The following is a 91,474-nucleotide window of genomic DNA, read 5'->3' as shown; positions in this document are numbered from 1 at the left end:
CTTCCCAGGTACTTCCCGGTCCGTCCGTCCCGTCCGACGCTGCCGCCGTTTCGGTGAGGCGGTATCTAGGCCCCACAAACCAAACCCGCAAGTGAAAAAATGAAGGGAGACATGAAATTTGTCGCAACCCATTGGGAATACGACATTCTTTTGACAGTCACCGCCTACGCCGGGCGGTCAGTGGCGCAGGCTGGTCGTGGCTTTCGGCGGGCCCAAACGCGGAAAACCCGGCAAACGCTGGGCCAACAGCAGCAGAATCGCCGCAAGAATCGTCAGCGGCCATGATTCCCACAGCTTCAGCGCCCAGAGCCAATGCAGTGCCGCCAGAATCGCGGCGGGATAGGCCAGCCGGTGCAGCCGACGCCAGTTCGGCCCCAACCTGCGGATCGAAGCGCGGTTCGATGTCACCGCCAAGGCCAGCAACATGCAGAACGCCACCATGCCAAAGATCAGATAAGGGCGCTTGACCACGTCCCCCAGCATTTGCGCCCAGCGAAAGCTCATGTCGAAGACAACCCATGACGCCAGATGGCAGGCGGCATAGGTAAAGCAGATCAGCCCCAGCGCTTGACGAAACCGCATCAGGTTCACCCGTGTCAGCCGCAAGAGCGGCGTAACAGCCAGCGTGGCCATCAGCATATAGATCGCGGTGCGGCCCAGCCGATGCTCGATGTCGCGGATCGGATCGACGCGCAGATGTCCCTGCATGCCATCCCAGACCAGCAGCGCCAGCGGTATCAGGCCCGCCAGCCAGACCGCCCAGACCGGCACATGTCGCAGCCCGCGGTTCAGAGCCTGCAGCATCAATAATTCCTGCGCAGGTCCATGCCGGCATAAAGACCGGCCACCTGCTCGCCATAGCCATTGAACATCAGCGTCTCTTGCCGGCCGCCGAACAAGCCGGCCCCGATCCGGCGTTCGGTCGCCTGACTCCAGCGCGGATGGTCCACCTGCGGGTTCACATTGGCGTAAAACCCGTATTCGCTGGGTTGCAGCTCTTGCCAGCTGGTGGCGGGCTGCTTGTCGGTCAGGGTGATCGACACGATCGACTTGACGGATTTGAAGCCATATTTCCACGGCACCACCAGCCGGATCGGCGCGCCGTTCTGATTGGGCAGCGCCTTGCCGTAAAGCCCGGTGGCAAGAATGGTCAGCGAATGCATCGCCTCGTCCAGCCGCAGCCCCTCGCGATAGGGCCAGTCGATGATGGCGCTGCGCTGGCCCGGCATCTGCTTGGGATCCAGCAAGGTCTGGAAGGCGACGTATTTCGCACCCGGCTGCACGCCCGCCTTGTTCAGCACCGAGGCCAGCGGCACCCCCAGCCAGGGAATCACCATCGACCATGCCTCGACACAGCGCAGGCGATAGATGCGTTCCTCCAATGCGGCATCAGGGGCCAGATCCTCGACGCCGTAACTGCCCGGCTTGTCGACGAGCCCGCCGACCTTGATCGACCAAGGCGCGGTCTTCAGACTGCCGGCATATTCCGCCGGATCGGTCTTGCCGGTGCCGAATTCGTAGAAATTGTTGTAATTGGTGATGTCTTCGAAGCTGTTCGGCTTTTCATCGGTCGAATAGGCCGACGCCTTGCCGCCAAGCGCGCGCGCCGGACCGGCGAGAAGCGGCGCGGCAGCCAACGCCGCGCCCATAGCCAGAACACGCCGACGGTTCAGATAGTCCCGTTCAGGCGTGACATCGGACCAGTTCAGCTTCATCGGCGTCCTCCACAGGCGTTCCGGTAGCAACACCAGCATGCACGCGACGGATCCGATCTCTAAGGAACTTTTGCGTGTTCAGGTGATGACGTCCGGAGCATTGCGGCCGGTGAACTCGCGGATCAGCGCGATTTCCTCGGCGGCGGCGATGACCGGGGCCAGCGCCTCGTCGACCGGCAGGTCGTGGCGGCTGGCGTCGGGCTCGAACCGCTCCAGATAGACGCGCAGGGTCGCGCCCTCTGTACCGGTGCCCGACAGGCGCATGACCACGCGCGAGCCATCGGTGAACGAGATGCGGATGCCCTGATTGCGCGAGACCGAGCCATCGACCGGGTCGTGATAGGCAAAGTCATCGGCGCTGGCGACCGTCATGCCCTGAAACTGCTGCCCCGGCAGGTCGGGGGTGATGTCGCGCAGCCGCTGAACCAGCGCATTGGCGCGTTCGACCGGCACAGCCTCGTAATCGTGGCGCGAGTAATAGTTGCGGCCAAACTCGCTCCAATGCGCGGCCATGATCTGGCTGACCGGCTCGATGCGGCGGGCAAGAATGTTCAGCCACAGCAGCACCGCCCACAGCCCGTCCTTTTCCCGGACGTGATCCGAGCCGGTGCCGGCGCTTTCCTCGCCGCAGATGGTGACGCGGCCGGCGTCCAGCAGGTTGCCAAAGAACTTCCAGCCGGTGGGCGTCTCGTGGATCTCGATGCCCAGCTTTTCGGCCACGCGGTCGGCGGCGCGGCTGGTCGGCATCGAACGCGCGATGCCCGACAGGCCCTTGGCATAGGCCGGCGCCAACGTGGCATTTGCCGCCAGAACCGCAAGGCTGTCCGAGGGCGTCACATAGATGCCGCGGCCCACGATCATGTTGCGGTCGCCGTCGCCATCCGAGGCGGCGCCGAAATCGGGCGCATCCTTGGCGAACATCTCGTCCATCAGCGCCTTGGCCCAGACCGGGTTCGGATCTGGATGGCCGCCGCCGAAGTCGGGCGAGGGCGTGCCATTGACCACCGTGCCTTCGGGTGCGCCAAGGATGCCTTCAAGGATCGCCTTGGCATAGGGCCCGGTCACGGCATGCATCGCGTCAAAGCGCATGGTAAAGCCGCCGGTGAACAGGTTGCGGATGGCGTCGAAATCGAACAGCTCACCCATCAGCTTGGCATAGTCAGCGACGGGATCGACGATCTCGACCACCGTCTCGGCCAACCGCGTCTCGCCCAGACGCGACAGATCCAGATCCTCGGTTTCAAGGATGCGGTATTCGCGCAGGTCCTGCGTGCGGGCATAGATCTGGTCGGTGACCGATTCCGGCGCCGGGCCGCCATTGGCACCATTGTATTTCATGCCGAAATCTTCGTCGATGCCGCCGGGGTTGTGGCTGGCCGACAGGATGACGCCGCCATCGGCGCCACGCTTGCGGATCAGGTTCGAGGCCGCCGGGGTCGACAGCAGCCCGCCCTGCCCGACGATCACCCGCGCCGCGCCACCGGCGGCGGCCATGCGCAGGATCACCTGCACGGCGCGATCGTTGAAATAGCGTCCGTCTCCACCGACGATCAGCGTCTTGCCCGCGACGCCGCCGATGGCGTCAAAGACCGACTGGGTGAAGTTTTCCAGATAATGCGGCCCCATGAAGATCTTGGTCTTCTTGCGCAGGCCCGAAGTGCCGGGCTTTTGTCCGTCGATCGGCTGCGTGGGAACGGTCAGGATGCGGGTCATGTCTCGCCTCGGGTTCATGCAAGCTTTCCGCGATCATGCATGTTTCCGGGCGGCTTACCATGGCAAGCGTGACAGCCCGGTAAAGACCTGCCGAATGAAAAGGGGCGGCCGCCGCGCGACCGCCCCCCGATTGTCCTGCACGTGCTTAGTGCAGCGGCGCACGCGGGCCGCGTTCGCCCGCCTCGCCCAGATGCACACCCGTTACCCGGTCGCCGACGATCAGCCCCTCAGGTCCGGCGCTGACATGCACGGTCTGGCCGTCCAGCACCTCGCCGCCCAGAATCATCTCGGCCAGCGGGTTTTGCAGACTGCGCTGGATCACCCGTTTCAACGGCCGCGCGCCGAACACCGGGTCATAGCCTTCGTCAGCCAGCCATTTCATCGCGGCATCGTCCAGATCCAGATGGATCTTGCGCTGCGCCAGCCGGTTTTCCAGACCCCAGAGCTGGATCTTGACGATCCCATCCATGTTGTCGCGCGTCAGCCGGTGGAAGATGATGATTTCATCCAGTCGGTTCAGGAACTCGGGGCGGAAATGCGCCCGCACCGCGTCCATCACCTGACCGCGCGCCTGACTGCTGTCGGCCCCGTCAGGCAGTGCCGACAGCGCCTGCGCCCCAAGGTTCGAGGTCAGGATGATCAGCGTCTGCTTGAAGTCCACCGTTCGGCCCTGACCATCGGTCAGTTGCCCGTCGTCCAGCACCTGTAACAGCACGTTGAAGACGTCCGGGTGCGCCTTTTCGACCTCATCGAACAGGATCACCTGATAGGGGCGCCGCCGCACGGCCTCGGTCAGCACACCGCCTTCGTCATAGCCGACATAGCCCGGAGGCGCGCCGATCAGCCGCGAGACAGAGTGTTTCTCCATGAACTCGGACATGTCGATGCGCACCATCGCGCCGTCATCGTCGAACATGTATTCGGCGATGGCCTTGGTCAGCTCGGTCTTGCCGACGCCGGTCGGGCCAAGGAACAGGAAGCTGCCCAAGGGCCGCTTTTCGTCGTTCAGCCCGGCGCGGGCGCGGCGGACGGCATTGGCCACGGCGGTCACGGCCTCGGATTGGCCGATGACGCGTTTGCCCAGCACCTCTTCCATCTTCAGCAGCTTCTCGCGCTCGCCCTCCAGCATCTTGCTGGTGGGGATGCCGGTCCAGCGCTCGACCACCTCGGCGATCTGCTCGGGGCGCACGGCTTCCTCGACCATGGGGCCATCATCGGTGCCCTCGGATTCAGCCAGCTTTTTCTCCAGCCCCGGGATGATGCCGTAAGACAGCTCACCCGCACGGGCCAGATTGCCCTCGCGCTTGGCCTGATCCAGCTCGGCACGGGCCTTGTCGAGTTGCTCTTTCAGGTTACGCGAGCCTTCCAGCTTGTCGCGTTCGGCCTGCCAGCGCGCGGTCATCGTGGCCGAGCGTTCCTGCAGTTCCGAAAGCTGCTTTTCCAGCTTTTCCAGCCGGTCCTTGCTGGCGGCGTCGTCCTCTTTCTTCAGCGCCTCGGCCTCGATCTGCATTTGCAGAATCTGGCGATCCAGTTGGTCCAGCTCTTCGGGCTTGCTGTCCACTTCCATGCGCAGGCGGCTTGCGGCCTCATCGACCAGGTCGATGGCCTTGTCGGGCAGGAAACGGTCGGTGATGTAGCGGTGCGACAAGGTCGCAGCCGCCACCAGCGCGGCGTCGCTGATGCGGACGCCGTGGTGCAGCTCGTATTTTTCCTTGATGCCGCGCAGGATGCTGATCGTGTCCTCGACGGTCGGTTCCTCAACCATGACCGGCTGGAACCGCCGGGCCAAGGCCGCGTCCTTTTCGATATACTTGCGGTATTCGTCCAGCGTGGTGGCGCCGACGCAATGCAACTCGCCCCGCGCCAGCGCAGGCTTGATCAGGTTCGCGGCATCCATGGCGCCATCGGTCTTGCCGGCACCGACCAGCACATGCAGCTCGTCGATGAACAGGATCACCTCGCCGGCAGCATTCTCGATTTCCTTCAGGATCGATTTCAGCCGTTCCTCGAATTCACCGCGATATTTCGCGCCAGCGATCAGCGCGCCCATGTCCAGCGCCCAAAGCTGCTTGTTGCGCAGGCTTTCCGGCACGTCGCCATCGATGATGCGCAGCGCCAAGCCCTCGGCAATCGCGGTTTTACCGACGCCGGGTTCCCCGATCAGCACCGGGTTGTTCTTGGTGCGCCGGCTCAGCACCTGCATGGCACGGCGGATTTCTTCGTCCCGGCCGATGATCGGGTCGATCTTGCCGTCAGCCGCCGCCTCGGTCAGGTTGCGGGCGTATTTCGACAGAGCCTCATAGCTGTCCTCGGCGCTGGCGCTGTCGGCGGTGCGGCCCTTGCGGATGTCGTTGATCGCGGCGTTCAGCGCCTGCGCGGTCACCTTGCCCGCCGACAGGGCGTCGCGCGCATTGGTATTGACCACGGCCAAAGCCGTCAGGATGCGCTCGGCGGGAACGAAACTGTCCCCGGCCTTCTTGGCCAGCTTTTCGGCCTCGTCCAGCACGCGAACCATGCTGGGATCGACATAGACCTGCCCCTGCCCGCCGCTGACCTTGGGCTGCTTGGCCACCGCCATGTCCACCGCCTGACGCACGGCCTGCGCATCGCCCCCGGCGCGCGCGATCAGATTGCTGGCAAAGCCCTGGTCGTCATCCATCAGCGCCTTCAGCAGATGCTCGGGCATCACGCGCTGGTTTTCCTCGCGGATCGCAATGGTCTGCGCGGCTTGCAGAAAACCGCGCGAGCGTTCCGTGAATTTTTCCATATCCATATGAAAATCCTTTCCTAAGCCCCCGCTGTGGACCGCCCGCTTTGGCACGGTCCGGTTCGGGTCCTGCCAGTCAGATGGGCAGGGATAAACGGGGTTTCAAGAGACCGGGTTCCCGCCTATAACCGCGCCGTTTGTCGCAGGGATAGGTGAAGCATGGATGACCGTCTGATCGTGGCGCTGGATGTGCCGAACGCGCTGGCCGGGCTGGAACTGGCCGAAAAGATCGGCGACGCCGCCAGCTTCTACAAGATCGGGCTGGGCATGCTGACCGGGGGCGGACTGGCCTTGGCCAATGAGCTGAAACAGGAACATGGCAAGCGCATTTTCCTCGACATGAAATTCTTCGACATCGGCGCTACGGTCGAGGCGGCGGTGCGTGGCATCGCGCAATATGATCTGGATTTCCTGACCGTGCATGGCGATCCCCATGTGGTTAGCGCCGCGAAACAGGGCGCGGCAGGGTCGAACCTGAAGATCCTTGCGGTCACGATCCTGACCTCGCTGGACCGGGCCGATCTGGACGCCGGGCTGATCGTGCCGGGCGACGTGGCCGAGATCGTGCAGACCCGCGCCGCCCGCGCGCTGGAGGCCGGGGCCGATGGCGTCATCGCCAGCCCGCGCGAAGCCGCCCTGATCCGCTCCCTGCCGCAATCACAGGGCCGGCTGATCGTCACCCCCGGCGTGCGCCCTGCAGGCAGCGACGCGGGCGACCAGAAACGGATCGAGACCCCGGCCACCGCCATCGCCAATGGCGCCGACCATATCGTGGTGGGCCGCCCGATCTGGCAGGCGGCCGATCCGCGCGCCGCAGCCCTTGCCATCCGGGCCGAGCTGGGCTGACATCGCCCCGCCTCTAACCGTCCCGCATCAGCAGCGCGACCCGCTCGCGGAAATGCGGCACGGCCAGCGGATGGGCGATATAGGTGCGGACCGGCATCATCCGCCAGGACTGCCCCTCATCGCCAAAGCGGATGCGCGCGATCTCGGCCGCGGTGATCTGGCCGCGAAACAGCCAGCTTTGCCGGCCTTGGGCATGGCTGGCGGCAAAGGCGCGCCCGACCAGCCGGTCCGCAGGCAGACGCAGGCCGAATTCCTCGCGCAGTTCGCGCAGGGCGCATTGCACGGGCGTCTCGCCCGGCTCGGCGCCGCCGCCCGGCAGATCCCAATGCCCGGGCCAGGGAATCCATGAATAATCGTCGCGCAGCGCCGTCAGCAGCGCCCCGCCGCAGGTCAACAGCAGCTTGGCGCCGATGAAATCCGGCGCAAAGGCCCGCGACGGCATGGCCTATTCCGCCGCGATGGCCTGACCGCGCGCATCGGGGCGCAGCCGCGCGATCCGCGCCAGAATTGCGGCAAGCCGCCCGGCAAAGACCTCGAAATCCGGCCGCGGCTCAATCATGCGCTCGTCCATGTAAAGCGAGCGGTCCAGTTCCAGCTGCACGACATGGACGTTGCGCGTCGGCCGGCCATAGGCGGCGGTGATATAGGCCCCCGAAAATGGCGAGTTGCGGCGCAGGCGGAACCCCTCGGCGGTGACGGCCTCGGCCACGGCGGCGCTGATCCGGGGCGCGGCCGAAACGCCGTTGCGGTCGCCCAGCACAAAATCGGGGCGCGGGCGCGGCAGATGCGCCAGCGCATCGCGCGGCATCGAATGCATGTCGATCAGGATGGCGCCGCCGAACCGCTCGACCGCCTCGTCGATCAGCGCCGACAGCGCGTCGTGATAGGGATGCCACAGGTGGCGGATGCGCTGATCGGCCTCGTCCAGCGCGATCGGTCGCTCGTGAATCGCCCGGCCCTGCGACACCACGCGGGGAATCACCCCCAGCCCGGCCATGATTCGCGGATTCATCACCGGCGGGTTGGCACCCACGACCACCAAGGGGTCGATTTCGTCGGGGGCGCGGTTCAGATCGACCACGCAGCGCGGCACATTGGCGGTCAACACCACCGCGCCATGTTCCAGCGCCGGCTGGATCAGCCGGTCGACGAAAGCATCCTCGGACGAGCGCAGATTCCGGGGATCCAGCCGCGATTCGGCCAGAAACCACCGGGGATAATGCCGGCCAGAGTGCGGCGAGGCAAAGATCAGCCCCCCCAGCCACTCGGCGGGACGCTGAAGATCGAACAGGCTGTGATCGCCGAGCATTACGGGTAATCCCTGGAGACGAGGCGTGGCTGGGCAATTTGCGCCGGGCGTTGACAGTTCGACTTATAGCCGAAGTGCGCTTCAGGCCAAGACTGCAGAAAGAGGGCTTGAAACCCTCGGAAGGCCTCTATATAGAGCCGCAGACCAAGGCGATTTGGACGCGCAAGCGGACAGGGTCGCAGGTTGGGGGCGGTTAGCTCAGCGGTAGAGCACTACGTTGACATCGTAGTGGCCACTGGTTCGATCCCAGTACCGCCCACCATTCATTTCGCGCCCCCGGGCATTGACCGGGGGTATTTGTTTTCAAGGCGCGACCTAGCGATGCGCCGCGATAGGAGAAGACCGATGAAGGTTCGCAATTCGCTCCGCTCGCTCAAGAGCCGCCACCGCGATTGCCAGATCGTGCGCCGTAAAGGCCGCATCTACATCATCAACAAGACCAACCCGCGTTTCAAAGCCCGTCAAGGCTGATCCGCGCACTTGTTGCTGCAATTAGGCGCCCGCCGCAGATCCCTGCGGCGGGCGCTTTCCATTGCCGCGCGCCCTAGAATCGCGACAGCACCAGCCCGCCGCCAACCATCAGCGCCGCAAGAATGCGCGGCAGCGAGATGTCCTTGACGGGCAGGCCAAAGGCGCCGATCCGGTCCAGCAGGATCGCGGCCAGAATCTGGCCCAGGGCCACGGCGCAGATTGCCGTAAAGGCGCCGAGTCGCGGCAGTGACCAGACCATGGCCCAGACGTAGAACGCGCCCAGAGCACCGCCCAGCCACAGGTGCCACTCGACCCCCAGCGCCCGGCCAAAGGACCGGCCCGAGCCGGTGATGAGCCCGGCGCAGGTCAGGATCACGAATCCCACCCCGAAGGAAATCGCCGCCGCGACGATCGGGCTGCCGATCTGGCGCGACAGGCCGGCATTGATCGGCGCCTGAGTCGCGATACAGGCCCCGCCCAGAGTGATCAGGATGGCCGCGATGATGGTTGGCTGCATTGCGCGCTCCGCTCGTGTCATGGCCTTAGCACATTGCGCCGCTGCGTGGCTGGGTGCAATCGGGGAGCGTGCGGTGAGGGGGCGATCCCTGCGGAGAGGCCGGACCGGGGCGCTGCCCCGGACCCCGGGATATTTTTGCACGAAAGAAATCGGGCGCCTCGCGGGAGTGGCGGGGCAAGCCCTGTTCGGGGCCCCTGTTCGCGCTCGCCAGAGCGGGCGGGGGCACCTATAGGTTTGTCTGGAACCTGCGCCCGGCCTTTGGCCATGGGCGCGAGGCGATCCGAGCCCGTGGCGGTGCGATGCGGCACCGCCCCCAACCCCGAGGATGCCATGCCCACCGTCTATGTCATGAACGGCCCGAACCTGAACCTGCTGGGCCAGCGCCAGCCCGAGATCTATGGCAGCACCACGCTGGCCGATGTGCAGCACGCCTGCGAAGAGCTGGGCAAGGAGCTGGGTTTTGACATCCGCTTTTTCCAGTCCAACCATGAGGGCGTCATCGTCGACACCATCCACGAAGCGCGCCAGCAGGCAGCCGCCATCGTCATCAATCCCGGCGCGCTGACCCATACCTCGGTCGCGATCCTTGATGCGCTGAACACTTTCGACGCGCCGGTGATCGAGGTGCATATCTCGAACATCCACAAGCGCGAGAGCTTTCGCCACCATTCCTATGTCAGCCTGCGCGCCGATGGCGTCATCGCCGGGCTGGGCACCAATGGCTATCTGATGGCGCTGCGCCATCTGGCGCCGGTGATCGGCGCAGGACGCTGAACGGGGGAAATAGCCGCGCGTCCGGCGGACGGACGCGCGGCACCCTGTCGATCCGGCGCCGTCTTACCGGCACCGGGGGAACAAAGTCCTCATGAAAACCAGTTGGTCATCAAAGGCCGCGTCGGCTGCAACGACCCGTCGGGTCGTTCGTCCGCGCAAAGCCCGCCGGATCGTCCGGCTGATCCCGTGCTACGCCAGCACCGTGAATTGGCCGTGAATTTGCGAGTGCCGGGTCAAAACCCGCGCTGGCGCAGGGCCTCGCGCAGCGCCTCGGCGCCGGTGAAATGAATGGCGTCGATGCCGACCGCACGCGCGCCCGCAACATTGGCCAAGCTGTCATCGACAAAGATGCAGCTCTCGGCCGCGAGGCCATTGCGGTCCAGAAGGCGCCGATAGATCGCGGCATCGGGCTTCAAAAGCCGCTCTTGCCCCGATACCAGCACGTCGCGGAACAGCGCCAGCCGGGGATGCAGCTCGCGCGCCGCCGGCCAGCTTTCCGCCGACCAGTTGGTCAGCGCGTAAAGCGGCACCCCCTGCGCGGCCAGATCCTCGAGGATCTCCCAACTGCCGGGCACCGTGTTTTCGATGGTGACGGGAAAGGCCGCCAGATAGCCTTCCAGCCAGCGCGCCCGGTCGCCATGCTGCGCCCGCGCCGCAGCGATCCCTTCGGCAAAGCTGCGTCCACCGTCCTGCGCGCGGTTCCAATCGTGAAAGCCGATCTCGTCCAGCCATGCCTCGGCGGCATCGCGCGTCGTAAAGACATCGGCAAAGGCCAGTGCCGGGTCCCATTCGATCAGCACATTGCCCAGGTCGAAAATAACGTTCCGCATTGGCATCCCCTTCGTCTGTGTCGTCACGCCGCCCCGGCGCAGTCCCGGCTGACCGCCGCGATGCGGCGGATGCCTTCCTCGATCTCGCTGACCCCGATCGAGCTGTAGGCCAGCCGATAGGATGCCGCGCCTGCGCCGCTCTGCCGATGGAACGGCCGGCCCGGCTCGATCAACACACCCTGGGGTCGCAATCGCGCCGCCAGAAGCTCGCTGTCTAGCCCGCCCGGCGTGCCAAGCCAAAAGCTCGACCCGCCCGAGCCGGCCTCCATCCCCAGATCCAGCCCGTGCCGGACCAGCGCCTGCGCGGTGGCGGCACGGCGTTCGGCATAGGCCGCACGCATGCGGTTCAGCTGGCGGTCGTAATGCCCCAGCGACAAGAAATAGGCCATGGTGCGCTGCACATGCCCGGGCGGATGGCGCAGCATCATGCTGCGCAAGGCCCGCGCCTCGGCCACGAAAGCCGGGTCGGCGACGATGTAACCCAGACGCAAACCGGGAAACACCGATTTGGAAAAGCTGCCGATGTAGATCACCGCGCCACTGCGATCCATCGCCTTCAATGCCGGAGAGGTGGCTCCAGCAAAGCTGATCTCGAATTCGTAGTCATCCTCGACCACGGCAAAGCCGCGCAGGGCCGCCAGCCGCAGCAATGCCTCGCGCCGGGCCCGGGGCATGGTGCGGTTGGTCGGGCATTGGTGGCTGGGCGAGGTAAAGACCACCGAAACCTGCGCCGGGATTGCGTCGCAGGGCAGGCCCTGGGCGTCGATGGGCACCGGATGCACCTGACAGTCATGCACCGACAGGATCTCGTGCAGGCCGGGATAGAAGGGCTCTTCGATGGCGCAGGCCTCGCCCCGGTTCAGCAGGATCTGGCAGATCAGCCACAGCGCATTCTGCGCGCCCATGGTCAGCAAGACCTCCTCGGGGCGGGCACGGATGCCGCGCCGGGGCAAAAGGTGGCGGATGATGAAATCGATCAGCTCGGGGTCGTCGCCGTCATACTGGTCATCGGCCAGCGCGCCCAGATCGCGGCGGCCCAGCGCCCGCACCGCGCATTCGCGCCAGGCGGCATGGTCGATCAGCCGGTCGTCAATCTGACCGTAAAGGAAAGGATAGGGATAGTCGCGCCAGTTGCGCGGCCGGTCCTTGCGCTGCGTCGCGCGGTAGCGTCCGGGCAGCTTGCCGGTCCAGTCGAAACGCGGCATCGGTGCCAGCGTCGGGGTTTCGTCCAGCGCATGGGCGCGGTCGGCGATGAAATAGCCCGAGCGGCCGCGCGCGACCAGATAATCGGCCGCGACCAGCTCGCCATAGGCCATGCTGACGGTGATGCGCCCGACGCCCAGATGCGCGGACAGCGCCCGGCTGGACGGCATCCGCTCGCCCGGGCGAAAGCGGCCTTCATGCACGGCAAGGACAATCTGCCGCCGCAGTTGCAACTGCAGCGGCAAAGGGGTGTCCCGGTCGATCAGAAAGGTCTCGGGCGGAATCTGCTTGGGGGCCTGCATCTGCGGGCCACCCCGCTCGATCATCCGAACACGCGGGTCAGCGCACCGTCGATGGCCGTGGTCAGCGCGTCGATATCGTCCGCGGTCGAGATCAGCGCCGGCGACAGGCACAGCGTGTTGTTGAAGCCGGGGATCGAGCGGTTGGTGGCGCCGATGATGACGCCCTGCGCCAGACAGTCGGCGACCACGGCCTGCACCTTCTTCTCGTCCGCCGGTTCCTTGCTGGCGCGATCCGCGACCAGTTCGGCGCCGCAGAAGAGCCCGCGTCCGCGCACATCGCCGATGATGGCATGGCGGTCCATCAGCGAGGTCAGGTTGTCCATCAGACGGTCGCCCATCGCAAGGGTGTTGGCAAGCAGCCCCTCGTCCTCGATGATGCGCATGTTCTCGATCGCCGCAGCCGGGCCCGCGGTGCAGCCACCAAAGGTCGAGATGTCGCGGAAATAGCCCAAGGGATCGCTGGGATCGTCCTTGAACATCTCGAAGACGCGTTCGGTGGTGACGGTGCAGGAAATCGCCGCATAGCCCGAGGCGACGCCCTTGGCCATCGTCACGAAATCGGGCTCGATGCCATAGTTCTGATAGCCGAACCACGTTCCGGTGCGCCCAAGGCCGCAGACCACCTCGTCGATATGCAGCAGGATGTCGTATTTGCGGCAGATTTCCTGCACGCGCTGCCAATAGCCCTCGGGGGGGGTGATGACGCCGCCGCCGGCCGTCACCGGCTCAAGGACGATGGCACCCACGGTATCGGGGCCTTCGCGCAGGATGACCTCCTCGATCGCATCCGCCGCGCGTTCGCCGTAATTCTCGACATCCCATTGCGCCCGGTATTCCAGACAATGCGGCACCCGCACGAAACCGTCGGGATAGGGGCCATATTGCATCGCCCGCTGATCCTGACCCGAGGTCGCCAGCGTGGCGATGGTGGTGCCGTGGTAGTCGCGGTCGCGGAACAGGATCTTCCATTTCTTGCCGCCATGCCGGCGCGCGGCGATCTGGCGGACCATCTTGTAGACCTTTTCATTCGCCTCGGAGCCCGAGTTCGAATAATAGACCCGGCTCATGCCCGGCATCTTTTCGATCAGTTTCTGCGCAAAGACCGCGCCCGGCACGGTGCCGGCGGCGCCCGCGTAGTAGTTCAGCTTGATCAGCTGGTCGCGCACGGCATTGGCGATGCTTTCGCGGCCATAGCCCACGTTCACCGTCCAGACCCCGCCCGAGACGCCGTCCAGAAACTCGCGCCCGGTGGCATCCCACAGCCGCATCCCCTTGCCTTCGACAAAGACGCGCGGGTCGATGGTCTCATATTGCTTGTGCTGGCTCAGGTGGTGCCAGACATGGGCTTTGTCCGCTGCGATGACCGGGCTCAGGTCGTTCATGATGCGCCTCTGACAGATGAAGGGAAAAAGTTGACCGGCCAAGCTTACGCGGCAGCCTTGCGCGACAACAGATCCAGTTTGATCACTTCTATGATTCCAGATGCGGTTCTGGACAGGGCCGCGCGCGGCAGTCTATCGAATGGGCAAAAGGGGGAAACGCATGTCCAATCAGGGCCGCAAGCTGGAACAGGCCGCCCGCGCCGCCTGGCTTGCCCATGTCGCGGGCAAGACCCAGGACGAGATCGCCGGCATCATGGGCGTGTCGCGCCAGACCGCGCAGCGGCTGGTGGCGCAGGCCATGGCCGAGGGGCTGGTCAAGATCCGCATCGATCACCCCTTTGCCGAATGCATGGAGCTGGCCGCCGCGCTGCGGGCGCGCTGGAACCTGCGCTTTTGCCGGATCGCCCCGGCCGATGCGCCTGAAACCGGCGTGCCCCATCACGTCGCGGCCACCATGGAGGACTGGCTGCGCCGCCCCGAGCCGCTGACGCTGGCCATCGGCACCGGCCGCACGCTGCGCGCCTCGGTCGGGCAATTGCCGCATATCGACTGCCCGCAGCATCGCATCGTCTCGCTGACCGGGAACATCGCAACCGACGGCTCGACCGCATATTACAACGTGCTGTTTTCGCTGTCGGAACATGTCAGCGCCCGCAGCTTCCCGCTGCCGCTGACGGTGATCCTGCCCACGGTCGAAGAGCGGCTGGCAATAACCGGCCAGCCCGGCATCCGCCGCGTCATCCAGATGTCGGCTGCGGCGCAGATCGCCTTTGTGGGCCTGGGCGCGCTGGACGACCGCGCGCCGCTGATGCTGGACGGGTTCGTGACCCGCGCCGATCTGGATGCCCTGATCGCCGCCGGCGCCGTGGGCGAGATCACCGGCTGGGCCTATGACGGCGATGGCCGGCTGATCGAGGGGCTGTCGAACGACCGCGTCGCCTCGGCGCCGATCCCGTCGCGCGACAGCACGCTGGTCATCGGCACCGCCGCCGGCGCCGGCAAGATCCCGGCGCTGCGCGGCGCGCTCAGCGGCGGGCTGATCAACGGGCTGATCACCGATCTGACCACCGGGCAGGCGCTGCTTTAGCCCCGGCTCGCAGGGTAAAGCGCGCGAAACCGGGCGTGAGTTTCGGCGAATGCCGGCACCAATGCGGGATCGGGGCGGATCTCGGCCGCGATCTTTGGCATCGTGCAGACCTCGGCGGCGGAGGCCCCCGTCTCGGCCATCAGCCCCAGCCGCGCCGCGCCAAAGGCCGCACCGAAATCGCCGCCGACCGGCAGCAGCACCGGCAGATCCAGCGTCGTCGCGATCAGCCGCAGCCAGTAATCCGACCGCGCCCCGCCGCCAAGCGCCAGCAGCGCGCCCAGATCCGCCCCCGCCGCGCGCAGGGCGGTCAGGTTGTCGGCCAGCGCAAAGGTCACCCCTTCCAGCACGGCGCGGGTAAGGGCGGCGCGATCGGTGCTGGGCGTCAGACCGGCGAACAGACCACGCGCAAGCGCATCGTTATGCGGCGTCCGCTCGCCCGACAGATAGGGCAGAAACATCGCGCTGCCCGGCGCCTGCAGATCGCCCAAAGTGGCGGTCAGCTCGGCCGGTTTCGCCTGCAGGATGCCCGCCAGCCATTCCAGTGCCGCCGAGGCCGACAGGATCACCCCCATCTGATGCCATGTCTGCGGCAGCGCGTGGCAAAACGCATGCACCGCGGTTTCGGGTGCCGGCAGGAACCGGTCCGAGGCGGCAAAGACCACGCCCGAGGTGCCCAGACTGACAAAGCCCTGCCCCGCCGCCACCGTGCCCGCCCCGATGGCGGTCGCGGCATTGTCGCCCGCACCGCCCGCAACCACGACCGGGGCGGCAATGCCCCAGCGTTGCGCCAGTTCGCGGCGCAGCTGCCCCGAGGGGGCGCTGCCCTCGACCAGTGCCGGCATCTGGTCGCGGCGCATGCCGCTGGCCGCCAGCAGCGTGGGCGACCAGTCGCGCGCCGCCACATCCAGCCAGCTGGTGCCCGAGGCGTCCGACATCTCGCCCACACGCTCGCCCGTCAGCCACAGCCGCAGGTAGTCCTTGGGCAGCAGGACCGTGGCAACACGGTCGAACAGATCGGGCTCGTGCCGCGCCATCCAGACCAGCTTGGGCGCGGTGAAACCCGGAAAGACGATATTGCCCGACAGCCGGCGCATGTCGGCCATGGCGTCCAGCTCTGCCGCCTCCAGATGGGCGCGGGTGTCGTTCCACAGAATCGCCGGGCGCAGCACCTCGCCCGCGCGGTCCAGAGCCACCGCGCCGTGCATCTGACCCGACAGCCCTATGCCGCGCAGCGCCGACAGATCATGGCTGCGGGCCAGTGCCGCCATAGCCGCCTCGGTGGCGGCAATCCAGTCGGCCGGATGCTGCTCGGACCACATCGGCTGCGGCCGCTGCACGCTCAGCGGCGCGGTTTCCGAAGCCAGCACCCGCTGGCGTTCGTCGATCAGCACCGCCTTGACGCCGGACGTGCCCAGATCCAATCCCAAAAACATCTATTCCCCCTGCATGTCGCTTATTTCGGCGCGGTGCTGCTGCATCCGCTGAAAGATCTTCCAGTCGCGGTCGCGCCGCAATCGTGCCGCCGGATCGGGGCGCGTCACCTGCACCTCGCGGGCAAAGCGCGCCCGGGCGGCTCGGATGCCACCCAGCATCGGGGCCGCGGCGGCGATGGCGGTACCGCGCAGCACCGCATCCTCGGGCTGCCAATGGATCTCGGCGCCGATGGCATCGGCATAAAGCTGGCGCATCAATGCCGCCCGGGCCTGCCCGCCGGCCAGCGCGATGCGGTCGGGCACAAGGCCCATATGCGCGATGACCTGCCGCGTGCCCAGCGCGATGCCCACCGCCGCCCGCCAGTAAAGCCCGTCCAGCGCCGCCGCGTCGCGGTCCAGCGGCAGACCATGGATCACGCCGCGCATCAGCGGATCGGCAAAGGGCGTGCGACTGCCCTTGAAGTCGGGCAGAACGTGAATGCCGGGCGCGGGCTCGGGCGCGTCGGCGATACGGGCCAGAATGTCATCGTGGCTGGGCGCATCGGCATATTGCCGGCGGATCGATTCCAGCAGGGCGCCGGTGGCCGATTGCCCGCCCTCGGTCACCGATTCATCGCGCAGGATGGCGCCGGGATAGGGCCCCCACAACGCCGGTGTGACCCTGATGCCAGCGGCCATGACACAGTTCGAGGTGCCCGCGATCAGCGCCGGCATGTCAGGCGCCGCGCCCAGCGCCCCGGAAAAGGCATCGATCAGCCCGGTCGCCACGACACATTCGCGGTCCAGACCCAGCTCTGCCGCGCCCTGCTCGGACAGCGGCCCGATCAGGCTGCCTGGTGCCAGAACCGGCTCATCATGCGGAAAGCCGGCAATATCGAACCGCGCCAGCAGATCGTCCGCCCAGCCACCCCGGTCGGGCAGCCAAGGCCATTTCGAGGCCATGGCGCAGAGCGAGCGTGCCGGCAGGCCGGTGGCGCGAAACGCCAGATGGTCGCACAGATCGCGGATGCCGCGCAGGCCGGCCCAGACCTCGGGCCGGTTCCGGCGCAGCCAGATCAGCTTGGGTGTCTGCATCTCGGGCGACACCGATCCCCCGGCACGCGCGACCACCTCATGCGCAATCGCGCTGACTTCATGCGCCTCGGCGACGGCGCGATGGTCGTGCCAGGCGATCACATCCGGGCTGAAACCGGGCGCATCGACCACCAGTGAACAGGTGGCGTCAAAGGCCAGCGCCTGCACCTGTGCAGGGCTGGCCCCCGCCATGCGGCGCGCCTCGGCCAGGGCATCGGCCACGGCCTGCCAGATTTCGGCAAAGGCGAAACCCGCCTGCCCCCCCGGAGAGGGCAAGGTGGCAAAGCCGCGACTGGCGCGCGCCACCAGATGGCCCTGAAGGGTGTACAGCCCGGCACGCGCACGGGCCGACCCCACATCCACGGCAGCGATCAACACGACACTATCCCCCTAGCCCAGTCGGGCCAGAGTGTTGGGCAATTCCGCGGCATGTTCAACCAAGGCGTCGGGTCGCAGCCTGGAAAGCCGCTCGGCCAATCGGGCGGGACCGGCATGCGCACCGCCCAGAAAGCCCACGACCCGCATGCCGGCGGCGCGGGCTGCGGCAATGCCCGCAGGGCTGTCCTCGATCACCACGCAATCGGCAGGGCTGATCCTCAGCCGTTCGGCCGCAAGCAGGAACAGATCCGGCGCGGGCTTGCCGTTGCGGACCTGACTTGCCGAATAGACATGCGTCCCGAACAGCGGCGCAAGCCCGGTCAGCGACAGCGACAGCGCCAGCCGGTCCGGCGCGCTAGAACTGGCCACGGCGCGCGGACCGGGAAGCGCGGCAATGGCCGCAGCCATTCCCGGCACCGGCAGCAGGTCATGGCCAAAGCGCGCGGCCAGCCCCTGCGCGAACCCGGGCAGTTCCGGAGCCAGATCCAGCCCATGGTCCTGCGCCGCCGCATCCACGATGGTCTGAAGCGAGCGGCCCAGAAAATCGCGATAGATCCGCTCTGGCGGCATCGGCACGCCCAGCCGGCCGAACATGGTCTGAAGCTCGGCCACGGCCAGAGGCTCGCTGTCCACCAGCACCCCGTCGCAGTCAAAGATCAGACCCCGCACCACAGCCTCAGGCCGCCAGATAATGCTGCAGCGTGGCCTTGGTGCCCTGTTGCCACAGCAGATCCAGCCAACGCGTGAAGGCCTCGGCAAAGACCGGGTTCTGGCCGGTCTCGCCATAGATCTCGGCCATGCCCAGCCAGGCCTGCGGATCGGTCCGGGCCGCTTGCGCCGCAGCCGTCAGCCGGTCCCAGTTCGGGTCGTTCGGCTCGATCACCGCGCCGCTGTCGGTGACCCCGGCGCAGTACCGGCACCACAGCGCCGATTCCAGCGCCAGCCCCTCGACGAGCAGGCCCTGCGCCAGCCGGTCGTTGATCGTCGGAATGATGAACTTGGGCTGCCGGTTCGAGCCGTCCAGACACAGCCGCCGGATCGTGTCGCCGATCTTGGGATTGGCGCAGCGTTCCGCGACCTTGGCGAAATAGGCGCTCAGGTCGGTGCCGGGCACGGGCGGCACCACGGGGATGATCTCGTCGCGCTCGACCTTGTCCAGAAAGGCGCGGACCAGATCGTTTTCCATGCCCTCATGCACGAAATGGATGTCCATCAGCCCCGAGGGATAGGCGATGACCGCGTGGCCGCCATTCAGGATGCGGATCTTCATCATCTCCCAGGGGGTCACGTCCTCGACGAATTCGACGCCGACCTGCTCCAGCGCCGGGCGGCCCAGAGGGAAGTTGTCCTCAAGCACCCATTGGATGAAATCCTCGGCAAAGACCGGGCTGTCGTCGGCGATGCCGAAATCGTCGCGGATCATGGCACGTTCGCGGTCGCTGGTGGCGGGGGTGATGCGGTCGACCATGCCGTTCGGAAAGGCGACATTGGCCGCGATCCAGTCGGCCAAGGCGGGGTCCGAAAGGCGGGCGGTTTCCACCACCGCCTCGCGCGTGACATGGCCATTATGCGGGATGTTGTCGCAGCACATGACGGTAAAGGGCGGGATGCCGGCATCGCGGCGGGCTTTCAGGCCCGCGACCAGCATTCCGAACACCGTTTTGGGCGCCAAGGGGTTGGCGCCATCCGCCGCGATTGCCGGATGGGCCGGATCGAAATGCCCGGTCTGGGCATTGATGAAATAGCCGCCCTCGGTGATCGTCAGGCTGGCGATGCGGATGGCGGGATCGGCCAGTTTCGCAATGATCGCCGCGGCGTCTGCGGCGGGCAGATGATCGATCATCGCGCCGATGACCCGCACCGTCGAGGCCTTGGCCGATTGTTCGACCACCGTATAAAGGTAATCCTGCCCGGCCAGCAGATCGCGCATCCGCGCGTCCGAGGGCATGACACCGGCACCGATGATGGCGAAATCCTGCCCTTGGCCCAGATTCATCAGCCGGTCCAGATAGACCGCCTGATGCGCGCGATGGAAATTGCCCAGACCGAAATGCACGATCCCGCCTTGCAGGCCGGCACGGTCGTAATCGGGTTTGGCGACCGAGATCGCCGGCAGATTGGCGTTGTTCAGCGTGATCATGTCAGCTCATCCAGTTCCCGCCGTCGACGTTATAGGTCTGGGCGACGATGTAATCGGCCTCGGGCGAGGCCAGGAAGATCGCCATGCCGGTCAGATCCTCGGCCGTGCCCATGCGTCCGAACGGCACCGAAGCGCCGACCTCGGCCTTTTTCTGGCCGCGCGGCTTGTTCTCATAGGCGGCGAACTTGGCGTCGACACCGTCCCAATGCTCGCCATCCACCACGCCGGGGGCAATGGCGTTGACGTTGATGCCATGCCCGATCAGGTTCAGCCCGGCGGATTGGGTCAGGCTGATGACGGCGGCCTTGGTCGCGCAATAGACCCCCACCAGCGCCTCGCCGCGGCGTCCGGCCTGCGAGGCCATGTTGATGATCTTGCCGCGGCGTCCGGTGTCGATCATGTGGCGCGCGACGGCCTGCATGACGAAAAGCGTGCCCGAGACGTTGATCGCGAACAGCGTGTCATAGCTTTGCCGGGTGATCTCGGTGATCGGCGCCAGATCGAACAGCGCGGCATTGTTGATCAGGATGTCGATGCCGCCCATCAGTTCCACCGCCTGCGCGATGCCTGCGTCGATGCTGTCCTGCCGGGTCACGTCCATGACGACGGGATGGGCGCCGATCTGGGCTGCCGTCTCGCGCACGGCGGTCTCGTTGATGTCGGCGATGGCGACGGTGGCACCCTCGCGGATATAGGCCTCGGCAAAGGCGCGACCGATGCCGCGCGCGGCGCCGGTGATGATGGCAGTCTTGCCTTGCAGTCTCATAGGGACAGCCCCTTGTCATTGAAGCGGTAGATGCGGCCTTCCTGCGGCGTCAGCCAGATGCGATCGCCATGATGCACCGGGAACTCGCCCTCGGCCCGGGCGATGACATGGGTGCCACCGTCCAGATCCACATGCAGGAAGGTGTCCGAGCCCAGATGCTCAGCCACGCCCACCGTGCCGGGCAAAAGCCCGTCGCTGGTGGACATGCGGAAATGTCCGGGTCGCACGCCGATGGCATGGGCGCCCATGCGCGACGCCACCTCGCCCTCAAGGAAGTTCATGTTGGGCGAGCCGATGAAGCCCGCGACAAAGCGGTTCGCGGGATTGCGATACAGCTCCAACGGCGAGCCGACCTGCTCGACCCGACCGGCGCGCAAGACGACGATCTTGTCGGCCATGGTCATGGCCTCGACCTGATCGTGGGTCACATAGACCATGGTCGTCGCCAGCTTCTTGTGCAGCTCGCTGATCTCGACCCGCATGTTCACGCGCAGCGCAGCATCAAGGTTCGACAGCGGCTCGTCGAACAAAAAGGCCGAGGGCTCGCGCACGATGGCGCGGCCGATAGCGACGCGCTGACGCTGGCCGCCCGACAGCTGGCCGGGACGCCGCTCCAGATAATCCGTCAGGTTCAGGATGCCGGCGGCATGGCCAACGCGGCGATCCTGTTCGGCCGCATCCATCCCCGCCATCTTCAGCGGAAAGGCGATGTTCTTGCGCACCGACATATGCGGGTAAAGCGCATAGCTCTGGAACACCATCGCCAACTTGCGCTTGGCCGGTGCGGCATGGGTCACGTCCTGACCGTCGATCAGGATCTGGCCCGAGGTCACGTCCTCAAGCCCCGCGATCAGCCGCAGCAGCGTGGATTTGCCGCAGCCCGAAGGGCCGACAAAGACCACGAACTCGCCATCGTTGATCTGCAGATCGACGCCCGGAATGACCTCGACCTCGCCGAATGCCTTGCGGACCTGTTTAAGCGTAATGCTTCCCATCGTGTTACCTCACTTCACCGCGCCGAAGGTCAGGCCGCGCACGAGTTGCTTTTGGCTGAACCAGCCAAGGATCAGGATCGGGGCGATGGCCATGGTGCTGGCCGCCGAGAGTTTTGCGTAGAACAGGCCTTCGGGGCTGGAATAGCTGGCGATGAATGTCGTCAGCGGTGCGGCCTTGCTGGTGGTCAGGTTCAGCGTCCAGAACGCTTCGTTCCAGGCCAGGATGACGTTCAGAAGCAGGGTCGAGGCAATGCCCGGCACCGCCATCGGCGTCAGCACATACAGGATTTCCTTGCCAAGGCTGGCACCGTCCATCCGCGCCGCCTCAAGGATCTCGCCCGGGATTTCGCGGAAATAGGTGTAAAGCATCCAGGTGATGATCGGCAGGTTGATCAGCATCAGGACGACCGTGATGCCGATGCGCGTGTCCAGAAGCCCCGAGGACCGGAACAGCAGATACATCGGGATCAGCACGCCCGCGGCGGGCATCATTTTTGTCGACAGCATCCACATCAGCAGGTCTTTCGTCCTCTTGGCGGGCTGGAATGCCATCGACCATGCAGCCGGAATGGCGAACAACAGCCCCAGCAGGGTCGAGCCGACCGAGATGATGACCGAGTTCAGGAAATGCCGGAAATAGGGCGAGCGCGACTGCACCTCGGCATAGTTTTCCAGCGTCCAGTTGAAGAACAGGAACTTGGGCGGGGATGCAATGGCATCGGCCTCGGATTTGAAGCTGGTCAGGATCGTCCACAGGATCGGGAAAAAGATCGCCAGCGCGACGCCCCAGGCCAGGATGGTAAAGGTCCAGCGGCGGGTATCGGAAACTTTGCGGGCCATGGGATCACTCCAGCGTCTTGCCGATCATCCGCATCAGGAAGATCGCAACGATATTGGCCAGGATGACGGCGATGATGCCGCCGGCAGAGGCGCCGCCCACGTCATATTGCAAAAGCGCCTGCGAATAGACGAGGTAGGTCAGGTTGGTCGAGGCATAGCCGGGCCCGCCATTGGTGGTCACCAGGATCTCGGCAAAGACCGACAGCAGGAAAATGGTCTCGATCAGGATCACCACGGTGATGGCGCGCGACAGATGCGGCAGCACCAGATGGGTGAACTTGGCCCACGCGCTGGCACCGTCCATCTCGGCAGCTTCCATTTGCTCGCTGTCCAGCGATTGCAGCGCGGTCAGCAGGATCAGCGTGGCAAAGGGCAGCCATTGCCAGGCCACGATACCGATGATCGACATCAGCGGATATTGCGCCAGAAAATCGACCGGCTGCGCACCCACCGCCTTGGCGACCCAGGCAAAAAGCCCGTTCACCGGGTTCATGAACATGTTCTTCCACACCAAGGCCGAAACCGTCGGCATGATGAAGAAGGGCGCGATCATCAGGATGCGCACCACGCCCTGCCCCATGATCGGCTGGTCCAGCAGCAGCGCCAGCAGGATGCCGCCGCCCACGGTGATGACCAGCACACCGATGACGATCAGCAGCGTGTTCGTCATCGCCTGCCAGAAGGCGGGATCGGACAGGAAGTATTTGTAATTGGTCCAGCCGATGAACTGCTCCATGCCGGGCGACAGCAGGTTATAGCTTTGAAAGCTGAACCACAGCGTCATCGCCAAAGGCACGATCATCCAGCCAAGTAGCAGCAGGACCGAGGGCGCGACCATGAATCGCGCAAGGGTTTTCTGATGTCGGGTTGCCATCGGCGCGCCTCCCTACGCGGGCGATGAAAGGGGATGCCATTAAGTGAAATGCCGCCTGGAAAGCGCGGGGGCAGCGTGCCACCCCCGGCCCCGTTCGGTCAGATGCCTTCGCCGATCACTTCGGATAGCCGGCCTTGGCCATCTCGCGTTCGCTGATCTGCTGGGCCATCTTCAGCGCCTGATCGACGCTGGACTGCCCCGCCAGAGCGGCCGAGAACTGCTGGCCCACCGCTGTGCCCAGAGCCTGGAACTCGGGGATGCCGACCCATTGCGTGCCGATATAGGGCACCGGGACGGTGGTCGGGTTCTTCAGGTCAGCCGACATGATGCTGTCCAGCGTGGGCTTCGCGAAGGGTGCGGCCTTCTGATATTCCGGGTTTTCGTAAAGCGAGGTCCGGGTGCCAGGCGGCACATTAGCCCAGCCCTCGGCCTTGGCGACCTCTTCGGTATAGGCCTTGGATGTAGCCCAAGCGACGAACTTCTTGGCCGCCTCGGGCGAATCCGTTGATGAAGGCACGGCCAGCGTCCAGGCCCACAGCCACATCTGCGGCTTTTCGCCCATGGGGGCCAAGGCATAGCCGACCTTATCGGCCACGGTCGATTCCTTGGGGTTCGAGACAAAGCTGGCCGCGACGGTGGCGTCGATCCACATGCCGCACTTGCCAGTCTGGAACAGCGCGAGGTTTTCGTTGAAGCCGTTCGAGGACGCGCCGGGCGGGCCGGCCTCGGTCATGATGGTGACGTAATCGGTCAGCGCCTTTTTCCACTGCTCGCTGCCGAATTGCGGCTTCCAGTCCATGTCGAACCAGGGCGCACCATAGCTCGCGGCCATCGAGGTCAGGAAGGCCATGTTCTCGCCCCAGCCGGCTTTGCCACGCAGGCAGATGCCATAGACCTCGCGGTCCTTGTCAGTCATCTTGCGCGCGGCGTCATAGACAAAGTCCCAGGTCGGACGCTCGGGCATGGTCAGCCCGGCCTTTTCCATCAGGTCCTTGCGATACATGATCATCGCGGATTCGCCGTAGAAGGGCGCAGCATAGAGCTTGCCGTCCATCGACAGCCCGTCGCGAATCGGCGGCAGGATGTCGTCGGCGTCGTAATCGGCGCCCATGTTTTCCAACGGTGTCAGCCAGCCCTGCTTGGCCCAGATCGGAACTTCATAGTTACCGACAGTCACAATGTCATATTGCCCGCCTTTGGTGGCGATGTCGGTGGTGACGCGCTGGCGCAGCACGTTTTCCTCCAGCGTGACCCATTCCAGTTGGATGTCCGGGTTCGCGTCGGTAAACGGCTTGGTCATCTTCTGCATGCGGATCATGTCACCATTGTTCACGGTGGCGATGGTCAGCGTCTCGGCCATGGCCGGCGCGGCAAGCGCCGTCAAGGCGCAGGCCCCCAGCAGGCCGCGCAGCATCGTGGTCATTCGGTCGTCCTCCCATTGAGCATTTGCCAATGCTATGCGCAAATGCTCACACAAGAACGCCCGCATGTCAAGATGACACTCTCCAAGCCCCGCCTCAGTTCGCAATCTGTCACGCTTGCATCTTATGGTTGTAAGCGAATACCGGTTGTTTCATTATCGACTTGCCCGTGGTCGGACGAAACGCAGCAAGGAGAACGGCATGGCCAGCAGCGAAACCGTCTATGCGCAAGCGATCAGGATAATGACGACGCTGGTCTCGCATCCCGATGCCCCGACGACCGCCGAAGTGGCGAGGCGCCTTGGAACCGACGAAAGCCAGCTGACCGAAGTGTTCCGCGACGATGCCCACCTGCTCGAGGCGGCGCTGGAAAATGCCTTGGTGCTGCTGCACGACCAATGCGTGACCTCGGTGGTGCGGATCGATCCCGACGACCCGCTGGCGCAGTTCGTCGCCCTGTCGGACGCCTATATCGAATGGGCAAACCGCCACCCGGCCGAGTTCATGATTCTGGGCAGCCTGCCCGCCAAGCGCGCCGTCGCCAGCGGCAACCTGCTGCGCTATGAACAGTCGATCCATGCCCTGATGCTACGGATGCTGAAACAGGCCCAGGGCAAAGGCCTGATCGAGCCAGACGCGGACATCAAGCTGCTGGTCACGACCGCGCGCAGCTTTGCCTATGGCGTTGCGCAAAAGATGATCAGCGGCAATATCGCCCGCTGGATGGAAACGGATGCCAGTCTTGATGCCGCGCGCCGCGCATTGCACCTGTTCACCCGCAAGATCATGACACCCACCCCGGCATAACACCCTGCCAAGAAAAGAGGGGACTCTGCCCCCGTCCTGCGGACTCCCCCGGGATATTTGGACACGAAAGAAGCCAAGCGCGTTTCTTTCGTGTCCAAATATCCTCGGGGGTGAATTGCGGCAACAGCCGCAAGAGGGGGCTGAAAGCCCCCTTATTCCTTGACCGCGCCGGTCATTGAGCTGACGTAGTAATCCACGAAGAAGGAATACAGGATCACCACCGGCAGCGACCCCAGCAGGGCTCCGCTCATCAGCGCCCCCCACTCGTAGACGTCCCCGCGCACCAGCTCGGTCAGCACGCCGACGGGAATGGTCTTGTTCTCGGAACTGGAGATAAAGGTCAGCGCATAGATAAATTCGTTCCACGACAGCGTGAAGGCAAAGATGCCGGCCGAGATCAGCCCTGGCACCGCCAGCGGCAGGACGATCTTGGTCAGGATCTGCCAGCGCGTCGCACCATCGACCAAGGCCGATTCCTCGAGCTCATAGGGGATCGAGCGGAAATAGCCCATCAGGAGCCAAGTGCAGAACGGGATCAGGAAGGTCGGATAGGTCAGGATCAGCGCGAGCTTGCTGTCAAAGATTCCCATCTGGAACACGATCACCGACAGCGGGATGAACAGGATCGACGGCGGCACCAGATAGGCGAGAAAGATCAGCAGACCGGTCAGCCGGGCGCCGCGAAAGCGCAACCGCTCGATGGCATAGGCGGCAAAGACCGAGGCGAACAGCGACAGGAAGGTGGAACAGACCGCCACCACCAGCGTGTTCCACAGCCAGCCGGGATAAGAGGTTTCGAACAGCAGGTATTTTATGTGGTCCAGCGTCGGCCCCACCACCCAGAACGGGCTGTGATTGGCGTAATCGGTCAGCTGGGCGTTCGGCTTTACCGCCGTGATCGCCATCCAGTAGAACGGGAACAACAGGACGAACAGGAACACCAGCAGCGGCAGCCAGACCACGAAGATCTTGCGCCTGCGGCTTTCGAACTGGTCCATGCCCTCATGATCGTCGGTGACGGTCTTCGACATCAATCGGCTCCCTGTTGCCATTTGCGGCGCTGCAGGCCGAAGAAGCTGAAAAGGATCGCGGCCAGCAGAAAGGGGATCATGGCGACCGCAATGGCCGCGCCCTCGCCCAGCTGCCCGCCAGGAATGGCGCGCTGGAAGGACAGCGTGGCCATCAGATGGGTGGCGTTCACCGGACCGCCGCGCGTCAGCACATAGATCAGCTGGAAGTCGGTGAAGGTGAACAGCACCGAGAATGTCATCACCACCGCGATGATCGGTGTCAGCAGCGGCAGCGTGACCTTGGTGAACCGCTGCCACGGCGTCGCGCCGTCGATGGCCGCGGCCTCGTTCAGCGATTGCGGGATGGTCTGCAGCCCGGCCAGCAGCGAGATGGCGACAAAGGGAATGCCGCGCCAGACGTTAGCCGCGATCACCGAGGCCCGTGCGTTCCACGGGTCACCCAGAAAGTTGATCGGCTGGCTGATGATGCCCCATTTCATCAAGACCCAGCTGATGATCGAAAACTGGCTGTCAAAGATCCACCAGAAAGCCAGCGCCGACAGCACGGTGGGCACCACCCAAGGCAGAAGGATGATGGCGCGGAACAGGTTCTTGAACGGCAGATGCCGGTTCAGGAGCAGCGCAAGCCACAGCCCCAGGCCGAATTTCAGCACCGAGGCGATGAAGGTGTAAAACACGGTGTTGAACACCGACAGCCAGAACACCGGGTCGTCCATCAGCCAGATGTAGTTTTCCAACCCGATCCATTCGCCGGAATCGCCGATGCGGGCATCGGTGAACCCCAGCCAGACACCCAGGCCCAGCGGATAGGTCAGGAAGAACAGCAGGAATACCGCCGCAGGCAGCATGAAGAGAAAGCCCAGTCCATTGCGGCTTTCAGAGAGTCGGCTCCAGAAGGATGCCTTGCGTTCGGGCACCGGGGGCATGCGGTCGGATCCTTTCTGCCTGATGCCGGGCGCGGCGGATCACCGCGCCCGAAAGGGTCGGTCAGCGATAGGCGCGCTTGATGCGGCGCTCGGCGTTCTTGATCGCGTCCTCGGTCGAGCGCTGGCCGGTGACGGCTTCGGCGAACATGTCGACCAGCACGTAATCCGCCATCACCGAGGCCGAAGCCGGTCCCAGCGGTCCGGCGTAGCCGTTCTCGCGCAGCGAGGCCGAGGCATGCGAATAGGGCTCGTGGATCGGGTTCGAGGTCCAGACCGGGTTGTTTGCAAAACCCTTGAGCGCCTGACAGCAATAGGCGCTGGCACCGGTGATCCAGGCGTTCATCTGGTCGGGCTGATACATCCACTCCAGATAGGCCTTGGCGGCGTTCGGGTATTTGCAGTGCTTGAAGATCGAGATGGTCGAGGTCTGCGCCAGTTCGACCGACTTGCCGACCGGACCCACGGGCAGGATATGGGTGCGGATATCTTCGGCCAGCGCCTTGGTCGCCTCGTCTTTCAGCGCGGCGTAATACAGCGACACGCCATTGGCGGTCAAGGAAATGTCGCCGGCCAGGAAGGCGCGGTTGTTGTTGATGTCGAGCCAGCTTTCTGTGCCGGGGATGAACACGGCGTAAAGCTTCTTGGCATATTCGATGGCGGCGGCGGTTTCTGGCGAGTTGATCGCGACCTCGCCCGCCTCGTTGACGGTCTGGCCGCCATGGCTCCAAAGCAGCCAATGCGCGAAGTTGTTGCCGTCGCCCACCGCCTTGCCAAACGGAAAGCCCGCCGGCGTGCCCTTTTCCTTGAGCGCGGTGCAGAGCTTCAGGAAGCCCTCGGTATCGGTCGGGAACTCCTCGAAGCCGGCCGCCTTCATGTGGCTGTCGCGATAGCAGATGGCGTTGCCGATGGCACAGAGCGGGGTCGAGATGAACTTGCCGTCACGCTCGCCATAGGCGCGCAGCCCGTCATACCAGCCGCCGTTCTTTTCGCCGAGCATGGTGCAAAGATCGGTCACATCGACCAGCTTGTCGGGATATTGGAAGGGGTCGTCGAACCAGCTCATCACCATGTCCGGGCCCGAACCCACGTTGGCGGCGACGGCGGCCTTGGGGCGCACATCCTCCCAGCTTTCCTGATCGATGCGGACCTGCACGCCGGTCGCCTTGGTAAAGGCCTCGGTATTGGCGTTCCACGCGGCCTCTTCGCCCTTGACGAAGGGCACCCAGCGCAGCAGGCGCAGGCTGGCGCCCTCTTCGGGGGTAAAGGTCATGGCGGTCTGCGCCCTGGCGCGGCCCGCAAAGGGCGACGTCAGCACGGCGCCTGCTGCCAGCATGGCACTGCCCTGCAGAAGTTTCCTGCGGTCGATGGTCATGGCTACACTCCTCCCAAAGTGCAAAGCGGCCGTTGTCCGGCCAGCGTTACGGCCCCGCCCTCCCCGGCGGAGCCGCTGGTCATTTCGACAGGCGCACCCCGCTTTCGGCATCGAAAAGATGCACCGCCGCCGGGTCGATCGCGACGTGGATCACCTCACCCGGCCGCGCGGCAACGCGGTCGCGGAATACGCAGGTCACCGCCTGCCCGCCGAGCGTGCCGACGACATAGGTTTCCGCGCCGGTCGGCTCGGTCACCTCGATGGTCAGGGGGATGTCGCCGCCCAGAGTGATCGCCTCGGGGCGGGCACCATAGATCAACTTGCGGCCCTGCGGCGCGCGACCGACCGGCAGGCGCTGGCCATTCTCGGCCACAAAGGCGCCGTCCTGCGCCGTGCCCCGGATCATGTTCATGGCCGGGCTGCCGATGAAGCCGGCCACGAACAGGTTGTCGGGCCGGTCATAAAGCTCCAGCGGCGAACCGATCTGCTCCACCCGCCCGTCATGCATGACCACGATCTTGTCGGCCATGGTCATGGCCTCGATCTGGTCATGGGTCACATAGACGGTGGTGGTCTTCAGCCGGTGGTGCAGGTTCTTGATTTCCGTGCGCATGGTCACGCGCAGTTTCGCGTCAAGGTTCGACAGCGGCTCGTCGAACAGGAACACCTGCGGGTCGCGCACGATGGCACGGCCCATGGCAACGCGCTGGCGCTGGCCGCCTGACAGCTGGCGCGGATAGCGGTCCAGCAGATGCGCCAAGCCCAGAATATCGGCGGCGGGCTTGACCCGGGTTTCGATCTCGGCCCGGCTGACGCCTGCCAGTTTCAGCGAAAAGCCCATGTTCTCGGCCACGGTCAGATGCGGGTAAAGCGCATAGTTCTGAAACACCATGGCAATGTCGCGATCCTTGGGCGGCAGGTCGTTCACCACCTTGTCGCCGATCAGGATCTGCCCCGAGGTGATATGCTCAAGCCCCGCCAGCATCCGCAGCAGGGTCGACTTGCCACAGCCCGAAGGGCCGACCAGAACGACGAATTCACCTTCCTCGATATCGACCGAAACGCCATGCATGACTTCGACGGCGCCATAGGATTTCCGCACATCCCGGATCGTGACCGAGGCCATGTGTTCCCTCCTCCCAAAGGTATCCATTGTTGGCAGGCTGGCAGGAAGCCAATCTTGAATCAAGCAGTTTGTCGGGAAATTGCACGTATGGCGATAGCGGGTCGCGGAAACCCTAATGTATACGCTGTTTACAGCATCTCATGCGGAACCAGCGCGCCGGGATGCATGATGACCCGCGCGGCGGTGGCATGGCCGCGCGCCACGGCCTCGGCCATGTCGGCACCCTGTAGGCGAGCGGCAAGATAGCCGCCGTTGAAACTGTCGCCCGCGCCGGTGGTATCGACCGGCTCCAGCCGCGCGCCGGGGGGAAAGTCCTGCACCGCGTCGCCGTCGATGCCCAGCATCGGGCCGCCGCCGTTCTTGACCAGCACTTCGGTGACGCCGGCCTCGCGGTAGCGCCGCGCGGTGGCCTGCGGATCGCTGTCGCCAAAGGTCGCGGTTTCCTCGTCGAAGCTGGGCAGGGCGATGTCAGCCACCGCCGCGCCACGCATGATCCATTCGCGCATCTCGCCCGCGTCCTTCCACAGCCGCAGCCGCATGTTGCTGTCAAAGGCCACTTTCGCATCCGCCGCCGCCAGCGCCGCCAGCAGGGCCCGGCGCCGGTCGGGCGACAGGATCGCCAGCGTGATCCCCGAGAAATAGATCAGATCCGCCCCCAGAAAGCTGCGCGCCAGATGATCCTCGTCATCGGCCAGACAGCGGGCGGCGGAACTGTCGCGCCAATAGGTAAAACTGCGCTCGCCGTCCTTGAGGTCGATCATGTAAAGCCCCGGCGCGCGGGTCGGATGGCGGGTGATACAGCCGGTGCCAATTCCTGCCTCGCCGATGAAATCCAGCATCTTGCGCGAAATCTGGTCCTGCCCGACGCAGCTGAGGTAATCGACGCGGGCCGTTTGCGGCAGCAGCGCGCGCAGATACCACGCCGTGTTGAACGTGTCGCCGGCAAAGGCCTGACGCCACAGCCCCGGGCCCGCCCCCGACAGCTCGACCATGCATTCGCCAACCGAAACCACCCGCATCGCATTCCCCCCCTTGCGTGTCGATGCGCACGTTAGCGGCAACGGCCGAAATGAAAAGGGCCGCCGGCGATGCGGCGGCCCCTTGTCCATTCAGGACGGGATCAGGCTTCGGGATCCCAGCCGCTGATCTGCTTGCTGTCCATGAATTCCTCAAGCCCCCAGACGCCGCCTTCGCGCGCCCGCCCCGAGGCCTTGACGCCGCCAAAGGCCGAGCCACGGCCGCGCGACTGGCCGTTCGTCTCGACCATGCCGGCGACCAGACGCCGGGCCAGCCGGTTGCGGCGCACACCGTCCTGGGTCTGGGCATAGTTCGTCAGGCCATAGGGCGTGTCATTGGCGATGGCCACGGCCTCGTCCTCGGTGTCGAAGGGGATAATCGACAGCACCGGGCCAAAGATTTCCTGCCGGGCGATGGTCATGTCGTTGTTCACGTCGGCAAAGACCGTGGGCCGCACGAAATAGCCGCGATTGACGCCTTCGGGCAGGCCGGGACCGCCGGAAACCAGCCGCGCGCCCTCGTCGATGCCCTTCTGGATCAGGTCCTGGATCTTGTCCCATTGCAGCTTGGAAACCACCGGACCGATATGGGCGCCCGGCTGGTGAGCGCTGGCAACCTGCGTCTGTTCGGCGACCTTGCGCGCCTGTTCCACCGCAGTTTCATAGAACGCACGTTCGACCAGCATCCGGGTCGGCGCATTGCAGGACTGGCCGCTGTTGTAGAAACAATGCCGCACGCCGCGCTCGACCGCCTTTTCATCGGCATCGGCAAAGATCAGGTTCGCACCCTTGCCACCCAGTTCCAGCGCCACCTTCTTGAGCGTGTCGGCAGCGGCCTTGGTGATGGCGATGCCGGCGCGGGTCGAGCCGGTAAAGCTGATCATCTCGACATCGGGATGGGTCGAAAGCTGGGTGCCGACGCCGATGCCGTCGCCGTTCACCATGTTGAACACGCCCTTGGGCAGGCCGGCCTCGTCCACGATCTCGGCAAACAGCACCGAGGACAGTGGCGCGATCTCGCTGGGTTTCAGCACCACGGTATTGCCGGCCAGAATCGCCGGGATCACCTTCAGCGTGACCTGATTCATCGGCCAGTTCCAGGGCGTGATCAGCCCGACCACGCCGATCGGCTCCCATGACACCATGCTGGTGGGCGTGTCGGGATGCAGCGGGCGGATGAATTTGAAATCGCGGAAACTGTCGATGAAGGTCTGGATATGGCTGACGCCACAGCCGGCCTGATCCTTGATCGCCATGTCATGGGGCGCGCCCATCTCGTATTCGATGGCGGCGCCCATGTCCTCTTGGCGACGCTTGTAGATTTCCAGAATCTTTTCGACATGGGCCAGCCGTTCGGCAGCGGGCGTGGCCGACCATGCCGGATAGGCGGCTTTGGCGGCGGCCACGGCGCGGTCGGTGTCGGCCTGATCGCCCAGCGAGATCACCGCGATGGCTTCCTCGGTCGATGGGTCGATCACCTCCAGATCCCGGGGACGGGCGGGCGCGACCCAGGCGCCGTCGATATAGAATTTCCGCTTGTCTGCCAGATCGCTCATGAGCGGCTCCTTTCGCATGATGGCCCGCACCGTGGCACCGGCCCGGCGTTGGTGCAAGGGCGGTGCAGTTTACACGACCTAACAGGTCGTGTTGGCATCTGGCGCGGCAATGCTTATGCTCTTGCGCAGCGAACCACCGAAAGGACGATCCATGTCTCTGCGCATCAACGACATTGCCCCGGATTTCACCGCCGAATCGACCGAGGGCACCATCCATTTCCACGATTGGCTGGACGGCAAATATGCCATCGTGTTTTCGCATCCGCGCGATTTCACCCCGGTCTGCACCACCGAATTCGGCGCCGTGGCGCAACTGATCCCCGAGTTCGAAAAGCGCGGCACCAAGGTGATCGGCGTCTCGGTCGATTCGGTCGAGGATCACGGCAAATGGAAACACGACATCGAAAAAGTCGCGGGTGTTCCGGCGGATTTCGCCATCATCGACGACCGCGATCTGACCGTGGCCAAGGCCTATGACATGCTGCCGGCCGAATACTATCTGCCGACCGAAGGCCGCACGCCTGCCCATTCGGCGACCGTGCGCACCGTCTTCATCATCGGGCCGGACAAGAAGGTGCGGCTGACCATGACCTATCCGATGTCGGTGGGCCGCAACTTTGCCGAGATCCTGCGCGCGCTGGATGCGGTGCGCAAGACCGACGGCGTGCCGCTGGCCACCCCGGCGAACTGGGTTCCCGGTCAGGACGTGATCGTGGCGCTGGCGCTGGACGACGCAGCGGCCGAGGCGAAATACGGCGCGCTGGACAAGAAGCTGCCCTATCTGCGCTTTGCCAAGGATCCGGCATAAGCCTCAGGCCGGAATGCAGATGGCCCGCCAGATTGGCGGGCCATTTTCCGTTCATGGGCTGGCCTTGGCTCAGCCGCGCAGATCCTCGGGCAGCAGCGCCTCGGGAAAGTTCTGGTAGCTGACCGGCCGCAGGAAGCGACGGATGGCAAGCGTGCCGACCGAAGTGGCGCCGAAATTGGTGCTGGCCGGGTAGGGGCCGCCATGGACCATGGCGTCGCAGACCTCGACCCCTGTGGGGAAGCCGTTCACCAGCACCCGGCCCGCCTTGCGCTCCAGCACCGGCAGCAGTTCTTGCGCCGCCGGCAGGTCGGCTGCATCCATGTGCAGCGTCGCCGTCAGCTGGCCTTCAAAGCCGCGCGCCAGATCCGCCATCTGCGCCATGTCGCGCACCCGCACGATCAGCCCCAGCGGGCCAAAGACCTCTTCGCCAAGCGCATGATCCTGCAGATAGGCCTCGGCCGTGGTCTCATAGAGATTGGGGCGGGCGCTGCGGCCCTCGCTGTCATTGTGCAGGACCGGCTTGACGGCGTTGCGGCCGTCAAAGCGCGCCTGACCGTCGCGGTAAGCCTTGGCGATGCCGTCGGTCAGCAGGATCTGCGGACCGACCTGTTCCAGCGCGGCGGCGGCCGAGCGGGTAAAGCTGTCAGCATCCGCCCCGTCGATCACCACGGCAATGCCGGGATTGGTGCAGAACTGGCCTGCGCCCATGGTCAGGCTGCCGGCCCAGCCGGTGCCGAGGCTTTCGGCACGGTTGGCCAGCGCGTTTTCCAGCAGGAACATCGGGTTGACCGAGCCCAGTTCGCCAAAGAACGGGATCGGTTCGGGGCGCGCGGCGCAAAGATCGAACAGCGCCCTGCCCCCGGCAAGCGATCCGGTAAAGCCCACCGCCTTGATCAGCGGATGCGTCACCAGTGCCTCGCCCACCTGCCGGTTGCCGCCCTGGATCAGCGAGAATACCCCCGGATGCACGCCCGTGGACTGGATCGCGGCAAAGATCGCCTCGGCCACGATCTCACCGGTGCCGGGATGGGCGGAATGGCCCTTGACCACCACCGGGCAGCCCGCAGCCAGCGCGGCGGCGGTGTCACCCCCCGCGGTCGAGAAGGCCAGCGGAAAGTTCGAGGCGCCGAACACCGCCACCGGGCCGATGGGCCGTTCCAGCAGGCGGATGTCGGGGCGCGGCAGCGGCTGGCGGTCGGGCAGCGCCGGATCATGGCGGCGGTCGAGGTAATCACCCTTGCGGATATGCGCCGCGAACAGGCGCAGCTGGCCGGTGGTGCGGCCGCGCTCGCCGTTCAGGCGCGCCTCGGGCAGGCCGGTTTCCTGCGTGCCAATGGAGGTGATCGCCTCGGCGCGGGCCTCGATCTCGTCGGCAATGGCGTCAAGAAAGGCGGCGCGGGTCTCGCGTGTGGAATAGCCATAGGACCAGAAGGCCGCTTCGGCGGCCTCGCAGGCCTGGGCGACCAGCTCGGGCGTGCCGATGCTGAAGCGATGGGCCGGGCCATGCGCCGGGCTGCTGTCGAACTGTGCCGCGCTGCCGATCCAGGCGCCCGCGATCAGGTGTCGGCCATGGGGGGTAAAGGGCATCTCAGACCGCCTTTCATGAGGATAAGAGGTAAAGGGAGCCATGCGACAGCCGGCCGCCCGACAAGGCGCGAACCGCCAGGACACCGGCACATGCGTCATCTTCCCGTGCTGCATCGGCCTCTCTTTGCCATTTTGGTATACCATCTTCAAGCCCCGACCTGAACCCGCCGGGCCATAGGGGCACTTATGCAGGGCTATGGAATGCCCGTGGCCGGTCATGCTATGAATCGCCGAAACAACAGGCGGATGCCGCAAATGAAGATAGCCGTTGCCGGTCTGGGCTATGTCGGGATGTCGATGGCGGTGCTGTTGTCCCAGCATCAAAGCGTTGTCGCGCTGGACGTGAATGCCGCGCGCGTCGCGCAGGTCAACGACCGCCGCTCGCCGATCGAGGATGCCGAGATCACCCGCTGGCTGTCCGAAGAAACGCTGGACCTGTCGGCCACCACCGATCCGGCGCAGGCGCTGGCCGGCGCGCACTTCGTGATCATCGCGACGCCCACCAGCTATGACACGCGCTCGAACCGCTTCGATACTTCCAGCGTCGAAAGCGTCATCGCGCTCAGCCGGGAACACGCGCCCGACGCCACCATCGTCGTGAAATCCACCGTGCCCGTCGGCTTCATCGACCGGATGCGGGCGGAGTTCGGCTATGATCGCATCCTGTTCTCGCCCGAATTCCTGCGCGAGGGCCGGGCGCTTTACGACAACCTTTACCCTTCGCGCATCGTGGTCGGCGATCACGGCCCCGCCGCACATGAGCTGGCCGCCCTGCTGGTCGAGGGCGCGATCCGCAAGGACATGCCGGTGCTTTACACCGGCACGACCGAGGCCGAGGCGATCAAGCTGTTCTCGAACACCTATCTTGCGCTGCGCGTGGCCTATTTCAACGAACTCGACAGCTATGCCCTGTCGCGCGACCTGAACACCCGCGAGATCATCGAGGGCGTCGGTCTGGATCCGCGCATCGGTGACCATTACAACAACCCCAGCTTTGGCTATGGCGGCTATTGCCTGCCCAAGGACACCAAGCAATTGCTGGCCAACTACGATCAGGTGCCGCAGAACCTGATCGCGGCGGTGGTCGAATCGAACCGCACCCGCAAGGATTACATCGCCGATCAGATCATCGCCAAACGCCCGCGCATGGTCGGCGTTTACCGGCTGGTGATGAAGGCAGGCTCGGACAATTTCCGCGACAGCTCGATCCAGGGCATCATGAAGCGGATCAAGGCCAAGGGCATTCCCTGCATCGTTTATGAACCCGTTCTGAAACAGGACGATTTCTTCAACAGCGAGGTCGTGCGCGATCTGGATGAATTCAAGCGCCGCTCGGACCTGATCATCACCAACCGTCAGACGCCGGAACTGGCCGATGTGGCCGACAAGATCTATTCCCGCGACCTGTTCGGGGTCGACTGATGCGCGCCCTGATCACAGGCGCGGCCGGCTTTATCGGCTATCATCTGGCCCGGACGCTGCTGGCCGAGGGCGCCGAGGTCATCGGTCTGGATGCGCATGACGCCTATTACGATCCGGCGCTGAAAGCCGCGCGCGAGGAGCGGCTGCTGGCCCTGCCCGGCTATACCGCCATCCGGGGCCGGGTCGAGGATCCGGGTCTTTTGTCCGATGTCTTTGCCCGCAGCCGGCCCGATGTGGTGGTGCATCTGGCCGCACAGGCCGGGGTGCGCCATTCCATCGACCATCCGCGCGTCTATCTGCAATCGAATATCGCCGGGACCTTCGAGCTGCTCGAAGCCGCCCGCGCGCATCCGCCGCGCCATCTGCTGCTGGCCTCGACCAGCTCGGTCTATGGCGCCAACCGCGACATGCCCTACCGCGAGACCGACAAGGTCGATCAGCAGATGTCCTTCTATGCCGCCTCGAAGAAAGCGACCGAGGCGATGGCGCACAGCTATGCGCATCTTTTCGGCCTGCCGGTGACGATGTTCCGCTTTTTCACCGTCTATGGCCCCTGGGGCCGGCCCGACATGGCGCTGTATCTGTTCACCGATGCCATCCTGAAGGGGCAGCCGATCAAGGTGTTCAACCACGGCCGGATGCGGCGTGATTTCACCTATGTCACCGATCTGGTGCGGGCGATCCGGCTGCTGATCGACGCCGTGCCCGGCACCACCCCCGCCAGCCCCGAGGACAGCCTGTCGCCCGTCGCCCCGCATCGGGTCGTCAACATCGGCAATGGCGCCCCGGTCGAACTGGGCGATTTCATCGCCGCCATCGAGGCCGCCACCGGGCGCGAGGCCCGGCGCGAGCTGTTGCCGATGCAGCCCGGCGACGTGCCCGCGACATGGGCCGACACCACGCTGCTGCGCCACCTGACCGGCTATGCGCCGCAGACCCCGGTGGCTGAGGGCGTGGCCCGCTACGTCGAATGGTTCCGCAGCTATTACGGATAGGCCCAAATTGCGGATAGGCCTTGCGGGCAGCAGCCGCCGGGCCTAACTTCAGCGCGATATTTCTACACTTGGGGAGTCCCGCAACGGGGCTGAGAGGTGCCGGGCACCGACCCATCGAACCTGATCCGGGTCATGCCGGCGTAGGGAAGGGTAGAGCGTCATGGCCAACCCGGCCCATGGACGCACATCCCCGCCCCGGCATCGCCCCCCGACAAGAAAGGCGGGCCATGTCCCATCCGATCGCCCTGACCATCGCCGGCTCGGACAGCGGCGGCGGCGCGGGTATTCAGGCCGACCTGAAAAGCTTTTCGGCACTTGGCGTCTATGGCGCCTCGGTCATCACTGCGATCACCGCCCAGAACACCCGCACCGTGGCCGCAGTCCAGCCGGTCAGCCCCGCCATGATCGTGGCGCAGATCGACGCGGTCATGGGCGATCTGGACGTGCGCGCCATCAAGATCGGCATGCTGGGCGGCCCCGAGGTGATCGCGACCACCGCCGACCGGCTGGCGGCGCTGCTCGCCGACCGGCCGCTGCCCATCGTGCTGGACCCGGTGATGATCGCCAAGGCCGGCAATGCGCTTTTGCCCGACGAGGCGGTGGCGGTGCTGCGCGACCGGCTGTTGCCGCTGGCGACCGTGCTGACCCCGAACCTGCCCGAGGCCGCCCGGCTTCTGGAGCAGCCGCCCGCCCGCACCGAGGCCGAGATGCTGGAACAGGGCGCGGCCTTGCGCGCGCTGGGACCGGCGCATGTGATGATGAAGGGCGGCCACGGTCAGGGCGACAGCTGCATCGACCTGCTGGTCGGACCCGAGCCGATGCGGCTGGCCGCGCCGCGCCTTGATACCCGCAACACCCATGGCACCGGCTGTTCGCTTTCGGCCGCGATTGCCGCCGGCCTGGCGCGCGGTGAAACCGTGCCCGAGGCGGTGCGCGCCGCCCATGGATGGCTGCAGGGTGCCATCGCCGCCGCCGACGATCTGGCGGTGGGGCTGGGCTTTGGCCCGGTGCATCATTTCTACCGGATGTGGAACCAGCAATGACCGACATCACCATCCTTGGCAGCGGCGTCATGGGCCTGTGCATCGCCACCGAACTGGTGGCGCGCGGGCTTGCGCCCCGGATCATCGACCCGGCCGGCAAACCGGGCGCGCAGGCCTGCAGCTGGCGCGCCGGCGGCATGCTCGCCCCCTATTGCGAGGCCGAAAGCGCCGAGCCGGTGGTGGTGCGGCTGGGTCTTGGCGCCGCCGACTGGTGGCAGGCCCATGGCGCCGAGGTGACGCGACGCGGCACGCTGGTCCTTGCCCCCTCGCGCGATCGGGCCGAACTGGACCGCTTTGCCCGCCTGACCCAAAGCCACCGCCCGCTGGACGCCGAGGCCATCGCCGCGCTGGAGCCCGAATTGCAGGGCCGGTTTGCGCGCGGGCTGTTCTTTGAAACCGAGGCGCATCTGAACCCGCGCGCCGCCCTGCTGGCGCTGCGCGACCGGCTGGCCGAGGCCGGGATCACCATCGAGACCGAGGGCGCGCCGACCGGGCTGATCGTCGATGCCCGCGGCCTTGCCGCCCGCGATGCACTGCCCGACCTGCGCGGCGTCCGCGGCGAGATGCTGGTGATCCGCTGCCCCGAGGTGCAGATCAGCCGCACCGTCCGCCTGCTGCATCCGCGCATTCCGCTTTACATCGTGCCCCGTGGCGATGGCATCTACATGATCGGCGCCACCATGCTGGAAACCGGCGGCAAATACCGCGTCACCGCCCGTTCGGCGGTCGAGATGCTGTCGGCCGCCTATACCCTGCATCCGGGCTTTGCCGAGGCCGAGATCATGGAGCTGGGCGCCGATGCCCGACCGGCCTTTCCCGACAACCTGCCGCGCCTGCGCCGGCGTGGAAACACTTTGTTCGCAAACGGCCTTTATCGCCACGGCTATCTTCTGGCCCCCGCCGTGGCCCGCATGGCCGCCGACCACCTTCTGGATGGCCAGACACCGGAGTTCATGGATGAAAATCACCCTTAATGGCGAAACCCGCGCCGTCTCGGGTCCGACGGTTCAGGACGCGCTCGACCAGCAGGGGCTGGGCGGCGCCAAGATCGCGACCGCGCTGAACGGCGCCTTTCTGCCCGCAGCCAGCCGCGCCGCGACCATGTTGAAAGATGGCGACGCGCTGGAAGTCGTCGCACCGATGCAAGGGGGCTGAGATGCCGCAATTCTATGGAACCACCGTCGACAGCCCGCTGATGCTGGGCACGGCGCTCTATCCCTCGCCCGCGATCATGGCGCAGGCATTCCGCGCCGCGAATGCCGGCATCGCCACGGTCAGCCTGCGCCGCGAAGGCGGGGCCGGGCAGGACTTTCACCGGCTGATAAAGGAGCTGGCGATCCCGGTCCTGCCCAATACCGCCGGCTGCCATTCGGTGCGCGAGGCGGTGACGACCGCCCAGATGGCGCGCGAACTGTTCGACACGCCATGGATCAAGCTGGAGGTCATCCGCGATGATGACACGCTATGCCCCGATGTGATCGCACTGGTCGAGGCGGCGCGGCTGCTGTCGGATGACGGATTTCAGGTCTTTCCCTATTGCACCGAGGATCTGTCGGTCTGTGGCCGGCTTCTGGATGCGGGCTGTCAGGTGCTGATGCCCTGGGGCGCGCCCATCGGCTCGGGGCGCGGGTTGAACAACCCCTATGGCCTGCGCAGCCTGCGGGCGCATTTCCCCGACGTGCCGCTGGTCGTCGATGCCGGCATCGGCCTGCCCAGCCATGCCGCGCAGGCGATGGAGCTGGGCTTTGACGCTGTGCTGCTGAACACCGCCGTCGCCAAGGCGGGCGATCCGGTGGCGATGGCGCGGGCCATGGCGCTGGCGATCGAGGCCGGACAACTGGCCCATGCCGCCAATCCGATCGAGACGCGCGACATGGCCGCGCCCTCGACCCCTCTCTTTGGCATGGCGGTGCTGGGATGACGCTTCCCCGTTTCTACCCGATCTTTGACACGACCGACTGGCTGCGCCACGCCCTGCCCCTGGGCGTCAAGCTGGTGCAGATCCGCATCAAGGACCAACCTGCGCCGCGCCTGATGGGCGAGCTGGCGCTGGCGCAGGAGCTTTGCCGCGAACATGGCGCCACGCTGGTCGTCAACGACTACTGGCGCGAGGCGATCGAACTCGGCTGCGACTTCGTGCATCTGGGGCAAGAGGATCTGGATCAGGCCGATGTGGCCGCGATCCGCCGCGCCGGGATCCGGCTGGGCGTCTCGACCCATGACGAGGCCGAGCTTGACCGCGCCATGGCGTTGCGGCCGGACTATGTCGCGTTGGGTCCGGTCTGGCCGACGATCCTGAAAAAGATGAAATGGGAACAGCAGGGCCTGGACCGCGTGCGGGACTGGCGCAAGCTGGTCGGCACCACGCCTTTGGTCGCCATCGGCGGCGTGACGCCCGAGCGCGCGCTTGAAGCATTCGCGGCGGGCGCCGACATCGCCTCGGCGGTGACCGACATCACCCTGAACCCCGACCCCGAGGGCCGCATCCGCCAATGGCTAGCGGTGACGGCATGAGCCGCTATATTCGCCAGATGGTGCTGCCCGAGGTCGATGCCGAAGGGCAGGAGCTGATCGAGGCCGCGCATGTGCTGGTGGTCGGTGCCGGTGGCCTTGGCGTGCCGGTGCTGCAATATCTGGCCGGCGCCGGCATCGGCCGCATTACCCTGATCGACCCCGACAGCGTCGATGAAACCAACCTGCACCGCCAGCCGCTTTACCGGATGAAGGACGTGGGCCAGCCCAAGGTCCGCGCCGCGGCTCAGGCCATCGCCCGGCTGAACCCCGAGGTGATGGTCGATGCGCTGATCGACCGGCTGACCCCCGCCAATGCGCCGGCGCTGGTCGCAGCGGCGGATGTGGTGCTGGATTGCGCCGACAGCTACGCGGCCAGCTATACGCTTTCGGATGTCTGTCTGGCGGCGGGCAAGCCGCTGATCTCGGCCTCCGCTCTGGGAATGGCGGGCTACGTCGGCGGCTTCTGCGGTGATCCGGGCAAAGGCGGTGCGCCCAGCCTGCGCGCGCTGTTCCCCGATCCGCCCGACAGCGGCCAGACCTGCGCCACGGCAGGCGTGCTGGGCCCCGTGGTCGGGATGCTGGGCTGTTTGCAGGCGCAGATGGCGCTGGCAGTGATCCTTGGGCTTACGCCATCGCCACTGGGACAGTTCACCCGTTTCGAGGCGGGCCGCTTCACACAATTCCACTTTGACGGCGCCCCTGAAACCTCTGGCCCGCGCTTCATCGCCGCCGAGGACATCCGCCCGGGCGACATGGTCATCGACCTGCGCCCCAAGGACGAGGCGCCGCGCAAGGCCACGCCCGAGGCGCTGCGCATGCCCGGCTATGGCGCCGGCGGCCCGCTGCCCGCCCCCGGCCAGCGCATCGTTCTGGCCTGCCGCTCGGGGCTGCGCTCATGGCGCGCGGCCGACGCACTTGCCCGCCGCTGGGACGGCGAAATCACCCTTTTGGCTCTGGGAGACGACTCATGAAGCATTTCACCCTTGCCGCCGCGCTGGCCCTGATGGCCCAGCCGGCTCTGGCCGCCGACAAGGTCACGCTGATCCTCGACTGGTTCGTGAACCCCGACCATGCGCCGATCATCGTCGCGCAGGAAAAGGGCTTCTTCAAGGACGAGGGGCTGGACGTGGACGTGGTTGCCCCCGCCGATCCCTCGGACCCGCCGAAACTGGTTGCCGCCGGCAAGGCCGATTACGCCATCACCTACCAGCCGCAACTGCATCTGCAGGTGCATGAAGGCCTGCCGTTGAAACGCATCGGCACCCTGGTCGCGACGCCCTTGAACTGCCTGATGGTCAAGGCCGACGGCCCCGTGCAAAAGATCGAGGACCTCAAGGGCAAGAAGATCGGCTATTCCGTCTCCGGGGTCGAGGATGCGCTGGTCGGCCAGATCCTGAAGACCGCTGGCCTCAGCATGGATGATGTGCAGATGGTCAACGTCAACTGGTCGCTGTCGCCGGCGCTGATCGCCGGTCAGGTCGATGCCACCATCGGCGCCTATCGCAACTTCGAGCTGACCCAGATGCGGCTCGCCGGTGCCGAGGGCCGCTGCTTCTATGTCGAGGAACAAGGCGTGCCGACCTATGACGAGCTGATCTTCGTCGCCAACCCGGCCCATCTGGACAAGGACCGCGCCGCCCGCTTCCTGCATGCCGTCGAACGCGGCGCGCAATATATGGTCAACCACCCCGACGAAAGCTGGACGCTCTTCTCGGGCACCGCACCCGACCTCAAGGATGAGCTGAACGCCGAAGCTTGGAAGGAAACCTTGCCGCGCTTTTCGCAAAGCCCGGCGGCGCTGGACCAAGGCCGCTACGCGCATTTCGAACAGTTCCTGAAAGACGCCGGACTGGTCGACAAGGTGCTGCCGGTCTCGGATCTGGCCGTGGACATCGGCGCACCATGAGCTACGGCCACAGCTTTGCGCAGCTGCGCGCCGCCGCGCCCGATTGGGACGCCTATACCCGTCACGCCTTCGTCGAGGGCATGCGCGACGGCAGCCTGCCGCAAACCGCGTTCCTGACCTATCTGGTGCAGGATTATCTGTTCCTGATCCAGTTCAGCCGCGCTTGGGCGCTGGCCGTGGTCAAGGCCGACACGCTCGAGGAAATGCGCAGCTGCGCGGCCACCGTCCACACGCTGCTTGATCATGAAATGTCGCTGCATGTGGAAACCTGCGCCGCAGCCGGCATCGACACCCGCGCCATGCTGGCCACGCCCGAGGCGGTGACCAATATCGCCTATACCCGCTATGTGCTGGACGCCGGCTTCTCGGGCGATTTCCTCGACCTCGTCGTGGCGCTGATGCCTTGCGTGCTGGGCTACGGCGAAATCGGCAACCGGCTTGCGGCCGAGGCCGCCACCGACACGCCCTACCGCGACTGGATCGACACCTATGCCGGTGCCGAGTATCAGCAGGCCTGCGCCGAGGCCGGGACGCTGCTCGACCAGGCCATTGCACGGCGTCTGGGCCAGAACCCGCAAGCCAGCCCGCGCTGGCCGGCACTGGTCGAACGCTTTGCCACCGCGACCCGGCTCGAAGCAGCCTTCTGGAATCTGGGGCAGACGTGATCATGCAGGCGCGCGTCCGTGGCAGCGCCTGGACCGGCGATCAGCCGCTCTTCGCCGAAATCGACCTGCAACTGGCCAAGGGGCAATGGACCTGCCTGCTCGGCCCCTCGGGCGTCGGCAAATCGACCCTGCTGCGGCTGCTGGCCGGGCTCGAGACCGGCGTGCGCTTTCAGGGCGAGATCAGCCGCGATCAGCCCGTCGCGCTGATGGCGCAGGACCCCGGCCTGATCCCATGGCTCGACGTCACCGGCAATGTCACCCTTGGCGCGCGGCTGCGCGGCACGCTCGATGCTTCTTTCGTGGAAAAATATCCCGGGGGAGCGTCCGACCGCCCCCATCAAGGGGGCGATCGGGCGTCGGGGGCAGAGCCCCCGGCCACCCCCGCCACCCGCGCCAGCATGCTAATCAAAGCGGTGGGCCTTGCCGATCGCGCCGATCACCTGCCGGCGCAGCTTTCCGGCGGCCAGCGCCAGCGCGCCGCGCTGGCCCGCACCCTGTTCGAGGATCGCCCCCTCGTGCTGCTGGACGAACCCTTTTCCGCCCTCGACACCCGGACCCGAGCACAGATGCAGGATCTCGCGGCGCGGCTCTTGCAGGACCGCACGGTGCTGCTGGTCACCCATGACCCGGCCGAGGCGGCGCGGCTGGGCGACCGCATCCTGCTCTTGCGCGAAACCGGGCTGACTGAATGGCCAGTCCCCAGCCCCCGGCCCCCGGCCGCCGCCCGCCCCTTCGATGCCCCCGAGGTGCTGGCGCTGCAAACCGCGCTGATGCGGGGGATGATGGCATGAAGACCGTGCTGGCGCTGATCGCGATCGCCCTGATCCTGTGGCAAACCCTCGTCTGGGGCCTCGGCATGCCCGCCTTTTTGCTGCCCGGTCCGGGGGCGGTGGCGCAATCACTGTGGATCAACCGGGCCGAGATCGCCTGGAATGCCGGCTTTACCCTGTCCGAGGTTGTGCTGGGCTTTGCCCTGGGCGCGGGGCTGGGCGCGGGCCTTGCCATCGCCATGGGCTTTTCGCCGCGGCTGACCGCGATCCTCAGCCCGTTCCTGACCTTCAGCCAGACCATCCCGGTCTTTGCCCTTGCGCCGATCCTGACGCTGTGGCTGGGCTTCGGCATCGCGCCCAAGATCGCCATGACCGTGCTGATCGTGTTCTTTCCGGTCTGGGCCGCCTTTCTTGACGGGTTGATGCGCACGCCGCAGGCGCAGCTGGACCTTGCACGGGTAATGGGCGCAAGCCAGGGCCGGATCATGCGCCACCTGCGCATCCCGGCGGCGCTGCCCAGCCTTGCCACCGGGTTGCGGCTGGCGGCGGTCTATGCGCCAATCGGCGCGGTGGTCGGCGAATGGGTCGGCGGCGCGCGCGGCCTTGGCGCGCTGATGATCCATGCCAATGGCCGGATGAAGACCGATCTGGTCTTTGCCGCGCTGCTGGTGCTGTCGCTGATGACGGTGCTTTTTGCGCGGGCCGTCAATCTGGCGCTGGCGCGGCTCTGGCGCCGCTACGGCGCCTGAACCGCCGGCCGGCTAAAGCAGCCGTTCGGCGCGGGCCAGATCCTCGGGCGTATTCAGGTTCAGGAACGGATCCATCACCCGGCTGTCGAACACCGCCCGGCCCGGATCATAAGAAGCCGCGAACTGGCCGATGCGGTGCAGCCCCGATTCCAGCGCGGCATGCAGATCGTCGCGCAGCGCCACCGGCCACAGTGCGCAGGTCGGATGATCGCGCAGCAGGCCCTGCGTATCGGGACTGGCCGCGACCGCGACACCCGAGCGGCCGCGCGCATCCAGCAGCCGCCAGACCAGATCCTCGGGGATGAAAGGGGTATCGACGCTGACGCTGACCACGCTGCCCGCGCCCTGCCCGGCGGCCCAGTCCATGCCCGCCAGCACCCCGGCCAGCGGACCGGCAAAGCCGGAAAAACCGTCGGCAATCACCGGCAGATCATATTCGCCGAAGGTCTCGGCCTCGCCATTGGCATTGATCGCCAGCGGGCCGCATTGCGGCGCCAGCCGCTCGATCACCCGCGACAGCAGGGTGCGGCCTGCCAGAACGCGCAGCGCCTTGTTGCCGCCGCCCATGCGGCGCGACAGTCCCCCGGCCAGGATCACGCCAGCCGGTTTTCCCGCCGGCCGACCGCTCATTTCAGCCCGGCCTGAATCGCCCGTGCCAAGGCAAACACGCGCTGCTCCAGAATGACCGGAGTTTCACAGACATAGGTCAGCGATTGCTGACGATCCTGAAAAATGCGCATGTCCCAGTCCAGTTTCTGTTCTTCGGCATCGATGGCGTCGAAGTCCGGCTTCTCGACCTTTTGCATCTCGGCCATCTTGCCACGATGGTCCTCGATCCGCTTGGCAAGGTCCACCTGTTTGTTGCCATAGCGCGCGATGCCGGAAATCAGCGCCGCGCGGTCGGGCTCGATGCGGTCAAAGATGGCCAGCATCAGGGCGGTCAGGTGCTGGTTGTCGGCGGTCTTGGCATAATCCGCGATTTCGGTCTGCGCCTGCTCGATCGGGACGCGGCGCTGTTCCAGCCGGTCGGCCAGCGTGGCGATTTCCGGAGTCTCGGCCATAGTGCGGACTGCGTCGTCGGGTTCGGGTCCGGTCCACATCTGGCCCATGGACAGATGTGGCTGCTTGCGCTGGACGCAGGGCCAGTCGGGATCGGTGCTGCTTTCGGCATGGGCCGCGCCCGCGATCAGACAGAACGTCAGGATCCAGTGTTTCATGCTCCCCCTCCTTTCCGGCGGGCCCAAAGGCCCTTGGCCGGATCATACATGACGACCGCCCCGGCAAAGAACAGGATCAGGCAGCCCGCCACCACACCAAAGGACATGAGGTCGAAGCGCTGGTAAAGCGCAAAGCGGATCAGCTCCACCGCATGGCTGAACGGGTTGGCCGCGCAGATGTGATGCAACAGCACCGAGCTTTCCCGCATCCGCCACAGCGGATAAAGCGCGGTCGAGGCGAAAAACATCGGGAAGATCACGAAGTTCATCACCCCGGCGAAGTTCTCAAGCTGCCGGATCGCCGAGGACAGGAACAGCCCCATCGCCCCCAGCATCAGCCCCGACAGGACCAGCGCCGGCAGCACCGTCAGATAGCCCATGGCCGGCGGGCGGATGTCCCAGAACCATGCAATGGCCAGAAAGGTATAGACCTGAATGATCGACACGATCACCCCGGCCACCAGTTTCGAGGCCAAAAGGAACCAACGCGGGAACGGGCTGACCAGCAGGGTGCGCATCGCCCCCGTCTCGCGGTCATAGACCATCGACAGCGACGACTGCATGCCGTTGAACAGCTGGATCATCGCGCAAAGGCCGGGGGTGACATAGACCTCATAGAGCACATAGGTCTGATAGGGCGGCGTGATCGACAGGCCTAGCACGGCGCGAAAGCCGGCGGCAAAGATGAACAGCCAGACCAAGGGCCGCACCAGCGCGGCCAGAAAGCGGCCACGCTGGTTGACAAAGCGCAGCGTCTCGCGCCGGGCGATGCCCAGAAAACAGGTCAGCCACATGCGCGCCGTCGGGCGCGGGGTCGCGGTCATGCGCTTTCTCCGGTCAGGCGCAGGAAGGTGCCGGTCAGGTCATTCCCGCCGATCTGGCCGGCATTGCCCTGGGCCAGCACCTCGCCACGATGCAGAATGACCAGCCCGTCCTCGGGGCGGATTTCGTCAAGGATATGCGTGGCCCAGAGCGCCGAAACCCCGGTCGCGGTCAGCGCGCGGGTCAGGGCCACCACCTCGGCGCGGGCCTTGACGTCCAGCCCCACCGTGGCCTCGTCCAGAAGCAGGATCTGCGGACGGTGGATCAGGGCGCGGGCGATCTCGGCCCGGCGGCTTTGCCCCCCCGACAAGGCCGAAACGCGGCTGCCCAGCTTGTCGGCCAGCCCGACCAGTTCCAGCACTTCGGCGGCGCGCAACCGCGCCTCGTGCCGGGGGATGCCATGCAGGGCGGCGTGATATTCTAGGTTCTGCGCCACCGTCAGATCGGGGTCCAGCGCGCGCGACTGAAACACCACCCCCAGCCGCGCGAGGGCCGCGCCGGGTTCGCGGCGCAGATCATGCCCCGCCACCTCGATCCGGCCCGAGGTATTGTCGTAAAGTCGGGTGATCAGCGAAAACAGCGTGGTCTTGCCGGCGCCGTTCACCCCCAGAAGCGCGGTGAAACCGCCGCGCGGCACGCTTAGGCTGACATCCTTCAACGCGGCAAAGCGGCCGAAGCTGTGGCTGACGTGCTGGATCGAGAGAGCATCTTGCATGATATCAGGGGTGCGGGCAAAGCGCCGCACCCGGCCGTCTCCTAGTCCGGCGCCCTGCCGGTGATGGTGAAACCGTTCAGCCTGACGCCATATTGCCCGATCCGGCGGGGCGCGTCACGCCCCCGCCTTGGGCATGGCCCCTACTGGATGTTGAACACGGCCTGTTGGGTTTCCCCATGCGAGCCGGGGATCGACAGGGTGTAACGGCCCGGTACGATGGCAACAAAGCTGATCGTCGCGGTGCCGGCATCGTCGAACTCCAGCGAATGCACGCCCATCGGCCGGATTTCGATATCGTTGATCACCACCTCGTTGATCCAGATGGCGCGGAAGAAATCGCCGCCCGACAGCGCCAGTTCCTGACTGCCATCGGCATTGATGTCGATGCGGTAATAGCCGCCCGATTTCAGCTTGTATTCGCCGGTCGCGACCGGCTTTCCGGAACCCAGCGTCAGCGGCGCAAGCTGGGTGCGGTTGTCGCGCGCCAGCATGCCCGAGAAACCATAATCGAACTTGCCCTTGGCCTCGTGCACGCCCTGTTCGGCTGCGGGTTTTTCGTCATCATCGTCGTCCTTTTCCGCGGCAGCCGGGGCTGCGGCGGCTGCTTCAGGCTTGGGCTCGGGCTTTTTCTCTTCGGCCAGTGCAGGCACAGACATTCCCGCGATCAGCATCAGCGCGGTCAGCAATCGGATCATCTTCTTTCCTCCCAGAATTCGTCAGTTCGGCGCCACGACCACGCCCCAGGGCTGCTGGCCGACGGGCACGGATTTGATGACCTTGTCCGAGGCCACGTCGATCACCGAAACGTCGTTCGAATTGCCATTCGTGGTGAACAGGTATTTTTCGTCGGGCGTGAAGGCCATCTGCCAGACCCGCTGGCCAACCAGCAGGTAATCCTCGACCTCGTCGGTCTCGCCATTGATCACCGCGACGCGGTTGGCGGGGCCAAGGGCGACATAGACCTTTTTGCCATCCTTGGTGATGCGGATGCCGACCGGCTGGATCGCCTCGGGCAGAACGCCGGGGATCTCGAAGCTGATCTTTTTCTCGATGGTCTGGTTTTCGGGGTGGATCACGCTGACGGTGCCGCCGATCTCGGCGCTGACGTAAAGCTTGGTGCCCTGATCGTTGTATTGCGCAAAGCGCGGTCGGCTGTCCACCAGCACATTGCCAAAGATCTCATAGGTTTCGGTGTTGATGAAATGCGCCATGTTGGTGGTTTCCGAGGTGTTGATGACCACCTTGCCATCCGGGCTGACGCCCATGCCCTCGGGTTCGACCCCAACCGGGATCTCGGCCAGCACCTTGTGGGTCTTGGTATCGACCACGGTGACCAGATTGTCGTCCTCATTGGCGATATAAAGCGGATTGCCCGAGGGATGCAGCACGAAGAGTTCCGGGTCCGGCCCCGAGGGCAGCGTGTGCAGTTCCTGCATCGTCTGCGGATCAAAGACCCGCACCAGATCATCGTCCGAGGTGCAGACATACAGCTCCTTGCCGTCGGGGCTGATGGTGATGCCGCGCGGGCGGGCACCGACCGGATAGGTGCCGATCACCTCCAGGGTGTCGCTGTCCAGAACGGTCACGTCATTGCCCTTTTCGTTGCTGACAAAGACCCGGTTCGCGGCGGCCGGCAGGGCCATGCCCAGACACAGCGCCGAGGTCAGGATGGCGGTTTTGGCTTTCATCTTTGGCCTCAGAACTTGCATTGGGTTTCGGGACGGTCGATGCCCAGCGTATCCAGCGCCGATGTCTGGTGCAGATACTGGTCTTGCGGGCTGACCGAGGCGGTCACGGCAGCGGTGGACAGCAGGATGGGCTGGCGCAGCTGATGGTCCCAGTCGCGGATGGTCAGCTTCTGCCCCTTGAAGCCGGCGACCTCGAACTTGTCCGACAGCATGAAATCACGCAGCTTGGCGGCATCGGTGCTTTGCGTGCGGGTCGCCGCCTCGCCCAGCATGCGCAGCGCGACCCATGTCTGGTAATCGTCGTCGCGCATCGGCCGGCCAGCGAGCTTTTCAAAGCGGTTCTGGAATTGCAGCGCCCCCCAGGCCTCGAGCGTCGGCGACCAGGCATGCGGCACCAGCCCGGCCGAGCCAGCGACCGGGCGCGCATCCCATGTCTCATAGGGCAGCCAATCGGCAAAGACGCCATTCTCGTCGGCGGCAATCACCACGTCATGCTCGGGTGCGCTTTGGGTGAACACCGGCATCTGCTGCTGGACCTGCACATAACCCGAGTCACTGCGGCGGCTGCCGCCGGTATCCTCATAGGTGCGGGTCTCGACAATCTTGGCGCCGAATTTGGTGGCCGAACGGCGATAGGCCTCGGCCAGCGCGATGTCATCGGGATGGCTGCCGGCGATCAGGAACCACTTCGGCCATTTCTTCCACATCAGGAATTGCGCCAACGCATCGGTCAGCATGGCCTGACTGGGCGCGGTGTGGATGGTATTGGCCCGGCAATCCGTGCCGCGCAAATTGTCGCCCCGCGCATGGGCATTGAAAAGCAGCGCCCGGTCGCCGGCCTGATCGGCCAGTTGCAGCGTGGTTGCGTCATCGGCAAGAACGACGATGAAAGGCACGCCCTGCGCCAGCAGCTTGTCCATCTCGGCGGCGGCGGTCTCGGGGGTGGCGGTGATCTCCTGCGCGTCGAAATCCTGCCCCATGAAGCGGCCGGTGGTGTCATTGTCGCCGATGGCAAGGCGGGCGCCGGCAAAGCCCAGATCCGCCGGACGGGTGTCCAGCCGCGAGATCGGCGGCAACGTCGGACGGTCCACCCGCAGCACGGCGGCATGGACCACCGAGGCGGGCTTTTGCCCCGCTGCCGCGGGCGCATCCTGCGCCGCAGCGGGCAGCCCGGCAGCCATCCCCGCCATAAGTATGATGATTCTCCGCAGCATTTCCGTCCTCCCGCTGCCATCATGGCGGGCGAAAGCGCCTGCGCCAACCCGACAAATCACCCGGCTTGACCCGGGTAAAATACCCCATACGTTTGTCTTATGGACGCCGCCCGGAACCCGGCGCATGGTCGCCGCATCGGGTCAGCCGGCCGGTGAGCAGCTTCGGCGGCCCATCTGGAGGAGAACCGCGATGACACGACTTCTGGCGACCACGCTGGCCGCCGCGATGCTGCTGGCGGGCGCCGCGCAGGCCCATGGCCCGGTGCGCCTGAAGCTTGAACTGGATCAGAAACTGAACGCGACACCGGACGAGGTCTGGGCGGTGATCGGCAAATTCGACGATATGAGCTGGCATCCGGCGGTCGCCAAGACCGATATGACCGGCGACGGTTCGGTCGATCAGCCCGAGAAATCCGAGCGCGTGCTGCATCTGAAGGCCGAGAGCGGCGATCCCACCATCACCGAGGTGCTGTCGAAATGGCAGCCCGACAAGCGCTGCTATGCCTATCGTATCGAAAAGGTCGATATGAAGGTGCTGCCGGTCACGAACTACGCCTCGACGCTTTGCGTCAAGGACGAGGGCGGCAAGGCACTGGTGACGTGGAAGGGTGGCTATTATCGCGGCTTCCCGAACAACAACCCGCCGGCCGATCAGAATGACGAGGCGGCGACCAAGGCCGTCACCGGGGTCTATCAGGCGGGGCTCGACGCCCTTGCCGAAAGGTTCGGCAAGGCGGAATGATCCGCTGGCTGGCATTCCTGCTGCTGGCCGGACCGGCCTTCGGCGCCGATCTGGCCTTTGTCACCTCGCAGAATGCCGACAGCATTTCGGTCGTCGATCTTGCCTCTGGCGGGGTGCTGGCCACCACGCCCCTGCCCGGGGCGCCGGCCCCCGTTGCCTATGACCCCGCCCGTCGCCGCGCCTTTGTCATCGCCGCCAAGACCGGGCGGATGGCGGTGCTGGACGAGGCCGGGCGCATCACCCAAAACATCGATCTGCCCGAGGGCGCCTTTGGCATCGCCGTGGCGCCCGATGGCGGGCTGTTCATCACCGAATGGTATCAGGGCCAGTTGATCCGGCTGGGCCCCGACCTGAAACCGTTGTGGCAGGTGCCGACCGGAAAATCCCCCGCAGGCGTCGCCAGCGACGGCGCTCTGGTCGCGACGGCGGATCGCGATGACGACCAGATCTCGGTCTATGATGCGGCCACGGGCGCGCTGCGCCACCGGATCAAGGTCGGCAAGCATCCCTATGCCGTGGTCTTTCACGATGGCCGGCTGTTCAGCGTGGATGTGCAAAGCGACACGGTCAGCGTGATCGACCCGCAAAGCGGCCAACTGCTGGGTCAAGTGGCGACCGGCAGCCATCCCTATGGGCTGGCCTTTGCCGGCGGGCGCGGCTTTGTCACCGATCAATATGCCGGTACGGTGACGGTGTTTGATCCCGCCAGCCTGAAGGCCGTCGCCACGCTGGAAACCGGCGACTACCCCGAGGGCATCGCCCCTCTGCCCGATGGCACGGGCGTGGTGGTGGCGCATTGGGACAGCAACACGCTGGTCTGGATCGACGCCGCCAGCCTGAAGATCACGCGCGAGATCGAGCTGCCCGACGGGCCGCGCGCATTCGGCGCCTTTACGGGGCGTCAGCAGTAACCAGCGTGCCGCCCACCGCCTGCCAGCCATCGACACCCTGCGGAAACCAGCGGATGCCGGTATAACCCATGCCCACGGCGCGCTTGCCGGCATTCCAGCTCATCCAGCAGTCGCTTTTGCAAAAGATCACGATGGGCGCGGCCTTGTCGCCGCCGCTGGCCTGCGCCAGCCCGTCGCGCAGCCGCGCCTCTTCCACAGCCGAGATACGGTCATAGCCGGTATCGTAAAGCCAGACGGCGCCGGGAATGGTCTGGTGCGGGGGGGCGTTCCAGATCGTGCCCGCCGGCAGCTTGTCTGGCCGTTTCTGGCGCGGCAGCACGTCCAGAAAGGGCACGCCCTGCCGGTGCAGCGCCACCGCCTCGGCCGGGGTGATGACCTGCGCCCCGGCCAGCGTGGCCGGGACCGGGGCGCGGTAGGGTTCGCCGTGAAAGCCGGCAGGCTCGGGCACGGTCTGCGCCAAGGCGGCAGTTGCGCCCAAAAGCAGACACAGGGCCAGAGCCCGGCCGATCATGGCTTGGGCGCCTTGCCGTAATCGTCCAGGATCGGCACGCCGGCATCGCGCAGGATGGCGTCGATCTTGTCCTGATTGCGGCGGATCAGGCTGTTCAGCTTGCGCTTCCATTCGTCCTCGCCGGGGCGCACGCCCATGGTGATGCGATAGAACATGCGCGGGCCGGTAGTTTCCTTCAAGAGCGGTGTGAACTGCAGTTCGGGGTCCTGCTTGACCAGAGGGCCCGCCAGCGGCCCCCACAGCACGGCGGCGGCCAGCTCGCCGGATTTCACCTGCGCCAGCATGTCGCCCACCGGGTTTTCGACCCGGCGATCGACGAACAGATCCCAGCCCTTCATGTCCTTGGCCAGTCCCGCCCGCGCCAGATTGGTGGCGGGCGGCGTGCCCGCGACCACGCCGATGGGCTTGCCCTTCAGCGCCGGGTCTTCAAGCATGTCCACCGCCGCAAGCGGGCTGTCCTTGCGCGTCACGATGCCATAGGCCGAGGTGTAATAATGGTTGGTGTTCTGCACCAGCTCATCGCCCTGGGCATAGCCGATCACCACGTCGCAGATCCCGGCGCGCAGCGTCTTGCGGATAAAGCCCGCGCCCTGCGGAAACCACGTATAGGCCAGCGGCATCCCCAGCTCATCGGCGAAAAGCACCGCCAGCCGGTTTTCGAACCCCGAGCCATCCTGCGACGACATCGGCACCGCCGCCGGGTCGGCGCAGACCCGGAACTCGGTATGCGAGCGCAGGTCGGCGACCTGCCCCGCTGCGGGCAGGCCAGCCGCGCAGAACGCCGCCGAGACCAGCAGGATCGGGCAAAGGCGGCGCATCGTCAGCCGCTCATGCAGGAATCTTCCTGCGCCGTGAAATCATCGGATTTCTTTTCCTTGTCGGCAGGCCGGCCCCGCGGCAGATCGCCCATGCCCCGTGCCAGCAGATAGGCATAGATGTCGTCGACATAGCACCAGACGTTCTTGTTGGTGCCAAAGGCCGGCATCACCAGATTCTGCGCCGTGCCCACGTCCTGCTTGCCCGAGGCGACGATCTGCTGGAACTCGTAATAGTCGATCTTCTTGACCATTTCCTTGAGCGCCGGGGCATAGGTCGACCCCTCACCATCCGGGCCGTGGCAGACATGGCATTCCGCCGAATAACGCTTGTAGCCCGAGAAGGTGGCGTAATCGAGAACGCCATCGGTGATCTTGTAGGTCGGGATACCCTCCTCGGTATACCAACGGCCGTTTTCCTGATGGTCGGGCGTGATGTCCTGCCCGTTGGGCAGCACCCTCTTGGCGGTTGCGTCCCCCGAGGCGGCGGGCGCCTGCGTGGCATTGTCCTGGGCCATGGCTGCCGGTGCGACAAGCGCGGTGGCGCAGGCCAGGCAGATCGCCAATGCGCTGGCGGTCATCTTATCGTTCATGAATTCCTCCCTTGCTGTCACCCGTAAAATGATAGCTCCGCCCAGGATATTTTCCCCGGGCGGAGCGTGACGAGTCACAGTTTGGTTTTCTGCACCAAAGTATTAGCCGGGCAGCTCGAACACGGTCAGCTGGCCGCCCAGTTCGGTGTATTGCGACAGCGACGCATAGCCGCCGACAGCCCCCAAACCTTCGTTCGGGTTGGTCAGGCCGGCCGCAAGACCGATGCCTGCCCAACCGCCGACGCCCGAAAGCACGCCGATGTACTGCTTGCCGCCATGCTCATAGGTCATGACGTTGCCGATGATGCCCGAGGGGGTCTTGAACTTGTAAAGCTCTTTGCCCGTCTCGGAATCGACTGCCTTCAGATAGCCTTCCAGCGTGCCGTAGAACACCACATCGCCCGCAGTGGCCAAAGCGCCCGACCAGACCGAGAACTGCTCGGGCAGCGACCATTTGATCTCGCCCTTGGTGTTGTCCCAGGCGATGAAGTTGCCCATGCCACCATGGCTGTTCGGAGCCGGATACATCGACAGCGTGGCCCCGACATAGGGCTGGCCGGCGGTATAGGCGACGCGGAACGGCTCATAGTCCATGCAGACGTGGTTGGTCGGCACGTAGAACAGGTTGGTCTTGGGCGAGAAGGCCGCCGGCTGCTGGTCCTTGGAGCCAAGCGCGGCCGGGCAGACGCCGGTGGTGTTCTCGTCCTCGCCGTTCTGGTCGGTCGAGAATTCGGCCACCACGGCCGGGCGGCCATAGGTTTCGGATTTGGGGTCCATATCGACGCCGGTGGTCCAGTTCACCGCCGGATCGTATTTCTGCGCCACCAGCAGCTCGCCGGTTTCGCGGTCCAGCGTATAGCCCAGACCGTTGCGGTCAAAGTGGGTCAGCAGCTTGCGATCCTTGCCGTCGACCTTCTGGTTGGTCAGGATCATCTCGTTGACGCCGTCGAAGTCCCATTCGTCATGCGGCGTCATCTGGTAGAACCATTTCGCCATGCCGGTGTCGGCATCGCGGGCCATGATGGTCATCGACCACTTGTTGTCGCCCGGACGCTGGCTGGGGTTCCAGGTCGAGGGGTTGCCGGTGCCGTAATAGATCAGGTTCAGCTCGGGGTCATAGGAATACCAGCCCCAGGTGGTGCCGCCGCCGATCTTCCACTGATCGCCTTCCCAGCTTTTCAGCGAGCTGTCCTTGCCGATCGGCTTGCCAAGCGCGGTGGTCTTTTCCGGGTCGACCAGCATTTCGGCGTCGGGGCCGGTCGAATATGCTTTCCACAGTTCCTTGCCGTCTTTCAGGCTATAGGCGGTGACGCGACCGCGCACGCCGTATTCGCCGCCCGAGACGCCGACGATCACCTTGTCCTTGACCGGCAGCACGGTGGCGGTGTTGGTTTCGCCCAGAGCCGGATCGCCGGTCTTGACCGACCATTTAACTTCGCCGGTCTTGGCGTCCAGCGCCACCAGCGTCGTGTCGGCCTGATGCATCAGGATCAGCCCGTCCGCATAGGCCAGACCCCGGTTGACGGTGTCGCAGCACATGACCGCGATGACGTTCGGATCCTGCTGCGGCTGGTAGCGCCACAGGATCTTGCCGCCGTCGTTCAGGTCCAGCGCAAAGACGTTGTTCGGAAAGGGCGTGTGCAGATACATCACATCGCCGATGACCAGGGGCGAACCCTCATGGCCGCGCAGAACCCCGGTCGAGAAGGTCCAGGCAACGCGCAGGTCCTTCACGTTGTCCTTGTTGATCTTGTCCAGCGTCGAATAGCGGGTGTTGGCATAGTCACCCGTCTGGATCGCCCATTGCTCCGGCTTGGCAATTTCCGAAAGCACGCTGTCGTTGGCCAGTACCGCCGTGCCAGACAGCAGCAGCGCCAGACCGGCGCCCTTGATCATGGTCTTCATGAATATTCCTCCAAAGCGGCGGCTGCGACTCCTCCTGCCGCGCGGCCATGGGAAAATATCCTGCCCTGAACACGGATACGTCAACGAAACCGCACCCGTGCCTAGACCAAAGTATTAGGAAAAATCGGCAATTGGTATGGGAAAACCCCCCGCCATCACAGCGGGGGGTCTGATGTCACAGACGCTCGGCGTGCCAGCGGATGTGGTCGGGGATAAAGGTCTGGACGAAGAAATAGCTGTGGTCGTAGCCTTCCTGCATCCTGATGGTGCCGGGCTGGCGGCGCTCGGCCATGGCATGGGCCAGCGCCTCGGGTTTGAGCAGGTGCAGGAACTGGTCGCTGGCGCCCTGATCGATCAGGATCTCGCCGGGATAGCCGCGCTCGCGCATCAGCAGGGTGGCGTCATGCGCAGCCCAGGCCGCCTTGTCCTCGCCCAGATAGGCGGTGAACTGCTTGCGGCCCCAGTCGGATTCGCTGGGATGGGCGATCGGCGCAAAGGCCGAGACAGACTTGTAGCGCTGCGGAAAGGTCATCGCGATGGTCAGCGCGCCATGGCCGCCCATGGAATGGCCAGTGATGCCCTGCGCGTCGCGGTCCAGCGGGAAATTCCCGAACACCAGCTCGGGCAGCTCATGGGTGATATAGTGCCACATCTTGAAATGCGGCGCCCAGGGCTCTTGCGTCGCATCGACGTAGAAGCCCGCACCCTGCCCCAGATCATAGGCATCGTCATTGGCCACCCCGTCGCCGCGCGGCGAGGTGTCGGGAAAGATCAGCGCGATGCCGAATTCCGCCGCCCATTCCTGGGCGCCGGCCTTGGTCATGGCGTTTTCATGGGTGCAGGTCAGGCCCGAAAGATACCATAGCACCGGCACCTTGCCGTGTTGGGCCTGCGGCGGCAGGTAGACGGCAAAGGTCATCGGCGTGCCGGTCGCCTGGGACTGGTGACGATAGACGCCCTGAACGCCGCCGAAGCTGCGATTCTCGGACACGGTTTCATAAGCCAGCGTCATGGCTGCTCTCCTGTCAGGTCGTGGAACATGACCAGCGCATCGACATAGCCATGTTGCGGGTGAAGAAACGCGCCGGGCAACCGGCCGACAATATCGAAACCGGCCTTCTGCCACGAATGAACGGCATCGGCATTGGTCGAGACGACGAAATTGAACTGCATGGCGCGAAAGCCCTGCGCCCGCGCCCAGTCCTTGGCATGGGTGACCAAAGCCCGGGCAATGCCGCGACCGCGCGCGTCGGGATGAGTGACGAAGCTGGCATTGGCGACATGGCTGGCCGGACCGGGCCGGTTGCGCCCGACATGGCTGGCGCCAAGGATGCGGCCATCGAGTTCAGCGACGAAGGCGGTGAAGGGCGCGGCGAACCAGTCCGCCAGCGCCTCGTCCCGGGTGATGTCGGTCGGGATGCAATAAGTTTCGCCCGCACGATAGACCGGCTCGAGGATGGACCAGATCGCGGCGTGGTCGGCGGGCGTGGCGGGCCGGATCACGGCCCGGCCCGAAGTCATTTCAGCTCGTCCGCCGAGCGGATGACCTGGCCCAGCAGGCCGTAATCCAGCGCCTCTTGCGTGTTCAGCCAGAAATCGCGCTGGGTGTCCTTTTCGATCCGTTCCAGGCTCTGGCCGGTGGCATCGGCAAAGATCTGGTTCAGCCGGTCGCGCATCAGGCGGACCTGTTCGGCCTGGATCATCATGTCCGACGAGGTGCCGCCGATCCCGCCCGAGGGCTGGTGGATCAGGAAGCGGGTGTTGGGCAGGCAGAAACGGTTTTCCTTTTTCGCCGCGACAAAGATCAGCGCACCGGCCGATGCCACCCAGCCCGAGCCGATGGTGCGCACGGTCGGACGGATGAACTTGATCACGTCATGGATCATGTCGCCCGATTCGACATGGCCGCCGGGCGAGCTGATCAGCACGTTGATCGGCTTGTCGCTGTCCTCGGCCAGAGCCAGCAGATGCGCCACGGTGCGCTGCGCCAGCTTGTCGTTGATGCCACCGGCGATGATGACAGTGCGCGACTTGAAATAGAGTTTGCCGATCTTGTCGCCTTCCGGCAGGCCCAGACCTTCATCCTTCTGGTCTTCTTGCGGGCGGTCGTCGTCGTCTTCGTCGTCCAGATGGAAGTGTCGTGCCATGATCGGTCCTTTCATGTTGACGGCGGGATCGGTTGCCCGCCCCCGCCGTCCTTTTAACTAAGCAGCCGTTACGGATCAGTAAAGGACGACCGCGCGGATGGATTCACCGGCATGCATCAGGTCGAAGCCCTTGTTGATGTCTTCGAGCTTCAGCGTGTGGGTGATCATCGGGTCGATCTCGATCTTGCCGTCCATGTACCAGTCGACGATCCGGGGCACGTCGGTCCGGCCACGGGCGCCGCCAAAGGCCGAGCCCTTCCAGACGCGGCCGGTGACCAGCTGGAACGGACGGGTGCTGATTTCCGCCCCGGCAGGCGCCACGCCGATGACGATCGACTGACCCCAGCCGCGATGGGTGCATTCCAGCGCCTGACGCATGACATTGACGTTGCCGGTGCAGTCGAAGCTGTAGTCGGCGCCGCCGATCTGGTCGAAGGGCGTCTTGGTCAGGTTGATGATTTCCTGAACCACGTTCTCGACGTTCTTCGGATTGATGAAATGGGTCATGCCGAAATGCTCGGCCATTTCCTTTTTGCCGTCGTTCAGATCGACGCCGATGATCATGTCGGCACCGGCCAGACGCAGGCCCTGGATCACGTTCAGGCCGATGCCGCCCAGACCAAAGACCACGGCCTTGGCGCCGATCTCGACCTTGGCGGTATAGATCACCGCGCCGATGCCGGTGGTGACGCCGCAGCCGATGTAGCAGATCTTGTCGAAGGGCGCGTCCTCACGCACCTTCGCGACCGAGATCTCGGGCAGGACGGTGTGGTTGGCGAAGGTCGAGCAGCCCATGTAGTGATAGATCGGGGTGCCATCGAGCATCGAGAAGCGGGTGGTGCCGTCGGGCATCAGGCCCTTGCCCTGCGTCGCGCGGATGGCGTGGCACATGTTGGTCTTGCCCGACAGGCAGGACGCACATTGGCGGCATTCGGGGGTGTAAAGCGGGATGACGTGGTCACCCGGCTTGACCGAGGTCACGCCCTCGCCGACTTCCAGTACGATGCCCGCGCCTTCATGGCCGAGGATCGCGGGGAAGACGCCTTCCGGGTCGGCACCGGACAGGGTGAATTCGTCGGTGTGGCAGATGCCGGTGGCCTTGATTTCGATCAGCACCTCGCCGGCCTTCGGGCCCTCAAGGTTGACCTCCATGACTTCCAGCGGTTTGCCGGGCTCAAGGGCAACGGCGGCACGGGTTCTCATGTTCACATACTCCTTGCGTGGCGGCCGGGAGGCCTGCTTGTGGTCGGCATGGCATGGGGGCCGGTTCGACCGGCCCCCTGCTGTCCTGTCCGGACGGGTCGCGTCAAGCCGCGAGTGCGCCCGATTTCTTGGCGATATGCGTCGCGATGGCATCCATCAGCGGCGGCGACAGCGCATCATAGGGTTCCAGACCCAATTCGCGCAACCGGGCGCGGATCGCGTCCATCCGGCTGGGATCGACACCGGATTCGATGATCGAGCTGACGAAGGCGGCGAATTCCGGCGCCGACCAGCCGTCCAGATCCGAAAGCTCGGTATGGACGAAGTCCAGACCATAGAACGGGTGTTCGGTGTTCTCGATGCGGCCATACATGTGCACGCCGCAATCCTTGCAGCGGTGGCGCTGGATCGGCGCGTCCTTGTTGACGATCTCGAGCTTCTCGGCGCCGCTGAGCACCTCGATGGAATCGCGGCCGACAACGGCCACTTGCGAAAAGATCGCGCCCTCGGGCTTCCAGCACTTGGTGCAGCCGCAGACGTGGTTATGCGCGGTCTGCGCCTTGACGGCGACCCGCACCGGGTTCGAGCTGCAATGGCAATGAAGCTCGCCGCCCGAAAAACCCGGCTTGGCCGGTTTGATGCCGTTATCGACCGCAGGATGGATCTTGACGCCGGATGTATCTACCATGGTTCTCCCTCCGATGAACCTGAATGCTGCGAGGTTCGCGCCACGCCGCGTTCTGAACAAGTGGGAAAAAGGTTGTAACCGCCGGACCGGGCCGGGGTTTCAGGCTTCCGGGCGCCGGATCAGCCACAGGGCAATGCCGCCGCAGACCAGCGCCTGCGCCGCGATCAGCCGGGGGTCCAGACCGAACCATGTGGACCAGCCGACGCCGCAGGCCATGGCCAGCGTCGCCGCGATCTTGGCCCTGCGGCTGACGGCGCCATTGCGGCGCCAGGCGCGGATATGCGGCCCGACGGTCGGGTTGCGCAGGATGCGCGCGCCCAGCCGCGGCGAGGAGCGCGCAAAGGCCCAGACGGCGACCAAGAGAAAGGGCACCGTCGGCATCACCGGCAGCACCACGCCGATCAGGCCAAGCGCGAGAAAAAGCCAGCCAAGGCCAAGCCAAAGGTAATGCATCTTACTCCGCCAGTTCGCGCAGGATCGCGTTCAGGACCGGCCGGCCAGTCGGGGTGGCGATCAGCCGGTCCTGCTGCAGCACAACCAACCCCAGCCCGACAAGATCCGCCAACCGGCCCTGCGGCAGCCGGGCGCCATGGGACAGGTAGCGCGAGACCTGCATGCCCTCGGCCAGCCGCAGCGACATCAGCAGGTATTCAAGCGCGCGGTCCTGCATCGTCAGGGCCTCGGTGGCGCTGTCGCCATTGCCCCGGCCCTCGACCGCCGCCAGCCATTCACCCGGCGCCCGATGCGCCTCGGTGGCCAGGCGGCCGCCGGGCAGGGTCAGCCGGCCATGCGCCCCCGGGCCAACCGCCGCCCAGTCGCCTTGCCGCCAATAGACCAGATTGTGCCGGCTTTCGGCGCCGGGCCGGGCGTGGTTCGAGATCTCATAGGTCGGCATGCCGGCAGCGGCGCAGATCTCTTGCGTGTCCAGATACATGTCCGCCGACATGTCATCATCGGGCAGACCCTTGAGCCCGCCTTTCGCATGGCGCGCGCCAAAGGCGGTGCCGGGCTCGATCGTCAGCTGATAGGCCGAGAGGTGATCGACGGCCATCGACAGCGCCTCTGTCAGTTCGGCCCGCCAATGCGCGCGGTCCTGATCCTGCCGGGCATAGATCAGATCGAAGCTGACCCGCGTGAAACAGTCGCGGGCAATGTCGAAGGCCGCGCGGGCCTCGACCACGGAATGCATCCGGCCCAGACGGCGCAGATCGTCGTCGTTCAGCGCCTGAATGCCCATCGACACGCGGTTGACCCCGCCATCGGCAAAGGCGCGGAACCGGCCCATCTCGACGCTGGTCGGATTGGCCTCCAGCGTGATCTCGATGTCATTGGCAAAGGGCCATGCAGCGCGGGCGGCCTCGATCACCCCGGCCACGGTTTCGGGGGCCATCAGGCTGGGCGTGCCGCCGCCAAAGAAGATGCTGTTGAGCACCCGGCCGCGGGTTTCGGCCGCCAGCCGCGCGATCTCGGAGCGATAGGCGGCCAGCCAGCGCGGCTGGTCGATGGTCGCTGCGACATGGCTGTTGAAATCGCAATAGGGGCATTTGGCCGCGCAAAATGGCCAATGGACGTAAAGGGCAAAGCCTCCGGCACGCCAGTCCTCGGCAAGGTCGGTGGGGCTGGCGGCGGCTGGCAGGTCCAATGTCATTCCCTGAACGCGGTGGCTTCGATCTCGATCTTCATTTCGGGTTTGATAAGCCCCGCGACAACCATGGTGGCGGCAGGTAACGCATCCTTCATCGCCGCACCCAACACCGGCACCACCTCGTCGAGAAAGGCGGGGTCGGTGATGGTGTATTGCACCCGCACGATGTCGGCGGGCTGGAACCCGGCCTCGGCCAGCGTGGCAAAGATGGTGGCAAAAGCGTTGCGCGCCTGATTGGCGGCGCTGTCGGGCATAGTCATGGCGGCATAGTCATAGCTCGTGGTGCCCGAGACGAAGCACCACGGGCCCTTGACCACCGCCCGGCTGTAGCCGAACTCCCGCTCGAAGGGCGAGCCGGTCGAGATCCTACGCAAAGGCCTGCTCCAGCAGGGCAAAGGCGCGGGCGCGGTGGCTGATCGCGTTCTTTTCCGCCGCGCTCATCTCGGCATAGGTCACGTCATGGCCTTCGGGGACGAAGATCGGGTCATAGCCATGGCCCTTCGCCCCGCGCGGCGGCCAGACCAGACGGCCCGGCGCCACGCCCTCGAAGATCTCCTCATGCCCGTCCGGCCACATCAGGATCAGCGTGGCGCGGAACTGCGCGGTGCGGGGCTCGGGGGTGTTGCGGGCATCAAGCTCGTTCCAGGTGCGGGTCATCGCCTGCATGAAGTCGCGGCCATTCGGGGTCTCGGCCCAGTCGGCGGTATAGACGCCGGGGGCGCCGTCCAGACCATCGACGCTGATGCCGCTGTCATCAGCCAGCACCGGCAGACCGGTCGCCTGCATGGCGGCGCGGGCCTTGATGCGGGCGTTGCCGATAAAGCTGTCCTCGGTCTCGGCGGGTTCGGGCAGGCCCATCTCGCCGGCGCTGGTGACCTCGATGCCGTGCGGCGCCATCATGGCGCGGATTTCTTCGAGCTTGCCGGCGTTGTGGGTGGCGACCAGCAGCTTTTTCTCGGTAAAGGCCCTCATGCCACGGCCGCCTTTTGCGCGGCGACCAGCTGGGCGATGCCGGCCTCGGCCAGATCCAGCAGCTGGTTCATCTCGGGGCGCGAGAAGGTGGCGCCCTCGGCCGCCATCTGCACCTCGATCAGCCGGCCCGAGCCGGTCAGGATGAAATTGCCATCGGTGCCGGCCTCGCTGTCCTCGGCATAGTCCAGATCCACGATGGGCTGGCCGGCATAGATGCCGCAGGACACCGCCGCGACATGATCCATGATCGGGTCGGTGGTGATGATATTGGCCTTGAGCAGTTTGTTCACCGCCAAACGCAGCGCCACCCAGCCGCCGGTGATCGAGGCGCAGCGGGTACCGCCATCGGCCTGGATCACGTCGCAGTCGATGACGATCTGACGTTCACCCAGGGCGCGGCGGTCGACTCCCGCCCGCAGGGCGCGGCCGATCAGGCGCTGGATTTCCTGGGTGCGGCCGGATTGCTTGCCCGCTGCCGCCTCGCGCCGGTTGCGCGAATTGGTGGCGCGCGGCAGCATGCCGTATTCGGCAGTCACCCAGCCCTGCCCCGAGCCTTTCAGAAAGGGCGGTGCTTTTTCCTCGATGGTGGCCGAGCAGAGCACCTTGGTATCGCCGCAGGAGATCAGGCACGAGCCCTCGGCGTGGCGCATGACGCCCGTTTCGATTGAAATCGGACGCATATCACTTAAATTCCGGCCAGAGGGGCGCATCTGTCATTCCTTTCGGGGGTTTTGCCGTTCAAATACTAGGGCAGGACCCCTGACCGCAACCCGTGAACCGTCGATGCCAGAAACCACGCTGCTTTCCGACCTGAACGACCGCTCGCGCGAGGTGTTTCGCCGGGTGGTCGAATCCTATCTTGCCACGGGCGAGCCGGTCGGATCACGCACGCTGACGCGTGAGCTGACCGAAAAGGTCAGCGCCGCAACCATCCGCAACGTGATGCAGGATCTGGAGCATCTGGGCCTGCTGGACCATCCGCATGTCTCGGCCGGGCGGATGCCGACGCAGCTGGGGCTGCGGCTGTTCGTGGACGGGCTGATGGAGGCGGGGCCGGTGTCGAATACCGACCGCGAAATGATCGAGGAAACGCTGGGCGACGAGCGCGGCGATACCGGCGCGATGATGGACCGGGTCAGCACGGCGCTGTCGGCGCTGACGCATGGCGCCTCGCTGGTGCTGACGCCCAAGCAGGAGGCGCCGGTGCGCCACATCGACTTTGTCAGCCTTGCGCCGGATCGGGCGCTGGTGGTGCTGGTCTTTGCCGATGGCCGGGTCGAGAACCGGGTGTTTACCCCGCCGCCGGGCCATACCGCCAGCGCCATGCGCGAGGCGGCGAATTTCCTGAACGCCTTTGGCGAAGGCCGCACGCTGGCCGACCTGCGCCGGGGCGTGTCGCGCGAAATCGAGGCAAGCCGGCTGAAGCTGGATCAGATCGCCGCCGCGATGATCGAACAGGGGCTGGCGATGTGGGACGGCGACGGATCGGACGCCCGGCTGATCGTGCGTGGCCGCGCCAACCTGCTGGCGGACGAGGCCGCCGATCTGGACCGCATCCGCACCTTGTTCGACGATCTGGAACGCAAGCGCGACATCGCCGAGTTTCTGGATCTGGCCGAACAGGGCGAGGGCGTGCGGATTTTCATCGGTTCGGAGAACAAGCTTTTTTCACTTTCCGGTTCCTCTCTGGTGGTTTCACCCTATATGAATGCGGACCGCAAAATTGTCGGCGCCGTGGGCGTGATCGGTCCAACGCGACTGAATTACGGCCGCATCGTGCCGATCGTGGATTATACTGCGCAGCTCGTCGGCCGGATGATCTCTGGCCGGAAAGGATAAGGACATGACGAAAGACAACCCGAACGGAAATCCGCTTGACGAGGACCTGGTCGATCCGCTGGCCGAGGGTGCGGATGCGCCGTCGGAAATCGAGGCCCTGATCGCCGAGCGCGACAGTTTCCGCGACCGGTTCATGCGCGCCTTGGCCGATGCCGAGAACGCCCGCAAGCGCGCCGACAGGGAACGCCGCGAGGCCGAGCAATATGGTGGCTCGCGTCTGGCGCGTGACCTGCTGCCGGTGCATGAGGCGCTGACCCGGGCGCTGGAGACCGCCAATGACGAGCAGCGCGCGGCGGCGGCTGCGCTGATCGAGGGGGTCGAGCTGACGCTGCGCGAGCTGAACAACGTCTTTGCCAAACACGGCATCCACGTCATCACCCCGCAGGTCGGCGACAAGTTCGATCCGCAGCAGCATGAAGCGATGTTCGAGGCGCCGTTGCCGGGCACGGTGGCCGGCCATATCATTCAGGTCATGGGCAATGGTTTCATGCTGCATGACCGGCTGTTGCGGCCAGCCAAGGTCGGCGTCAGCTCGAACCCGGCCAATTAACGAAAAACCCCGGAGAGATCCGGGGTTTTTTGTATCTTATCGGGACTGACCTACCAGATATGGTATCAGTTGCCAGCAAGGATCTGGCAAAGCCGGTCGAGTTGTTCCAGATCCTTGTAATTGATCACCATCTGGCCGCCGTCCTGACCTTTGTGGTTGATCGCCACCCTCATCTTGAGATGCGCTGACAGATCGCCCTCCAACACGCGGGTATCAGCATCCTTTTCGGATTTGGCTTGCTGCGGTCGGACCAGTTTGGCCTCGGCCTGCCGGCGGACCAATTCCTCGGTCTCGCGCACCGAGAGGTTCTTTTCGATCACCTTGCGGGCCAGCTCGATGGCATTCGGGGCCGTGATCAGGGCGCGGGCGTGACCGGCGGTCAGCTTGCCTTCCTTGAGCCAGCTTTGCACCTGTTCAGGCAGGTTCAGCAGGCGCAACAGGTTGGCGATATGGCTGCGGCTTTTGTTCAGCGCGTCGGCCAGCTTTTCCTGCGTATGGCCAAAGCGGTCCATCAGCTGGCGATAGGAGGCGGCTTCCTCAATCGCGTTAAGGTCGGCGCGCTGGATGTTTTCGACGATGGCAACTTCCAGCACCTCGGTATCGGTCAGCTCGCGGACGATGACCGGCACTTCGTGCAGCTGGGCAATCTGGGCCGCGCGCCAGCGGCGTTCACCGGCAACGATCTGATAGAGCCCCCGATCTGAGGGGTGCGGGCGCACGATCAGCGGCTGCAGCATGCCCCTGCCCCGCAGCGACTCGGCCAGTTCCTGCAGCGCCTCGGGGGCAAAGCTGCAGCGCGGCTGATCGGGATTGGGCGTGATCTGTTCGACCGGCAGCACCTGCCGCGGCGCGGGACGTTCCGAGGGCAGAAGATCCACATCGGCCATCAGCGCTGAAAGGCCGCGGCCCAAGCCCCTTTTTTCAAGCTTGTTCTCTGACATGGTTCCTCTCTAGACGGTGACAAGTTGCCGAGCCAGAAACTCCTGCGCGAGTTCGCGATAGGCAGCGCTGCCCTTGGAGTTCGGATCGTATTGCAGCACAGACATGGCATGCGAGGGCGCCTCGGACAGGCGGACATTGCGTGGGATGACCGTGCGGTAGACCAGCCCGGCGAGGGTGTTGCGGGCATCGGCCTCAACCTGCTGCGACAGGTTGTTGCGACCATCGGACATGGTCAGCAGAACACCTTCGATGCGCAGGTCGGGGTTGCCGGTCTGGCGCACCTCGCGGATGGTCATCAAGAGCTGCGAAAGCCCTTCGAGCGCGTAGAATTCGGCCTGCAGCGGCACCAGAACACTGTCGGCGGCCACCATCGCGTTCACCGTCAGCAGCCCCAAGGCCGGCGGGCAGTCGATGAGGATATATTCGAATTCCGAAGGTGCTGTCAGCTTGCGGCGCAAAAGCTTGGTGCGGCCCGCGCGGCTGGACATTTCCATATCCACCGACGAGAGGTCTCGGCTGGAGGGCACGAGGCTGAGCCCGGCAACATTGGTAGCGCAGCAGGCATCCTGAAGCTGCGCATCCTCGACCAGCACGTCATAGGAGGTGACCTTGCGCTGTTCGGGCGGGACGCCCAGCCCCGTCGAGGCGTTCCCCTGCGAATCCAGGTCGATGATCGCCACCTTATGCCCGGCTTCGGCCAGAGCCGCGCCAAGATTGACCGCCGTGGTGGTCTTGCCCACACCGCCCTTCTGGTTGGCTACGGCGATTACGCGAGTCTCAGGCATGGCGGATTCCTGTGAGTTCCAGAATGACGGCATCGGGATCGGTCAGGCTTGGGTGACTAATCATGTCGAAACTCCAAGCGCGCCGTGCCTCATCGACCTCGGATTGCCAGTTTCGACCCTTCATCAGCCATGCCGTGCCTGCGGGGTCGATATGTCTTGCAACATATGACATAAGCAGGGGCAGCGGGGCAAGCGCGCGGGCACTTAAATTTGCCGCCAGCAGCGGTGATGCCTGTTCGATACGCTCGGCGATCACGGTCACGTTATGCAAGCCCAACTCCCGGACGGAGTTGCGTAGAAAACTGCACTTGCGCTTATCGCTTTCAAGCAAGGAAACCGGCAAATCCGGACGCATGATGGCCAGCACAAGGCCAGGAAGACCGCCGCCACTGCCAATATCGACCCAGCGACCATTCGCCTTGGCAGAAACATCTGCAAGTTGACGGCTGTCGGCGATATGCCGCGTTTCGAGATCTGAAACCGTCGATGGTGCGATCAGGTTGATGGCCGGATTCCACTTGCGAAGCAAAGCAGCGTAGTGCTGCAATGCTTCTGTTTCACGTGAAACACTCATGCCGAACGCCGTTTTCCCGCGCGGACCACCGCCAGAAGTAGCGTCAGCGCCGCCGGAGTCATGCCCTCGATCTTGGCAGCAGCGGCAAGACTGGCCGGTTTGGCCTGATTCAACTTGTTCTTCAACTCAGTCGAAAGACCGGCGATATCATCGTAGCTAAAGCTTGGTTCGATCACCACAGCCTCTTCCTTGCGCAACATCTCAGCATCGCGCTCCTGACGATCGACGTATTGATGATAAAGTGCATCAACCGCAAGCTGTTCGACGAGCTCTGGGTCCGCAGAAGCCAAAGTTACATCCAAACCAAGGACGACATCCTTGCCCAAGTCTTGCTGCGCCAATAGCGAAAACAGACTACGCCGAACGCCATCCTGGCGAACTGCGATGCCGACATTTTGCAGCGCCGTAGGGGTAAAGCTAGTCGTCTCGGCATGATCGCGCAGTTTCTGATAGTGCGTCATCTTATCCAGGAACGCACCTTTGCGCGGCTCTTTCACGCAACCGATGTCAATGCCCAGTTGGGTCAGACGCTGATCGGCGTTATCAGCGCGCAGCGACAAACGGAACTCGGCGCGCGAGGTGAACATGCGATAGGGTTCGCTAACGCCGCGCGTGATCAGATCGTCGATCATGACGCCGATATAGCTTTGCGAACGACTGAAATGCAGGGGGGGCCGGCCCTGTGCCCGCAGTGCTGCGTTAATCCCCGCCACCAAGCCTTGCGCCGCCGCCTCTTCATAGCCCGTCGTACCGTTGATTTGCCCGGCCAGGAACAGCCCCGGCAGAACTTTCGTTTCCAGACTCGGCGTCAAGGCGCGTGGGTCGACATAATCATATTCGACCGCATAGCCCGGCTGCACGATCTCAGCGGCCTCCAGACCCCGGATCGACTGAACATAGGCCAGTTGCACATCCGCCGGCAGCGAGGTCGAAATCCCGTTCGGATAAACCAGATCCGAATCCAACCCCTCGGGTTCCAGAAAAATCTGATGCGAGGATTTATCGGCGAATCGGACGATCTTGTCCTCGATCGAAGGGCAGTAGCGCGGGCCCGTGCCTGAAATCCGACCACCATACATCGCCGACCGCGAAAGGTTGTCGGAGATAATTCGATGCGTCATTTCGTTGGTATGGGTGATTGCGCAGCTAATCTGCGGCACCTGAACATCGCTACTGAGATAGGAAAACAGCGCCGGATCATCGTCTCCTAGCTGCATTTCGAGCGAATCCCAATCAATGCTGGCACGGGAGATCCGCGGCGGCGTGCCTGTCTTGAGTCGCCCTAGCGGCAGGCCCAGCGGCGAAAGCGATGCCGCCAGCGAAATAGCAGCGGAATCCCCCCAGCGACCCGCAGTCCGCGTCTCCTCACCAATATGGATCAGCCCATTCAGAAAGGTTCCAGTCGTCAGGATCACTTGCGGCGCCAGCAACTGTCGACCGTCAGCCAGCGCAACACCAAAAAGCCGAGCGCCATCTCGCAGAATTTCACTCGCCTCACCATAAACAAGGTTCAGGTTGACCTGCGCCTGTGCCGCTTTTGATGCGGCATCTCGATACAGCGCGCGGTCGATCTGCGCTCGCGGCCCCTGCACAGCCGGCCCCTTACGACGGTTCAACAGCCGGAATTGAATGCCCGCCGCATCTGCCAAGCGCCCCATAACGCCGTCCAAAGCGTCGATTTCACGGACAAGATGCCCTTTTCCAAGACCACCAATGGCCGGATTGCAGGACATCGTCCCCAGATCAGCAGGTTTCAGGGTCAGCAATACCGTCGCAGCGCCCATTCGCGCGGCGGCCATCGCTGCTTCCAAGCCGGCGTGCCCCCCGCCGATAACAACCACGTCGTATTGTTCCACGTGAAACACCTATTTCCCAATGCAGAACGACGAGAAAATCTCATCCAGATAGTCTTCTGCGCCGACTTGCCCGATCATCTCGGCCAAGCTCACCGCTGCTTGCCGCAACATCTCAGCGATCACTTCCGGAGACATCGCCGCGTCCAACTCCAATGAGGCATTGGTACGCTGCAAAGCCTCGGCCTGGCGCTTATGGCTGACGATGCCAGAATCGGCGACCCGCTCACGCAGGATATCATAGACCATATCCAGCAGTTCGGCGACTCCTTCCCCGGTCCTGGCAGAGATCGACAGGCCCTCACCGCCAGTTAGATCCGCCTTCGACCGCACGACCAGATCCCCCGGCATCACCACCATCGGAACTACGCCATTCTCGGTCAAATGGACGCGCAGATCGGCTGATTGAGCCCGATCAGCCGCCCGTGCCACCCCCATCGCCTCGACGGGATCAGCACTTTCGCGAATACCGGCGGTATCTAGGAACGTCACCGGAAGCCCGCGCAGATCCGTCCGCAGCTCGATGACATCGCGCGTCGTCCCGGCAATATCCGACACCAGAGCGATATCGCGCTGCGCAATCCGATTCAACAGCGTCGATTTTCCGGCATTCGGCGGCCCGATGATTGCAACCTCATAGCCCTGCCGCAGCCGTTCGGTGGCCGGATAGGCCCGCAACAGGTCCTGAATCTCGCTGCGCACCGCGCCCACCAGATCAAAAACCTCGTCCGGCACCTCGTCCGGCACCTCCTCATCGGCAAAATCAATGCTGGCCTCGACCAAAGCGCCGGCCCGGACCAGATTGGCTCGCATCCGCGCAACCTTGCGACCCAGCTCGCCGTCAGCAGCTTTCATCGCCAGCTTGCGCTGTGCTTCGGTCTCTGCCGACAGTAGATCGGCTAACCCTTCGCTTTCGGCCAGATCCATCTTGCCGTTCAGAAAAGCGCGCCGCGAAAATTCGCCCGCTTCGGCGCGGCGCAACCCGCGCGCCAATAGCGCCGTCGCCAACCGCGTCAGGATGACCGGCGCCCCATGAACATGCAATTCGGCGACTTCCTCGCCGGTAAAGCTGCGGTCCTTTTCGAACCACAGCACCAGCGCACGATCGATCAGATCCTCGCCATCGCGCAACGCCCGCAGGGCAGCAAATCGCGCCGAGGCAATTGGCCCGGCCAGATCCTCGACGGTGCTGCGTGCTTGCGGCCCGCTCAGACGAACGACCGACACGCCCCCCCGACCAGGAGGGGTGGACTCGGCAAAGATCGTGTCCACCACATCCTCCGCGCCATCAGGCGTTCATCGAATCAAAGAATTCCGAGTTCGTCTTGGTCTGCTTCAGCTTCGAGATCAGGAACTCGATTGCATCGGTGGTGCCCATCGGGTTCAGGATGCGCCGCAGCAGATATGTTTTCTGCAAGTCTTTGGAATCAACCAACAATTCTTCTTTCCGCGTGCCGGATTTCAGAATATCCATCGCCGGGAAAACCCGCTTGTCGGCAACCTTGCGGTCCAGAACGATCTCGCTGTTGCCGGTGCCTTTGAATTCTTCAAAGATCACCTCGTCCATGCGCGATCCGGTATCGATCAGCGCAGTCGCGATGATGGTCAGCGAACCGCCCTCTTCGATATTGCGCGCCGCGCCAAAGAAGCGTTTCGGACGCTGCAGCGCATTCGCGTCGACACCACCGGTAAGCACTTTACCCGAGCTCGGCACCACAGTGTTGAAGGCACGACCAAGTCTTGTGATCGAGTCAAGCAAGATCACAACATCTCGCTTATGCTCGACCAAACGCTTGGCCTTCTCAATCACCATTTCCGAAACCGCAACGTGACGGCTGGCCGGCTCGTCGAAGGTCGAGGAAATCACCTCACCCTTCACCGAGCGCTGCATGTCGGTCACCTCTTCCGGGCGCTCGTCGATCAGCAGGACGATCAGGTAGCACTCGGGATGGTTTTTCTCGATGGAATGGGCGATGTTCTGCAGCAGAACCGTCTTACCCGTCCGCGGCGGCGCCACGATCAGCGAACGCTGACCCTTGCCGATCGGCGCCACCAGATCAATGATCCGCGCCGAGCGGTCGCGGATGGTCGGATCCTCGATCTCCATATTCAGCCGCTCATTGGGATAAAGCGGCGTCAGGTTGTCGAAGGCGACCTTGTGGCGCGCTTTCTCGGGATCCTCGAAGTTGATCTTCTCGACGCGGGTCAGCGCGAAATAGCGCTCATTCTCGCCCGGCGCGCGGATCACGCCCTCGACGGTGTCGCCGGTGCGCAGACTGTGCTGCCGGATCATATCAGGGCTGACATAGATGTCGTCCGGACCCGGCAGATAGTTCGCTTCGGGCGAGCGCAGGAAGCCAAAGCCGTCCTGCACCACTTCCAGCACACCATCGCCGCCGATGTCGAACCCGTCCTCGGCATGCTCTTTCAGCAGCGAGAACATCATCTCGCCCTTGCGCATGGTGGACGCGTTCTCGATCTCCCATTCCTCGGCCATGGCCAGCAGGTCGGCCGGGCTCTTGGCCTTCAGATCGGACAGGTTAAGCCGTTCGTCGCTCATCTCTCGCCTATAGGCACGCAGCATGCCGAGAGGATCGGCGCACGCGAAAATACTGTGAATTGGAAAAACCCGCCGGACGGCGGATGCGGCTCAGATAGGAGTAAAAGCCCCACGAGTCAATCTTCAGAACTTCACGATCACCGAAAGCACGATCACCACCATGAACAGCGTCGGCAGTTCGTTCATCATCCGGTAGCGCCGTCCGGCCAGCCCGTGCCCCGCCAGCAGCGCCCTGCGCTGCCCTGCCAGCCACATGTGGAACCAGGTCATGCCCAGGACACCTGCCGCCTTGGTCCATGGCCAGAGCTGCGAGAAATCGACGATTCCGGGCGTCAGCACCAACAGCAGCCCCGCGATCCAACTGACGATCATCGCCGGGTTCATGATCAGGCGCAAAAGCTTGTCTTCCATGATCACCAGCGAGGCCGCTGGCTCGGCGCCGCTTTGGCCGCGTTCGGCGTGATAGACGAACAGCCGGGGCAGGTAGAACAACCCCGCCATCCACGAGATCACCGCCATGACATGCAGCGCTTTGATCCAAGGATAGGCTGCGGCCAGAACGTCAGTCATTCGGAATCCTCCGGCGCATCTCCTCTATCAAAGAAAGATAAAGATAAAGAAGGATGTTGTAGTTGTTGGGCCTGTGGATGACTGGAAATCAATGTTTCACGGCAGAAATCCCCAGAAACGCGATATGGGGAAAAGTTTGCCATAAACCGGAGCATCCTTGAAAATCCGTTTTATATCATGTGTTTGAAAACAACCTCCCTGTGGATAAGTTTGTGAAAAGTTACCTTGCCCACAGCCTGTGGAAAGCCGCTTCAGGATTGTCTACATGTGGAAAACCTGCGCGGGTTCCGCTCTCGTTCCGGCGGCTGATCCACAGGGTGAAATTCGGGGGGTGATTCCCCCACAATCTGCTGGGGGCGATTCGTGCCGATTCGTCCACAGAGTTGTGCAACTCGCCTCATCCGTCCTGCCCAAGGCAGGCCAGCATTACGGCAACATGTTGTTTTCTTTGTAATAACGCGCGGCGCCCGGATGCAGGGGAATGCTGATCCCGTCCAGTGCCGTTGCGCGCTGGATCGACCTCCCCCGGCGCGGGCCGGTCTGCAACAGCGCCGCCGTCGCCGGATTCCACAGCGCCACCGTCAGATCGTGGATCAGATCCTCGGGCTGCTGCGCCGAGGTCAGCCATTGTGCGCCGACCGACAGCGTCGGCACCGGCAGTTCCTGCCCGGCATAGGTGTCCACGGGCAGGACCGTGGTGGTAAAGAACGGATATTCGGCAATGATCCGGGCGGTGGTCGCGCCTTCGATCGGCACCACCTCGATGGCGGTGCGGCTGGCCAGCTCGACGATCGTGTCGGCGGGATGGCCGCCGACGAAAAAAAACGCGTCCAGATCGCCTGCCGTCATCGCCTGTGTGGCCGGGCCCAGCGACAGGTTGCGCAGCTGCAGCATTCCGGGCGCCATGCCGACGGCCGCAAGGATCATCTCGGCATCGGCCAAGGTCCCCGAGCCCGGCTCGTCCAGCGAGACCCGCTTGCCGCGCAGATCGGCCAATTCGTGGATGCCGGCATCGCGTCGGGCGATCAGATGGACGGTTTCGGGGTAAAGATTGGCGATGGCGCGCAGACCGGGCACGGTGCGTCCCGTCCAGGCGCCAAGGCCGCGATAGGCCTGCGCCGTGATATCGCCCTGAACGAAGCCCGACTCGAGCCTGCCGTTCTGGATCGCCATGACATTGGCCACCGATCCCGGCGTCGCCACAGCCGAGGCGATCAGCCCCGGCACGCCGCAGGGTCCGCCCAGATCGCAGCTGCGCGATCCGGGCGGCGCCGAGATGGCCGCCGCGATCAGCGCCCCGATCGGGTAATAGCTGCCGCCGGTCGCGCCGGTGCCGATGCGAAAGAACCGCATGCCCTGCGCCCGGGATCGCGACGCCAACGGCGCCAGCAACCCCGCCGCAGCCAGAAAAGCCAATGCATTGCGCCGACTCGCCATGCGTGCCTCTTTGCCAAAAAGGCCGGATGCCGGCCCCGTGGCCGATTGTTGGCCAGATCCGGCGATGCGCAAAGCTTTTGTTGATCGACGGCCCCTGTCGCGGGCAGGATTGGCGGAATGTGACCCCGCAGGTTTCGTCACGTCCGTTTCCGCCGCCGGCATGTCGTATTTGTAGAATGGCGTTGGCCAATTAGAGTGCAAATCTGCCGTTCAGGACGCCTCCATCCTCTAGCCACTGGAATCGAGCCATGTTGAACCCCGCTGAAATCCTGTCCCAGATTGCAAATCGGCAGAAAAATTTTGCGCTGACGCGCGATCTCTACTGCGATGAGGGCGTGTTCCAGACCGATCTTGAACAGATCTGGTACAAGGAATGGCTGTTCGCCATTCCGGCCTGCGAAGTGCCCAAGACCGGCAACTATGCCACCATGCAGGTCGGTGCCTATCCGATCCTGATCGTGCGCGGCGGCGACGGCAAGGTCCGCGCGTTCCACAACGTCTGCCGCCACCGCGGCCAGCGCCTGTGCTCGAAACCGAACGGTTCGACCCCGAAACTCGTGTGCCCCTATCACCAGTGGACTTACGAGCTGGACGGCAAACTGCTTTACGCACGCGACATGGGCGACGATTTCGACGCCTCGAAATTCGGCCTGAAGCCGGTGCATTGCGTCGATCTGAACGGCATGGTCTTCATCTGTCTGGCGCAGGTGCCGCCGGCGATCGGTGATCTGGCCAAGCAGCTGGCCTCTTATCTGGCGCCGAACAAACTGGCCGACAGCAAGGTCGCCTTCTCGTCCACCATCATCGAGAACGGCAACTGGAAGCTGGTGCTGGAAAACAACCGCGAATGCTATCACTGCGGTGGTTCGCACCCCTCGCTGTGCCGGACCTATTCCGACAACCCGCGCATGACCGCCATGGAAGGCCCGGACAGTGCCAGCCCCGACATTCTGGCCCACTGGAAACGCTGCGAAGAGGCCGGCCTGCCGTCGCGCTTTATCAACCATCCGAAAATGCAATGGCGTCTGGCGCGCATCCCGCTGCTGAACAACGCCGAAAGCTACACGATGAGCACCAAGGCCGCCGTCGCCAAGCGCATGGGTGACATGCCCTTCAACGACGCGGGCAGCCTGCTGTTCTTCCACTATCCGAACACCTGGAACCACTTCCTGGCCGATCACTCGATCGTTTTCCGCGTGCTGCCGATCAGCCCGACCGAAACCCAGGTCACCACCAACTGGCTGGTGCACAAGGATGCGGTCGAGGGCGTGGACTACAATATCGAGGATCTGACCCGCGTCTGGATCAACACCAATGACGAAGACCGTCAGGTGGTCGAGGAAAACCAGAAGGGCATCCTGTCGCCCGCCTATGAGCCCGGCCCCTATTCCATGATCCAGGAAGAAGGCGTGGTGCAGTTCATCGACTGGTATGCCGAGACGATGATCGAACGTCTGTCGCCCACTCCGGCCATGGCGGCGGAATAATGGCGGTTCTGGTCAAGGCATTCGGCGACAAGCCGTGGAAAGACGACGAATTGCTGGAATGCGCGATGGTGGTGCCCGAGACATCGGACACCGCCACCTTCACCTTCCGCGCGCCCTCGGGGGCTTATTTCGACTATAAGCCGGGCCAGTTCATCACGCTGGACCTGCCGGTGCCGGGCGGCAACGTGCAGCGGACCTATACGATCAGCTCGTCACCGTCGCGGCCGCTGTCGATTTCGGTGACGGTCAAGGCGCAGTTCGACAGCATCGGCACCCGCTGGATGCTGGACCACCTGCGTCCGGGCATGAAGATCAAGGGCTATGGCCCCTCGGGGATCTTCACTTTCGTCAAGCACGAAGCGCCGAAATACCTGATGATCTCGGCCGGGTCGGGCATCACGCCGATGATGTCGATGACCACCTGGGCATGGGATTCGGGCGAGATGCCCGACATCGTCTTCGTCCACGCGGCCAAGACGCCCAGCGAGATCATCTTCCGCCAGCGGCTGGAAGGCATGGCTGATCGCGTGCCGGGCCTGCAACTACGCTTTACCGTCGAGGAATCGGATCCGTTCCGTACCTGGCACGGCTATCGCGGTCGGCTGAACCAGATCATGCTGGGCCTGATGGCGCCGGATTATCTGGAGCGTGAGGTGTTCTGCTGCGGGCCCGAGCCCTTCATGCAGGCGGTGCGCGACATGCTGATCGCGCTTGGCTTCGACATGAACCACTATCACCAGGAAAGCTTCGGCGCCCCGGTGAAGAACGAATCCGAAGCCCCGGTTCTGGACGACGTGGTTCTGGACGATGCGGTGGGGGCACAGATCACCTTTGCCGCCTCGGGCATCACCGCGAAATGCGCCGAGACCGATACCGTTCTGGCCGTAGCCAAGGCCAATGGGCTGAACATCCCTTCGGGCTGCACCTTCGGTCTTTGCGGCACCTGCAAGATCAAGAAAACCTCGGGCGAGGTGCATATGGTCCATAACGGCGGCATCACCGACGAGGACATCGAGGAAGGCTATATCCTAGCCTGCTGCTCGCATCCGATGGGCTCGGTCTCGGTCGAGGTCTGACCGGGCCATCCCCTGTAACGACTGCTTTTGGGGCGCGCCTGCCGGGCGCGCCCTTTTTCGTGCCGGCTTGACTTGGCTACCATACCGCGCGATCCTGAAGGGTACCTATCCAGACGACAGGCAACAGGAGGGATTGATGAACATCGACCTCTCGCGGCGCGGCTTTCTGAAGCTGGCGGGCGCGGGCGTCGCGGCAACATCGCTGGGAGCCTTGGGCTTTGGCGATGCCGAGGCGGCAGAGAAAGCGCATGTCCGCGCCTTCAAGCTGGCCTCGACCACCGAGACGCGCAACACCTGCACCTATTGCTCGGTTGCCTGCGGTATCCTGATCTATTCCAAGGGCGATGTGGCGGCCGGCGAACAGGCCACCATCGTCCATATCGAGGGCGATGCCGACCATCCGACGAACCGCGGCACGCTCTGCCCCAAAGGCGCGGCGCTGAAGGATATCGTGCATTCCGAAAGCCGGCTGACCACGCCGCGCATCCGCCGCCCCGGTACCGACCGCTTTGACGAGATCAGCTGGGACGAGGCGCTGGACAAGATCGCGCGCGCGCTGAAAGACGACCGTGACGCCAATATCGTGCTGAAAAACGATGCGGGCGTGCCGGTGAACCGCTGGACCAGCACCGGCTTTCTGGCCGCTTCGGCCACGACCAATGAAACCGCATGGCTGACCTACAAGACGGTCCGAGCCATGGGGATCGCAGGATTAGATAACCAGGCGCGCGTCTGACACGGCCCCACGGTGTCCAGTTTGGGCCCGACATTTGGCCGCGGAGCGATGACCAACCCCTGGACCGACATCAGGAACACCGATCTGGTGGTCGTGATGGGCGGCAATGCTGCCGAAGCACATCCGTGCGGCTTCAAATGGGTGACCGAGGCCAAGGCGCATCGGGGTGCCAAGCTGATCGTGGTGGACCCTAGGTTCACGCGCACCGCATCCGTTTCCGACTATTACGCGCCGATCCGGCCCGGCTCGGACATCACCTTCCTGATGGCCATGATCAACTGGATGATCCAGAACGATAAGGTCCAGTGGGAATATGTGAAGAACTTCACCAACGCCGCCTTCATCGTGAAGGACGAGTTCGGCTGGAGCGACGGGCTGTTTTCCGGCTACGACCCCGAAAAGCGCGACTATGACAAGTCGAGCTGGGACTATGTCATGGGCGATGACGGGTTTGCGCAGGTCGACATGACGCTGCAGCACCCGCGCTGCGTCTGGAATCTGCTCAAGGAACATGTCTCGCGCTATACGCCCGAGCTGGTCCAGCAGATCTGCGGCACGCCCAAGGACCGCTTCCTGCATATCGCCCAGATGATCGGCGAATGTTCGGCGCCCGACAAGACCATGACCTCGATGTATGCGCTTGGCTGGACCCAGCATTCCAAGGGCGCGCAGAACATTCGCGGCATGGCGATGTTGCAGCTGATCCTGGGCAATATCGGCGTCCGGGGCGGCGGGATGAACGCGCTGCGCGGTCATTCCAACATCCAGGGGCTGACCGATATCGGCCTGATGTCGAACCTGATCCCGGGCTATCTGAACATCCCGACCGAAAAAGAGGTCGATTGGACCACCTACATGTCCAGCCGCAGCTTCAAACCGCTGCGGCCCGGCCAGACCAGCTATTGGCAGAACTATTCCAAATTCATGGTCAGTTTTCTGAAGGCGATGTGGGGCGATGCCGCCACCGCCGAAAACGACTGGGCCTTTGAATGGCTGCCCAAGCTGGACGTGCCCGGCTATGACATCCTGCGGATGTTCGAGCTGATGAAGGCGGGCAAGATCACCAATTACTTCTGTCAGGGCTTCAACCCGCTTCTGGCTTTCCCGAACCGGGCCAAGCTGACCGAGGCGCTGTCGAAACTGCAGCTTCTGGTGGTCATGGATCCGCTGGAGACCGAGACCGCGCGCTTCTGGGAAAACCACGGCGAACACAACGACGTGGACAGCGCCGCGATCCAGACCGAGGTGATCCAGTTGCCCACCACCTGCTTTGCCGAGGATGACGGCTCGCTGGTGAACTCGGGGCGCTGGCTGCAATGGCACTGGGCGGCGGGCACGCCTCCCGGTCAGGCGCGGCGCGATACCTGGATCATGTCGCAGATCTTCCTGCGGGTGAAAAAGCTCTATGAGACCGAGGGCGGCGTGCTGCCCGAGCCGATCGTCAACCTGACCTGGGACTATGCCGATCCAAACGAGCCCACGGCCGAGGAGCTGGCCAAAGAGATGAATGGCCGCGCGCTGAGCGATGTCCATGATCTCAAGGACACGACCAAGCTGCTGACCCCGGCGGGCAAGCAGCTCGTGAACTTCAGCCAGTATCGCGACGATGGCTCGACCATGGGCGCCTGCTGGATCTTCTCGGGTTCGTGGACCGAAGACGGCAACATGATGGCGCGGCGGGACAATACCGACCCCGACGATGCCGGCATGTATCCGAACTGGACCTATGCCTGGCCGCTGAACCGGCGTGTGCTTTACAACCGCGCCTCGGCGGACCTGAAGGGCAAGCCATGGGACGCCAGTCGCAAGCTGATGGAGTGGAACGGTGAGAAATGGACGGGCTATGACGTCCCCGACATCGCCCCCACCTCAAAACCCGATGAGGTCGGCCCCTTCATCATGAACCAGGAGGGCACCTCGCGGCTGTTCACCAGGGGCATGATGCGCGACGGGCCCTTCCCGACGCATATGGAGCCGTTCGAAAGCCCCATCGCCAACCCGTTCAACGCGCAGATGCGCGGGAACCCGGTGGCGCGGGTCTTTGCCGATGATGCTGCGCAATTCGCGACCAGCGACGAATTCCCCTTTGTCGCGACGTCCTATCGGCTGACCGAGCATTTCCACTACTGGACCAAGAACAACCGCATCAACGCGGCGCTGCAGCCCGAATTCTTTGTCGAGATCAGCGAGGAACTGGCCGCGCTCAAGGGCATCACGCTCGGCGGCTGGGTGCGGGTCTGGTCCAAGCGGGGTTCGGTCAAGGCCAAGGCGCTGGTCACCAAGCGCCTGAAGCCGCTGCAATGCGGGGACAAGACGGTCTACGTCGTCGGCATCCCGCTGCATTGGGGCTTTGTCGGTGCCGCACGCAAGGGCTGGGGGCCGAACAGCCTGACGCCATTCGTCGGTGACGCCAATGTGGAAACGCCTGAATTCAAGGCGTTCCTTGTCAACATCGAGCCAGCGACAGGGGAGGCGGTATCGTGACCATGGATCCGAACCTCGACAGCCCGCGGACGGCGGCGGCCAATCCGCCGATCCAGCCGATGCCGGCCAACCTTGGCGCGGGCGATGTGATCCGCGCCTCGGCCATGCCGGATCTGGCTCCGCCCCAGCGGCAGCTGACGCCGGTGGCCAAGCTGATCGACGTCAGCAAATGCATTGGCTGCAAGGCCTGCCAATCGGCCTGCGCCGAATGGAACGACACCGTGCCGCCGATCGAGGAGAACGTCGGCTCGTATCAGAACCCGTCGGACCTCGGCCCCGAGATGTTCACCCTGATGCGCTTCAGCGAATACGAAAATCCCAATGGCGATTTCGAATGGCTGATCCGCAAGGATGGCTGCATGCATTGCACCGATCCGGGCTGCCTGAAAGCCTGCCCGGCCCCCGGTGCCATCGTGCAATACTCGAACGGCATCGTGGATTTCATCCACGAGAACTGCATCGGCTGCGGCTATTGCGTCACCGGCTGCCCGTTCAACATCCCGCGCGTCAGCAAGACCGACCACAAGAGCTATAAATGCACGCTGTGTTCGGATCGGGTCGCGGTGGGTCAGGGCCCGGCCTGCGCCAAGGCCTGCCCGACGCAGGCCATCGTCTTTGGCCACAAGGACGACATGATCGCCCATGCCGAAGAGCGCGTGGCCGATCTGAAATCGCGTGGCTATGAGAATGCCGGCATCTACGACCCGGCGGGCGTCGGCGGCACGCATGTGTTCTACGTGCTGCACCACGCCGATCAGCCCGCGCTTTATTCCAACCTGCCCGAGGATCCCCGGATCTCGCCGGTGGTCGAGGGCTGGAAGGGCATCACCAAAAAGGTCGGGCTGGCGGCCATCGGCATCGCGGCGGTCGGCTCGATCCTGCACGGCCTGCTAGGCCGCGCCAACCGCGTCACCGCCGAGGATGACCGCGAGGCCGAGGAATACGTCGAACACAGCCTGCCGCCCGGGAGGTCATGATGGACAAGCGCTTCTATTCCCAGCCCGGCGACCGGATCGAGACCGTCGATCCGGTGCTGGTCAGCCGCTACCGGCGCTTCACGCGCGCCAATCACTGGGTGACGGCGGCCAGTCTGATCGTGCTGCTTTTGTCGGGGATGGCGCTGTTTTCACCGTCGCTGTTCTTCCTGACCGGCCTTTTTGGCGGCGGCCAGACGACGCGCTGGCTGCATCCCTTTGTCGGCATCCTGCTGTTTTTCAGCTTCCTGCTGATGTTCGTGCAGCTGTGGCGGCTGAACCTGCCCCGGCCCGAGGATGTGACATGGGTTGGCCATATCGGCGATGTGGTCAAGGGACAGGAGGAAAAGCTGCCCGAGCTTGGCAAATACAATGCCGGGCAGAAGTTCATCTTCTGGGCGATGTCGGCGCTGATCGTCGTGCTGATCGGCAGCGGGGTGATGATCTGGGAACAGTATTTCCCGCATCTGGTCAGCATTCCCGTGCGGCGTTGGGCGATGCTGATCCATTCGCTGGCGGCGGTGGCGATTATCCTGACCTTTATCCTGCATGTCTATGCCGCGATCTGGACGCGGGGCACCATCCGCGCCATGACGCGCGGCACGGTGACCGGCGGCTGGGCTTGGCGACACCATCGCAAATGGCTCCGGGAACTGGCTGGACGCGAGGGGCGCGGCCCGGCAAAGTAACCCGGACCACCGCAAAGGCTGGACATGACTTCGACTCTGAAACCCGATCCTTCGATGATCGGCGGCATTGCCAAGGTGCCGCTGGCCCGGCTGCCCGATCCCCGGGTGCTGTTCCTGACCCGGGCGCAGCGGCTGGGCTTTCTGGCCCAGCACAGTGCCAATCTGGCGGCCTATCTGCGCTTTCTGTCGGAACTCTGCGAGGCGCAGGCGCGGCTGGTCCGCGCCCTGCCGGCGCCCGCGGCCCTGTCGCAGGATCAGCTGCAGGCGGCACGCGCCAACCGGATGCCGCCCATGGATCGCGCGGCGCTGCGGGCCGAGCTGACCGCCGCCATCGACCTCTTGCCCGGACTTCTGGCCGGGGTCGAGATGCCCGAACCCGCGCGGCTGGGGCTGGCCGCACTGGCTGCGGCCGAGGCTTCGGACCGCGACTGGGTGATCGGCAACGTGCTGGCTGACACCATCCCCGACGACAGCGCCGCCCCGCATCTCTTTGCTGCGCTGGCCCTGCAGGTGGTGGCATCGCGACATGCGGCTCTGCTTCACGTGGAACAACTGGTTGCGATCGCCCCGGGCCTCTGCCCCGCATGTGGGGGCCGTCACGCCAGCAGCCTCGTGACCGAAAACATCGGCGCCGAGGGCGCGCGCTATTGCGCCTGCGCCACCTGCCAGACCCTGTGGAACGAGGTGCGGGTGAAATGCACCTGCTGCGGCTCGACCAAGGGCATCACCTATCGTTCGGTCGAAACCGACGAGGCCACGGTCAAGGCCGAGTGCTGCCGCGAATGCGGCCATTGGGTCAAGATCCTGTATCAGAACAAGAACCCCAGCCTTGAGCCAATCGCCGATGACGTGGCGAGCCTCGGGCTGGATCTGATGATGCGCGACAGCGAATGGCGGCGCGGCGGCTACAACCCGTTTCTGGCCGGTTACTGATGCAGCTGCGCGACCTGCCTTCGGTGGACCGGCTGCTGGGCCAATCATCCGCGCTGATCGACCGCCATGGCCGCGCCGCAGTGACCGAGGCCCTGCGCACCACCTTGGCCGGCATCCGTGCCGCGCCGCCGCAGCCGCTGCCCGATGCCGCCGGCATCCTGTCCCTTGCCGAACAGGCGCTGACCGCCCGCGCCCGCTCGAACCTGCGCCCGGTGCTGAACCTGACCGGCACCGTTCTGCACACCAACCTTGGCCGCGCCCTGCTGGCCGATGAGGCCATGGCAGCCGCGCTGGCCGCCATGCAATCCCCCGCCGCGCTGGAGTTCGATCTGGACACCGGCGGACGCGGCGAACGCGACAGCCATCTGCGCGGCCTGCTTTGCGAGCTGACCGGGGCCGAGGACGCCACCGTCGTCAACAACAATGCCGCCGCCGTGCTGATCGTCCTGAACACTCTGGCCCGCAACCGCGAGGCCATCGTCTCGCGCGGTGAGCTGATCGAGATCGGCGGCGCCTTCCGCATGCCCGCGATCATGGAGCAAGCCGGCTGCCGCCTGCGCGAGGTCGGCACGACCAACCGCACCCACGCCCGCGACTATGCCGAGGCGATCACCCCCGAAACCGGCCTTCTGATGAAGGTCCACACCTCGAACTACCGCATCGAGGGTTTCACCAAAGAGGTCGCCGCCCCCGAACTCGCACGGATCGCGCATCAGGCCGGGCTGCCCATGGTCAACGACCTCGGCTCGGGCACGCTGGTCGATCTGCGGCGCTGGGGCCTTGCCCCCGAACCGACCGTGGCCGAGGCGGTGGCCGAGGGCGCCGATGTCGTCACCTTCTCGGGCGACAAGCTTCTGGGCGGCCCGCAGGCGGGCTTCATCGTCGGCCGGCGCGAGATCATCGCCGCGATCAACCGGAACCCGCTGAAACGCGCGCTGCGCATGGACAAGATCCGCATCGCCGCGACCGAGGCGACGCTGCGCCTTTACCGCGACCCCGACCGGCTGGCCGAGCGCCTGCCGACCCTGCGCCTGCTCTCGCGCCCGCAGGCGCAGATCCGCGCTCAAGCCGAACGGCTGGCGCCGCGTGTCGCGCAGGTGCTTGGCTGCGCCGCCACCGTCATCGACTGCGCCAGCCAGATCGGCTCGGGCGCGCTGCCCACCGACACCATCCCCAGCGCAGGCCTCGCCCTGACCCCGCGCCCCGAGGCGCTGGCGGAACGGCTGCGCGGCCTTCCCACCCCGATCCTTGGCCGCATCCATGACGGCGCGCTGATCCTTGACCTGCGCTGCCTGCCGGATGATGCGGCGCTGATCGACGCGCTGGCATGATCGTCGGAACGGCCGGCCATATCGACCATGGCAAGACGGCGCTGGTCAAGGCGCTGACCGGCGTCGATGCCGACCGGCTGGCCGAGGAAAAGGCCCGTGGCATCACCATCGATCTGGGCTTTGCCTATGCCGATCTGGGGGCGGGCAGCATCACCGGTTTCGTCGATGTGCCGGGACACGAGAAATTCGTCCACACCATGCTGGCTGGTGCCGGCGGCATCGATCTGGCGCTGCTGGTGGTCGCCTGCGACGATGGCATCATGCCGCAGACGCGCGAACATCTCGCCATCCTCGATCTTCTCGGCATCTCGCGCGGCATCGTGGCGCTAACCAAGGCCGATCTTGCCACAGCCCCCCGCATCGCGACGCTGCAAGCCGAAGTCGAAAATCTTCTTGCAAATACATCGCTTTGCGAATCTACCATACTACCCGTGTCATCCCTGACCGGCGCCGGCGTCGAAAATCTGCGCGCCGAACTGGTCCGGGCCGAGTGCCATACCAGTCAACGCGCCGCCGACGCCCGCTTCCGCATGGCGCTGGACCGCAGCTTCAGCCTGTCGGGCGCCGGCACCGTGGTGACCGGCACCGTGCTTTCCGGCCGGGTCGCGGTCGGCGACCAGATCCAGATCTCGCCCTCGGGCCTCCCGGCGCGGGTGCGCGGCATCCACGCCCAGAACCGCAAGGCCGAAACCGGCCTCGCCGGCCAGCGCTGCGCCCTGAACCTTGCCGGCGACCAGATCACCCGCGAGGCCATTCATCGCGGCGATGTCGCCCTCGACCCTGCCCTGCACGCGCCCACCGAGCGCATCGACGTCAGCCTGCGCGTCCTCGACAGCGAGCCAAAGCCGCTGACCACATGGTTCCCCGCCCGCCTGCATCTGGGCGCGGCCGAGGCCGGCGCCCGCGTGGTGCCGCTGCAAGGCCCGATCGCGCCGGGCGAGACCGGCCTTGCCCAGATCGTGCTGGACCGGCCGCTGGCGGCTTCGGTGGGCGAACGCTTCATCCTGCGCGATGTCTCGGCCCGGCGCAGCATCGGCGGTGGCCGCCTGATCGACCTGCGCCCGCCCGCCCGCCGCCGTGCGCGCCCCGAACGGCTGGCGGCGCTGGACGCCATGGCCCTGCCCGATCCGGCCTTGGCGCTGCAGGCTTTGGCCACACTGGCGCCGGTGGCGCTGGACGCCTTCGCCCGCGATCACGCCCTGCCGCCCGAGGCGTTCGACACGCCGCTGATCCCCGGCACCCGGCTTGCCGCCAGCCCCGACACCCTCGCCAGCCTGCGCGCGCAGATGCAGGATCAGCTCGCAGCCTTTCACGCCGAAAACCCCGACCTGCAAGGCATGGGCCGAGAACGCCTGCGGCTGGCGCTGACCCTGCGCCTGCCGAAAGCCGATTTCACCGGCTTCATCCGCCACGAGGCCAACGCCGGCAGTATCGCGCTGGACGGCGCCTGCCTGCGCCTGCCCGGCCACCTGCCCCGGCTCTCGCCGGCCGATGAGGCGGCCTATGCCCTGATCGCGCCGCGCCTGACCGGCGCAGACCGCTTCCGGCCGCCGCGCGTGCGCGACTTTGCGACCGAACTCGGCCATGACGAAGGCGATCTGCGCCGCATCCTCTTGATGGCCGCGCGTCAGGGCCGCGTCGACCGTATCGCGCATGACCATTTCTTTGCCCGTGCCACCACGGTCGAGATGGTCGGCATCCTCCGCGATCTTTCCGCAGCGGCCGAGGACGGCTGGTTCACCGCCCCCGCCTTTCGCGACCGGGTGAACAATGGCCGCAAGGTCGCGATCCAGATCCTTGATTTCTTCGACCGGCTCGGTCTGACCTTGCGCCGGGGCGATCTTCGGCGCATCAATCCGCACCGGATCGACCTGTTCACGCCGGACGGGTAAGCGAATTGGAAGAGAAGCGTCCCCGGTGGGGCGGCCGGACTTCAAATCCGGTTGGGGCAGCGAGCCTGTCCCGGGTGGGTTCGACTCCCACTCTCCTCCGCCAGACATCAAGGGAATAGCAATGCAGCAGATCAAGCTCGGCACCAGCGACGTCACCGTCAGCGCGGTGTCGCTGGGCACGATGACCTTTGGCAACCAGACCGAATACCGCGATGCCGAACGCCAGCTCGACATGGCGCGCGAGGCCGGCATCAGCTTCCTCGATACGGCGGAAATGTATCCGGTGAACCCGGTCCAGCGCGAAACCGTCGGCCGCAGCGAGGAATTCATCGGCCGCTGGCTGGCCGAACGTGGCGGCCGCGACCGGCTGCAGATCGCCACCAAAGCCACCGGCCCCAGCGACAAGGTCCGGGCCGAGGGTTACGACGGCAAGATCCTGCGCCAGACCATCGACGCCTCGCTCAAACGTCTGGGCACCGATGTCATCGACCTCTACCAGCTGCACTGGCCGGTGCGCGGCTCTTACGCCTTCCGTCAGAATTGGAATTTCGACCCCTCGAAACAGGACCGCGCCCGCACGCTTGCGCATATGGCCGATGTGCTGGGCGCCTTGGCCGAGGCGCAGCAGCAGGGCAAGATCCGCGCCTTTGGCCTGTCGAACGAATCCGCATGGGGCACCACGCGCTGGATCGATACCGCCACGCGTCTGGGCGCGCCGCGCGTCGCCAGCATCCAGAACGAATATTCGCTGCTCTGCCGGCTCTATGACACCGATCTTGCCGAGGTGGCGGTGAACGAAGGCGTCACGCTGCTGGCCTATTCGACGCTGGCCGCCGGCCTTCTGACCGGCAAATACCGCGAAGGACAACAGCCGCCGCTCAGCCGCGCCGCCGTCGATCTGCAGCATGGCGGTCCGGGCGATCTGGGCGGGCGCCGCAACCCGCGCGTCTATCCCGCCATCGCCGCCTATCAGGCGCTGGCCCAGGAGATGCATTTGGACCTGATCCAGATGGCCGTGGCCTTTACCCGGCAACGGCCCTTTGCCGTGATCCCGATCATCGGCGCCACCGACAGCACGCAGCTGGCGCATCTGCTGAACGGCCTCGATCTCGTGCTCGACGATGAAACCCTGCGCCGGATCAACCGCATCCATCGCAGCCACCCGCTGCCTTACTGAACGCGACGGAATCCTTGGCCTTGGCGTGCGGTGCAGGCAACCTGCCCGCCAAGGCTGCCAAAGGAGGATCGTCATGCTGCCCCCCATCCTGTCCGCATTGCGCCTGCCTGTCGTGGCCTCGCCGATGTTCATCGTCTCGGGTCCCGAGCTGGTCATCGCGCAATGCAAGGCCGGGATCGTCGGCAGCTTCCCGGCCCTCAACGCCCGCGAAAAGGACGGCGAGCCGCCGCTCCTCGACATCTGGCTGACCCGCATCGCCGAGGAACTCGACCGCCACAATCAGGCGCATCCCGACCGGCCGGCTGCCCCCTTCGCTGTCAACCAGATCGTGCACCGCAGTAATGCCCGCCTCGACCGCGACCTCGAGATCTGCCACCGCCACAAGGTGCCGATCTGGATCACCAGCCTCGGCGCCCGCCCCGAGGTGAACGCCGCCGCCCATGATTGCGGCGGTCTGGTGCTGCATGACGTGATCACCAACACCTTCGCCCGCAAGGCGATAGACAAGGGCGCCGACGGGCTGATCGCGGTCGCGGCCGGCGCGGGCGGCCATGCCGGGGCGCAATCGCCCTTCGCGCTGGTGCAGGAAATCCGGCAATGGTTTGACGGCCCGCTGCTGCTCTCGGGCGCCATCGCCACCGGCCGCGCCATCCTCGCCGCACAGGCGATGGGCGCCGATCTCGCCTATATCGGCAGCCCCTTCATCGCCACGCCCGAGGCCAACGCCGCCCCCGACTACAAACAGATGATCGTCGACAGTGGCGCCGAGGATATCGTGAACTCGGCCCTCTTCACCGGCGTGCCCGGCAATTATCTCGCCGGCTCGATCCGAGCCGAAGGACTCGACCCGGCGGCTCTGACCGGCGCCACCGCCTCCGACATGGATTTCGGCGCCAAGGGCCCCCGCCCCTGGAGCCGGATCTGGGGCGCGGGCCAGGGCATCGGTGCCGTCCATGCCGTCACCCCCGCAGCCACGCTGATCGACCGGCTGGCCGGCGAATACGCGCAAGCCCGCAGCGCCCTCTGCGCCGCGACATGAAAAAGGGGCGGCCCCGCCACCCCTTTCACCATTTTCCAAATACCCATGCGACCGTGCCGCCGGGCGTCACCCGTCAGGCGACGCTCAGCCCCTCGGTCGAGGCAAAGAACATCGCCTGCGACACCGCCGAACGCACCTGCTCCTCGGTATAGGGTTTCGAGATCAGGAAGGCCGGCTCCGGCCGGTCCCCGGTCAGCAGCCGCTCGGGGAAGGCGGTGATAAAGATCACCGGAATATCGCCCATCTCGGCCAGCAGCTCGTTCACCGCGTCGATGCCCGAAGATCCGTCTGCCAGCTGGATATCGGCAAGGATCAGGTCGGGACGCTTGGCATGGGCCAACTCGATCGCGGCCTTATGCGTGCGCGCGACGCCGGTCACGGCATGGCCCATGGCCTGCACGATGCCCTTCAGGTCCATGGCGATGATCGTCTCGTCCTCGATGATCATGACCTTGCCGGCCAGCGCCTGGCTCATCTCGTTCAACGCGATCTGCACCAGCTCTTCGGCCTCGGCCTGCTCGACCTGCATCACCTTGGCGATCTGGTCGTGGCGCAATTCCTCGATGGTGCGCAGCAGCAGCGCCTCGCGCGAATTCGGGGTCAGCCCCTTCAGGTGCGCCTGCGCGCGGGCCTCGCGCCCGCCCTGGCCTTCCTCGCTTTCGACCGGCTGCCCCGAGCTTTGCCAGATCGCGTGAAAGGTGCGGAACAGCGCGATGCGGCTGTCCTCGCCGTCCATCAGGCTGCGGTCGCTCAGGATCGCCTCCAGCGTGGCGGCGGCATAATTGTCGCCCGCGGTCTGGCTGCCGGTCAGCGCACGGGCATAGCGGCGCAGATAGGGCAGCTCTCGACTGATGGACTGGGCGAGATCTGCTGTCATGGGAGTCCTCAAAAATTCAGCGTTCCAAAGGGAACTTCTCGGGATAGGTAACGGTTGCCAAGGGTGCGCACAAGAATCTCGGGAATAACTAAAAAATGAATATCAGGCGTGAGGAACGCAAGCGGGTCGCCATCGAAAAGCAGATCGACGAGAATCTCAAGCGCGTCTATGAACATGACGCGACGCAGGAAATTCCAGACAAATTCCTGGAATTGCTGAACAAATTGCGCGATCAGGAGTAAGACCGCATGACAAGGGACGTCAATGCGGCGCGTGCCTCTGGCAAGCACGCCGATCCTCGCACCGAGCTTGTGGACCATCTGCAGGCCCTGCGCGCCTTTGCCCTGTCGCTGACCCGCGAGGGGGCCTCGGCCGACGATCTGGTGCAGGACACCATCGTCAAGGCATGGACCAATATTGAGAAATTCCAGCCCGGCACCAATCTGCGGGCATGGCTTTTCACCATTCTGCGCAACACCTTCTACTCGGCCCGGCGCAAGACGCGGCGCGAGGTCAGCGACACCGACGGCATCCATGCCGCCCGGCAGGCCACCCGCCCCGAGCATGACGGCCGACTGGCGCTGAACGATTTCCGTGTCGCCTTCGAACAACTTCCCGACGAACAGCGCGAGGCGCTGATCCTTGTCGGCGCCTCGGGCTTTTCCTATGAAGAGGCCGCCGGAATGACGGGCGTCGCCGTGGGCACCGTCAAATCCCGGGCGAACCGTGGCCGGCGCCGTCTGGCCGAGCTGCTCAAACTGGAAGCTGGCGAAGAGCTGGAAATGACCGACCGTGCGACCCTTGCCGTGATGGCGCAGAACCTTCCAGTTCAGCGGTAAGGTGCGGCGGTGCTGCGCCGAATGTCGGACCGGCTGGAGTTCACCAAGCGGCTGGGTTTCCGCCTGGGCGGGCTGCTGTCGGTCGCCATCCTGCCGATCGGGCTGATTTCGGTCATCCAGACGCTGCATTTGTCGCAGGAATACGAACGCTCGTCCGAGATCGGGCTTTTGGGACGCACGGCGACGGCAGCGGCCGGGGAACGGGCGCTGCTGCAAAGCGCGCTCGGCACCGCCGATGCGCTGGGGCCGGCGGTGCTGGAAACCATGAACCGGCCCGCAGCCTGCTCGGACATCATGCACGGTCTTGTGCAGCGGACGGTGAATTTCACCTATGCCGGCTTCACCCGGCTGGATGGCAAGGTGGAATGTTCCTCGCTGCCGGGGACGCATGATGTCAGCAGCCTTGCTGCCCACCGGCAATTCGTCGAAAGCCCCGGCACGCTGGTCACCACCACCGATGAATCCGCGATGGGCGACGGCAATTCGGTCGTCGTCATCCAGCCGCTTTACAGTGGCGTCGATCTGCTGGGCTATGTGGCGCTGTCGATGTCGAACGACATGCTGCGGTCCTCGCATATCGCCGGCATGGGCACAGATGATGCCCGCATCCTGACCTTCAACAACCACGGTCAGGTGCTGTCGCGCGACGAAGACGGCAGCCGCGAGCTGGGCGACCTGCTGCCGCAGGGCAAGACGCTGACCTCGCTTCTGTCGCGCAGCGAAACGATCTTCAGCGCCTATTCCAACACCGGCGAGCGGCGGGTGTTCAGCGTGGTGCCGGTGGTGCCGGGGCTGGTCTATGCCATGGGCTCGTGGAACCGCTCGGAATCGGGCATTGGCGGGATCGATCTGACGCGGCGCATGGCGCTGCTTTTGCCGCTGATCCTGTGGGCGGCCTCGCTGGGCGTGGCCTATTTCGCCGTCTATCGGCTGGTGCTGCGCCATATCCGCGAATTGCGCGGCCAGATGCGGCGCTTTGCCATCGGCGACCGCTCGGCGCCGCCGCCGGTGCTGGCCGATGCCCCCGCCGAGATCGAGGATATGAGCCAGACCTTTCACAACATGGCCCGCATCCTGATCCGCGACGAAGAGACGATGGAGGCGGCGGTCACCGAAAAGACCGTGCTGCTGAAAGAGGTCCACCACCGGGTCAAGAACAACCTGCAACTGATCGCCTCGATCATCAACATGCAGATCCGCATGATCCAGCATGACGACGCCCGGCGGGTGCTGCGTTCTGTGCAGGACCGCGTTGCCTCGCTGGCGACGATCTATCGCAATCTCTATCAGGCCGAGCATCTGGATTCGGTGCAGGTTGACCGGCTGGTGCAGGACATCATCAACCAGATGACCAATGCCTCGGTCGGGCCCGGCACCGGGCTGCGGATCGAGACCGAGCTGGAGCCTCTGGTCCTGATGCCCGATCAGGCGGTGCCGCTGTCGCTGCTGGCGACCGAGGCCTTTACCAATGCGCTGAAATATTCCGGCATCAAACCCGAAAGCGGCCCGTCATGGGTCAAGGTGACGCTGCGCGGCGACGGCCCGAAACATGCCCTGTTCGAGGTCGAGAATTCGATCGGGGCCAATGAACAGACCGAGGGCACCGGCCTTGGCAGCCAGCTGATCGAGGCATTTGCCACCCAGCTTGACGGCACCGCCGAACAGGACCGCAGCCCCGGCCGCTACAGCCTGCGCCTGCGTTTCGAGGTGATGCCGCTGCAACGCCCGGCGCAGAACCAGGCAGGCGTGGTGCTGACCTCGGCCGCGCGGCCGGGGTCGCGGCACTAGGTCATGTTGACAAATGGCGGAGCCAGAGCCTGATGCAGGCGACGTCTACGAAGCCGAGGAAACTGTCTGCGGTTTTGTCGTAGCGGGTTGCCAGCCGGCGGCTGTTTTTCAGTTTGCTGAAGCA

Annotated in this window: 92 protein-coding genes, 2 tRNA genes, 1 pseudogene and 1 riboswitch; of the genes and pseudogenes, 38 read left to right on the top strand and 57 right to left on the bottom strand. The window is 64.9% G+C overall.

All coding sequences use genetic code 11. From position 1 onward, the window contains the following. Positions 1 to 177: 177 nt before the first annotated feature. From GL279_RS12860 to clpB, 4 genes are all read right to left on the bottom strand, one after another. Positions 178 to 804, bottom strand: a complete 627-nt coding sequence (locus GL279_RS12860) for a protein-methionine-sulfoxide reductase heme-binding subunit MsrQ (RefSeq protein WP_155065043.1) — start codon at positions 802 to 804, stop codon at positions 178 to 180. Further along, positions 804 to 1,715 carry a protein-methionine-sulfoxide reductase catalytic subunit MsrP gene (gene msrP, locus GL279_RS12855; RefSeq protein WP_155065042.1) on the bottom strand — a complete coding sequence of 304 codons (912 nt, stop codon included), beginning with the start codon at positions 1,713 to 1,715 and terminating at the stop codon, positions 804 to 806. The genes GL279_RS12860 and msrP overlap by 1 nt, the downstream gene beginning before the upstream one ends. A 78-nt stretch (positions 1,716 to 1,793) precedes the next feature. Next, complete coding sequence (locus GL279_RS12850; RefSeq protein WP_155065041.1) at positions 1,794 to 3,428, bottom strand: alpha-D-glucose phosphate-specific phosphoglucomutase; 1,635 nt, start codon at positions 3,426 to 3,428, stop codon at positions 1,794 to 1,796. A gap of 145 nt (positions 3,429 to 3,573) precedes the next feature. Next, the gene (gene clpB, locus GL279_RS12845) at positions 3,574 to 6,201 is read right to left on the bottom strand and encodes an ATP-dependent chaperone ClpB (protein WP_155065040.1); all 2,628 of its coding nucleotides are present in this window, start codon (positions 6,199 to 6,201) and stop codon (positions 3,574 to 3,576) included. 153 nt (positions 6,202 to 6,354) lie between these two features. Here clpB and pyrF point away from each other — a divergent pair, with 153 nt between their 5' ends. Then, positions 6,355 to 7,041, top strand: coding sequence for an orotidine-5'-phosphate decarboxylase (gene pyrF, locus GL279_RS12840; RefSeq protein ID WP_155065039.1), 687 nt, complete (start codon positions 6,355 to 6,357; stop codon positions 7,039 to 7,041). A 13-nt stretch (positions 7,042 to 7,054) separates the two neighbouring features. Here the strand turns inward: pyrF and GL279_RS12835 are convergent, their stop codons facing one another. Beyond that, on the bottom strand, positions 7,055 to 7,483 hold the full coding sequence (locus GL279_RS12835; protein WP_155065038.1) for an NUDIX hydrolase: 429 nt from the start codon (positions 7,481 to 7,483) through the stop codon (positions 7,055 to 7,057). Positions 7,484 to 7,486: 3 nt separating this feature from the next. Next, the gene (locus GL279_RS12830; RefSeq protein WP_155065037.1) at positions 7,487 to 8,350 is read right to left on the bottom strand and encodes an N-formylglutamate amidohydrolase; all 864 of its coding nucleotides are present in this window, start codon (positions 8,348 to 8,350) and stop codon (positions 7,487 to 7,489) included. A 187-nt stretch (positions 8,351 to 8,537) separates the two neighbouring features. Here GL279_RS12830 and GL279_RS12825 point away from each other — a divergent pair. Beyond that, a tRNA-Val gene (locus GL279_RS12825) sits at positions 8,538 to 8,612 on the top strand. Positions 8,613 to 8,695: 83 nt separating this feature from the next. Beyond that, entirely contained in the window at positions 8,696 to 8,821 is a 126-nt protein-coding gene (gene ykgO, locus GL279_RS12820; RefSeq protein WP_010392221.1) for a type B 50S ribosomal protein L36, read from the top strand. A 73-nt stretch (positions 8,822 to 8,894) separates the two neighbouring features. Here the strand turns inward: ykgO and GL279_RS12815 are convergent, their stop codons facing one another. Further along, positions 8,895 to 9,338: a DMT family transporter gene (locus GL279_RS12815; RefSeq protein ID WP_155065036.1), complete on the bottom strand. Its 444-nt coding sequence runs from the start codon at positions 9,336 to 9,338 to the stop codon at positions 8,895 to 8,897. A gap of 330 nt (positions 9,339 to 9,668) precedes the next feature. On the opposite strand from GL279_RS12815, the gene aroQ reads away from it, so the two are divergent. Then, complete coding sequence (aroQ, locus tag GL279_RS12810) at positions 9,669 to 10,112, top strand: type II 3-dehydroquinate dehydratase (protein ID WP_155065035.1); 444 nt, start codon at positions 9,669 to 9,671, stop codon at positions 10,110 to 10,112. 233 nt (positions 10,113 to 10,345) lie between these two features. On the opposite strand, the gene GL279_RS12805 is transcribed toward aroQ, so the two are convergent. Genes GL279_RS12805 through tpa form a run of 3 tightly spaced genes read right to left on the bottom strand, consistent with a single transcriptional unit; the run spans position 10,346 to position 13,829 of the window. Further along, positions 10,346 to 10,942, bottom strand: coding sequence for an HAD family hydrolase (locus tag GL279_RS12805; RefSeq protein ID WP_155065034.1), 597 nt, complete (start codon positions 10,940 to 10,942; stop codon positions 10,346 to 10,348). 23 nt (positions 10,943 to 10,965) lie between these two features. Further along, on the bottom strand, positions 10,966 to 12,447 hold the full coding sequence (pdxR, locus tag GL279_RS12800; protein WP_155065033.1) for a MocR-like pyridoxine biosynthesis transcription factor PdxR: 1,482 nt from the start codon (positions 12,445 to 12,447) through the stop codon (positions 10,966 to 10,968). A gap of 20 nt (positions 12,448 to 12,467) precedes the next feature. Then, positions 12,468 to 13,829 carry a hypotaurine--pyruvate aminotransferase Tpa gene (tpa, locus tag GL279_RS12795; protein WP_155065032.1) on the bottom strand — a complete coding sequence of 454 codons (1,362 nt, stop codon included), beginning with the start codon at positions 13,827 to 13,829 and terminating at the stop codon, positions 12,468 to 12,470. A 160-nt stretch (positions 13,830 to 13,989) separates the two neighbouring features. Here tpa and GL279_RS12790 point away from each other — a divergent pair, with 160 nt between their 5' ends. Then, positions 13,990 to 14,916 carry a sugar-binding transcriptional regulator gene (locus tag GL279_RS12790; RefSeq protein WP_155065031.1) on the top strand — a complete coding sequence of 309 codons (927 nt, stop codon included), beginning with the start codon at positions 13,990 to 13,992 and terminating at the stop codon, positions 14,914 to 14,916. On the opposite strand, the gene xylB is transcribed toward GL279_RS12790, so the two are convergent. From xylB to GL279_RS12745, 9 genes are all read right to left on the bottom strand, one after another. Next, entirely contained in the window at positions 14,913 to 16,349 is a 1,437-nt protein-coding gene (gene xylB / locus GL279_RS12785; protein ID WP_155065030.1) for a xylulokinase, read from the bottom strand. The genes GL279_RS12790 and xylB overlap by 4 nt on opposite strands. Beyond that, positions 16,350 to 17,801 carry an FGGY-family carbohydrate kinase gene (locus tag GL279_RS12780; protein ID WP_343039808.1) on the bottom strand — a complete coding sequence of 484 codons (1,452 nt, stop codon included), beginning with the start codon at positions 17,799 to 17,801 and terminating at the stop codon, positions 16,350 to 16,352. Between the two features lie 12 nt (positions 17,802 to 17,813). Further along, the gene (locus GL279_RS12775; protein WP_343039807.1) at positions 17,814 to 18,470 is read right to left on the bottom strand and encodes an HAD family hydrolase; all 657 of its coding nucleotides are present in this window, start codon (positions 18,468 to 18,470) and stop codon (positions 17,814 to 17,816) included. Positions 18,471 to 18,477: 7 nt separating this feature from the next. Beyond that, on the bottom strand, positions 18,478 to 19,941 hold the full coding sequence (locus GL279_RS12770; RefSeq protein WP_155065028.1) for a mannitol dehydrogenase family protein: 1,464 nt from the start codon (positions 19,939 to 19,941) through the stop codon (positions 18,478 to 18,480). Position 19,942: 1 nt separating this feature from the next. After that, positions 19,943 to 20,707 (bottom strand): L-iditol 2-dehydrogenase, encoded by a 765-nt coding sequence (locus tag GL279_RS12765; RefSeq protein WP_155065027.1) that lies wholly within the window; start codon positions 20,705 to 20,707, stop codon positions 19,943 to 19,945. Next, positions 20,704 to 21,702 carry an ABC transporter ATP-binding protein gene (locus tag GL279_RS12760; RefSeq protein ID WP_155065026.1) on the bottom strand — a complete coding sequence of 333 codons (999 nt, stop codon included), beginning with the start codon at positions 21,700 to 21,702 and terminating at the stop codon, positions 20,704 to 20,706. Before GL279_RS12760 ends, GL279_RS12765 begins: the two co-directional genes overlap by 4 nt. A 9-nt stretch (positions 21,703 to 21,711) precedes the next feature. After that, the gene (locus GL279_RS12755; RefSeq protein WP_155065025.1) at positions 21,712 to 22,542 is read right to left on the bottom strand and encodes a carbohydrate ABC transporter permease; all 831 of its coding nucleotides are present in this window, start codon (positions 22,540 to 22,542) and stop codon (positions 21,712 to 21,714) included. A gap of 4 nt (positions 22,543 to 22,546) precedes the next feature. Continuing rightward, on the bottom strand, positions 22,547 to 23,416 hold the full coding sequence (locus tag GL279_RS12750; protein ID WP_155065024.1) for a carbohydrate ABC transporter permease: 870 nt from the start codon (positions 23,414 to 23,416) through the stop codon (positions 22,547 to 22,549). Between the two features lie 115 nt (positions 23,417 to 23,531). Beyond that, a complete protein-coding gene (locus tag GL279_RS12745; RefSeq protein WP_155065023.1) occupies positions 23,532 to 24,839 on the bottom strand; it encodes an ABC transporter substrate-binding protein in 1,308 nt (435 codons plus the stop codon). A 199-nt stretch (positions 24,840 to 25,038) separates the two neighbouring features. Between GL279_RS12745 and GL279_RS12740 the strand changes: the two genes are divergently transcribed. Continuing rightward, positions 25,039 to 25,644, top strand: coding sequence for a TetR/AcrR family transcriptional regulator (locus tag GL279_RS12740; RefSeq protein WP_155065022.1), 606 nt, complete (start codon positions 25,039 to 25,041; stop codon positions 25,642 to 25,644). Positions 25,645 to 25,796: 152 nt separating this feature from the next. Here GL279_RS12740 and GL279_RS12735 read toward each other — a convergent pair whose 3' ends face one another. The 6 genes from GL279_RS12735 to GL279_RS12710 all read right to left on the bottom strand — a co-directional run bounded on the left by GL279_RS12735 (position 25,797) and on the right by GL279_RS12710 (position 32,662). Continuing rightward, positions 25,797 to 26,675 (bottom strand): carbohydrate ABC transporter permease, encoded by an 879-nt coding sequence (locus tag GL279_RS12735; RefSeq protein WP_211371306.1) that lies wholly within the window; start codon positions 26,673 to 26,675, stop codon positions 25,797 to 25,799. Continuing rightward, a complete protein-coding gene (locus tag GL279_RS12730; protein WP_155065020.1) occupies positions 26,675 to 27,601 on the bottom strand; it encodes a carbohydrate ABC transporter permease in 927 nt (308 codons plus the stop codon). The genes GL279_RS12735 and GL279_RS12730 overlap by 1 nt, the downstream gene beginning before the upstream one ends. 61 nt (positions 27,602 to 27,662) lie before the next feature. Then, positions 27,663 to 28,973 carry an ABC transporter substrate-binding protein gene (locus GL279_RS12725; RefSeq protein ID WP_155065019.1) on the bottom strand — a complete coding sequence of 437 codons (1,311 nt, stop codon included), beginning with the start codon at positions 28,971 to 28,973 and terminating at the stop codon, positions 27,663 to 27,665. 79 nt (positions 28,974 to 29,052) lie between these two features. Further along, on the bottom strand, positions 29,053 to 30,099 hold the full coding sequence (locus GL279_RS12720; RefSeq protein WP_155065018.1) for an ABC transporter ATP-binding protein: 1,047 nt from the start codon (positions 30,097 to 30,099) through the stop codon (positions 29,053 to 29,055). A gap of 128 nt (positions 30,100 to 30,227) precedes the next feature. Beyond that, the gene (locus GL279_RS12715) at positions 30,228 to 31,118 is read right to left on the bottom strand and encodes a sugar kinase (protein WP_155065017.1); all 891 of its coding nucleotides are present in this window, start codon (positions 31,116 to 31,118) and stop codon (positions 30,228 to 30,230) included. Positions 31,119 to 31,219: 101 nt separating this feature from the next. After that, the gene (locus GL279_RS12710; protein WP_211371309.1) at positions 31,220 to 32,662 is read right to left on the bottom strand and encodes an aldehyde dehydrogenase family protein; all 1,443 of its coding nucleotides are present in this window, start codon (positions 32,660 to 32,662) and stop codon (positions 31,220 to 31,222) included. Positions 32,663 to 32,822: 160 nt separating this feature from the next. Here GL279_RS12710 and GL279_RS12705 point away from each other — a divergent pair, with 160 nt between their 5' ends. Continuing rightward, positions 32,823 to 33,479: a redoxin domain-containing protein gene (locus GL279_RS12705; protein WP_155065015.1), complete on the top strand. Its 657-nt coding sequence runs from the start codon at positions 32,823 to 32,825 to the stop codon at positions 33,477 to 33,479. 69 nt (positions 33,480 to 33,548) lie between these two features. Here GL279_RS12705 and GL279_RS12700 read toward each other — a convergent pair whose 3' ends face one another. Further along, entirely contained in the window at positions 33,549 to 35,066 is a 1,518-nt protein-coding gene (locus GL279_RS12700; protein WP_155065014.1) for an aldehyde dehydrogenase (NADP(+)), read from the bottom strand. Positions 35,067 to 35,321: 255 nt separating this feature from the next. On the opposite strand from GL279_RS12700, the gene GL279_RS12695 reads away from it, so the two are divergent. The 12 genes from GL279_RS12695 (at position 35,322) to GL279_RS12640 (ending at position 45,130) form a co-directional block, all read left to right on the top strand. Beyond that, a complete protein-coding gene (locus tag GL279_RS12695) occupies positions 35,322 to 36,488 on the top strand; it encodes a nucleotide sugar dehydrogenase (protein ID WP_155065013.1) in 1,167 nt (388 codons plus the stop codon). Then, a complete protein-coding gene (locus GL279_RS12690; protein WP_155065012.1) occupies positions 36,485 to 37,483 on the top strand; it encodes an NAD-dependent epimerase/dehydratase family protein in 999 nt (332 codons plus the stop codon). The genes GL279_RS12695 and GL279_RS12690 overlap by 4 nt, the downstream gene beginning before the upstream one ends. A gap of 59 nt (positions 37,484 to 37,542) precedes the next feature. Beyond that, positions 37,543 to 37,647: riboswitch (TPP riboswitch) on the top strand. A gap of 63 nt (positions 37,648 to 37,710) precedes the next feature. Then, on the top strand, positions 37,711 to 38,526 hold the full coding sequence (gene thiD / locus GL279_RS12685) for a bifunctional hydroxymethylpyrimidine kinase/phosphomethylpyrimidine kinase (RefSeq protein ID WP_155065011.1): 816 nt from the start codon (positions 37,711 to 37,713) through the stop codon (positions 38,524 to 38,526). Continuing rightward, positions 38,523 to 39,500, top strand: coding sequence for an FAD-dependent oxidoreductase (locus GL279_RS12680; RefSeq protein WP_155065010.1), 978 nt, complete (start codon positions 38,523 to 38,525; stop codon positions 39,498 to 39,500). Before thiD ends, GL279_RS12680 begins: the two co-directional genes overlap by 4 nt. Continuing rightward, a complete protein-coding gene (gene thiS / locus GL279_RS12675; RefSeq protein ID WP_155065009.1) occupies positions 39,484 to 39,681 on the top strand; it encodes a sulfur carrier protein ThiS in 198 nt (65 codons plus the stop codon). Before GL279_RS12680 ends, thiS begins: the two co-directional genes overlap by 17 nt. Position 39,682: 1 nt before the next feature. Then, entirely contained in the window at positions 39,683 to 40,447 is a 765-nt protein-coding gene (locus tag GL279_RS12670; RefSeq protein WP_155065008.1) for a thiazole synthase, read from the top strand. Next, the gene (locus GL279_RS12665; protein ID WP_155065007.1) at positions 40,444 to 41,040 is read left to right on the top strand and encodes a thiamine phosphate synthase; all 597 of its coding nucleotides are present in this window, start codon (positions 40,444 to 40,446) and stop codon (positions 41,038 to 41,040) included. Before GL279_RS12670 ends, GL279_RS12665 begins: the two co-directional genes overlap by 4 nt. Beyond that, positions 41,037 to 42,011 carry a HesA/MoeB/ThiF family protein gene (locus tag GL279_RS12660; RefSeq protein ID WP_170293968.1) on the top strand — a complete coding sequence of 325 codons (975 nt, stop codon included), beginning with the start codon at positions 41,037 to 41,039 and terminating at the stop codon, positions 42,009 to 42,011. The genes GL279_RS12665 and GL279_RS12660 overlap by 4 nt, the downstream gene beginning before the upstream one ends. Next, on the top strand, positions 42,008 to 42,946 hold the full coding sequence (locus GL279_RS12655) for an ABC transporter substrate-binding protein (RefSeq protein WP_155065005.1): 939 nt from the start codon (positions 42,008 to 42,010) through the stop codon (positions 42,944 to 42,946). The genes GL279_RS12660 and GL279_RS12655 overlap by 4 nt, the downstream gene beginning before the upstream one ends. Further along, positions 42,943 to 43,611 carry a thiaminase II gene (gene tenA, locus GL279_RS12650; protein WP_155065004.1) on the top strand — a complete coding sequence of 223 codons (669 nt, stop codon included), beginning with the start codon at positions 42,943 to 42,945 and terminating at the stop codon, positions 43,609 to 43,611. The genes GL279_RS12655 and tenA overlap by 4 nt, the downstream gene beginning before the upstream one ends. Before the next feature lie 2 nt (positions 43,612 to 43,613). After that, positions 43,614 to 44,402: an ABC transporter ATP-binding protein gene (locus GL279_RS12645; protein WP_155065003.1), complete on the top strand. Its 789-nt coding sequence runs from the start codon at positions 43,614 to 43,616 to the stop codon at positions 44,400 to 44,402. Beyond that, positions 44,399 to 45,130 (top strand): ABC transporter permease, encoded by a 732-nt coding sequence (locus GL279_RS12640; RefSeq protein WP_155065002.1) that lies wholly within the window; start codon positions 44,399 to 44,401, stop codon positions 45,128 to 45,130. Before GL279_RS12645 ends, GL279_RS12640 begins: the two co-directional genes overlap by 4 nt. Positions 45,131 to 45,142: 12 nt before the next feature. On the opposite strand, the gene mobA is transcribed toward GL279_RS12640, so the two are convergent. The 7 genes from mobA to GL279_RS12605 form a co-directional block, all read right to left on the bottom strand. Further along, positions 45,143 to 45,760, bottom strand: a complete 618-nt coding sequence (mobA, locus tag GL279_RS12635) for a molybdenum cofactor guanylyltransferase MobA (protein WP_155065001.1) — start codon at positions 45,758 to 45,760, stop codon at positions 45,143 to 45,145. Then, entirely contained in the window at positions 45,757 to 46,347 is a 591-nt protein-coding gene (locus tag GL279_RS12630) for a hypothetical protein (RefSeq protein ID WP_155065000.1), read from the bottom strand. The genes mobA and GL279_RS12630 overlap by 4 nt, the downstream gene beginning before the upstream one ends. Further along, the gene (locus GL279_RS12625) at positions 46,344 to 47,171 is read right to left on the bottom strand and encodes an ABC transporter permease (protein WP_155064999.1); all 828 of its coding nucleotides are present in this window, start codon (positions 47,169 to 47,171) and stop codon (positions 46,344 to 46,346) included. Before GL279_RS12625 ends, GL279_RS12630 begins: the two co-directional genes overlap by 4 nt. Further along, entirely contained in the window at positions 47,168 to 47,884 is a 717-nt protein-coding gene (locus GL279_RS12620) for an ABC transporter ATP-binding protein (RefSeq protein WP_155064998.1), read from the bottom strand. Before GL279_RS12620 ends, GL279_RS12625 begins: the two co-directional genes overlap by 4 nt. 140 nt (positions 47,885 to 48,024) lie before the next feature. Further along, the gene (locus GL279_RS12615; protein ID WP_155064997.1) at positions 48,025 to 48,579 is read right to left on the bottom strand and encodes a cupredoxin domain-containing protein; all 555 of its coding nucleotides are present in this window, start codon (positions 48,577 to 48,579) and stop codon (positions 48,025 to 48,027) included. Positions 48,580 to 48,600: 21 nt separating this feature from the next. Then, complete coding sequence (locus GL279_RS12610; protein ID WP_155064996.1) at positions 48,601 to 49,572, bottom strand: YVTN family beta-propeller repeat protein; 972 nt, start codon at positions 49,570 to 49,572, stop codon at positions 48,601 to 48,603. 8 nt (positions 49,573 to 49,580) lie between these two features. Then, positions 49,581 to 50,786, bottom strand: a complete 1,206-nt coding sequence (locus GL279_RS12605) for an ABC transporter substrate-binding protein (RefSeq protein ID WP_155064995.1) — start codon at positions 50,784 to 50,786, stop codon at positions 49,581 to 49,583. 190 nt (positions 50,787 to 50,976) lie between these two features. Between GL279_RS12605 and GL279_RS12600 the strand changes: the two genes are divergently transcribed. Both GL279_RS12600 and GL279_RS12595 read left to right on the top strand, forming a co-directional pair. Continuing rightward, positions 50,977 to 51,528: an SRPBCC family protein gene (locus GL279_RS12600; protein ID WP_155064994.1), complete on the top strand. Its 552-nt coding sequence runs from the start codon at positions 50,977 to 50,979 to the stop codon at positions 51,526 to 51,528. Then, complete coding sequence (locus tag GL279_RS12595) at positions 51,525 to 52,439, top strand: YncE family protein (protein WP_155064993.1); 915 nt, start codon at positions 51,525 to 51,527, stop codon at positions 52,437 to 52,439. Before GL279_RS12600 ends, GL279_RS12595 begins: the two co-directional genes overlap by 4 nt. On the opposite strand, the gene GL279_RS12590 is transcribed toward GL279_RS12595, so the two are convergent. From GL279_RS12590 to rph, 14 genes are all read right to left on the bottom strand, one after another. After that, positions 52,420 to 52,950 carry a PQQ-dependent catabolism-associated CXXCW motif protein gene (locus GL279_RS12590; protein ID WP_155064992.1) on the bottom strand — a complete coding sequence of 177 codons (531 nt, stop codon included), beginning with the start codon at positions 52,948 to 52,950 and terminating at the stop codon, positions 52,420 to 52,422. The genes GL279_RS12595 and GL279_RS12590 overlap by 20 nt on opposite strands. Next, entirely contained in the window at positions 52,947 to 53,768 is an 822-nt protein-coding gene (locus GL279_RS12585) for a substrate-binding domain-containing protein (RefSeq protein ID WP_155064991.1), read from the bottom strand. The genes GL279_RS12590 and GL279_RS12585 overlap by 4 nt, the downstream gene beginning before the upstream one ends. A 2-nt stretch (positions 53,769 to 53,770) precedes the next feature. Then, complete coding sequence (locus tag GL279_RS12580; protein ID WP_155064990.1) at positions 53,771 to 54,358, bottom strand: c-type cytochrome, methanol metabolism-related; 588 nt, start codon at positions 54,356 to 54,358, stop codon at positions 53,771 to 53,773. A gap of 102 nt (positions 54,359 to 54,460) precedes the next feature. After that, on the bottom strand, positions 54,461 to 56,263 hold the full coding sequence (locus GL279_RS12575; RefSeq protein ID WP_155064989.1) for a methanol/ethanol family PQQ-dependent dehydrogenase: 1,803 nt from the start codon (positions 56,261 to 56,263) through the stop codon (positions 54,461 to 54,463). A 175-nt stretch (positions 56,264 to 56,438) separates the two neighbouring features. Further along, the gene (fghA, locus tag GL279_RS12570) at positions 56,439 to 57,275 is read right to left on the bottom strand and encodes an S-formylglutathione hydrolase (RefSeq protein WP_155064988.1); all 837 of its coding nucleotides are present in this window, start codon (positions 57,273 to 57,275) and stop codon (positions 56,439 to 56,441) included. Then, positions 57,272 to 57,784, bottom strand: a complete 513-nt coding sequence (locus GL279_RS12565) for a GNAT family N-acetyltransferase (RefSeq protein WP_155064987.1) — start codon at positions 57,782 to 57,784, stop codon at positions 57,272 to 57,274. Before GL279_RS12565 ends, fghA begins: the two co-directional genes overlap by 4 nt. Further along, positions 57,781 to 58,410, bottom strand: a complete 630-nt coding sequence (locus GL279_RS12560; RefSeq protein WP_155064986.1) for an ATP-dependent Clp protease proteolytic subunit — start codon at positions 58,408 to 58,410, stop codon at positions 57,781 to 57,783. The genes GL279_RS12565 and GL279_RS12560 overlap by 4 nt, the downstream gene beginning before the upstream one ends. 75 nt (positions 58,411 to 58,485) lie before the next feature. Further along, positions 58,486 to 59,613, bottom strand: coding sequence for an S-(hydroxymethyl)glutathione dehydrogenase/class III alcohol dehydrogenase (locus tag GL279_RS12555; RefSeq protein WP_155064985.1), 1,128 nt, complete (start codon positions 59,611 to 59,613; stop codon positions 58,486 to 58,488). Positions 59,614 to 59,716: 103 nt separating this feature from the next. Next, on the bottom strand, positions 59,717 to 60,301 hold the full coding sequence (gene gfa, locus GL279_RS12550; RefSeq protein ID WP_155064984.1) for an S-(hydroxymethyl)glutathione synthase: 585 nt from the start codon (positions 60,299 to 60,301) through the stop codon (positions 59,717 to 59,719). Between the two features lie 99 nt (positions 60,302 to 60,400). Then, the gene (locus tag GL279_RS12545) at positions 60,401 to 60,754 is read right to left on the bottom strand and encodes a YbaN family protein (protein WP_155064983.1); all 354 of its coding nucleotides are present in this window, start codon (positions 60,752 to 60,754) and stop codon (positions 60,401 to 60,403) included. 1 nt (position 60,755) lies between these two features. Further along, positions 60,756 to 61,937: a radical SAM family heme chaperone HemW gene (hemW, locus tag GL279_RS12540; protein WP_246175304.1), complete on the bottom strand. Its 1,182-nt coding sequence runs from the start codon at positions 61,935 to 61,937 to the stop codon at positions 60,756 to 60,758. 8 nt (positions 61,938 to 61,945) lie between these two features. Continuing rightward, complete coding sequence (locus GL279_RS12535) at positions 61,946 to 62,320, bottom strand: RidA family protein (protein WP_155064981.1); 375 nt, start codon at positions 62,318 to 62,320, stop codon at positions 61,946 to 61,948. Further along, on the bottom strand, positions 62,313 to 62,918 hold the full coding sequence (gene rdgB / locus GL279_RS12530; RefSeq protein WP_155064980.1) for an RdgB/HAM1 family non-canonical purine NTP pyrophosphatase: 606 nt from the start codon (positions 62,916 to 62,918) through the stop codon (positions 62,313 to 62,315). The genes GL279_RS12535 and rdgB overlap by 8 nt, the downstream gene beginning before the upstream one ends. Then, a complete protein-coding gene (rph, locus tag GL279_RS12525) occupies positions 62,915 to 63,628 on the bottom strand; it encodes a ribonuclease PH (RefSeq protein WP_155064979.1) in 714 nt (237 codons plus the stop codon). The genes rdgB and rph overlap by 4 nt, the downstream gene beginning before the upstream one ends. Positions 63,629 to 63,701: 73 nt before the next feature. On the opposite strand from rph, the gene hrcA reads away from it, so the two are divergent. Continuing rightward, positions 63,702 to 64,757, top strand: coding sequence for a heat-inducible transcriptional repressor HrcA (gene hrcA, locus GL279_RS12520; RefSeq protein WP_155064978.1), 1,056 nt, complete (start codon positions 63,702 to 63,704; stop codon positions 64,755 to 64,757). Between the two features lie 4 nt (positions 64,758 to 64,761). Beyond that, the gene (locus GL279_RS12515) at positions 64,762 to 65,307 is read left to right on the top strand and encodes a nucleotide exchange factor GrpE (protein ID WP_155064977.1); all 546 of its coding nucleotides are present in this window, start codon (positions 64,762 to 64,764) and stop codon (positions 65,305 to 65,307) included. Positions 65,308 to 65,372: 65 nt separating this feature from the next. Here the strand turns inward: GL279_RS12515 and GL279_RS12510 are convergent, their stop codons facing one another. The 8 genes from GL279_RS12510 to GL279_RS12475 form a co-directional block, all read right to left on the bottom strand. Next, positions 65,373 to 66,248, bottom strand: coding sequence for a ParB/RepB/Spo0J family partition protein (locus tag GL279_RS12510; protein WP_155064976.1), 876 nt, complete (start codon positions 66,246 to 66,248; stop codon positions 65,373 to 65,375). 9 nt (positions 66,249 to 66,257) lie between these two features. Then, positions 66,258 to 67,034, bottom strand: a complete 777-nt coding sequence (locus GL279_RS12505; protein ID WP_155064975.1) for a ParA family protein — start codon at positions 67,032 to 67,034, stop codon at positions 66,258 to 66,260. Then, positions 67,027 to 67,608: a 16S rRNA (guanine(527)-N(7))-methyltransferase RsmG gene (rsmG, locus tag GL279_RS12500; RefSeq protein WP_155064974.1), complete on the bottom strand. Its 582-nt coding sequence runs from the start codon at positions 67,606 to 67,608 to the stop codon at positions 67,027 to 67,029. The genes GL279_RS12505 and rsmG overlap by 8 nt, the downstream gene beginning before the upstream one ends. Continuing rightward, entirely contained in the window at positions 67,605 to 69,464 is a 1,860-nt protein-coding gene (gene mnmG, locus GL279_RS12495) for a tRNA uridine-5-carboxymethylaminomethyl(34) synthesis enzyme MnmG (RefSeq protein WP_343039806.1), read from the bottom strand. The genes rsmG and mnmG overlap by 4 nt, the downstream gene beginning before the upstream one ends. 9 nt (positions 69,465 to 69,473) lie before the next feature. Next, positions 69,474 to 70,733 (bottom strand): tRNA uridine-5-carboxymethylaminomethyl(34) synthesis GTPase MnmE, encoded by a 1,260-nt coding sequence (gene mnmE, locus GL279_RS12490; RefSeq protein ID WP_343039805.1) that lies wholly within the window; start codon positions 70,731 to 70,733, stop codon positions 69,474 to 69,476. A gap of 16 nt (positions 70,734 to 70,749) precedes the next feature. Next, on the bottom strand, positions 70,750 to 72,021 hold the full coding sequence (gene rho / locus GL279_RS12485) for a transcription termination factor Rho (protein WP_155064973.1): 1,272 nt from the start codon (positions 72,019 to 72,021) through the stop codon (positions 70,750 to 70,752). Positions 72,022 to 72,144: 123 nt separating this feature from the next. After that, positions 72,145 to 72,591: a CopD family protein gene (locus GL279_RS12480; RefSeq protein WP_155064972.1), complete on the bottom strand. Its 447-nt coding sequence runs from the start codon at positions 72,589 to 72,591 to the stop codon at positions 72,145 to 72,147. Positions 72,592 to 73,017: 426 nt separating this feature from the next. After that, on the bottom strand, positions 73,018 to 74,028 hold the full coding sequence (locus GL279_RS12475; protein ID WP_155064971.1) for a TAXI family TRAP transporter solute-binding subunit: 1,011 nt from the start codon (positions 74,026 to 74,028) through the stop codon (positions 73,018 to 73,020). A 248-nt stretch (positions 74,029 to 74,276) separates the two neighbouring features. Here GL279_RS12475 and GL279_RS12470 point away from each other — a divergent pair, with 248 nt between their 5' ends. The 12 genes from GL279_RS12470 to GL279_RS12420 all read left to right on the top strand — a co-directional run bounded on the left by GL279_RS12470 (position 74,277) and on the right by GL279_RS12420 (position 87,846). Next, on the top strand, positions 74,277 to 75,515 hold the full coding sequence (locus tag GL279_RS12470) for an aromatic ring-hydroxylating oxygenase subunit alpha (RefSeq protein WP_155064970.1): 1,239 nt from the start codon (positions 74,277 to 74,279) through the stop codon (positions 75,513 to 75,515). After that, positions 75,515 to 76,591, top strand: a complete 1,077-nt coding sequence (locus GL279_RS12465) for an FAD-binding oxidoreductase (protein WP_155064969.1) — start codon at positions 75,515 to 75,517, stop codon at positions 76,589 to 76,591. The genes GL279_RS12470 and GL279_RS12465 overlap by 1 nt, the downstream gene beginning before the upstream one ends. A 136-nt stretch (positions 76,592 to 76,727) precedes the next feature. After that, positions 76,728 to 77,327: a molybdopterin-dependent oxidoreductase gene (locus tag GL279_RS19730; RefSeq protein WP_211371307.1), complete on the top strand. Its 600-nt coding sequence runs from the start codon at positions 76,728 to 76,730 to the stop codon at positions 77,325 to 77,327. 12 nt (positions 77,328 to 77,339) lie between these two features. Beyond that, on the top strand, positions 77,340 to 79,811 hold the full coding sequence (fdnG, locus tag GL279_RS12460) for a formate dehydrogenase-N subunit alpha (RefSeq protein ID WP_484555859.1): 2,472 nt from the start codon (positions 77,340 to 77,342) through the stop codon (positions 79,809 to 79,811). After that, positions 79,808 to 80,788, top strand: a complete 981-nt coding sequence (gene fdxH / locus GL279_RS12455) for a formate dehydrogenase subunit beta (protein WP_343039804.1) — start codon at positions 79,808 to 79,810, stop codon at positions 80,786 to 80,788. Before fdnG ends, fdxH begins: the two co-directional genes overlap by 4 nt. Next, positions 80,785 to 81,474 (top strand): formate dehydrogenase subunit gamma, encoded by a 690-nt coding sequence (locus GL279_RS12450; RefSeq protein WP_155064967.1) that lies wholly within the window; start codon positions 80,785 to 80,787, stop codon positions 81,472 to 81,474. The genes fdxH and GL279_RS12450 overlap by 4 nt, the downstream gene beginning before the upstream one ends. A 24-nt stretch (positions 81,475 to 81,498) precedes the next feature. Further along, positions 81,499 to 82,407 carry a formate dehydrogenase accessory protein FdhE gene (fdhE, locus tag GL279_RS12445; RefSeq protein ID WP_155064966.1) on the top strand — a complete coding sequence of 303 codons (909 nt, stop codon included), beginning with the start codon at positions 81,499 to 81,501 and terminating at the stop codon, positions 82,405 to 82,407. Next, entirely contained in the window at positions 82,407 to 83,738 is a 1,332-nt protein-coding gene (gene selA, locus GL279_RS12440; RefSeq protein ID WP_155064965.1) for an L-seryl-tRNA(Sec) selenium transferase, read from the top strand. Before fdhE ends, selA begins: the two co-directional genes overlap by 1 nt. After that, on the top strand, positions 83,735 to 85,630 hold the full coding sequence (selB, locus tag GL279_RS12435; protein WP_155064964.1) for a selenocysteine-specific translation elongation factor: 1,896 nt from the start codon (positions 83,735 to 83,737) through the stop codon (positions 85,628 to 85,630). The genes selA and selB overlap by 4 nt, the downstream gene beginning before the upstream one ends. Positions 85,631 to 85,637: 7 nt before the next feature. Then, a tRNA-Sec gene (locus GL279_RS12430) sits at positions 85,638 to 85,733 on the top strand. An 18-nt stretch (positions 85,734 to 85,751) separates the two neighbouring features. Then, positions 85,752 to 86,807 carry an aldo/keto reductase gene (locus GL279_RS12425; protein ID WP_155064963.1) on the top strand — a complete coding sequence of 352 codons (1,056 nt, stop codon included), beginning with the start codon at positions 85,752 to 85,754 and terminating at the stop codon, positions 86,805 to 86,807. Between the two features lie 73 nt (positions 86,808 to 86,880). Further along, positions 86,881 to 87,846, top strand: a complete 966-nt coding sequence (locus GL279_RS12420) for an NAD(P)H-dependent flavin oxidoreductase (protein WP_155064962.1) — start codon at positions 86,881 to 86,883, stop codon at positions 87,844 to 87,846. A gap of 73 nt (positions 87,847 to 87,919) precedes the next feature. On the opposite strand, the gene GL279_RS12415 is transcribed toward GL279_RS12420, so the two are convergent. Beyond that, positions 87,920 to 88,723 (bottom strand): response regulator, encoded by an 804-nt coding sequence (locus GL279_RS12415; protein ID WP_155064961.1) that lies wholly within the window; start codon positions 88,721 to 88,723, stop codon positions 87,920 to 87,922. A 95-nt stretch (positions 88,724 to 88,818) separates the two neighbouring features. On the opposite strand from GL279_RS12415, the gene GL279_RS12410 reads away from it, so the two are divergent. From GL279_RS12410 to GL279_RS12400, 3 genes are read left to right on the top strand one after another with little or no spacing between them, the layout of a single operon-like run. Next, positions 88,819 to 88,965: a NepR family anti-sigma factor gene (locus tag GL279_RS12410; protein WP_155064960.1), complete on the top strand. Its 147-nt coding sequence runs from the start codon at positions 88,819 to 88,821 to the stop codon at positions 88,963 to 88,965. Positions 88,966 to 88,971: 6 nt separating this feature from the next. Further along, positions 88,972 to 89,562 (top strand): RNA polymerase sigma factor, encoded by a 591-nt coding sequence (locus GL279_RS12405; RefSeq protein WP_155064959.1) that lies wholly within the window; start codon positions 88,972 to 88,974, stop codon positions 89,560 to 89,562. Positions 89,563 to 89,571: 9 nt separating this feature from the next. Beyond that, the gene (locus GL279_RS12400) at positions 89,572 to 91,350 is read left to right on the top strand and encodes a sensor histidine kinase (protein WP_343039803.1); all 1,779 of its coding nucleotides are present in this window, start codon (positions 89,572 to 89,574) and stop codon (positions 91,348 to 91,350) included. A gap of 1 nt (position 91,351) precedes the next feature. Here the strand turns inward: GL279_RS12400 and GL279_RS12395 are convergent. Next, positions 91,352 to 91,474: pseudogene (locus GL279_RS12395) on the bottom strand (IS5/IS1182 family transposase); the annotation flags it as partial.

Origin of the sequence: Paracoccus limosus (assembly GCF_009711185.1) — a bacterium.
GTDB lineage: Bacteria > Pseudomonadota > Alphaproteobacteria > Rhodobacterales > Rhodobacteraceae > Paracoccus > Paracoccus limosus.
The sequence above is the reverse complement of the archived record's forward strand: the minus strand, read 5'-3'. Positions and strand labels throughout refer to the sequence as shown.

What these genes read in the sequence shown, in the direction of transcription:
- GL279_RS12410 (WP_155064960.1), top strand. Translation starts at nt 88,819, where the DNA reads ATGAATATCAGGCGTGAGGAACGCAAGCGGGTCGCCATCGAAAAGCAG.
- GL279_RS12610 (WP_155064996.1), bottom strand. Translation starts at nt 49,572, where the DNA reads ATGAAAGCCAAAACCGCCATCCTGACCTCGGCGCTGTGTCTGGGCATG.
- GL279_RS12420 (WP_155064962.1), top strand. Translation starts at nt 86,881, where the DNA reads ATGCTGCCCCCCATCCTGTCCGCATTGCGCCTGCCTGTCGTGGCCTCG.
- GL279_RS12765 (WP_155065027.1), bottom strand. Translation starts at nt 20,707, where the DNA reads ATGAGACTGCAAGGCAAGACTGCCATCATCACCGGCGCCGCGCGCGGC.
- GL279_RS12680 (WP_155065010.1), top strand. Translation starts at nt 38,523, where the DNA reads ATGACCGACATCACCATCCTTGGCAGCGGCGTCATGGGCCTGTGCATC.
- GL279_RS12565 (WP_155064987.1), bottom strand. Translation starts at nt 57,784, where the DNA reads ATGACTTCGGGCCGGGCCGTGATCCGGCCCGCCACGCCCGCCGACCAC.
- GL279_RS12615 (WP_155064997.1), bottom strand. Translation starts at nt 48,579, where the DNA reads ATGATCCGATTGCTGACCGCGCTGATGCTGATCGCGGGAATGTCTGTG.
- gfa (WP_155064984.1), bottom strand. Translation starts at nt 60,301, where the DNA reads ATGGTAGATACATCCGGCGTCAAGATCCATCCTGCGGTCGATAACGGC.
- GL279_RS12555 (WP_155064985.1), bottom strand. Translation starts at nt 59,613, where the DNA reads ATGAGAACCCGTGCCGCCGTTGCCCTTGAGCCCGGCAAACCGCTGGAA.
- GL279_RS12705 (WP_155065015.1), top strand. Translation starts at nt 32,823, where the DNA reads ATGTCTCTGCGCATCAACGACATTGCCCCGGATTTCACCGCCGAATCG.
- tenA (WP_155065004.1), top strand. Translation starts at nt 42,943, where the DNA reads ATGAGCTACGGCCACAGCTTTGCGCAGCTGCGCGCCGCCGCGCCCGAT.
- GL279_RS12770 (WP_155065028.1), bottom strand. Translation starts at nt 19,941, where the DNA reads ATGATCACGCTGAACAACGCCAATCTGCCGGCGATCTCGGTCGCCAAA.
- clpB (WP_155065040.1), bottom strand. Translation starts at nt 6,201, where the DNA reads ATGGATATGGAAAAATTCACGGAACGCTCGCGCGGTTTTCTGCAAGCC.
- GL279_RS12830 (WP_155065037.1), bottom strand. Translation starts at nt 8,350, where the DNA reads ATGCTCGGCGATCACAGCCTGTTCGATCTTCAGCGTCCCGCCGAGTGG.
- GL279_RS19730 (WP_211371307.1), top strand. Translation starts at nt 76,728, where the DNA reads ATGAACATCGACCTCTCGCGGCGCGGCTTTCTGAAGCTGGCGGGCGCG.
- GL279_RS12510 (WP_155064976.1), bottom strand. Translation starts at nt 66,248, where the DNA reads ATGTCAGAGAACAAGCTTGAAAAAAGGGGCTTGGGCCGCGGCCTTTCA.
- selB (WP_155064964.1), top strand. Translation starts at nt 83,735, where the DNA reads ATGATCGTCGGAACGGCCGGCCATATCGACCATGGCAAGACGGCGCTG.
- GL279_RS12850 (WP_155065041.1), bottom strand. Translation starts at nt 3,428, where the DNA reads ATGACCCGCATCCTGACCGTTCCCACGCAGCCGATCGACGGACAAAAG.
- GL279_RS12740 (WP_155065022.1), top strand. Translation starts at nt 25,039, where the DNA reads ATGGCCAGCAGCGAAACCGTCTATGCGCAAGCGATCAGGATAATGACG.
- GL279_RS12475 (WP_155064971.1), bottom strand. Translation starts at nt 74,028, where the DNA reads ATGGCGAGTCGGCGCAATGCATTGGCTTTTCTGGCTGCGGCGGGGTTG.
- GL279_RS12480 (WP_155064972.1), bottom strand. Translation starts at nt 72,591, where the DNA reads ATGACTGACGTTCTGGCCGCAGCCTATCCTTGGATCAAAGCGCTGCAT.
- GL279_RS12790 (WP_155065031.1), top strand. Translation starts at nt 13,990, where the DNA reads ATGTCCAATCAGGGCCGCAAGCTGGAACAGGCCGCCCGCGCCGCCTGG.
- GL279_RS12560 (WP_155064986.1), bottom strand. Translation starts at nt 58,410, where the DNA reads ATGGCACGACACTTCCATCTGGACGACGAAGACGACGACGACCGCCCG.
- GL279_RS12760 (WP_155065026.1), bottom strand. Translation starts at nt 21,702, where the DNA reads ATGGGAAGCATTACGCTTAAACAGGTCCGCAAGGCATTCGGCGAGGTC.
- mobA (WP_155065001.1), bottom strand. Translation starts at nt 45,760, where the DNA reads ATGAGCGGTCGGCCGGCGGGAAAACCGGCTGGCGTGATCCTGGCCGGG.
- GL279_RS12585 (WP_155064991.1), bottom strand. Translation starts at nt 53,768, where the DNA reads ATGCGCCGCCTTTGCCCGATCCTGCTGGTCTCGGCGGCGTTCTGCGCG.
- GL279_RS12505 (WP_155064975.1), bottom strand. Translation starts at nt 67,034, where the DNA reads ATGCCTGAGACTCGCGTAATCGCCGTAGCCAACCAGAAGGGCGGTGTG.
- rph (WP_155064979.1), bottom strand. Translation starts at nt 63,628, where the DNA reads ATGCGCCCCTCTGGCCGGAATTTAAGTGATATGCGTCCGATTTCAATC.
- thiS (WP_155065009.1), top strand. Translation starts at nt 39,484, where the DNA reads ATGAAAATCACCCTTAATGGCGAAACCCGCGCCGTCTCGGGTCCGACG.
- GL279_RS12590 (WP_155064992.1), bottom strand. Translation starts at nt 52,950, where the DNA reads ATGATCGGCCGGGCTCTGGCCCTGTGTCTGCTTTTGGGCGCAACTGCC.
- ykgO (WP_010392221.1), top strand. Translation starts at nt 8,696, where the DNA reads ATGAAGGTTCGCAATTCGCTCCGCTCGCTCAAGAGCCGCCACCGCGAT.
- GL279_RS12465 (WP_155064969.1), top strand. Translation starts at nt 75,515, where the DNA reads ATGGCGGTTCTGGTCAAGGCATTCGGCGACAAGCCGTGGAAAGACGAC.
- rho (WP_155064973.1), bottom strand. Translation starts at nt 72,021, where the DNA reads ATGAGCGACGAACGGCTTAACCTGTCCGATCTGAAGGCCAAGAGCCCG.
- GL279_RS12515 (WP_155064977.1), top strand. Translation starts at nt 64,762, where the DNA reads ATGACGAAAGACAACCCGAACGGAAATCCGCTTGACGAGGACCTGGTC.
- GL279_RS12595 (WP_155064993.1), top strand. Translation starts at nt 51,525, where the DNA reads ATGATCCGCTGGCTGGCATTCCTGCTGCTGGCCGGACCGGCCTTCGGC.
- GL279_RS12545 (WP_155064983.1), bottom strand. Translation starts at nt 60,754, where the DNA reads ATGCATTACCTTTGGCTTGGCCTTGGCTGGCTTTTTCTCGCGCTTGGC.
- aroQ (WP_155065035.1), top strand. Translation starts at nt 9,669, where the DNA reads ATGCCCACCGTCTATGTCATGAACGGCCCGAACCTGAACCTGCTGGGC.
- GL279_RS12470 (WP_155064970.1), top strand. Translation starts at nt 74,277, where the DNA reads ATGTTGAACCCCGCTGAAATCCTGTCCCAGATTGCAAATCGGCAGAAA.
- GL279_RS12580 (WP_155064990.1), bottom strand. Translation starts at nt 54,358, where the DNA reads ATGAACGATAAGATGACCGCCAGCGCATTGGCGATCTGCCTGGCCTGC.
- GL279_RS12630 (WP_155065000.1), bottom strand. Translation starts at nt 46,347, where the DNA reads ATGAAACACTGGATCCTGACGTTCTGTCTGATCGCGGGCGCGGCCCAT.
- xylB (WP_155065030.1), bottom strand. Translation starts at nt 16,349, where the DNA reads ATGTTTTTGGGATTGGATCTGGGCACGTCCGGCGTCAAGGCGGTGCTG.
- GL279_RS12655 (WP_155065005.1), top strand. Translation starts at nt 42,008, where the DNA reads ATGAAGCATTTCACCCTTGCCGCCGCGCTGGCCCTGATGGCCCAGCCG.
- GL279_RS12755 (WP_155065025.1), bottom strand. Translation starts at nt 22,542, where the DNA reads ATGGCCCGCAAAGTTTCCGATACCCGCCGCTGGACCTTTACCATCCTG.
- rdgB (WP_155064980.1), bottom strand. Translation starts at nt 62,918, where the DNA reads ATGAGGGCCTTTACCGAGAAAAAGCTGCTGGTCGCCACCCACAACGCC.
- GL279_RS12815 (WP_155065036.1), bottom strand. Translation starts at nt 9,338, where the DNA reads ATGCAGCCAACCATCATCGCGGCCATCCTGATCACTCTGGGCGGGGCC.
- thiD (WP_155065011.1), top strand. Translation starts at nt 37,711, where the DNA reads ATGTCCCATCCGATCGCCCTGACCATCGCCGGCTCGGACAGCGGCGGC.
- GL279_RS12605 (WP_155064995.1), bottom strand. Translation starts at nt 50,786, where the DNA reads ATGCTGCGGAGAATCATCATACTTATGGCGGGGATGGCTGCCGGGCTG.
- GL279_RS12745 (WP_155065023.1), bottom strand. Translation starts at nt 24,839, where the DNA reads ATGACCACGATGCTGCGCGGCCTGCTGGGGGCCTGCGCCTTGACGGCG.
- fdhE (WP_155064966.1), top strand. Translation starts at nt 81,499, where the DNA reads ATGACTTCGACTCTGAAACCCGATCCTTCGATGATCGGCGGCATTGCC.
- GL279_RS12620 (WP_155064998.1), bottom strand. Translation starts at nt 47,884, where the DNA reads ATGCAAGATGCTCTCTCGATCCAGCACGTCAGCCACAGCTTCGGCCGC.
- GL279_RS12600 (WP_155064994.1), top strand. Translation starts at nt 50,977, where the DNA reads ATGACACGACTTCTGGCGACCACGCTGGCCGCCGCGATGCTGCTGGCG.
- fghA (WP_155064988.1), bottom strand. Translation starts at nt 57,275, where the DNA reads ATGACGCTGGCTTATGAAACCGTGTCCGAGAATCGCAGCTTCGGCGGC.
- msrP (WP_155065042.1), bottom strand. Translation starts at nt 1,715, where the DNA reads ATGAAGCTGAACTGGTCCGATGTCACGCCTGAACGGGACTATCTGAAC.
- pdxR (WP_155065033.1), bottom strand. Translation starts at nt 12,447, where the DNA reads ATGCAGGCCCCCAAGCAGATTCCGCCCGAGACCTTTCTGATCGACCGG.
- GL279_RS12750 (WP_155065024.1), bottom strand. Translation starts at nt 23,416, where the DNA reads ATGGCAACCCGACATCAGAAAACCCTTGCGCGATTCATGGTCGCGCCC.
- GL279_RS12665 (WP_155065007.1), top strand. Translation starts at nt 40,444, where the DNA reads ATGACGCTTCCCCGTTTCTACCCGATCTTTGACACGACCGACTGGCTG.
- GL279_RS12860 (WP_155065043.1), bottom strand. Translation starts at nt 804, where the DNA reads ATGCTGCAGGCTCTGAACCGCGGGCTGCGACATGTGCCGGTCTGGGCG.
- GL279_RS12670 (WP_155065008.1), top strand. Translation starts at nt 39,683, where the DNA reads ATGCCGCAATTCTATGGAACCACCGTCGACAGCCCGCTGATGCTGGGC.
- GL279_RS12730 (WP_155065020.1), bottom strand. Translation starts at nt 27,601, where the DNA reads ATGCCCCCGGTGCCCGAACGCAAGGCATCCTTCTGGAGCCGACTCTCT.
- tpa (WP_155065032.1), bottom strand. Translation starts at nt 13,829, where the DNA reads ATGAACGACCTGAGCCCGGTCATCGCAGCGGACAAAGCCCATGTCTGG.
- GL279_RS12735 (WP_211371306.1), bottom strand. Translation starts at nt 26,675, where the DNA reads ATGTCGAAGACCGTCACCGACGATCATGAGGGCATGGACCAGTTCGAA.
- GL279_RS12625 (WP_155064999.1), bottom strand. Translation starts at nt 47,171, where the DNA reads ATGACCGCGACCCCGCGCCCGACGGCGCGCATGTGGCTGACCTGTTTT.
- rsmG (WP_155064974.1), bottom strand. Translation starts at nt 67,608, where the DNA reads ATGAGTGTTTCACGTGAAACAGAAGCATTGCAGCACTACGCTGCTTTG.
- hrcA (WP_155064978.1), top strand. Translation starts at nt 63,702, where the DNA reads ATGCCAGAAACCACGCTGCTTTCCGACCTGAACGACCGCTCGCGCGAG.
- GL279_RS12720 (WP_155065018.1), bottom strand. Translation starts at nt 30,099, where the DNA reads ATGGCCTCGGTCACGATCCGGGATGTGCGGAAATCCTATGGCGCCGTC.
- GL279_RS12835 (WP_155065038.1), bottom strand. Translation starts at nt 7,483, where the DNA reads ATGCCGTCGCGGGCCTTTGCGCCGGATTTCATCGGCGCCAAGCTGCTG.
- selA (WP_155064965.1), top strand. Translation starts at nt 82,407, where the DNA reads ATGCAGCTGCGCGACCTGCCTTCGGTGGACCGGCTGCTGGGCCAATCA.
- GL279_RS12660 (WP_170293968.1), top strand. Translation starts at nt 41,037, where the DNA reads ATGAGCCGCTATATTCGCCAGATGGTGCTGCCCGAGGTCGATGCCGAA.
- GL279_RS12425 (WP_155064963.1), top strand. Translation starts at nt 85,752, where the DNA reads ATGCAGCAGATCAAGCTCGGCACCAGCGACGTCACCGTCAGCGCGGTG.
- GL279_RS12405 (WP_155064959.1), top strand. Translation starts at nt 88,972, where the DNA reads ATGACAAGGGACGTCAATGCGGCGCGTGCCTCTGGCAAGCACGCCGAT.
- GL279_RS12695 (WP_155065013.1), top strand. Translation starts at nt 35,322, where the DNA reads ATGAAGATAGCCGTTGCCGGTCTGGGCTATGTCGGGATGTCGATGGCG.
- GL279_RS12805 (WP_155065034.1), bottom strand. Translation starts at nt 10,942, where the DNA reads ATGCGGAACGTTATTTTCGACCTGGGCAATGTGCTGATCGAATGGGAC.
- GL279_RS12645 (WP_155065003.1), top strand. Translation starts at nt 43,614, where the DNA reads ATGCAGGCGCGCGTCCGTGGCAGCGCCTGGACCGGCGATCAGCCGCTC.
- GL279_RS12725 (WP_155065019.1), bottom strand. Translation starts at nt 28,973, where the DNA reads ATGACCATCGACCGCAGGAAACTTCTGCAGGGCAGTGCCATGCTGGCA.
- GL279_RS12450 (WP_155064967.1), top strand. Translation starts at nt 80,785, where the DNA reads ATGATGGACAAGCGCTTCTATTCCCAGCCCGGCGACCGGATCGAGACC.
- GL279_RS12575 (WP_155064989.1), bottom strand. Translation starts at nt 56,263, where the DNA reads ATGAAGACCATGATCAAGGGCGCCGGTCTGGCGCTGCTGCTGTCTGGC.
- GL279_RS12415 (WP_155064961.1), bottom strand. Translation starts at nt 88,723, where the DNA reads ATGACAGCAGATCTCGCCCAGTCCATCAGTCGAGAGCTGCCCTATCTG.
- GL279_RS12640 (WP_155065002.1), top strand. Translation starts at nt 44,399, where the DNA reads ATGAAGACCGTGCTGGCGCTGATCGCGATCGCCCTGATCCTGTGGCAA.
- pyrF (WP_155065039.1), top strand. Translation starts at nt 6,355, where the DNA reads ATGGATGACCGTCTGATCGTGGCGCTGGATGTGCCGAACGCGCTGGCC.
- GL279_RS12700 (WP_155065014.1), bottom strand. Translation starts at nt 35,066, where the DNA reads ATGCCCTTTACCCCCCATGGCCGACACCTGATCGCGGGCGCCTGGATC.
- GL279_RS12715 (WP_155065017.1), bottom strand. Translation starts at nt 31,118, where the DNA reads ATGCGGGTGGTTTCGGTTGGCGAATGCATGGTCGAGCTGTCGGGGGCG.